We start from the raw sequence: 114,252 nt of genomic DNA, 5'->3' as shown, positions 1-114,252 counted from the left end.
ATACGCCAACCGCGCTCTATGAAGCGAGCGTCGTGCAATGGGAATGGCTCGACAGCTATTGCTCCCATTGCGACCAGTTCAACGGCATCCACGAGACGCTGATCGAGGCCTGGAAGCATTTCGGCCTCTGGGGCCATCGCGTTCATTTCGCCTGCGTGCGCAATCATGAGGAAGATTTCGGTACCACCGAATATCTGCGCGATACTGCCGTGCAGGCCGGCCTCGATACCGGACGCCTCTACATCGACGAGATCGGCTGGAACGGCAAACGCTTCGTCGATCTGCAGGCGAAGCCGATCACCGTGCTGTTCAAGCTCTACCCCTGGGAATGGCTGCTGCAGGAAGAATTCGCCCAGCATATCGGCCCCAGCGGCACCCGGATGATCGAGCCGCCATGGAAGATGCTGCTCTCCACCAAGGCGCTGCTGCCCCTGCTTTGGCAGCGCTGGCCGGAGCATGAAAATCTGCTGCCCGCTTCCTTCGATGCCTCCGCCATCCAGGGGCAGAAGATCGCCAAGCCTCTCTGGGGCCGCGAAGGCGCCGGCATTACGCGGCTGGCCGCCAATGGCGACATCCTCGAACAGACGCCCATGCAGGGCGATCCGACCGTCGATGCGATGGTCTACCAGCAGGCCATCGACATGCCATGCTTCGATGGATTTTATCCCGTGCTCGGCGTCTGGGTTGTCGCCTCCCGCGCCTGCGGACTTGGCATCCGGGAGGACCGTAGCGCGATCACGCGCAACACCAGCCGTTTCGTTCCACACCTTTTCGAGTGAGACCGACATGATCAGCACGACGCCGCCGAATTTCGGGCGCTATCTCTACACCTTGCCGGATTTCGCGCTGTATTTCGTCACCGCGCTGATCCTGCTGATGATCTTTCTGGTGGTCTACACCAAGCTGACGCCGCAACACGAATGGCGCCTGATCAAGGAAGGCAACAGCGCCGCAGCCATCTCGCTCAGCGGCGCAACAATCGGCTTCGCCCTGCCCCTCGCCGCCGCCATCATGAATTCGCAAAGCCTGGTGGACGCTGCTGTCTGGGGCGTGGTGGCCTTGATCATCCAGTGGGGCACCTTCATCGCCGCCCGCTTCCTGGTGCCGCGCCTGCCCGAGCGCATTACCAATAATGAAACCTCCGCCGGCATCGTTGCCGCAGGCCTGAGCCTCGCCGTGGGCGTGCTGAACGCGGCCTGCATGACTTACTGACGATCACGCCGCCGGCTGATCCAGACCGAATTCCTGCAACTGCCGCAGCCGGGTTATGTCGCGCACCGGCGGCGCGCCGAACATCCGGCTGTATTCGCGGCTGAACTGCGATGGGCTTTCGTAGCCCACCATGAAGCCGGCCGTCGCCGCATCCATCGCCTGGCTGAGGATCAGCCGCCGCGCTTCCTGAAGCCGCAGCTGCTTCTGGTATTGCAGCGGGCTCATCGCCGTCACCGCCTTGAAATGGTGATGCAGCGACGACGGACTCATGCCGGCGGCCCTGGTGAGCGCGTTGATGCTGAACGGCTCCGCGTAATGACGCTTGATCCAGGTGATCGCTCGGTTGATTTGCTGCAGCTTGCTGTCGGCTAGCGCGATCTGGCGCAGCTTCGCCGCCGCGTCGCCCAGCAGCAGCCGGTAAAGGATTTCCCGCTCCGCCAGCGGCGCCAGGGCCGCGATATCGCGCGGCGTTTCCAGCAGCTTCAACAGGCGGATCACGGCATCGAGCAGTTCCGGCGTCATCGTGCCCAGCGTGATCCCCGATCCGGGCGCTTCGTCTCTTCCTCGATCCAACTCGAGTTCCATCAGCAGTGCGCCGATCTGGGCCGGATCGAAATCCAGGCGAAAACAAAGATACGGCTCTGCCGCGCTGGCCTCCGTCACCTGCCCGACCACCGGCACATCGACCGACACGACCAGATAGCAGGACTTATCGTAGGTATAGACCTGATCGCCCAGCATCACCTGCTTGCGTCCCTGGGCGAGGATACACAATGCCGGCTGGTGCAGGGCATGCAGCGGCTCGGTCGGCTTGGTCGAGCGGATCAATCCAACGCGTGGGATAGCAGTGGCATGGACGCCGTCGCGGCCGCTGAAGCGGTCGATCAAGCCTGCCAGTTCCCGATACCGCTCCATGTACCCGCCTCCCGTTCTGAAGAATACTTCGTCGGAAAACGGCGGATTTCGGCCCGCCGGCAGCACTGACATTAGGCCGACCGGCACAGACCGGCCATGATGGCGGCCACATTTTCGGAGGATTGTGCAATCACCGCGGAGAACTGATCTACCGCCCTTGGCGCTTGTTGATCCACCTTGGCCCGCACGGGAACGAGACCCGAGCGAACCAGGGAGATCGTCATGTCCACCCAGAACAGCCTGAACGGCAAAGTCATTCTGATCACCGGCGCCAGCAGCGGCATCGGCGAAGCCACGGCCCGCCTGCTGGCGCAGCAGGGCGGCAGGCTGCTGCTCGGCGCGCGGCGCACCGATCGTCTGGAGAGGCTGGTGAACGACATCCGCGCAGCTGGCGGTACGGCCGCGTTCCGCAAGCTCGATGTCACCGACGCCGCCGACATGGCCGCCTTCGCCGGTCATGCCAAACAGCTCTACGGCCAGATCGACGTGATAATCAACAATGCCGGGGTCATGCCGCTATCTGCATTGTCGGCGCTGAAGTTCGATGAATGGAACCGCATGATCGACGTCAATATCCGCGGCGTGCTGCATGGCATCGCCGCCGTTCTGCCGGTGATGAAGGCGCGTGGCGAAGGCCAGATCATCAACCTCGCTTCCATCGGCGCGCATCACGTCTATCCGACCGCGGCCGTCTACTGCGCCACAAAATATGCCGTCTGGGCCATTTCTGAAGGCCTGCGGCAGGAAACCGACAGGATCCGCGTCTCCGTGATTTCGCCCGGCACGACGGAATCCGAACTGGCCGACAGCATCACCGATCCGGCCAGCAAGGAAGGCATGAAAAGCTTCCGCAGGATCACCATTCCAGCGGCCGCCGTTGCTCGTGCCATGGCTTACGCGATCAGCCAGCCCGCCGATGTCGACGTCAGCGAGATCATCGTTCGCCCCACTGCCAGTCCCTATTGAGGATGCCAGCCCCCAATGAGGAGATGGGTCATGAAGCATAGCCCGATATTCGCCGCCCTTCTGTTAGGCGCCGTCGCCGGCTGCGCACCCGCCGCGGCGCAGACGGAGACCTCAGAACGCCGCCAGCGCGGTGAAGCGGTGATGAACGCGCTCAATCTCGGCCAGCCGCAACCGGCTCTCGAAGCCCTGCGCCGCGACTTTCCGTTCCTCGCCGATGCAATTACCGACTACGCGCTGGGCGAGGTCTGGGCGCGGCCCGGCCTGGATCATCGCACCCGGCAGCTTGTCACCGTTGCCGCCTTCGCCGCCTTGGGCAACCGCGCGCAGATGAAGATCCATGCCGCCTATGCGCTGAACCATGGCGTCAGCCGCGAGGAATTGAAGGAAGTCGTCTATCTGACCACCGTCCTTGCCGGCTTTCCGCGCGCCATCGACGCGGCGATGACGCTGACCGAGCTTTTCAACGAACGTCCGGCACAGGAGGCTGCGATGCAGAATGTGGACGCTAAAAATGCAGATGTCGTCGGCATGTGGGTCAGCGAAGACGGCAATATCCGTCTCGAGATGCTGCCCGATGGCCGATATGATGAAGCGCGCGGCAGCCGCAAGAGCGCCTATACCGGACGCTACCGCGTGCAAGGCAATCAGATTGAGTATTTCGACGATTCAGGTTTCACGGCCAAAGGCACCTTGACCAATGGCGTGCTGACCGCAGGCCCGGATCGTTTCCGGCGTCAGCAATAGCGAAGAAAAAATCAGCGACAGCGCAGCAGGCGGCGGTCCGCCTCGATGGTCTCGTCGAAGGCTACAAGGCGGTTTGGCGTCAGATCGAGCACGATCAGCGCCAGTTCCCGGTCGGGCTCATTCTCATCCAGCAGGATGATGCGGTCGCGGCCGGTCTTGTAGCTGCCTTCGCGCGGCTCGGCCTCATCAAGGGTGGAGCGGAACGTGCCATCGGCGCTGAATTCGATCAATTCGCCCGCTTCGCAGCGCTCGCGGCTTACCGCCCAGCGGCCGACCACGTTCAGCGATTGCGCCGCGGCCGCGCTTGCGAAAAGCGCGACCGCCGCAGCAATCAGAAGTCCCTGCTTCAAGCTCACTGCCGCTTCAGGGCCGCAAGGCCCGGATACTTCGCAGCGACATCGAGCTCCTGCTCGATGCGGATGAGCTGGTTGTACTTCGCCAGCCGGTCGGAACGTGCCAGCGAGCCGGTCTTGATCTGGCCGCAATTGGTCGCCACCGCCAGATCGGCAATCGTGCTGTCCTCGGTCTCGCCCGAGCGATGTGACATCACTGCGCGATAGCCGTTCTTATGCGCAAGCTCAACGGCTTCCAGCGTCTCGGACAGCGTGCCGATCTGGTTGACCTTGACCAGGATCGCATTGCCGATGCCCTTCTCGATGCCCTGAGCGAGGCGCTTCGGGTTGGTGACGAACAGGTCATCGCCGACGAGCTGCACGCGGTTGCCGATGGCCTCGGTCAGCAGCTTCCAGCCGTTCCAGTCGTCCTCGGCCATGCCGTCTTCGATGGAAACGATGGGATAATCGCCGACCAGCTTCTGCCAGTATTGCGCCATGCCGACCGGATCGAGCGTCAGGCCCTCGCCCTCCAGATGATACTTGCCGTCCTTGAAGAACTCGGTGCTGGCAGCATCGAGTGCGATCATCACGTCCTGGCCGGCCTTGTAGCCCGCCGCTTCAATCGCCTGCATGATGAAGTCGAGCGCGCCGCGGGTGCTCGGCAGGTTCGGCGCGAAGCCGCCCTCGTCGCCGACATTGGTGTTGTGGCCGGCATCCTTCAGCTTCTTCTTCAGCGTATGGAAAACCTCGGCGCCCATGCGGATGGCATCGGCGCAGGTCTTGGCCGAAACCGGCATGATCATGAATTCCTGAACATCGATCGGATTGTCGGCATGGGCGCCGCCATTGACGATGTTCATCATCGGCACCGGCAGGACATGCGCCGCCGCGCCGCCGACATAACGATAAAGCGGCAGGTCGGCCTCGGCCGCGGCCGCCTTGGCCACCGCCAGGCTCACGCCCAGGATGGCATTGGCGCCCAGACGCGCCTTGTTCGGTGTGCCGTCGAGATCGATCATCGTGCGGTCGATCTTGAGCTGCTCACTGGCCTCGAAGCCTGAGATCGCATCGAAGATCTCGGTGTTCACAGCCTCGACGGCTTTCTGCACGCCCTTGCCCAGATAGCGGCTCTTATCGCCATCGCGCAGTTCAACCGCCTCATGGGCGCCGGTGGATGCGCCCGAGGGCACGGCGGCGCGGCCGAAGGCACCGGATTCCAGCACCACATCCACCTCGACCGTGGGATTGCCACGGCTGTCGAGAATTTCCCGCGCCACGATGTCGCGAATGCCGCTCATGCCAAAACCTCTGGAAAGCTGGATAAAAAGGGAAAATTGCCGCCGAAGGGATAGCCCGGCAGGCGGCCCGGGGCAAGGGGCCCAATGGTGGCAAGTTGAAGGCAGACGGCAGCACCGTCAATGCCCTTTCCGTCATAGCCGGGCTTGCCCCAAGCCTCTGCCACAGAACGGCAAAAAAAACCGCGGCCAGAAAAACGTTTCCCGGCCCCGCGGGCGACGGAAATTCACAAGAAAAGACAGCGGCGCTTAATGCGTGCTCTTCGCCAGATGGTCGAATTCGAGCAGCTGCTCGAGGATCGGCTCCAGCTTGTCGAACTGCACCATGTTGGGGCCGTCCGAGGGTGCGTTGTCCGGGTCCTTGTGGGTCTCCATGAACACAGCCGCCACACCGATGGCCACCGCCCCGCGTGCCAGCACCGGCACGAAGCGACGGTCGCCGCCCGAGGCCGTGCCCCTGCCACCCGGCTGCTGCACCGAATGGGTGGCGTCGAACACCACCGGACAGCCGGTCTCGGCCATGATCGGCAGCGCGCGCATGTCGTTGACCAGCGTGTTGTAGCCAAACGACACCCCGCGCTCGCACAGCATCACGTTCGGATTGTTGCAGTAGTCGAACTTCTCAACGATGTTCTTCATGTCCCAGGGCGCGAGGAACTGGCCCTTCTTCACGTTGACCGGCTTGCCGGTCTGCGCGGCTGCCACCAACAGATCGGTCTGACGGCACAGGAAGGCCGGGATCTGCAGCACGTCGACGCTGTCGGCGACGAGACGACACTGCTCTTCGGTATGCACGTCGGTGATCACCGGCAGGCCGAGCGTCTCGCGTATCTCGCGGAAGACCGGCAGCGCGTTCTCAAGGCCGAAGCCGCGGTTGCTGCGGATCGAGGTGCGGTTCGCCTTGTCGAAGGAAGATTTGTAGATGAAGTTGATCCCGAGCTTCTCGGTCAGCTCCTTCAGGCTGCCAGCCATGTCCAGCGCGTGTTCGCGGCTTTCCATGGCGCAGGGACCGGCGATCAAGGTCAGCGGCAGGTCGTTGCCGATCTCGAAGTCTCCGACCTTCACATGGCGGATGGGATTCTGAGCCTCGCTCATAACGTCACTCTCCTGATCTCACGCCCCGCGCCTAGTTTACAGACCGGGACTGGATTTGTCGCCGCCTGACATATGGCAGGCGGGTGCAATAAACATGGCCGCCCTTTGCCCGTCGTCATGCCCGGGCATGACGCTCTTGCGGGTGACGCCTAACGGGTCACACCAGCCGCGACTGGTCCAGCGCCGCCTTGACGAAGCTAGCGAATAGCGGATGCGGCTCGAAGGGCTTCGATTTCAGTTCCGGGTGATACTGCACGCCGATGAACCAAGGATGGTCGGGCAGTTCAACGATCTCGGGCAGCAGGCCGTCCGGCGACATGCCGGAGAAGACCAGGCCGCAGGCCTCCAGCCGCTCGCGGTAGCTGGTATTGACCTCGTAGCGATGGCGATGACGCTCCGATATCAGGGTGCTGCCATAGATTTCCGCCACCCGGCTGCCCGGCTTCAGGGCCGCGTCATAAGCGCCCAGCCGCATCGTGCCGCCGAGATCGCCGGCAGCCGAGCGCTTCTCCAGCTCGTTGCCGCGCATCCATTCGGTCATCATGCCGACCAGCGGCTCGTCGGTCGGGCCGAATTCGGTGCTGCTCGCATTCTTGATGCCGGCCTTCGAGCGGGCGTATTCGATCACCGCCATCTGCATGCCGAAGCAGATGCCGAAATACGGAATCCGCCGCTCGCGCGCAAAGGTGACGGCCTTGATCTTGCCTTCCGAACCGCGCTCGCCGAAGCCGCCCGGCACCAGGATGGCATGCACGCCATCCAGCGCATGCAGGGCTGTTTCGTCCTTCTCGAAGATCTCGCTTTCGATCCATTCGATGTTGACGCGGGCATTGTTGGCGATGCCGCCATGCACCAGCGCCTCGGCCAGCGACTTATAGGCATCCTTCAGGCCGGTATACTTGCCGACGATGGCGATCTTCACAGCGCTTTCCGGCGACACCACGCGCTGCACGATGTTCTTCCAGCCGCTCAGGTCCGGCTCCTTGCCGGCATCAATGCCGAAGGCCTTCAGCACCTGCACGTCCAAGCCGGCCTCGTGATAGGCCAGCGGCGCGGCATAGATCGTCTCGACGTCCAGCGCCGGAATGACGGCCTCTTCGCGCACGTTGCAGAACAGCGCCATCTTCTTGCGGTCGCCCTGCGGGATCTCGCGGTCGGCGCGGCAGAGCAGGATATCGGGCTGGATGCCGATGGAGCGCAGCTCCTTCACCGAATGCTGCGTCGGCTTGGTCTTCAGCTCGCCCGAGGCGGCGATATAGGGCACCAGCGTGACATGGATGTAGATCGCCTGGCCGCGGCCCGCCTCCAGGCCGAACTGGCGGATCGCCTCCAGGAACGGCAGGCTTTCGATATCGCCCACCGTGCCGCCGACTTCCACCAGCATGAAATCGACGCCTTCGTTCTCGGCGGCGATGAAATCCTTGATGGCGTCGGTGATGTGCGGGATCACCTGAACGGTGCCGCCCAGATAATCGCCGCGGCGCTCCTTGGCGATCACCGTCTGATAGATGCGGCCGGTGGTGATGTTGTCGCTCCGGCGGCCGGGCACGCCGGTGAAGCGCTCGTAATGGCCAAGATCAAGGTCGGTTTCGGCCCCGTCATCAGTGACGAAGACCTCGCCATGCTGATACGGGCTCATGGTGCCCGGATCGACGTTGATATAGGGATCGAGTTTGCGAAGGCGGACGGTGTAGCCGCGAGCCTGCAACAGGGCACCGAGCGCCGCCGAAGCCAAGCCTTTTCCGAGGGAGGAAACCACGCCGCCGGTGATGAAGATGTACCGCGTCATGGGCTTCCTGTTTAACGCATTCATCCGACACAATGAAGGGCTATGCGCACTGCCGTGCGCGATTTCACAACACTGAAAACTTTTAGAAGTTTCCGATAGTTACTGAGACAGCGGAACGCTCGGCTTCTGCGACTCGGCGGGCGCTGCCGGGGCGGTCGGCGCCGGAGCGTCGAGAATCGAGCGCGGCGTGCCGCGATTCCCGGAGAGAATGGCCAGCAGGATGCTGGTGGCGATGAACAGAGCCGCGAGAATGGCCGTGGAGCGGGTCAGCAGATTGGCCTGGCCACGCGCGGTCATGAAGCCGCCGCCCCCGCCAATGCCCAAGGCGCCGCCTTCCGAACGCTGCATCAGGATCACGCCGATCAGCGCCAGCGCGAGCAGGATATGCACCACGAGCAGGAAGGTCATCATCGCATCAATCTCCGGAAAGTCCGGGGGCTTTTACACCCTGCCGCCGCATATGGAAAGCCCCTGCCGGCGTAACCGGCAAGGGCTTGAAAGTTGGGCGTATATCGCGTCGGAGGGGCGCCCAGCCCTCGCTCTTGGAACGCTTAAGCTTTGCCTGCGGTAAGCGAGCCAATTCCTTGTTTGCTAGACACAGGCACCATACCTGAGTCATCCTGTGATTGCAAGATAAAAGAATATACTCGTATTGGGGGCAGGCATGCGTATCTGGGGCTTCGACGTCGGAACCACCTCCATCGGCTTCGCCGTCATCGACTACGATTCCGACCGGAAGGCTGGCCGCATCGAACGGCTGGGCGTCCGCATCTTTCCGGAGGGGGTGACCGAAGACAAAGGCGAACCGCGTAACGCCCAGCGGCGCGCCAAGCGGATGATGCGCCGGCAATTGCGACGTAAGCGCTGGCGCCGGCGGGCACTGCATGAAATCCTGGCTGAAGCCGGACTGCTCCCTACCGACGATCCGAAACAGTGGCCCGCAGAACTGGCGCAGGCCGATCCTTATGACCTACGCGACCGGGGCTTGAGCCAGAAGTTATCACCGCACGAAGTAGGCCGAGCCCTCTTCCATATACTCAAGCGGCGCGGCTTCCAGTCGGCCCGTATCGCGGCCGTCGAGCCATCTGACCCGGCCAAGGAGAAAGAAGACGAAGGCATCAAGGCAGAAATCAGCCAGATTGCCGCCGAGCTGCAAGGACGTACGTTGGGCCAGTGGCTGAAGTCCCAGAGCAAACGCCGCGGGCACCATACGGCACGGACCATGACGCAGGAAGAGTTCGAGCGTTTCTGGACGGCTCAAGTCAAATATCATCCCGACTTGCTTACCGACAATCTTAGGGCTGCCCTGGCTGAAACGGCCTTCCGGCAACGTCCGATTTTCTGGCGCCTCAAGACCCTCGGAACTTGCCTGCTAGAAAAGGACGCACCGCTTTGCCCGAAGGGCGCCTGGATTGGTCAGCGCTTCGAAATGCTGCAGACGCTGAACAATTTGCGATTGGCAGGTGGCAATGCCCGCCCCCTGGACGAGGATGAACGCAGGCTGCTATTGGCGGCATTGGAAACCTCCCCGTCCCTTTCCTTCCCAGCTGCGCGCAAACTGTTGAAGCCGGTCTGGCAACGCAATGGCACATCGCTCAAAACAAAGTTCAATTTCGAGGTTGAAGGCGGCAAGAAGGCTTTGCCCGGCAATGCGCTGGAAGCGGCATTGATCGACGCCTTTGGCGAAGCCTGGAATACGCACCCCAAAAAAGACGCCATCCGTGCGGAACTGCAAGATCGGCTCTGGGCGATCCAATACAGAAAGCTGGGCGAGAAGCGAGTGGAAATCCGTGACGGCAACTCCGCCGAAGCCGAACGTCAGCGCTTCATTGCGTTCGCACAAGCGGAATGGAACGCCAGCCGAAAAACCGCCGAAACCCTGTCCCGTATCGAGCCGCCGGCTGCCTGGTTACGCCATTCGATCAAGGCCATCCAAAAATTGCTGCCTCATATGGAGGCCGGCCTCACCTATGCCGAGGCCCGCAAGCTCGTTTACCCGGAGCAATTCGAAAAATCGGACCCCATAGAAAAGCTGCCGTCGGATCCGCGGCAATTCGAGGATCTGCGCAATCCTACGGTGAAACGTGCCCTGACCGAACTTCGCAAGGTCGTCAATAACCTGCTCGCGACTTATGGCAAACCGGAGCGCATTCGCATCGAGCTTGCCCGCAACGTCGCGCTGACCGGTAAAGATAAAGCGAATTACATGCGGACGCTTGCCGAGCGCGAACGGCAGCGCAAGCAGGCTGCCAAGGAACTAAAGGCATCCCTTGGCCGCGAACCTACCGCAGGCGATATTGAAAAATGGCTGTTATGGCAGGAATGCGAAAAGACCTGCCCCTACACTTTCGATAGCATCGGATTTGCCGACTTATTCGGCAACATGCCGCGATATGACATCGAGCATATTTGGCCGCGCTCGTTGAGTCTGGACGATTCCTTTGCGAACAAGACCCTTTGCCGACGTGACGTGAATAACAAGAAAGGACAACGGACTCCTTTCGAGCTTTACGCCAGCAATCATGGCATAGCCGATCTGCCGGACTGGGAAGAAGTGAAGATTCACCTGCGCAATAAGGTGGATGCTGGACATTTCCCCGAGAGCAAGTGGAAACGCTTCACGCGAGAGCAACCTTTCGCAGCGGCAGACGACAGAAGCGACGACCGGTTGATCGGCGATACCGCTTACATTGCCCGGGAGGCACGGGCGTGGCTCGGCCAATTGATGCCGCGCGGAATTTTCGACGTCGAACCGCGCAATGGCCGCATCGTGTCGCGTTTGCGCAAATTATGGCATCTGGATCGCCTGCTCGGCGAAGACGGAAGGAAAAATCGCGACGATCACCGCCATCATGCCCTCGATGCTGCAGTGACCGCCCTATTCGATACCCGGGCGATGCAGGACATCGTCCGCTGGTATAAAGCGCAAGAAGACCGCCCCGAAGAAAAGCCGCCGGCAATCGACCTGCCCTGGCCGGCCTTCCGCGACGATCTGCGTACGGCGCTGGAGGCTATCGTCGTATCGCATCGCGTTCGCCGTAAGGTGAATGGACCGCTGCATGACGAAACCCGGCTTGGCGATAGCGGCGAGCCGCCAATACGCGAAGGCGGCAAGGAATATCGCTTCTATGTCAAACGCAAAGCCTTAGCGCAGATGAGCAAGGGCGAAATAGACGCGATACGCGACGAGCGTATCCGCACGCTGGCGCAAGAACGGCTGGCCGCCCATGACGGCGATGTCAAGAAAGCCTTCGCGACACCGCTCATGCTACCTGGCAGAGCTGGAAAACCGGATCGCGAGGTCAAGAAGGCCAGAGTTATTGTGAAATCGCAACCTCATCTTGTGACCGCCCTAAACGGTGGAAAAGCCTACGCCGCGGCCAGTGATAACCATCACATGGCGATCTATCGGTCCATTGACGGAAAAGTAAGTTACAGAACTGTCAGCCGGATAGAAGCAGCACGCCGCACTGCTAGGAAAGAGCCCGTCGTTCAGCGAGTTCTGCCAGATGGCGCGCAACTCCTTTTCACCCTAACACCAGGCACAACACTGGCATTTCCCAACAACAACGGCCGGCCAATCTATCGTGTTGTGACCAGCGTCTGGGACTCAGGGCAAATAGTCTTGGTGGATCATACCGAGGCTGGAGGGACGGTTTGGAAAAGGCCCAATGCGTCGAGCTTAGTGGCTATGGGGGCAAAAAAAGTTTCCGTCGACCCCATCGGCCGGGTCAGGCCGGCCCGCGATTGAGGCCTCCATGTTGAAGCGGGTGATCGAGATATCGTCAGCTCCCACCAAGCTTCGCATGCAGCACAAGCAATTGGTGATCGAGCTGGAAGGTCGAGATCCGACCACCGTACCGATAGAGGATCTCGGCGTCCTGATCGTCGATCATCCCGAGACGCGCTATTCGCACTCCCTACTGGCTGCCCTGGCCGAGGCCGGAACCACGGTGGCGTTATGCGGCAAGGATCACATGCCGATTGGGCTGCTGCTGCCGCTGGATGGTCATGTCCTTCAGGCATCGCGTTTCCAAAGTCAGGCCAATGCAGGAGCGCCGGTAAAGAAGCGCATCTGGCAAGCGCTGGTGGTTGCTAAAATCAGCCAGCAGGCGGCAGTGCTGACGGCCTTTACCGGTAAAGACGAAGGTTTGAGCGGCCTTGCGGGACGAGTGCGTTCCGGCGATCCGGACAATTTGGAAGCTCAGGCGGCGCAGCGGTATTGGCCCGCACTGATGGGACGCGACTTCCGACGGGACCGCTTCGGAGCGCCACCGAACGGGTTGCTCAATTACGGTTATGCCGTGCTGCGAGCTGCCTGCGCCCGCGCCCTCGTTGGGACGGGGCTACATCCAAGCCTCGGCGTTTTCCATGAACGGCGCGACAACCCTTTCTGTCTCGCCGACGATCTGATCGAGCCGTTTCGCCCCTACGTCGATTGGAAAGTGAGGGCCATTCGTGACGAAGGACACACTGGGGAAGTCGACCGCGATGGGAAGCGCGCCCTGCTCAGCTTGTTCGCTGAGCGCATTGTTATTGGCGGCAAGGCCTTTCCGCTGATGCTCGGCATTGAGAAGGCCGCGCAAAGCCTAGCCGCGGCGATGACCGGCGAGAATGTTGCCGAACTGCCGGGATCGGCGCTGCTTGCTCTACCCCGCGGCTTGCCGTTGACCGAGGCGCTTTCCCATGGCTCGGCGGAAACCTGAAAATCCGGCATGGCCGTATGGATGGCGCACCGTGTGGGTTTTCGCCTTTTTCGATCTGCCCGTCGAGACGAAGAAGCAGCGCCGCGCCTATGCCCGTTTCCGCAAGGATTTGCTGGAAGACGGTTTTTCCATGATGCAGTATTCCGTCTACTATCGGCATTGCGCGAGTCACGAAAATGCGGTCGTCCATGTAAACCGCATGGGCAAATGCGTACCAGCCGAGGGGGAGGTCCGTTTCATGGTGATCACCGACAAGCAATTTTCAAAAATCCGGACCTTTGTCGGCCGCGCACGCCAAGCCATGCCGGATGCGCCGGCGCAGATGGAGATGTTCTGATGGCCTCCTGTCAGCTGGAACATCTGCCGAATCGGGCCGCAAAACTCTCCCCGGTAGGAAAAATCGCTCGATTGGGGCGCCGTTCTAAGGCGGCAATCGAGCGATTTTTATTTTTAAACCAAATGGTTACGCGGACCCTAAGTCTAGCAAACGAGGAATTGGCCGCAAACCGCAGCGTCGGTTGGGCTTCATTCTGGGGACCACATAAGTCTAGCAAACGAGGAATTGGCCGCAAACCGCAGCGGCGGCCCGATAAAGGGCCTGCAAGGCGTCAAGTCTAGCAAACGAGGAATTGGCCGCAAACCGCAGCGGAACCGGGAGCGGCTGCTTGCGTACGCAAAAGTCTAGCAAACGAGGAATTGGCCGCAAACCGCAGCCCGCCGTGCTTTGTGAAAACCCATTCATGAAAGTCTAGCAAACGAGGAATTGGCCGCAAACCGCAGCGCGGGCTGACGTGAAGCCTCCGCGGCCGGTAAGTCTAGCAAACGAGGAATTGGCCGCAAACCGCAGCGACCCTGCGTTGCTGAAGATCATCAACGACAAGTCTAGCAAACGAGGAATTGGCCGCAAACCGCAGCACGTCAAGGCGGTGTTCGAAACCGCCATGCAAGTCTAGCAAACGAGGAATTGGCCGCAAACCGCAGCAAACATTGCTCTGACACCTCGCCGGTGAAGAAGTCTAGCAAACGAGGAATTGGCCGCAAACCGCAGCGCTACCGTCCAGAATGACCGGCTGGCGCTTAAGTCTAGCAAACGAGGAATTGGCCGCAAACCGCAGCTTGCACCGATCTACCTGTTTGAAGCCCTGTAAAGTCTAGCAAACGAGGAATTGGCCGCAAACCGCAGCGCAAGACGAGATCGACGCCATGACCGCCGCAAGTCTAGCAAACGAGGAATTGGCCGCAAACCGCAGCGCGATGGCATGGACATGGCCGGCGGTGTAAAGTCTAGCAAACGAGGAATTGGCCGCAAACCGCAGCTGACACTGGCGGGGCCAGAAGCGGAAGCAAAAGTCTAGCAAACGAGGAATTGGCCGCAAACCGCAGCTCGGCCGGCTTGATGCCGCGCCGCTGAAGCAAGTCTAGCAAACGAGGAATTGGCCGCAAACCGCAGCAACTGCGAGTTGGTGGTCTGTCGGGAACGGAAGTCTAGCAAACGAGGAATTGGCCGCAAACCGCAGCACCATTATCGCTAACATGTCGGATGCCGCAAGTCTAGCAAACGAGGAATTGGCCGCAAACCGCAGCTTATGGGGCCGCGTCTGGTGGAGGGATACAAAGTCTAGCAAACGAGGAATTGGCCGCAAACCGCAGCTACCCGAAAGGACTCTGACGATGGACCCGAAAGTCTAGCAAACGAGGAATTGGCCGCAAACCGCAGCTGCAGGCCGGCGCTGAACGCATCCTTGCGGCAAGTCTAGCAAACGAGGAATTGGCCGCAAACCGCAGCAGCCGGGCTCGCATTCCGGGACAACTTCGAAAGTCTAGCAAACGAGGAATTGGCCGCAAACCGCAGCCATGGACCACGCAACCATCCTCGCCGACCTAAGTCTAGCAAACGAGGAATTGGCCGCAAACCGCAGCACAATCGAGCATGACGATTTGACCGATCCTAGTCTAGCAAACGAGGAATTGGCCGCAAACCGCAGCGCGAGGGCTATGCGGCGTTCGACCTTTCGGAAGTCTAGCAAACGAGGAATTGGCCGCAAACCGCAGCGCTGATCAACTGCTCCGCACGGTGCACCGCAAGTCTAGCAAACGAGGAATTGGCCGCAAACCGCAGCCATGCGGCCAGGCTCAACGACGACGCCGACAAGTCTAGCAAACGAGGAATTGGCCGCAAACCGCAGCCCGCGCGCGGCTCGCCCGCGTTGGCCGCTTAAGTCTAGCAAACGAGGAATTGGCCGCAAACCGCAGCCATCGATCGGCCAGGGCTTGGCTGCCTCGCAAGTCTAGCAAACGAGGAATTGGCCGCAAACCGCAGCTAAAAACTAGGACACGGCGAGGCAATTGGAAGTCTAGCAAACGAGGAATTGGCCGCAAACCGCAGCGATGTCGGCGAAGAAAGACCACGTCTCGGAAGTCTAGCAAACGAGGAATTGGCCGCAAACCGCAGCGCATGGGCTGCTGACTATATCGGCCTGCCAAGTCTAGCAAACGAGGAATTGGCCGCAAACCGCAGCCTGATCGTGACGGCAACGCGCAAGCCGGCAAGTCTAGCAAACGAGGAATTGGCCGCAAACCGCAGCTGGCGCGAGCTTATGGATATGAACCGCCGCAAGTCTAGCAAACGAGGAATTGGCCGCAAACCGCAGCCTTCCCTCATCGCGCCCTTCCCGACATGCAAGTCTAGCAAACGAGGAATTGGCCGCAAACCGCAGCGAAGGAAAAGAGGCATCCTGCGAGCGCGGGAAGTCTAGCAAACGAGGAATTGGCCGCAAACCGCAGCAAGGGCCAACTGCTGAACCAGCGGGTTCAGAGTCTAGCAAACGAGGAATTGGCCGCAAACCGCAGCGAGTTGGCGGGCGATACTATCACGTCCGAAAGTCTAGCAAACGAGGAATTGGCCGCAAACCGCAGCTCGTCGGGTCCGCCGCCCTCGGGCCATGGTAGTCTAGCAAACGAGGAATTGGCCGCAAACCGCAGCACAAGCGAGCGCGCGCTTCGCCCCTGTCCTAGTCTAGCAAACGAGGAATTGGCCGCAAACCGCAGCTGGTCAGCATCCAGAAGCGGTTTGGCAAGAGTCTAGCAAACGAGGAATTGGCCGCAAACCGCAGCCAGAGCATGGCTCAGCCCTCCACCGGGCGAGTCTAGCAAACGAGGAATTGGCCGCAAACCGCAGCCGCCGAAGTGATCGAGATCCACGAACGCAAAGTCTAGCAAACGAGGAATTGGCCGCAAACCGCAGCTCGACGGCACGCCGACCTCGATCAACTCGCGAGTCTAGCAAACGAGGAATTGGCCGCAAACCGCAGCGTGTCAACGCCTGTATAACGGCGCTATGCAGTCTAGCAAACGAGGAATTGGCCGCAAACCGCAGCCCGCAACGCCTTCACGCAGATCGGCACAACAGTCTAGCAAACGAGGAATTGGCCGCAAACTCGCGTTATACAGGGAGCCTGAACACTAGCGCTTGCAATTATAATTGAGGGCGGGCAGCGCCGGTGACGGCCAATCAGCCGCCACCGGAAATCGGCAATTCGGAGACACACGAAATTCTTTCCCCGCCTCCGGGCCCGCCACCCCTCTCACATTCCCTTCGGCCGAGCCCCTATAATGCCTAATCAATTCAGGGTCGGACCGAAGGGTACTGCGAGTCGACACACGCGAACAACCTGAGGCCAAGCCGGCCCCGACACAAGCTGCATATTGCTGGGTGAGATGCTCAGAACAAGGAAATGAGACAGTCAGCAAAACCCTTCCTTTACCAATTTCGGGAATCCTGATTTCGCGCCAGAAACGGCGCAGATCTAGCGCGGGGTAAGCACATGGCAGAAAGCCATCTGATAGAGAGCCCCATCCGCTGGGAGTTCCGCTCCGAGATGTGGCCGGAGCATGAGCGCCTGGCTGAATGGAGAGCGCATTTAAATCCGGTCGTCGACGTGATCGTGCCCGATGGACCGGGCAGTCCTCCCTTCTTTGGACAGACCGTTTCCTATCTCAGTCCTTGGCTAATGGTGACCCGGGTAACCATGTCGCCGCAGCAATTCGTCCGCGACCGGATGAAGTGCCGGCGCAGCGCCGATCATTTCATGATCGTGCATTGCTTCTCTGGCGGTGCCACCGCGCTCGCCGGCGACCGCTCCGTTACGCTTCAGGCTGGCGATACCGCCCTCGCCGATCTCAGCCGGCCGTTTTCGACACGTTTCGACGCCTGTTCCATGCTCATGCTTTTCCTGCCGCGCCAGCTCGTGGTCCCTTTCATGCCCGCCGCCGATGTCCACGGCACGGTGATCACCAAAGACCGGCCAACCGGGCAGCTTCTGGCGGCATGCCTGACCAGCCTGCTGGAAGTGCTTCCGACGGCCGGCAATGCAGAGGTTTTTGGTCTTTCAAAAAGCATCGCCGCTTCCATCGGAGGCAGTCTGTTCGGGGTCGTGGAAGCTGCGCAGCAAAACGAGACCCAGCAGGCCCAGGCCCTGCTGGAGCGGGCGATGGCCTATATCGACGCCAATATCGGCGTGCAGACGCTTGGCCCCGATACCCTGTGCCGCGAGCTTCGGGTATCGCGCGCGCATCTGTACCGCGCCTTCGCCTCCCGCGGCGGCGTCAGCCAGGTGATCATGCTGCGCCGGCTAGAACATGCCTTTGCCGCCCTGCGCAGCCCGGATACCGCCGCGCGCAGCATTGGCTCCATCGCCTATGCGGCCGGCTTCGCCAATGAGTCGCATTTCTCGCGCGTCTTCCGCGCCCATTACGGGATGAGCCCCAGCAAGGTGCGCGAGGCTGCCCCGCGGCTGCCCGGCTCTTCCGGCGAACATCCGATGCATCAATGGCTGCTGGAAGCCTGGGGGGCGCGCTGACGCCCCCCTCTTCTCTTACGCGTACTTCCTTACACGTATCCCAGCCAGCGCCAGTAGGTTGCGCCGAGCAGCATCACCAGCAGGAAGCCCACCACCGTGATCGCCAGGCCGGTGCGGATGAAGTCGCGCGCGGCAAACGTGTCGGTGCCGTAGGCCACCATGTTCTGCGGCGCATTCACCACCAGGATGAAGCCAAAGCTGACCATGAACTGCATCAGCATGGTCATGCCGACCACGTTGATACCCGGCGTGATGACGTTCTGCAGCACGGCGATGACAATCGGGATCATTGCCGAAGCCAGTGCCGTGGCGCTCGCAAAACCGAGATGGATCACGATCAGGAACAGGCTCATGGTGCCGAGGATGAACAGGGCCGTCGCCTGCTCCAGCCCCAGCAGCTTCACCAGCATCTGAGCAAGCCAGCTTGCGCCCTTGGTCTGCAGAAGCGCGCTGCCAAGACTGATGCCGACACCGAACAGCACGATGGTGCCCCAGGGTATGCGCGGCTGCGCCTCTTTCCAGGTCATGATGCCGATGCCGGGCATGAACATCAGCGCAACGGCGACAACGGTTGTGGTGCTGGTATCGATCCTGTGCAGCACACCTTCGGTCGCCCAGAAGGCCAGCAGGGTCAGAGACAGCGCCAGCAGCTTCTTCTCCGACAGCTTCATCGGTCCGAGCTCAGCCAGCGACTTGCGGATGCCGTCGCGTCCGCCCGGCACGCTGCGCATCTCCGGCGGCATCATCCAGTTCATGATGAAGTAAAGGGCAATCGACATCACCACGCCGAAAGGTGCCGCGGCAATGAACCAGTCCAGCCAGGTGATGGTGGTGTGCAGCATCTTCTCGATGAAGCCGATCGCCACCATGTTCTGCGCCGCCGCCGTCTTGATGCCGACATTCCAGATGCTGGCCGTCTGCACGGTGATGATCATCAGCATGCCGGCAAAGCGGCTGCGGCGCTCGACGCCGAAGGCGGCGATGATCCCGAGCGTGATCGGCACCAGACAGGCCACGCGGGCGGTCGTGGACGGCACCAGGAAAGAGATGACGAAGCCGACCAGAATGAGGCCGATCATCACCTGGCGCGTATCCGTGCCGACCCGCGAGAGGATGGTCAGCGCGATGCGCTTGTCCAGACCGGTCGCCGTCATGGCGGCGGCGAGAAACAGCGCGGATGCCACCAGTGCCAGTCCGGAATTGGAAAAACCGCTGAAGGCCAGGCCCAGGCCTGCGCTGGTGCCCATCAAGGCACCTGGATTGGCAGGGTTCGGCGCAAAACCGAGCAGCACCGACATCAGCCCCGCGATCACGACGGCCGAGACGGCATAATCCAGTGCCTCAGTCATCCACACGGCCACGGCAAAGACCAGGACGGCCAGCATATACTGCCCTGCCACCGGCAATCCCGCCGGCGTTGGCAGCAGCAGAACGGCGATCAGTCCGGCGACGGCGAGCAGCAGTTTCCAATAGGCACGGAACCAGCCCGGCCGTGTGGCGACAGCGGGCGCTGAGGATTTTGTCTCTGTGGTGGCCATGGCACTGCTCCAACCGGTACAATATGCAGATTGGAGTATCCGCGCTTTTAAGCCTTCTTGCCTTGCGAAGGATCAATTCTGACGTGGCTGCGTGATGTGACCAACGGGCTCAAACGAACCCAAGACAGTCACAAACGGACCTGAAACAGTATCGAACGGCTCAAATGGGCCGGAACGGTTCCAAACGAACCCAAGCGGACTCAAAAAAAGGCCGATTTGATTGCAGTGATATCACTGCCATCACGCCAACCGCTCCGCTGTTGTGCCTGCTAATCCTCGTCCACCGCAGGATCTGCATAGTGGTGTGTACAGCCCCAGGGATCGGTGACAGTCCAGCCGCCATCCTCCTGCGGTTCGGCATAGACCGGGCCGACCGGCACTTTGCCATGGCCGCCGGGGATATCGAGGATGTAGGTCGGCTGCGCCAGGCCGGAGACATGGCCGCGCAGGCGGCGCATCAGCTTCTGCCCCTCTTCCAGGCTGACGCGGAAATGACTTGTGCCGCGCGCCAGATCGCCGTGATGCAGGTAATGCGGCTTGATGCGGTTGGCGACCATCGTCTTGAACAGGTCGGTCAGCGCCGCAGGACTGTCGTTGACGCCTTTCAGCAGCACCGACTGGCCTAGCACCGGAATGCCGGCATCGACCAGACGGGCGATGGCGGCCCGGGCCTCAGGCACGAATTCTCGGGCATGGTTGGCATGCAGCAGCAGCCACACGGCCTTGCCGGTCTGCTTCATCGCCGCGACCAGTTCGGGCGTGATGCGCTCGGGGTCGACCACCGGCACACGGGAATGCAGCCGGATCACGCCCAGATGCGGTATCGCATCCAGCCGCCGCATCACCTCGGCCAGCCGCCGTGCCGAAACGATCAGCGGATCGCCGCCGGTGAGGATGACCTCCCAGATCGCCGGATGCTGGGCGATGTAGTCGATGGCCGCATCGAGCTGCTCGGCATTGAGGCCCCTGCTGCCGGGCCCGACCATCTCGCGGCGGAAGCAGAAGCGGCAATAGACAGGGCAGACATTGACCAGCTTGAGCAGCACCCGGTCGGGGTAGCGATGCACGATGCCCGCCACCGGGCTGTGGCTGTCATCGCCGATGGGATCGGCGCGCTCGTGCTCGTAAGTGGTCAGCTCGGCCGTATCGGGCAGAAACTGGCGCGCAATGGGATCCTTTGGATCGGCGGGATCGATCTGCGCCTGCAGATGCGGCGTGACCGAGACGGCAAAGGTCTCCGCGACCTTCTTCAAGGCCGCCAGCCTGCCGTCCTGATCACGCTGTTCGATGCCCATTCTGCGCCATCTCTTGAACTAATTTTTCGCTTCAATGATTGGCCAGAAGTCACTGACTTTTAAGCTAGCTCCGCCGACCAGAGCGCCATCGACATCGGCCACGGCCATGAGCTGCTTGGCATTGTCAGGCTTCACCGATCCGCCATAGAGGATGCGGAAATTCGCGCCGTCGTCGAAGCGCGCCATCAGGTCCTGGCGGATCGCGGCATGCACCTCGGCCACCTGCTCCACCGTCGGCGTGCGGCCGGTGCCGATCGCCCAGACCGGCTCGTAGGCGACAACCGTATTCGCCGCCGTCGCATCGTCGGGCAGCGAGGCGCGCACCTGGCCGGAGACGACCTTCAGGGTCTCGCCCGCATCGCGCTGCGCCAGCGTCTCGCCGACGCAGACGATGGCGACCAGTCCGGCGCGATGGGCTGCCTGGCCCTTGGCGCGGACGATCTCATCACTCTCGCCGTGATCCGCCCGGCGCTCGGAATGGCCGACGATCACATAGGTCGCGCCGGCATCCTTCAGCATCTCCGCCGAGATGTCGCCGGTATGGGCGCCCGAGGCCTTGGCATGGCAATCCTGGCCGCCGACCCCGACAGGGCTGCCCTTCAGCGTAGCGGCCATGACAGCCACCAGCGTCGCCGGCGGGCAGAGGCCGAGTTCGGCGACGGGTTTCTGCGCTGCGGCCTTCTCAGCCAGCGCCTTGGCTTCGGCCAGGCTGGCCTGCAGACCGTTCATCTTCCAATTGCCGACGATAAGGGGCTGACGCGCCGCCATGATCACCTCTTTCTGTCTGGAATCCCTGCCTGTCCTAGCAATATCCGCTGGGAAAGGCAAAGCCGGGCACCTTGCCGCCACCCTGCCCCGCCTTTAGTATGCGCGGCCATTCCGGAACTGCTCCGGAGCTATTGTTTCGCTTCACTTTTTAGGTGCTTTCATGCTGCAGCAGATGCGTAAGGGCGCGGCCTCCTGGGTCGCCAAGGGACTGATGGTCCTGCTCGTCCTCAGTTTCGGCGCCTGGGGCATCGGCGACTACATCACCAATTTCGGCACCAACGCCCCGGTGGCGAAGGTGGGTGACGCGGAAATCGGCCAGCCGGAATATGCCGATGCCTGGCGCCGTGAACTGACCGGGCTGCAGCGCCGCTTCGGCGGCAACTTCACCGCCGAGCAGGCCCGCCAGCTTGGCCTGGATGAGAACGTCCTGAACCGTCTGATCGAAGACCGCCTCTATCAGCAGGCGGCCAAGGATCTGGGCCTGACGATCACCGAGGTCGATGTCCGCCACGCGATCATGAACGCGCCGGCATTCAAGGGCCCGACCGGGCAGTTCGACCGCTTCGCCTTCGAGAATTACCTCCGCCAGGAAGGCTATTCCGAAGCGATGCTGGTCTCCGTGCTGACGCAGGAACTGGCGCGCACGCGCCTGCTGGGCAGCCTGTTCGGCAGCATGGCCACCGCGCCGACGCAGATGGCCGACACCATCCTGGGCTACCGCCTGGAGCGGCGGCTGGCGGAATTCGTCGTGGTCGACGCTGCCAAGCTGCCGGCACCGCCGGCCCCGACCGATGAGAAGATCGAGGAATATTACAAGGCCAATCCCGCGGCCTTCACCGCGCCGGAACGCCGCAGCGTCGCCTGGTTCCAGATCACGCCCGCCGACCGCGCAGCCAAGATCGAGGTCGCCGAGGACGAACTGCGCGACGAGTACGAGGCCAACAAGCAGGCCTATGTGACGCAGGAGAAGCGCGACGTCGAACAGGTCGTCTTCCCCACCGAAGCCGAGGCCAAGGCGGCGTATGAGGCCGTGCAGAAGGGTGAGGATTTCCTCGCCATGGCCGCGCGCACCCAGAAGCTGAAGCCGGAAGACGTCAAGCTGGGCAGCGTGACCAAGGATGCCCTGCCGGCGGCGATTGCCAATGCCGTGTTCGGCCTGGATGTGAACAAGGTGGGCGAGCCGGTCACTTCCCCCTTCGGCTGGCATGTGGTTCGCGTGACCGCCGTCCAGCCAGGCAGCACCAAGAGCTTCGAGGAAGCCAAGGCCGAACTGCGCCAGCAGATTGCGCTGACCAAAGCCAATGACGAGATGGGCAAGCTGCGCGCTCAGATCGACGACCAGATCGCCGGTGGCGCCACCATCGAAGAGATCGTGAAGGCGCAGGGTGCCGAACTGCGCACCGCTGCGGACATCGACGCCCAGGGCCGCGACAAGCAGGGCAAGCCGGTGGAAGGCTTGCCGGCCCAGCCGGATTTCCTGGCGCAGGCCTTCGATCTCGACACCGAATCCGAGCCGCATATCGTCGATCAGCCCGATGGCGGCCTGATCGTGCTGAAGGTGACCGGCGTGACGCCTGCTGCCCTGCGGCCGCTGGATGACGTGAAGAGCGATGTCGTTGCCCGCCTGCAACAGCGCGACCGCGCGGATGCCGCGGCTGAACAGGCCCGCCAGATCGCCGAGCGCGTGCGCAATGGCGGCGACCTTGCCAAGGAAGCCGCCGCCATCGGCGCCGCCGTGCAGCTCAGCGCGCCGCTGACACGTAGCGGCCAGCCGGCCGAGCGCGCCCTGTCGCCGGTGGTCGTCTCGGCGCTGTTTAATGCCAAGCAGCCCGGCGAGGTCGTCACCGGCCCGGCCGCGAGCGCGCCCGGCATTACGCCCAACAGCGCCGTCGTCGCCCGCCTCAGCCGGATCGAGCCTGCCGATCCCGCCGCCATCGCCAGCCAGCGCGACCAGACGGTCCAGCAGCTTGCCAGCAGCATGGCGCAGGATCTGGTGCAGCAATACCGTCAGGCCTTGCAGCAGGAGATCGGCGTGAAGGTCGATCCGGCTGCGCGGGCGCGCGCTGCCGGTTTCTGATCCGCCCGGTAATCGCATGAAGATCACGCCCGATTATGCGACCTTCGCGCAACGCTACATGGCGGGCGAAGCGCAGGTCCTGTCGACTCAGCTGGTGGCCGACCTGGAGACGCCGGTTTCCGCATTTCTGAAACTGGCCGATACCCGCCCCTGGTCTTGCCTGCTGGAATCGATCGAAGGCGGCGCGGTGCGCGGCCGCTATTCGATCATCGGCCTGAAGCCTGATCTGCTCTGGCGCTGCAAGGGCCAGAAGGCCGAGATCAACCGCAACGCCCGTTTCGATCAGGAGAGCTTCGAGCCCTGCAAGGAGCCGACGCTGCAAAGCCTGCGGCAGCTGCTGGCCGAAAGCCATATCGACCTGCCGAATAATCTTCCGCCCATGGCAGCCGGCCTCGTCGGCTTCATGGGCTACGACATGGTGCGGCTGATCGAACCGAAGGTGCCGGACACTAACCCCGATCCGCTTGGGCTGCCGGATGGCCTGTTCATGCGGCCGACCGTGATGGCGATCTTTGATTCCGTGCTGGACATGATCACCGTGGTCACGCCGGTGCGGCCCAAGGCCGGCATGGATGCGCGCTCCGCCTATTCGCTGGCCAGCGAACGCCTGGCCGATATCGTCGCCGATCTCGACCGGCCGCTGGGCGCCGTGCGCGATCAGATCGCCGATCTCGGCGCCCTGCCCGAGCCGCAATCGAACATGTCACCCGAGGACTATATGGAGATGGTCCGCAAGGCGAAGGAATACATCGCCGCCGGCGACATCTTCCAGGTGGTGGTGGGCCAGCGGTTCAGCATCCCCTTCCGCCTGCCGCCGTTTGCGCTGTATCGCGCGCTGCGGCGGACCAACCCCTCGCCCTTCATGTTCTATCTCAATCTCGGCGGCCCCTGCCTCGTCGGCTCGTCGCCCGAGATTCTCGTGCGCCTGCGCGATGAAGTGGTGACCGTGCGCCCCATCGCCGGCACCCGCAAGCGCGGAGCGACGCCGGCAGAAGACCAGTCATTGGCCGAGGATCTGCTGAGCGATCCGAAGGAACTGGCCGAACATCTGATGCTGCTTGATCTCGGGCGCAACGATGTCGGCCGCGTATCGCAGATCGGCACCGTGAAGGTCACCGAGCGCAACATCATCGAGCGCTACAGCCACGTCATGCACATCGTCTCCAATGTCGAGGGCAAGATCCGCCCCGATTTGGACGCGCTGGATGCCCTTTTCGCGGGCTTTCCGGCTGGTACCGTTTCCGGTGCGCCGAAGGTGCGCGCGATGGAGATCATCGACGAGCTGGAGCCGGTGCGGCGCAGCTTCTATGCCGGCGGCGTCGGCTATTTCTCAGCCAACGGCTCGATGGATACCTGCATCACCCTGCGCACGGCCCTGGTGAAGGACGGCACCATGTATGTGCAGGCCGGGGCCGGCATCGTCGCCGACAGCGACCCGATGTCCGAACACATTGAATGCGTCAACAAAGCCAAAGCGCTGATCCGTGCCGCCGAGGAGGCCGAACGTTTCGCCAGCCGCGCCGGGCGAGGTCAGTGACCGGAGGCCATTAACCAGAGGTCACGAGCCATGGCCAGCAGCTTCAAAACCATCTACGCCCGAGCGGCGAAGCGTAAAGGTGGCGAAGCGGCCCTCAGGAAGCTGCTGCCGCCAAAGCCGGACAACAAGAAACTCGCCAGGCTGACCGACGACCGGGTGCTGTCGGAGATGGCCAAGCGCATCTTCTCGGCTGGTTTCGTGTGGAGCGTGATCGAGAACAAGTGGGATGGCTTCGAGGCCGCTTTCCTGAAGTTTGAACCACGCAAGCTGCTGCACAAGCCTGACGAGTTCTGGGAGAAGCTGGCCAGCGACAAGCGCATTGTACGCAACCCGCAAAAGATCCGCAGCGTGCGCGCCAATGCGCAGTTCGTCCTGGATATCGCCGCCGAACATGGAAGCTTCGGCAAGTTCCTCGCCAGCTGGCCTGCTGATGACCAGGTCGGCCTGCTCGATCTGCTGGCCAAGCGCGGCAGCCGCCTCGGCGGCCATACCGGGCAGTATCTGATCCGCTTCCTCGGCCGCGATAGCTGGATCGCCTCGCGCGATGTCATCCTCTGCCTGCGGGATGCCGGGGTGGATATCGCCGAGAACCCGACATCAAAACGTGACCTTCAGAAGATCCAGAACCAGTTCAACATCTGGGCGAAGGAAAGCGGCCTGCCGCTGGTGCATATCTCGCGCATCTGCGCCATGTCCATTGGCGAGAATTACGATGCCGAGACGCTCAAGCACATGATGGGCGGCGAGGAAGATTAGGCCTCTCCTCATCTAAAGACTGCGTCAACCCGGCTTACAATAATGAACTCGTGTAATAATGAACTCGTGGATACCACGCCTGAGGCGTGGCATCTGGGCAGCCAAAATCGCCAACCGCTGTCTGCCGCACCCGGCCTGGCATTGTTGGCGGCATTGGATTGCTGCAACGGATCGATCAGCGTTCCTGCTGCTGGCGCCGCAGCAGAACGGTGCTGACCGGCACGAGGCTGAAGCCCTTCTCTTTGGCACCCGCGATCCACTTCTCCAGCGCATCCAGGGTCGAGGTATGCGGATGCCCGATGGCGATCACGTCGCCGCGCGCACGCGCAATGCGCTCCATCGCCGCAAGCTCGTGCTGAATGCCGGGCGAGCGTTCGTCATCGAGAAACAGATCGCGCTCCGCGGTATCGACACCAGCCTTGCGAGCGATAGCACTGCCGACCGATTTCGGACCGGACAGGCTGTCGAGCCAGAAGATCTGCCGGCGGCTGACCTCTTCCATCACCAACGTCATGCGCGGCGCATCGGCGGTGAAGCGGCTGCCCATATGGTTGTTGATGCCGACATAGCTGTCGAAGCGATCCAGATTCCACTGCAGACGGCGCTTCAGCTCGGCTTCGTCCAGATTGAGCCACAGCGCGTTGGGGCCCGGGTTGTTCCGCTTGGCGTCCAGCGGCTCCATCGGCAGATGCAGCATCACTTCATGGCCGGCCGCACGGGCCGCCGCGCTCTGCTCGGCCAGTTCATGGGCGTAGGACATGAAAGAAATGGTCAGAGGCCCCGCCATCTTGATGGCGCGCGCCGTGTTCTTCCGGTCCAGCCCCGCATCGTCGATGATGATGGCAACGAAGGGCGGCTTCGCGCCTGCGGGCGGAGCGACAGCGCGGGCGCGCCATGCCGGCGCGGATTTGCCGGACGTCGCCGCCTCCAGGGAAGGCGGTGCGACGGGCGCGGCAGCAAGCTGAACGGGAGCGGCTTGAACAGGCTCGACTGGAGCCGCTGGTTTCGCTGCCTCGAGGGGCGGAGGCGACGGCGGCTCGGATTTCGCCTCAACCTTTTCTGCCGGAACCGGTTCCGGCTCGGGCGCCATGGCCGGAGCCGTCATGACAGGCGCTGGTGCAGGTGCAGGTGCCGGCACTGGCGCAAGCATCGGCTGCAACGTCGCAGGCGTGACGGGCCGCCATCCCTGATCTGCTTCCGGCGCGGCCGGGACCGCCGCAGCGAGCGCGGCACTTTGCTGAACCGGATTCTGCTGGATTGAATTTTGCGGCGGCTGCGGCGCGGCTTGCGGCAAGGGCGCGACAGCAGCAACGGCCACGGCCGGCGTCGGCGATGAGCTGCCGACCGCCATTCCCATCACGATGCCGCCTGCCAGCAAGGCCGTGGCCGCAGCCATCAGCGGCCAGTTGGCCGCCAGAAAACCACGCGGCTGAGACGGTGGCATCGGCTGAGACGGTGGCGTCGGCTGAGTCTGCGGGGGCGGCTGGATGCGCTGGGCCGGTGCCGCCTGAGCCTGCACCGCACCATACGCGCTGGCGGCACTCTGCGCCGTCGCAGGACGAGGCGCATTACGCGGCCTGAGATTCAATTTCGGCGGTATAGCGGGCTCGCTCATCTTAACCCGGTTAAACGAACACTCTGACGGCAGCAAGCCGCTTGTCTAAGATCTTGCGTGGATTGTGGTTTTGTTATGGTTAGCGAAACGTAAAACGCGGGGCGCGGAAGCCCTCACGCGAGTCGCCTTGAATGCTAGAATTTTGATTATGATGCAGCGTATCAAGATCGAAATTGGCGATATCACCAAGCTGGCGGTGGATGTGATCGTCAACGCCGCCAATGAAAGCCTGCTCGGCGGCGGCGGTGTCGACGGCGCGATCCATCGCGCGGCCGGTCCGGAGTTATTGGCGGAATGCCGCACCCTCGGCGGCTGTCCCACCGGCGAGGCCAAGATCACCAAGGGCTATCGCCTGCCCGCACGGCATGTCATCCACACAGTGGGACCGGTCTGGCGCGGCGGCGGCAATCGCGAGCCGGAGCTGCTGGCGAGCTGTTACCGCAACAGCCTCCATCTCGCGCGACAGCATGGCTTGGCGACCATCGCCTTTCCGGCGATCTCAACCGGCGTCTATGGCTACCCGCTGGACGCTGCGACCGCGATTGCCGTCCGCGAGGTGCAAGCCTGGCTGGAGGCCGAAGCCCTGCCCGAGATCGTCTACTTCGTCTGCTTCTCGGACCAGGCCGCCGCGGCCTATTCCGCGGCGCTGCGAACCGGTTCCTGATCCAGCTTGAAGAAGGTGATCGAGGCCGCCAGTTCGCGGGCCTGATCGGCCAGCGCCTGGGCCGAGGCGGTCGTCTCTTCCACCAGTGCGCTGTTGTGCTGGGTCATTTCGTCCATCTGCGCCACAGCGTCGTTGATCTCGTCCAGACCTGACGCCTGCTCCTGGCTGGCAATCGAAATCTCCTCGATGATCGCGGCCACGCTTTTCACGGCGTCGACGATCTCGGTCAAGCTGCGGCCGGTTTCGTTCACTAGCTTGGCGCCATCACGCACCTGAGCATTCGACGCAGCAATCAGAGTCTTGATGTCCTTCGAGGCATCGGCCGAACGCTGCGCCAGCGCGCGCACCTCCTGCGCCACCACGGCAAAGCCCTTGCCTGCCTCGCCTGCCCGCGCCGCTTCGACGGAAGCGTTCAGCGCCAGCAGGTTGGTCTGGAAGGCGATCTCGTCGATCAGGCTGACAATATCGACGATCTTGCGCGCGCCCTCTTCGATCTGGCCCATCGCGTTGACGGTGTTCTCCACCACTGCGCCACCGCGCAGGGCGGCCTCGCGCGCCGAACTCGCCAGCAGGTTCGCCTGGCGGGCATTGTCGGCCGTATGCCGCACGGTGGCGGTAATCTCTTCCATCGAGGCCGCCGTGCGCTGCAGGCTGGCTGTCTGGCTTTCGGTGCGCTGTGCCAGATCCCGGCTGCCGCCGGAAATCTCCGCCGCGGCATCGCGCACGGTAGCCGAGGCGGCTGCAAAGCTGCCGACAATCTCGGCCAGTTTTTCGGCCAGGCTGTTTGCATCGCTGGCCAGACGGGCGAAGACGCCGCGATGGCCCTCCGAAATGCGATGCGTCAGATCGCCGTGGGCCAGCGCATTCAGCATCGCGCCCAGATCGCCCAGCGCCTTATCCACCGTCGCCAGCAGTTCGTTGACGCCCACGCCGAGCGTATGCATCACCCCCTGCAGCCTGTCGGCATCGATGCGGCGCGACAGATCGCCTGCGGTCGCGGCATTGACGATCTGGCCGATGGCATCTTCGATCAGCTTTTCCTGCGCCTTCCGCTCGCTCTCGAAGGCTTCGCGGCTGGCCTCCACTTCCTGCTGCAGCCGCTCGTTCTCCTGGCCGCTGGTCTTGAAGACTTCGACCGCTGCCGCCATGGCGCCGATTTCGTCTTGGCGCTTGGCGTCGGAGAGGTCGACCGACCAGTCGCGCTCCGCCAGCCGCCGCATCGCTGCAGTCAGGCGGAGGATCGGCGCCGTGATCTGCGGCCCGATGAAGAAGAACGCAATCGCCGCCGCGATGCCGAGGCAGAGCACGGTGATCGCAACCATTGCGATCTGCGCGGTAGTGGTCTGATCGGCGGCGGTGGCGGCGGTCTCGTCGGCCGCTGCGCTGGCCGCTGCCACCAGAGCCTCCACCTTGCTGGCAAGTTCGGTGGCGGCGTCTCTCGCCTGCGCCAGCGTATTCGCAATGATCGCCGTGCGGCCCAGCGTGCTGCGGCGCACCTGGAACAGGCTCTGCGTTCCGGTGCCGTGGCTCAGCAGCTTCGACGTGACCGCCTGCAGTTCATTGATCTCGAATTGCTTGGCTGCCTTGCTCAGTTCCTCCAGCACCGCCGCGTTCAGTTGTGCAAACTGTGTGGAGAAATTCTCCAGCTCAGGCGCGACCGTTGCCTGCGCTGCAACCGAGATGACGCCCACTGCCTGGTTGACGGCGTTATTGGCCGCAATCAGCGCATTGGCGGCCGCCGCGGTGTCGTCTGTGGTTCCCTGCTGCCGCAGGGCCTGAACTGCGCGATTCAAAGCCGGGCCCATCTGCGCCTGGAAGGCCGCGAAGTCTTCACCAAGCTGATGCTGGATCTCGTTCTGCTGCGCGATGAACCCCAACTTGGCGGTGACGATGCGGTCGATCAGCTTCATCCGGGAGTCGAGGAAGTCGACCGTCTTCTCGATCTCCTCGATCAGGCCGGCCTGCTCGGCATCGGTGGATGCCTTCACGAGTTCCAGCGTCTGTTTCAGACGCTCCTGCTTCTGCGCAAGCGCAGCTGCGGCTTTCTCGCGCGTGGCATCGTCGTCAGCGGCAGCAAGCGCCGGCGCCCAGGCGGTCAGCTCGGCGCTGAGGGATGAAAGGTTCAGCGCGGCGACGACAGCCGGCAGGTTCGTGGTGGTGATGCCGGCATAGGTGTGCTGCACCCGGTTGAAAAACAGACCGCCAACCAGATTGGAAATCAGCGTCAGCGCCGCCAAGGCGCCGACTGCCAGATAAAGCTTCTGCCGGATACCCATTTACCCCTCCCCTTGCAGACTGGTTCGTCCAGCCTGACTGGGCGCTTTGCGCCCGTTGTTATTGGGGGCATCATCGCCCTCCCGCCGGGTCCAGGTAAAGGCTCCCAGGGCGGTTCGCGCCCCGAGAACATGCTAGCATGCAATTCTCGTTGTTAGGCGGCGCAACCTATCTCTGGTAGGTCCGTTTCGTTCACCTTACTACATATTTGACCTAGCCTGTGGAAAAAGACTTGACCCGAATGCAGAACCTCATTAGAACATTCAGCGGGTTTCGTGTTCGTTCTGATGCTGCTGGCACGTGTCCGCCTGTTCTCGACGGGTCATTCAGGGAAAGCAGCGGCATCGGTCCCTGATTGAGGAGGCTAACCATGCTTACCCGTAAGCAGCACGATCTGCTGATGTACATTCACGAGAAGCTGGAAACCACCGGCGTCTCCCCCTCCTTCGAGGAGATGAAGGAGGCCATGAAGCTGAAGTCCAAGTCGGGCATCCATCGCCTGGTGACCGGCCTGGAAGAGCGCGGCTTCATCCGTCGGCTTGCCCACCGCGCCCGCGCGCTGGAAGTGCTGCGCCTGCCGGATTCGGCTGTTCCCATCCGCGGCGGCGCCTCCGGCAATCTGCGCGCTCCTACGCCGCGCAACCGGCTGATGCCGCGTGCCGTGGAAGGCGACGCGCCGATGCAGGGCACCCCGGTCACGGTCAGCCCCTATAACGCCCGCGATATCGTCACCCTCCCCCTCTATGGCCGCATCGCCGCCGGTACGCCCATCGAGGCCCTGCGCGACATGAGCACGCAGATCGACGTGCCGATCGGCCTGCTTGGCAATGGCGAACACTACGCTCTGGAAGTCGCCGGCGATTCGATGGTGGATGCCGGCATCATGGACGGTGACACGGTCATCATTCAGCGCAGCGACAATGCCGATAACGGCGCCATCGTGGTCGCGCTGGTCGACGATCAGGAAGTCACCTTGAAGCGTCTGCGCCGCAAGGGCAATTCGGTGGCGCTGGAAGCCGCGAACCCGGCCTACGAAACCCGCATCTTCGGCCCCGACCGGGTGAAGGTGCAAGGCCGCCTCGTTGGGCTGCTGCGCCGGTACTGATCAAGCGTCCAATCAGGGATCGATGCGGGGCGCGGAAACGTGCCCCGTTTTTCGTTTGCCTGCTTCAGCGGCGCCGGTCGCTTCCTCATTCTGCGCGCCATGGCCGCGCAGCACCTCCAGGGCCGGCGGCCGCAAATTTCTGCCATGGTGACGACCCGCATGCCGCTCTTCCGATCAAGCCACATTCCGGCGCGCTGCGCCATAGATCGAGCGGCCGATGACAACCCGCGCCCAGGGACGCGATAGCGCACCGGCATGACGGCAATCTTCGTGATGGCCTTCGGCTGCTTAAAAAACACAATCAGGAATATCGAGGCCAAAAGGGGACGCGGCGGCCTGCTCGCCCCAGGCCGCCGCCCTGCCCTTGCCCTCGCGGACCATGTTTTTGTTGCCCGCCCCATCCGGCATACCTTGCCGGGCGTTTCCACCGCCAACATCAGGTACAAATCGAGAAGTTGGCTTGCCCTGCCCCCCACCTGTGCTAAAACCGCCGCCTGTATCGTTTTTTGGATCCCGCCATGAAAGTCGTTACTCGTTTCGCGCCTTCGCCGACCGGCTACCTGCATATCGGTGGTGCCCGCACGGCGTTGTTCAACTGGCTGTTTGCACGCCATCACGGCGGCACCTTCCTGCTGCGCATCGAAGATACCGACCGCGAACGCTCCACCCAGGATGCGGTGGACAAGATTTTCGAGGGTCTGAAGTGGCTGGGGATCGACTGGGATGGCGAGCCGGTCTTCCAGTTCGCCCGCATGAAGCGCCATGCCGAGGTGGCCCATAAGATGCTGGCCGAGGGCAAGGCCTATTACTGCTATTGCACGCCGGAAGAGCTGGAAGAGATGCGCGCCAAGGCCAAGGCCGAAGGCAAGCCGATGCGCTATGACGGCCGCTGGCGCGACCGCGACCCCAAGGACGCGCCGGCCGGCGTGAAGCCGGTGGTGCGCTTCAAGGCGCCGCGCGAGGGCGTCACCGTGATCAAGGATCACGTTCAAGGCGACGTGACCTTCCAGAACGAGCAGCTCGACGACCTGATCATCCTGCGCTCGGACGGCACGCCGACTTACAATCTCTCGGTCGTGGTCGACGATCACGATATGGGCGTGACGCATGTGATCCGTGGCGACGATCATCTGACTAACGCCGCGCGCCAGACGCAGCTTTATCTCGCGGCCGGCTTCGAGGTCCCTGAATTTGCGCATATCCCGCTGATTCATGGACCTGATGGCGCCAAGCTGTCGAAGCGCCATGGCGCGCTGGGCACCGAGGCCTATGCCGATATGGGCTATCTGCCGGCGGCGATGCGCAACTATCTGCTGCGGCTGGGCTGGAGCCATGGCGATGACGAGATCATCTCCACCGAGCAGGCCATCGAGTGGTTCGGCCTTGATCATGTCGGCCGCTCGCCCGCCCGCTTCGATTTCGCCAAACTCAACAGCCTGAACGGCCACTATATCCGCAACACGCCGGACGATGAGCTGCTGCAGGCCGCGCTGCCCTTCATCACCAAGCATGCCGGCCGCGCGCCCAGCGAAGCCGAGCAGGCCAAGCTGAAGGCGATCCTTCCGGCCGTGAAGGAGCGCGCGAAAGATCTGAATGAGCTGGCCGAGGCCGTGCTGTTCCTGTTTGCCGCGCGGCCAATCCAGCCGGATGCGGCAGCGCAGAAGCATCTCGACGATGCCGCCAAGGCACGGCTGCGCAAAGTGTCCGAAGCGCTGCAGCCGCTCAACGAATGGACCGCCGCCAGCACGGAAGCCGTGGTGCGCAATCTGGCCGAGACCGAACAGGTCAAATTGGGCCAGCTCGCTCAGCCGCTGCGCGCCGCGTTGACGGGACGGACCGTGTCCCCGCCGATCTTCGACGTGCTTGCCGTTCTTGGCCGTGATGAAACGCTGGCGCGCCTTGCCGATGCTGCCGGAGCGTGAATGAAGCCTCCGGTCCTGATCATTCCAGGCCTCGGCAATTCAGGTCCGCAGCACTGGCAAAGCATCTGGCAAGCGCGCAATCCGGATTTCATCCGCATCGAGCAGGCAGATTGGGATCAGCCCGATTTCACTGACTGGCTGGCACGACTGGATGCAGCGATTGCCGCGGCCGCCAAGCCTCCTGTCTTAGTCGCGCATAGCCTCTCATGTTCGCTGGTCGCGCATTGGATGGCGCGTTATGAGCGTCTGGTGAAAGCCGCATTGCTGGTTGCGCCGGCCGACGTGGATTCCGACACGCATACGCCGCCGGAAACCCGCTGCTTTCGCCCCATGCCGCTGGTGGGCTTCTCCTGCCCCGCTATCGTCGTGGCCAGCAGCAATGATCCTTATGTCGACCTGCCGCGCGCCCGTGAATTCGCCACCGCCTGGGGCGCGCGGTTTGTTGAGGTGGGTGCACATGGGCATATCAATACAGCGTCCAATCTCGGCGACTGGCCGCTGGGCTGGCAATTGCTGGAAGAGTTGTGCGCCGGATGAGCGGCGCAAGGCAGTCAGCTTTGCTATGAGGCGCGGTACCGCGCCAGCGCCGACTGATCCGCCATGAACTTCTGCAGCTTCTCGACAGCAGGCCGCGGCATCGGATCCTGTCCGCTCAGCATCAATGTCAGCGCCACACGGCTGACGCCGATCCGGGCCGCCAGTTGATCCAGCGAGATCGCCGCCGACTTGCAGGCCTGGGATACCGCCACGATGGAGCCCTTCTCCACATAGAAGCGGCCCCACTGCTCCCTGACATTGATCTTGGACGGCAGCGGCGGAAGTTTGGGCGTCGCCAGCGGCCGCGGGACCGAAACTGCCTCCGGTGCGACCAGCGGCGGCGGCGCACTTGGCGTCGCGGAAAGACGCGGTGGCGGCGGCGCGGGCTGGAATTCGTCGAGCTTCGGCGCGTTCTCGATATTCTGTTCGAGCAGCTTGCGCACCGCCTCGACCAGTTCCTCGTTCAGCGGCGTCAGGTCGTGTTCCTCGCCGAAGCGGTCGTAATACTGCGCAATCTCGCTCAGGCGATCGAGACGGCGCATAAGGAATTCACGCGCACCCAGCGGCAGACGCCGGCCCGAGCGCGAAATGTTGATCAGATAGATGCGCGTCGTGTCGAGTTCGAGGATGGTGATCTTCCAGCGGATCTTCGACAGATGCTTGCGCAGCGGCTGCTGCTTTGACTCTTCGAATTCCGGAATGCGGCCATCGACGAGGTCGACGAAGACGTAGAAATGCTCGATCTTTTCGACAAAGCGCTTGTAGTCGGCGAAATGGCCGCTGAGATTTTTCTGGTTCTGGCAAAAAGCAAGCAGCTCCCGGCTCTGGTTTTCCACCACGCCGACGAGTTTCAGGGTTTCCTGAACGACTGGTTTTAGCACCTGGTTCACCGCGCCGGTTCTCCGGTTTGGGGGTGTCATGCCTGCCAAGGCACCGCCTTTCAGCGGTACTCCATGTGATATTTTTGCCAGAAAAGGTTGCACCCGGCAACCCAACAAAACGTACGTAGACGTACGACGTTTTGCGGTAGCTAGACGAGAAATCCTTATTAACTGTTTGTTTCCGCTACTGATTGTTCAGGAATACTGTGCGGCGCACAATATAGTCCGGCATCCCTCAAGCTGTGACAGAAATGAGTTACATCAGTCTGCTCGTGGAAGCTGCCCAGTAGCAGCCGCACGACTTTGCCCCGCTGCGGCCCCAGGTCGATCTCGACGTAGCGCCGGGGCTGATCCTTCACGACGGGGAAACGCTGCGCATATGAAGGCCAAGCGGCTTCGGCCTCTGCCTGATTCTTGTAGCTCGCCACATGTCCTGCATATTTCGGCGCAGGCGGTGGCGGCGGAGCCGCCGTCACGGGTGGTTCTTCAGGCGGCTGCGGCGGTGCCGCGACAGTCGGCATCAACGGCGGTGGCTCTGCGGCAGGCGGCGCCGCACAACCGGCGACGGCAATCAGCGCAAGGCAAAAAACAGCTTGTCCCACGCGGGCCGAATGAAATTTCGGACTGCGCAATGACGCCGTAATCCTCACTTCTCGACCAGCTTGAACAGATTGCGGTCCAGCAGCGCGTTGACCGATACGGTTTTCGTGCTGCTGTTGTCGCGATCATTGACCAACTGCACATGCGGCACGTCTTCGCCCGGAAAGTTGATCACCCGAACCACGCGCCAATAGAAGCCATGGCGCTGCTCGAAGCGCTGGCCGGGAACGATATCGTCGACGGTGAACTTCGCCATCGTAAAACACCACTGAATCGCTAGATTTTAACCGTAGCGCATTCGCTTTGCTGCGCCAACCCCGGGGGCTCTTCCACCGCTCTTAAACGGAGCCAAAAGTTCTCTTACGCCGCGTGCTGGATCTTGAAGACGAAAACGCCGTCCTGCTCGGACGACGACAGCAGGGCAAATCCTGACGCCTCGCACAAAGCAGCGATGTCGCGCGGAGTATTGGGATCGGTTGCTTCCACCGTGAGCACCTCTCCCTTCGGTACCGCCTTCATGGCCTTTTTCGTCCGAAGAACCGGCAAGGGGCAGTTGAGCCCCTTCACATCCAATACGTGGCTCATGAAAGCATGACCTATTTCACAAGATTAGCGGTTGAAAGATATAATACTTCACTTATCAAATGTAAATAATATAATGACTTCAAATACTTTCGTCCGCCGGAGAAGCCGCCATGGGCACCGCCCTGCCCCTTCCTTACCTTGTTAATACCGCCGGTTTGGTACTGGGCGTCATCTTCGGGGCCACAGTTCAGCGCAGCAATTTCTGCACGATGGGCGCCATCAGCGACATGGTCCTGATGGGCGACACCAACCGCCTGCGCAGCTGGGCGCTGGCCATCGCCGTGGCCATGCTGGGCAGCCAGTTGCTGCATCTCGCCGGCCTCGTCGACCTCAATCAGTCGATCTATGCGGCCGCCAATCTGGGACTGGTCGGTGCCATCCTCGGCGGCGTGATGTTCGGCTTCGGCATGGTTCTGGCCGGCGGCTGCGGCAGCCGCACCCTCGTCCGCCTGGGCGCGGGAAATCTGAAATCCCTGATCGTCGTGCTGATGATCGGCATTGCCGGCTACACCACGCTGCGCGGCCTGATCGGCCCGGTGCGGCTGTGGCTGGAAAGCTGGACGGCGGTCAATCTCAAAACGCTCGGCTTTTCCAGCCAGACTCTGCCCGATCTGATCGGCGCGGGCTTCGGCCTGAATGCAGAGAGCCTGCGCTGGCCAATTGCCCTGTTGCTGCCCGCGCTCCTGCTGATCTGGGTGTTTCGCGATGCCCGATTCCGGCACCAGCCGGTGCTGATTTCTGCAGGCATCGTCATCGGCGCGATCATCGTCGGCGGCTGGGCAGCAACCGGCATTCTCGGCGCCGATGACTTCGAGCCGGCACCGCTGATCTCTTTTACTTTCGTCGCGCCCATCGGCAGCGCGCTGCAATACGTGATGACCTTCACCGGCGCGCGTCTGGATTTCGCCGTCAGCACCGTGGCCGGCGTGATACTCGGCGCTTTCCTGATGGCCAAAATGAATGGCAGCTTCCGCGTCGAAAGCTTCGCCAACGCTCAGGATATGATCTCGCACATCATCGGCGGCATTCTGATGGGCATCGGCGGCGTGATCGCGCTGGGCTGCACCATCGGCCAGGGCCTCACCGGTGTCAGTACGCTGGCTTTGGGCAGCTTTGTCGCACTTGGCGGTATCGTGATTGGCGGCATTCTGGGGGTCCGCTATCTTGAGGAAGGCAGCTTGCCAGGTGCCTTCCGCGCATTATTCGCTCGCGGCTGACGCAATCCGGCCTGGCTGAACAGGATGCCGGGAGATTAACCGACCAATGGGTGGACTTGATATTTCCTACGCCGCCGCCGCCGGCGCCGGCGTGATCAGCTTCCTGAGCCCCTGCGTCCTGCCGCTGGTGCCGGCTTATCTGTGCTTCGTGGCCGGGACCACGCTCGACCGCCTGGTCGGCAAAGAGCAGATCGACAAGGCCATGATGCGCCGGGTGTTTATCTCCGCTCTCGCTTTTGTGATCGGCTTTTCCACCGTCTTCGTGCTCATGGGCGCGTCGGCTTCGGCGCTGAACAGGCTGATCGTCCAGAATATCGACGTCATCGGCAAGATCGCCGGTGCCGTGATCGTGATCTTCGGCCTGCATTACATGGGCCTGCTGAAGATCGGATTGCTGTATCGCGAGGCACGTTTCAACACTGCCGAACGTCCGACCAACGTGCTCGGCGCCTATGTGATCGGCCTTGCCTTCGCCTTCGGCTGGACGCCTTGCGTCGGCCCCATTCTCGCGACCATCCTCACCGTGGCCGCCAGCCGCGATCAGCTCGGCTATGGCGTGTCGCTGCTTGCGACTTACGCGCTGGGCCTGGGCATCCCCTTCCTGCTGGCCGCCCTGGCGGTGAAGCCGTTCATGACCTTCATGCAGAAATTCAGGCGCCACCTGCACAAGGTGGAGATCGTCGCCGGCGCGCTTCTGGTGGTTACAGGCATCCTGATCTTCACCAACAGCCTGGGCCAATTCAGCTACTATCTCCTTGAAATCTTTCCCTGGTTAGCCAATTTCGGCTAACAATCCGCACCCGAAGGTTGCTTTTCTCCTCGCTGAGACCCCCAAAAAATGGTTATCTATCTGCATTCCCTGATGGAATGGGGTAATTGGGGATAAGTGCAGTCAGCCGGCAGGCGAATGAGCACCGATCGTTTCGATGACATAAAAACGGGGGTGAATACCGCCGGCGCGTTGACGATCGATTTCCGCGCCGTGTTCGACCACCTTCCGACACCGCATCTGCTGATGGACGCCAATCTCGAGATCGTCGAGATGAACCGTGCCTATCTGCAGGCGTCGATGCGCAACCGTGAGGACCTCATCGGCCTCAACGTCGTGGCGGCCTTCCCGATCGACGATGAAAGCCGCGAGCGTTTGTATGAATCGCTGATGCGCACCCGCGAATACGGTGTGGTGGATGTCATCACCTTGCCGCCGCATGCAAGCCCTCGCCCCGCCGCAATCGGCGGCGGCTTCGAGCATCGCTACTGGAGCTACGTTCATACGCCGATCCGCAACAGCCAGGGCGAAATCGCCTTCATCCTGCAGCAGATCCAGGATGTGACCGACTTTCAGCGGCTGAAAGACGCGACTTTCGGCAGCCCGGTGTCCATCGAGCCGCTGATGCTGGGCGGCGATCTTCTGCTGCGCGCTGAAGCAGTTCAGGCGGTCAACCAAACCCTGCTGGCCGAACACAGCCATCTGCGGCGCCTGTTCATGCAGGCGCCCGGCATCATGTGCGTGCTGAGCGGCCCGGATCTCGTCTTCGAACTGGTCAACAACGCCTGTCTGGAAGCGATCGGCTATCGCGACGTGATCGGCCTGCCGATCCGCGAGGCGCTGCCCGAGATCATCGACCAGGGCCATGTGAGCCTGCTTGAGACGGTGATGACGACCGGGCAGCCCTTCGTCGGCCAGGGCATGCGGATCGCACTGCAGCGTAAGCCTGACGAGCCGCCGGAGGAACGCTATTTCGATCTGGTCTATCAGCCGATCACGGGATCGGACGGCTCGGTCTCGGGCATCTTTGTCGCCGGCGTGGATATCACCGACCGCATCCTGGCGCAGGAACAGCAGCGCCTGCTGATGGATGAACTGAACCACCGGGTGAAGAACACTCTGGCGACGGTGCAGGCCATCGTCACCCAGACCCTGCGCAGCGGCGTTTCGCCGGAGCAGTTCGCCGAAACCTTCCAGGCGCGGCTGATGGCGCTGTCGCGCACCCATAACGCCCTCACCCGCGGCCAGTGGCAGGGCGCCGAACTGCGCGAGATATTGCGCGAAGAGGTCCGGCCCTACGGCGAAAGCCGCATCGAATTGCGCGGCCCGCCGGTGCGCCTGCCGCCGCGCGCCGCCCTGTCATTGGGCATGATCTTCCACGAACTGGCGGTGAACGCAGCGAAATACGGCGCTCTGTCCACCGCACAGGGACGGCTCAAGGTGACATGGCAGGACGAATTCCCCAGCGACGGAAACGTCCGCCTCAATATCGAGTGGCGGGAAGAAAACGGCCCGCCCGTCGCTCAGCCGCCGCAACGCAAAGGCTTCGGCTCCCGGCTGATCGAGCGGAGCATTACCGGCGAATTGAATGGCGAATTGTCAATGGAGTATGGTGAGAGCGGCTTGGTCTGCCGGTTCTCGATCTCGCTGTGGGGGCATAGTGCATGACGGAAGGTAGCGATCTCTCGCTGGCGGGAACCAGGGTTCTGATCCTGGAGGACGAGCCACTGGTCTCCATGCTGCTGGAAGGCCTGATGGAGGATTTCGGCTGCGTGGTCTTTGGTCCTTTCCTGCGGATCGCGCCGGCCATCGAATTCATCCGCGAACGGCATCAGGAAATCGACGTCGCCATACTGGACGTGAATGTCGGCGGCGAACGCAGCTTTGCCGTGGCTGATCTGCTGCACGAACTGGGTGTGCCCTTCGTCTTTGCCAGCGGCTATGACGAAGCCGGCATCGCCGAGCGGTGGCGTATGTGGCCCAACCTGGGCAAGCTGTTCTATGAAGCAGAACTGAAGACCACCTTGAGCCAGGTGATTGCCGCCGACCAGCGCAAGCGGCAACCGATGGCGCAGTCCGACCTGACGAACTGACCAACTTTCGCAACAAAAGTTTTTGTAGCAAAAACTGCATTTGAAAATAATCACTTAGCCTTTGCCACACGCCCCGCTTCTGAGGTAAGCCGAAGGCGTGACGACGATTTCCGATGCATTTTTACTAGCGCTGCAGATGATGTGGCAGGGCAATGCCGAGCTGCTCAGCATCATAGGCCTGTCGCTGCGTGTCAGCCTTACCGCGGTCGTGATCGGCAGCACCATCGGCCTCCCGCTCGGGGCCTTTCTGGCGCTCGCGCGGTTTCCCGGACGCAATGCCTTCATCGTGCTGCTCAACGCCAGCATGGGCTTACCGCCCGTCGTGGTCGGTTTGATTGTCTACCTGCTGCTGTCGCGCTCCGGCCCGCTCGGCCCGCTGAGCTGGCTGTTCACGCCGATGGGCATGATTGTTGCCCAGGTGGTGCTGATCACGCCGATTGTCGGCGCACTGGCCCGCCAGACCGTCGCCGATCTGTGGACGGAATATGAAGAGCAGTTGCGCTCTCTTGGCCTCACGCCGCTGAGGGCCATCGCCACCCTGCTGTGGGATGGCCGCTTCAGCCTGAGCACCGCAGTGCTGGCCGGCTTCGGCCGCGCGATTGCCGAGGTCGGCGCCATCATCATCGTCGGCGGCAATATCGCGGGCTACACCCGCACCATGACGACGGCGATCTCGCTGGAGACAAGCCGCGGCGATCTCGCGCTGGCGATGGCGCTCGGCATCGTGCTGCTGACCATTGCCATCGCAATCAATACCGGCGCCAGCCTGCTGAACAGCTTCACCCGGAAGACGCAGGGCGCGTGAGTGACAGCCATGCATGCTCCCGCGCCATTGCTGCCGCTGCTGCTGGAAGAAGTTTCCTTCCAGGCTGGCGGCCAGCGCCTGATCGATGGCGTAACGCTCCGGCTTGAAGCCGGGCCGCCCACCGTCATCCTCGGCCCCAACGGCGCCGGCAAGAGCCTGCTGCTGCGGCTGTGCCATGGCTTGCTGCAGCCTTCCAGCGGCCGGGTCGCATGGCTGGGCCCTGCCGCGCAGCAGCGCGACACTCTGCGCTTCGGCCAGGCGATGGTGTTTCAGAAGCCGGTCCTGCTGCGCCGTTCGGTGCTGGATAACGTGATCTTTCCCCTGAAGCTGCGCGGCATGAACAGGCATGCGCGGGCCGAGCGCGCGCAGGCGGCCCTGGACCGCGTGGGCCTTGCCGCGCTGGCGGAACGCCCGGCCCGGGTGCTGTCGGGCGGCGAGCAGCAGCGTCTGGCGCTGGCGCGGGCCTGGGCGCTTAATCCGCAGATCCTGTTCCTCGACGAGCCCACTGCCAATCTCGATCCCGCGGCAACCCGTCAGGTGGAGCAGATCATCAAAGGCTTCGTCCGCGACGGGACCAAGATCGTCATGACCACCCATGATCTGGGGCAGGCCAAGCGGCTGGCGAGCGATATCGTCTTCCTGCATCGCGGCCGCATTACCGAGCGGACCCCGGCCGACATCTTTTTCACCGCGCCGCGCAGCGACGAGGCCGGCGCTTTCCTCAATGGCGATTTGACCTGGTAACAGTTTGAACCCGGTGACACAGGAGAACCGACGATGATGCTCAATCACAAATCCCTGCTTGGCGGTGCTGTCGCCGCGATGCTGGTGCTGTCGGCTACAATGGCCTCTGCGCAGCAGAAATTCATCGTGATCGCCAGCACCACCTCGACCGAGCAATCGGGCCTGTTCGGCCATATCCTGCCGCGGTTCACCCAAAAGACCGGCGTCGAGGTCCGCGTCGTGGCGCAGGGCACCGGCCAGGCCTTGAAGACCGGTGAGAACGGCGATGCTGACGTGGTTTTCGTGCACGATCCCGCCGCCGAGAAGAAATTCGTCGAAGCCGGCCATGGCGTGGAACACCGTCAGGTGATGTACAACGATTTCGTCATCGTCGGCCCGAAGGGCGATCCAGCCAAGATCGGCGGCAGCAAGGATGTTGTCGACGCTTATAAGAAGATCGCGGCGGCCAAGGCCCCCTTCGCCTCGCGCGGCGATAATTCCGGCACGCATGCGGCCGAGCTGCGGCTGTGGAAGGCCGCCGGCGTCGACGTGAAGACGGCTGGCGCGGGCTGGTATCGCGAAACCGGATCGGGCATGGGACCGACGCTGAATACCGCCAGCGGCATGAACGCCTATGCCCTCACCGATCGCGGCACTTGGCTGAACTTCAAGAATCGCGGCGAACTCACCATCCTGGTCGAAGGCGATCAGCGGCTGTTCAATCAGTATGGCGTCATGCTGGTCAATCCGCAGAAGCATCCGCATGTGAAGGTCGCGGAAGGCCGGGCCTTCATTGACTGGATCACCTCCAAGGAGGGCCAGGACGCCATCGCCGCCTACAAGATCAACGGCGAGCAGCTTTTCTTCCCCAATTACAAGCCCGGCAGCGGCAGCTAATCTCTAGCTGGCTATCCGCCGAGATTTACCCAAGGCTCCTCCCGCGCTAGCATCGGCAAAAACGGGAGGAGCCTTTTGACTATCGACGCCATGCTGCGCGCTTTCGCCAGCGCCGTAGAAAACCGCGACGGCGAAGCCTTTGCGCAACTCTTCACCGAAGACGCCGTCTACCACGATGTCTTCTACGGAGCCTTCGAAGGCCGCGCTAAGATCGCCGAACTGGTGAATGACTGGTTCTACCGCACGGCGGAGGATTTCCGCTGGCATCTGCACGATCCGGTCAGCGACGGGCGCATCCTCTATGCCCGTTACACATTCAGCTACCGCTCGCTGCTGCCGGAAGCCAAGGGCAAGCGCGTGATGTTCGAGGGCGTTGCGATCTACACCCTGCGGGACGGGCTGATTGCCGAATACCGGGAAGTGGCGAATGCCGGCCCTGCCCTGGTCGATCTGGGCTTTGCGCCGGAACGCGTCGCCAAGATTTTGGCCCGCGAGGGCGCAGAACTGAAGGCCCGTCCCGAAAGCAAGCCGCACCTGGACTAGTGCAGGAATAGCCAGGGCCGTCGCAATCGGCTATAGCGGGGCCATGTGTGGCCGCTACAGTCTGACCCAGCCGCTGGATAATCTGGCGCAATTCTTCGAGCTTTACGGGCAGCAGCAATCCAATCTCCCGCCGCGCTGGAACATCGCGCCCACGCAGCAAAGCGCCGTCATCCGTCAGGATGCAGGCGGCCATCGTGCGCTCGTCATGCTGCGCTGGGGATTTGCCGGGCCGAACAACGCGCCGCTGATCAATGCGCGCAGCGAAACGGTCACCACGAAGCCCACCTTCGCCGAGGCCTTCCGCCAGCGCCGCTGCCTGGTTCCGGCCGACAGTTTCTACGAATGGCAGGCAATCGAGGGCCACAAAGCCAAGCAGCCCTGGCGCATTGGCCTGAAGGGCGGCGGACTGTTTGCATTCGCCGGGCTGTGGCAAAGCGAAGCGGCCTTCGGCAACGCGGAATGCTTCACCATCCTGACCACATCGGCGAATGACTATCTGCGGCTGTTGCACGACCGCATGCCCGTCATTCTTCCGCCCGAGGCCTTTGCCGCCTGGCTCAATCCGGAGACACCGGCCAACGATCTTATCGCCCTGCTGCGTCCCTATCCGGATGAGAAAATGGCGCGCTATCGCGTCACGACTGCCGTCAACAGCGTCAAGCTCGACAGTCCGGACTGCTTCGCGCCATTGAATCCGAACCTCAGGAGAGCTTAAGGCCCTGCCGCTAAAGCTGCGGCGTGCCGCCATGCACCCGCACATGATGGGCTTTCAGATCGCGCACCGATTTGCAGCCGCAGGCATGGGCAATGGCTTCCACGTCATGGCGGACTGCATTGGCGTAATTGGCGACCCGTACTGCCTTTCGTGCCGGGTCCAGGCCCCGCATGTAGCGCGGCTCGTTCGACGTAACACCTGTCGGGCAACGGCCGGTGTTGCATTTCATCGCCTGGATGCAGCCCAGCGAAAACATGAAGCCGCGCGCGGACACCACGTAATCCGCGCCCATGCAGATCGCCCAGGCGACCTTGTCCGGGGTCACCAGCTTGCCGGACGCAATCAACCGGATGCGGTCACGCAGGCCGTAGTAGCGGCATTTCTCGGCAACGATAGGCAGGGCCTGCACGATGGAGCGGCCGACATAATCGGCCAGTGGGGCTGGCGCCGCGCCGGTGCCGCCTTCCGCGCCGTCCAACTGGATGAAATCCGGCGCTTCCTCGCGGCGCGGCTGCAGATACCGGAACAGATCGTCGATGAAGTGATCGTCGCCCAGCGCCATCTTGATGCCGACCGGCTTATCGGCAATGCGCCGCACGCGGTTGATCAGCGCGACCAGAGAGGGAATGTCGGTCACCTCGCGGTGGCGGCTTGGCGAGATCGAGGGCTTGCCCGGATCGATACGCCTGATCTCGGCGATCTCCTCGGTGACCTTGGCTGCCGGCAGAATGCCGCCGCGGCCGGGCTTGGCGCCCTGGCTGAGCTTGATGCAGATCATCTTGACCTGCGGCAGTTCGGCGATCTCCTTCAGCCGCGCCTCATCGAGATTGCCGTCGCGGTCGCGCACGCCGTATTTCGCCGTGCCAATCTGGAAGACGATGTCGCAGTTGCCAGACAGGTGATAGGGCGACAGGCCGCCCTCGCCCGTATCGAGCCAGATACCCGCCATCGCAGCGCCATGCGACAGCGCAGTAATCGCTGCCGAGGACAAGGCGCCGTAACTCATGCCGGAGATGTGGAAGAAGCTGGTCGGCTTGTAGGGCCGGCTGACGATGCCCTTGCCGATCCATTTTCCAGTATAGGGCTCGGCTTCCTCGTCATTCACCGGAAAGGGCGAATGCAGGAAATAGACATGGCCGGTCTCCTGCGCATTCACTTCCGAGCCGAAGGCGACATAGTTGGAGACGCCCTTGGCCGAGCGATACACCCAGGCGCGGGTCAGGCGGTTGAAGGGCCGCTCTTCCCAGTCGGCGGTGAACCAGTACTGGCGGAAATACTCGCCGAGATTCTCCATGATGTAGCGGAAGCGCCCATAGATCGGGAAATTCCGCATCACGGCGTGATCGCGCTGAATCCACCGGTCGTAGACATAAAATCCGCCGATGGTCCCGGCTGTCAAAAGAAGGATGCCGGAAACGGCATACAGGATCATTGCTTCCCCTCCACCTGCGCCGGCTGGGCCGACGACGAGCCGTCAGCCTAACACGTTCACTACTGGATCAGCGATAAGATCAGGTCACCTTGATCACGGCCGCGGCCCCAGCATAGTGGCGGGATCGGCCAGGCGGTCGTAATCCTCGGCCGTCAGGAAGCCGAGTTCCACGGCCGCCTGTTTCGGGCTGGTGCCATCGGCGAAGGCCTTGTTGACGATCTGCGCCACGCGGTCATAGCCCAGATGCGGATTGAGCGCGGTGGCCAGCATGATGGAATGCTCGACGTTGCGCTGCAGGGTCGCCTTGTTCGGCTCGATCCCGGCGATCATGTCCTCGCCGAAGACGGTTGCCGCATCGGCCAGCAGGCGGATCGACTGCAGGATGTTGTGCACGATCACCGGCTTGGCGACGTTCAGCTCGAAATGACCCGCCGCCGCGGCATGGGTAACGGCAACATGATTGCCCATCGCCTGATAACAGACCTGAAGCATCGCTTCCGCCAATGTGGGATTGCGCTTGCCCGGCATGATCGAGGATGTCAGGCCGTCATGCGGCAGCACCAGTTCGGCGAGACCCGCGCGCGGCCCGGAGCCGAGGAAGCGCACATCATTGGCGATCTTGGCCAGCGACACGGCGATGGTGTTCAGCACGCCGCTGGCCTCCATCAGCGCGTCATGCGCGCCCATGCCTTCGAACTTGTTGGGATTGGCGACAAAAGGCAGGTCGGTCAGCGCCGACAGCTCGGCCGCGAAGGCTGTATCGAAGCCGGTTTTCGCATTCAGCCCCGTTCCCACCGCTGTGCCGCCCTGGGCCAGCAGATAAAGCCGCGGCAAGGCGTCCTCGACACGCATTATGGCCAGTTCCACCTGCCGCGCCATCGCGCCAAAACCCTGCCCCAGGGTCATCGGCGTCGCATCCTGCAAATGGGTGCGGGCAATCTTGACGATGCCGCTCCAGGCCTCGGCCTTTGCCGCAAGCTGCGCCTGCAGCTTTTGCAGCGCGGGGATGAGCCGCTGCTTCAGCTCCAGCACCGTGACGATATGCATCACGGTCGGGAATGTGTCGTTGGAGGACTGGCCGCGGTTGACGTGGTCGTTGGGGTGCACCGGCTTCTTGGTCCCAAGCGGCTGGCCCAGCAATTCGTTGGCGCGATTGGCGATCACCTCATTGGCATTCATGTTGGTCGCGGTGCCCGAGCCGATCTGCCAGACCGGCAGCGGGAAATGATCATCGAAGCGGCCTTCCGAGACCTCGCGGGCCGCCTGCTGGATCGCGTCGACCAGTTCCGCCGGCAGTTCGCCCAGCCTGGCGTTGGCGCGGGCGGCGGCCAGCTTCTGCAGCCCGATGGCACGGACGAGCGCCGGCGGCAGCTTCTCGGTACCGATCCGGAAAAGTGTAAGCGCCCGCTGGGTTTGCGCCCCCCAGTAGCGGTCGGCGGGCACCTCTACGGTACCGAAAGCATCACGTTCCTGCCGTGTCTGCATGGCTCTCTTCTCCGTTGCGCCTAATTTTTGGGCTCATTTATTGTGCAGTGGGACGAATAATGATCAGTCGATAAACTCCTGCTTCCGATATAGGGCGCGGATGCCCTTCTTTGTGCCGAGAAATGAATAGAAATCACGACGGACGTCACAACCTGATCGGCATACATCCTGCATTCGCCAGCCCCGTCTCGTCACCATACAGGCTTTCCGGAAAATGAGCTCTCAGACGCATCATCTGCAGATCCATCAGCTGATCGACGGCATCGAGCGGGACGTTCAGGAATTCGGTGCCAACAATGAGGATATCGCCTTTCAAACCACCCTGCTGTCCCTGAATGCCTCCATCGAGGCCGCCCGGGCCGGCGAGGTCGGCCGCAGCTTCGCGGTGGTGGCCCAGGAGGTGAAGAACCTGGCCAACCAGGCCTCCGAGAATTCAAAGCGCTTCCGCGACGTGGTGCTCAAGCGCATCTCGGAATCCAAGCGCGCGGCGGAAGAGATCGTCGTCCAGATCGTGAAGGATCTGGAAGGCCCCCGCCTCTCCGACATGGCGCAGACCATGGTGCAGCTCATTGTGCGTAACCTGTATGAGCGCACCTGCGACTGCCGGTGGTGGGCCACCGACGACGCCATGTGGCAGGCCTTGCAGAACCCGTCCGAAGAACTGCTGGCCCGCGCCACCGAGCGGCTTGGCGTGATCAACCGCTTCTACACCGTCTATCTCAACCTGGTGCTGGCCAATGCCCGTGGGCAGGTCGTCGCCACGTCGAATCCAAGGCAGTTTCCCCGCGCCGCGAGGGCCAGCGTTGCGCAGACGCGATGGTTCCAGGCTGCCATGCAGACGCGCAGCGGCGACGATTATGTGGTCGACGACATCACCCAGAGCGCCAGCCACGACAACAAGGCGGTGGCGATCTACGCCGCCGCGGTGCGCGAACAGGGCCATATCAACGGCACGCCCATCGGCGTACTGGGCGTGATCTTCGACTGGGACAAGCAGGGCAAGAGCATCGTCTGCGACGAGCCCTCCTTGAGCCAGGAGGAATGGCAGCGTTCGCGCGTGCTGCTGCTCGACTCCAAGCGGCGCGTCATCGCCTCTTCCGACGGTCAGGGCCTGTATCAGCCCTTTGCGCTGGAGACCGGCGACAAGCCGCGCGGCTATTACTACACGCCCAGCGGCGAGTTGATCGCCTTCGCCAAGACCATCGGCTACGAGACCTATGACGGCCTTGGCTGGTATGGCGTCATCACGCAGCAGCCGCGCAAGCACTGAGCGCGGCGCTGAAGAATTAAGAAGGCTGCTGCCACAGCCAGGTCAGCTCGTGCTTGTTGTGATGCAGATGCATGAGCCGGCTGCCTGGGATCGCGGCGAAGGCGCGCGCGGTCTCGTGATCGGTTTCGCCCTGGAACTTCAGCGTGCAGATGGCGTGGCGCAGCTTGCCTGAGGCAAGCCAGCGCTCGACCAGTTTCAGCAGCCGCGACGGATAGCAGATCACATCCGAACAGAGCCAGTCGACGCGCTCGAAATCGCGCGGCTCCAACGCGAAGGCGCTGCCCTGCTGCCAGCGCACATTCGGCATCGCAGCGACATGGCGCGCAAGCGGCGCCTTGTCGATGGCGGTCACTTGGGCGCCGAGTTTGCCCAGCACCCAGGTCCAGCCGCCAGGCGAAGCGCCAAGATCAAGGCAGATATCGCCGGCCTTCGGCATCGCGCCAAAGCGGGTCAGCGCTTCCCAGAGTTTCAGATAGGCGCGATTAGGCGGGCCGCTTTTATCCTCGTTGAAAACGAATTCGCCATGCGGCACCGGGCTTGAGCAGCGCGCCGCATAAAGCATGCGATCCGGCGCCAGCAGGGTGAAAGAGCCGAGCGGTGCGGTCGGCAGCGGCGCGCCGAAGTTAAGCGGCTTGGCCGAGACATGCGGCAGCTTCTCATCGATCAGCTTGGCGCGGCGGTGATGCAGCGGCGCATAGGCGGCCCAGTTGCGCTGAATCGCCTTCAACTTGGCGGCCGCGTCGCCAATGGATTCAATGCCGACCTCTCGGACATCGACCCAGATATTTGCGGCCCAGGCGGCCGGTCTTTCTTCATCCGCCAGAATCAGCCGGCCATGTTCGGACAGGATATGGCCGCGCAGTTCCTCGCGCAGCTGCGCCTCAAAACCCTCTGCGGCAAGATAGCCTGTGGTCACTGCAGGCTCCTTTCCTGCACGCGATTGATCATGTCCAGGCCCATTTTTTGACTCCTGGAACAGGACGCAGCGCAGGATTTCCCGACGCTCTTCCTCCATCGACGGTGGTGGCGGTAAGCCGCCGGCGGAGGCGATTTTTCAGATCCTTATCGATATTGTGGATGATAACGCTGGCCATAATGCCCTGCCTTGGCGGTGCAATGATTGCACTGATATCACTGCTATCAAATCGACCTTTTTATACCGTTCAGGTTCGTTTGAGCCCGTTTGGCACCGCTTGAGACCATTTGAAACCGTCCGGCACCATTCCAGCCCCATCCAGAACCGTCCGAGTCAGTCAGCATCCATTGCTCCCCATCCGATGTCCCGGCGCTGCAAAAGCCCCATGCGGCGCCATGCCTCCCTTGCCATACGGGCGTTCAAGAGATCCGAGCATCAGAACCCGGAAAATGAGAACAAATATAGAATATTTAGGCCGACCGATCAATACCGGAAACCTGTATGAGCCATGCCCTCCCCAGGGTAGCCGGGGTTAAGCACCTCTAATATCCTGGCGTCCAGCTCCTCCATGATGGCCGGGTGCCGGACCGGGGGCCGCCGGCACCCTGCTTGCGCCCCTGCGGAAAATCGCTATAGTCCGCGCCCTCACATAGCTCCTTGCTGGACTCCGACGGGGTCCGGCTAGGCCCGATCCGTCGATGCATGGGGTATCGCCGCCGGGCCGCTAACAGCCAGAAGGAGAGCTTGCGATGGCGTTCTACGAGAACGTATTCATCGCGCGTCAGGACATCTCGCCCACGCAGGTCGAGGCCCTGGCCGCGCAATTTGCTGAAATCATCAAGTCCCAGGGCGGCGAGGTCACCAAGACCGAGCAGTGGGGCCTGCGCAATCTCAGCTACCGTATCAAGAAGAACAAGAAGGGGCACTACGTGCTCATGAACATCTCGGCGTCGGGCGCAGCCATCGCCGAGCTGGAGCGCAACATGCGCATCCACGAAGACATCCTGCGCTACCTCACGGTCCGCGTTGAGAAGCTGGAAGAAGGCCAGTCGGCCATGCTGCTCAACAAGGATCGCGGCGAGCGCGGCGACCGGGCCGATCGTGGCTTCGGCGACCGCGGCTTCGGCGGCGGCCGTGGCGGCTTCGGCGGCGAGCGCCGTCCGCGCTTCGATCGTGAGGAAACCGCTGCTGCTCCGGAGGCTGAATAATGTCGAGCACTGGAACCAAGCCTGCCGCCCGTGCCGGTGCGGCCCGCCGTCCGTTCTTCCGCCGTCGCAAGACCTGCCCGTTCTCGGGCGCGAATGCGCCGAAGATCGACTACAAGGATGTGAAGCTGCTGTCGCGCTTCATTTCCGAGCGCGGCAAGATCGTGCCGTCGCGCATCACCGCAGTGTCGGCCAAGAAGCAGCGTGAACTGGCCCAGGCCATCAAGCGCGCGCGCAACCTGGCCCTGCTGCCGTTCGTCATCAAGTAAGGCCCAGAGCTGTCCTTCCCTCGTTGAGACGAAGGGCTGCTTGATGGAACCGCACGCATGACCCGCAGCTTGTTCATCGGCAGCCTCGCCGGCCTGGCGAGCGCGATGCTTGTGCTGACCGCAGCCAGCGGTCCGCTCGGCTTCGTGCTCAGCTATCTGGCGCCGTTGCCGCTGTTCTTCGCCGGCCTGACTCACGGCTTTCCCGCCGCGGCTTTGGCTGGCGTGGTCGGCACGCTGATCAGCGGGCTGAACGAGCTGCAGGCCGCCGGCGCCTATCTCATCATCTTCGCGGCTCCGGCCGCATTGCTGGTGCGTCAGGCGTTGCTGGCCCGCCCCGCGGCGGAAGCCTCGGGCAATGCCGACATCGTCGACGGCCTGGAATGGTATCCGGCCGGCCGGCTGGTTGTGGTTCTGGTTGGCTGGGCGCTGGGCGTTTTCGTCCTGGCGCTGCTGCTGACGTCGGGCCACGAAGGCGGCCTGCCCGGCCTGCTGCAGCCGAAGATCGAGCAGGTGCTCGGTCTTTTTGCTGACGGCATGCCGCAGGACGACAAGCCGATGGATATGAGTGCCGCCGCCGAAGGGCTGGCGAAAATCATGCCTTCGGCACTCGGCTTCGGCTGGCTGGTGATGATGGTGATCAACGGCACGCTGGCCCAAGGGCTGGCGAAGATGGTGAAGCAGAACCGCCGGCCCAGCCCGCGTTATCGCACGCTGGCCTTGCCGAGACTGCTGGCCGCGGCTTTGGCCGTGGCGGCGGTGGCGGCGGCGATCCTGCCGGACGAACTTGGTTTCGTCGGCACGACCGCGGCGGTCATTCTCGCTTTCCCCTATCTGCTGCAGGGGTTGGCGGTGGTGCATGGAGTGGCGGCGCGGACCGCTATTCCCGAACTGGTATTGACCGCCTTCTACGCGGTCTTGGTGGTGGCTGGCGCGCTGGGCGGCATTCTGCTGATCCTAGTGGCCATCCTGGGTTTGATCGAAGAATGGGCGGGTTTCCGCCGGCGCCTCGCCGGGGCCGGAACCAGCCGGGAGACTTAAACATGGAAGTGATTTTGCTCGAACGTGTCGAGAAGCTCGGCCAGATGGGCGAAGTGGTGAAGGTGAAGGACGGCTACGCCCGTAACTTCCTGCTGCCGCGCAAGAAGGCGCTGCGGGCCACCGAGGCCAACAAGGCGATCTTCGAGAAGCAGCGCGCCCAGCTCGAGGCGCAGAACCTGGCGAAGAAGGCGGAGGCCGAGAAGGTCGCTGCCAAGATGCAGGGCCTGAGCGTGACCCTGCTGCGCCAGGCCGGCGACAGCGGCCAGCTCTATGGTTCGGTCAGCGCCCGCGACATCGCGGAAGCGGTCACCGAAGCCGGCTTCACCATCAGCCGCGGCCAAGTCAGCCTGACCACGCCGATCAAGACGGTGGGCGTCAGCAGCGTGACCGTCGTGCTGCATCCGGAAGTCAGCGTCGAGGTGAAGGTCAACGTTGCCCGCTCCGAGGCCGAGGCCGAGAAGCAGGTGGCGGCCGAGAGCCTGCTGGACGAAGGCGTCACCGTCGAAGCCGAGGCCGAAGGCGAAACCGAGACCGAGGCCGAGAAGGCCTGATCTTCAAACGCCTACGCGTTAGGCTAGCGAATCGGGCCGGCGGAAACGCCGGCCCTTTTTGTCTGCACAGCCGCCGAGACGCCTGTGGATTTTAGCAGCTAACATCCTGACTTACCGATAAGACTTATCCACTGGCAGAATATGGTGGATAATACGGTGTCAACCTAAATCAGAACTGGAACTTGCTCGCGGCTTTGCCGTTAATGCCGCCTCGCTGCTTGGCGTTGTCGTCAAACTGTCATCCGGCGGTCATCGAGCGGAAGAATTTTAGCCGAGAAGAAATCTGAAAATGGCTCTGGTCACCAGTTTTCCTCCCTCCGGCACCAACGAGCAGTCCACCGCCCCCCTCACACCGGGCGAGCCGACCTTCCGCGTCCAGCCCCACAACCTGGATGCCGAGCAGGAACTGCTTGGCGCCATCCTGGTCAACAACGACGCGGCGATGAAGGTGTCCGGCTTCCTGCAGCCGGAGCACTTCTTCCACGAGGCGCACCGGCGCATCTATCAGGCGGCGCTGACGCTGATCGAGCGCGGCGAGATCGCCAATCCGGTGACCCTGAAAGCCTATTTCGAGCGCGACGAGGTGATCGCCAAGGCCGGCGGTACGGCCTATCTCGCCCGCCTCGCCGCCGCCGCGACCACCGTGATCAATGCCGAGGATTACGCCCGGGTGATCCACGACCTGGCGCTGCGCCGCGAGCTGATCAGCATCGGCGAGGACATGGTCAACCGCGCCTACGATCCGAAGATCGAGGAGCCTGCTTCCGAGCAGATCGAGGAAGCCGAGCAGCGCCTGTTCAAGCTGGCCGACGAGGGCAGCTCGGAGGGCGGCTTCGTCTCGTTCAAGGAATCCATCACTCAGTCGATTGCGATGATCGATGCCGCCTGGAAGAAAGGCGGCCTGAGCGGCGTGACCACTGGCCTGAAGGATCTGGACGCCAAGCTGGGCGGCCTGCATCCCTCCGACCTGATCATCCTGGCCGGCCGTCCCTCGATGGGTAAGACGGCGCTGGTCACCAATATGGGGTTCAACGCAGCCAAGGCCTATTTCGAGAGCAACGGCGAGATCGGCGCGCCGGTCGCCTTCTTCAGCCTCGAAATGTCGGCTGAGCAGCTCGCCACCCGTATTCTTTCGGAGCAGACCCGCATCCAGTCGGAAAGGCTCCGCCGCGGCGACATCACCGATGAGGAATTCACCCGGCAGATCGTGCCGGTGTCGAAGATGCTGCAGCAGATTCCGTTCTTCATCGACGATACGGGCGCGATCTCGATCGCCCTGCTGCGCAGCCGTGCGCGGCGACTGAAGCGTACGCATAATATCGGCCTGATCATCGTCGACTACCTGCAGCTCGTGCGCGGCGCCAATTCGCGGCGCAACGACAACCGCGTGCAGGAAATCTCGGAGGTCACCCAGGCGCTGAAGGCGCTGGCCAAGGATCTCAACGTGCCGGTGATCGCCCTCTCCCAGCTCTCGCGCGCCGTGGAAAGCCGCGACGACAAGCGCCCGCAATTGTCGGACCTGCGCGAATCCGGCGCTATCGAGCAGGACGCCGACGTCGTGATGTTCGTGTTCCGCGAGGAATATTACGAGGCGCGCAAGGAGCCGACCCTGGATACGCCGGAGCATGTCGCCTGGCAGGATAAGATGGCCCGCATCGCCAATCTGGCGGAGGTCATCATCGGCAAGCAGCGTCACGGCCCCATCGGCAAGGTGGTGCTGCAGTTCGAGAGCGAATTCACCCGCTTCAGCGATTATATCGCGCCGGACCACCTGCCTGAGGCATATTAAGCGTCAGCGGTTTTCCGGCCTTATGCCGGCTGGAAATCGCGCCTCACTTATCGCATCTCAAATTTCGCGCAGGAATTTTCGGGCAGCCCCGTATGTATGGATGAAGCGGCGCCAAACCGCTGCTTCGTCCAACAAGCGAAGGAGTCCGTTCCATGTCCGCTTTCCGCCGTCCCGCAATCGCTGCCGCCCTGCTCATCGCGACCATGGGCACCGCCCCGCTGGCGCTGGCCCAACCCGCACCCGGCGCAGGCGCGCCGACGCATCATGCGACGATCCATAAGCGTGACGCCGAGCAGGCAAAGCCCGGCCGCTTCATCGAAGGCCGCCTTGCCTTCCTGCGCGCCGAGCTGAAGCTGACGCCGGAACAGCAGCCGCTGTTCGACAAGCTGGCCGATGAAATGCGCGCCAGCGCCAAGGCGATGGCCGAGAAGTTCGAGGCCCGCCGTCAGCAGGCCAACGCCACGGCCCCGGCTGCGCTAACTGCCCTGGACCGTCTGGAACGGCGGCAGGCGATGATGAAGGAAGCCATGGCGGCGCAGGAGCGCTATCTGGCGGCCTTCCGTCCCTTCTACCAGTCGCTGAGCGCCGAGCAGAAAGCCACCGCCGATGTCCTGTTCGCCAAGGGCCCGGGTGGCGCGAGGTTCGGACATCACAAAGGGCACCACGGCCTGCGCCACCACTAACCGCTAGCCGCTCACGAATGAACGAGGCGGAGCCCCCTTCCGGGGCTCCGCTTTTTTTTGCGCGCGCATCCGATGTCACAAAGCGGCTGCTCCGGCCGTCTGGGCTGGCGTCAAAGCCAAGAAACGATTGGAGACAAGCCATGACCCAGCGCCTCGATTATCGTGCTCTCAGCCCCGAAGGCATCAAAGGCCTGTTCGCCGGCCATGCCCATATGGCTGCTACCGTCCCGCGCCCGTTGCTGGATATCCTTTGGGTGCGGATATCGCAGATCAACGGCTGCGCCTATTGCGTCGACCAGCATAGCCGCGAGGCCAAGGAACACGGCGCCAGCGACCGCAAGCTGCACCATGTCGCCATCTGGTGGGAATCGCCGTTGTTCGACGAGAAGGAACGCGCCGCGCTGGCCTATGCGGAAGCGGTCACGAGGCTGGAACACCAGCGTGTGCCGGACGCGGTTTTCGAACCGCTGAAAGGCCTGTTCGACGACCGCATGATCGTGGAGCTGACCATCGCAATTGCCACCATGAACGCGTGGAACCGGCTTGCCATCGCCATGAAGAAGGGCGCGCCGGCCTGACCGGCCGGCGCTGTCCGGTTTTAGCCCCTCGCCTGATTGCCCCTGTCTAAGCCGGCCGGGTCCATGCTACATCTGCGGCATGGACCTCCTCGCCTCCCTCGCCAGCCAGTACCCTTTTGCCTTCGGTGTGGCTTCCAGCGTGGTCGCCGGTTTCGTGCTGACATCCCTGGGCGCCACTCCGGTCTTCGTAGTGCGCGATCTGAAGCCGACCACGCAGAACATCATGCTGGCTTTCGCCGCCGGCGTGATGCTGGCCGCGACCTTCTTCTCGCTGCTGCTGCCGGCGCTGGACCGGGCGGAAGTGGGATTCGGCAGCCGCGGCTATGCCGCAAGCGCAGTGATCGTGGCGCTGCTGTTCGGCGCGCTGGCGATGCATGTCGCCCATGGGCTGGCGCCGCATGAGCATTTCGGCCCCAAGGGCCGGGAGAATACCGATCACTCGCGGCTGGCCCGCGTCTGGCTGTTCGTCATCGCCATCGCTCTGCACAATTTTCCGGAAGGACTGGCCGTCGGCATTGCGGCAGGCAGCGGTGACCTTGCCAACGGGCTAGGCGTAACCCTTGGCATCGGCTTGCAGAACATGCCTGAAGGGCTAGCCGTGGCCGTCGCATTGCGCGGCGAAGGCTATCGCCGTAGTACCGCTTTCGGCGTCGCCGCGATAAGCGGTGCACTGGAGCCTTTGGGCGGCCTGTTCGGCGCGGGCGCCATCGCCATTTCCGGCTCGCTGCTGCCCTGGGCGCTGGCCTTCGCCGCCGGCGCGATGCTGTTCATCATCTCATCCGAAGTGATCCCGGAAACCCACCGCAAGGGCACCGAGCGCGGTGCAACCTCCGCGCTGTTCGGCGGCTTCGTGGTGATGCTCTTTTTGGATGTAACCCTGGGTTAAATTCCGGTAATACCCCTACCCGTTCCCGTTCTTCGCCATCCGGCGAAGTGCTAGGCTGCCCGTGCCGTCTTGTGCGGCTAATAACTAACGCCCGGGAACACCATGACTGACAACGTCCTCTCCCGCCTGAGCATAGGCGGCCGTATCAATGTGGGATTCGGCGCCGTCATCTTCCTTCTTCTCGTCATCGCAGGAGCGGGAATTCTTGGCGCCAACAATGCCCGCGGGCTTTTCTCCGAATACAGCGAGACCGCCAAGGCGACCAGCGCCGTGACGCGCGCCGAGCGCGACGTCATCGATCTTGCGCGCAACGTGCTGCTGTTTTTGAACATGGACACGCCGGCCAGCCTCGAAGCCGCGCGCAAACTGGTCAAGTCGATCCCCCAGACTCTCGCGGAAGCGGAGGCCGATGCCGATGCGAACGAAAAACGTTTGCTGGGCGAGATGGCACAGATGGTTCAGGCATTCGGCGCGGCAGTCGAGGAAACTGTCGCGATCAAGGCGGGCTATATCGGCGTTTTCACCAAGGAGGTCGTGCCCAATAGCGGCTTCATCAACATGGTACTGCCGCAGCTGATTCAGGACTCCGCTGCCGCCGGCGACTATCAGACGGCCTATCTGGCCATGCGCGTCTCGGATACAATGAATGCGATCGGCTCGGCGGCCTATCAGTATCTCTACCGCCCCAAGCCGGAACTGCTGGCACGCGTGCAGCACCTTTCGCAGGATATCGGCGCGCAGTCGGAACAGCTTGCCGCCCGCCTGAAGGGCGGCCCACAGCAGGAGACTGGCGAGAAGCTGACCGCCGCGACCAAGGCCTATAGCGCCGGCCTCAGCCAGGTGATGGCCAGCATCGGCAAGATCGGCACAGAGATGATGGCCAGGATGGCGAAGAACGCCGATGGTGCTCTGGAGCATGCCGTCAGCCTGGCGGAATCGCGCCGTCTGGAAGCGGAATCCGAACAGGAAAGCATGCATTCCAATCTGGTCACGACCCTGGCGACCATCGCCACGATGGCGCCAATTGCCCTGGGCGTCGCCCTTTTCTTCGCCTTCCTGATCGGCCGCTCGATCCGCAAGCCCATTATGGGCCTGACCGAGACGATGAGCACCCTGTCGCAGGGCAATTACAACGTCACCGTGGACGGTCTGGATCGCGCCGACGAGATCGGCCAGATGGCCAAGGCCGTCCAGGTGTTCAAGGAGAATGGCCTGGAGAACGAACGCCTGCGCCAGCAGGTGGAGGCCGAGCGCCAGCAGCGCGAACGCGACCGCGAAGCGCAGGAGGCCGAACTTGACCGTTCGGTCGGCATGGTGGTCAGCGCCGCCGTTGCAGGCAACCTCACCCAGCGCATCGATACCCACAAGCTGAATGGCGTGATGCACAAGTTGGGCGACGGCATCAACAACCTGGTCGGCAGCGTTGCGGCCGCCATCGATGAAGTCAGCCGCGTGCTGGCGGCGATGGCTGGCGGCGACCTGTCGCGGCGCGTCACCGGTCATTATCAGGGCGTGTTCGCGCAGCTCAAGGACAACGTCAACAGCACCAACGAGAAGCTGGCCAACACCATGCGCGGCATTACGCAAAGCGCCGCCGCGGTGAACGAAGCCTCGGCCGAGATTTCCACCGGTAGCCAGGATCTGGCCAGCCGCACGGAAAGCCAGGCGGCCAGCATCGAGGAAACGGCAGCTTCCATGCATGAGATCACCGCGACGGTGAAGCAGAATGCCGATAATGCGCAGGCCGCCAACCAGCTTGCCATGGCCGCACGCAACACCGCCGAAAAGGGTGGCAGCGTGGTGTCCGAAGCCGTCGCGGCGGTGAGCCGCATCGAGGAGAGCGCGCAGAAGATCAGCGACATCGTCCTGCTGATCGACGAGATCGCCTTCCAGACCAATCTGCTGGCGCTGAATGCCAGCGTCGAAGCGGCACGGGCTGGCGAAGCCGGCAAGGGCTTTGCCGTCGTCGCTCAGGAAGTGCGCGCTTTGGCGCAACGCTCGGCCGATGCGTCGAAGGAGATCAAGACGCTGATCGCGGAATCGAACCAGCAGGTAAAAACCGGCGCCGCCCTGGTGAACCAGACCGGCAATTCCCTGCAGGAGATCGTGGTCGCCATCAAGAAGGTCTCGGATATCGTGGCCGAGATCGCGTCCGCCAGCAGCGAGCAGGCGACCGGACTGGAGCAGGTCAATACGGCTGTCGGTTCGATGGACGAGATGACCCAGCGCAACGGCGCCCTGGTTGAGCAGACCTCTGCCTCGGCGCAGTCGCTGGCCAGTCAGGCCAAGGAATTGAGCGACCTGATCGCTTTCTTCCGGATCGGTTGACGTTCAGCCGCGGCGCTGGTTCCACTCGGCAAGCAGGATGCCGCCGAGCACCAGCGCCAAGGCAACCACATGATACCAGGCCAAGGCTTCGCCAAGAATGAGCATGGCGAAGCTGGCGCCGAAGAGCGGCATCAGATTGGTAAACAGGCCCGCCCTGCCCGCGCCGATCAGTTCGACGGCGCGGATGAAAAAGATCTGCGACAGCAGCGAGGGGAAGATCGCGACGTAAATCAACGCGACCCAGCCCTTCCAGGTCGGCCAGAAGAATTCTCCCGCCGCGATCTCGACGCCAAGCAAAAGGATCGACGACAAGGCCGCCGCCGGCGCCATGGCGGCGAAAAACACCAGGCTGGGGACCATCGGGCGATTTCTCAGCAGCACCGAATAGCCGGCATACAAAGCCGTGGCGACCAGGATCAGAATGTCGCCGCGATTGATCGTCAGTTCCAGCAAGGTGGAAAGATCGCCCTTCGCCGCCGTCAGCGTCACCCCCGCCATCGACACGATCGTGCCGACCCATTGCAGCGGCCGCACAGGCTGGCCGAAGACCAGCAGCGCGCCGAGGAAGATCAGCGCCGGCATGGCGCCGTTGATGATGTTGATGTTGATCGCGGTCGTGTAATGCGCCGACCAGTAGAGCAGGATGTTGTAGGCCGTGTAGCCCAGCGATCCCATAGCGGCGAGATAGCCCAGGCGCGGCTTCAGCACCGGCCAATGCTCGCGCAGGCCGCGGCCGGCAACGCCGATCATCAGGCTCGCCACCACCACCCAGCGCAGGAAGGTCAGCGAGGCGGGAGAAATCTCGCCCACTGCCAGGCGGCTGACCACCGAATGGCCGCCCCACATCGCCATGGTCAGAACCAGCAGCAGATAGGGATTGGAGAACAGGCCCTTCGCGGGACCGGAGGCTGGGGATGGCGCCGACATGAATTTCCTGAGCGAACCACTAATCTCGATTGTACGTTTTGATTGTAAGACCGTGGCCCTCTGCGTGGCTCATCCCCCAGTGCCGCCAGTCTGGCCTGCCTGATCCGCCGGAGCAAGTCCAAAGGCAGGGCATGCAGGCCTGCAACATGGCGTGCCCTTCGTCACCTTCGATGCTTTTAAGCCTGTTTCTTTGAGCGCGGCTGGGCTAAACACCCGTCATGCTCACCTTCGGCGACCAGGCGATTCTGACCATTGATCTTGATGCGCTGGTTGCCAACTGGCGCAAGCTGGGCGGCCTTGCCCCGCAGGCGGAATGCGCGGCCGTAGTGAAGGCCGATGCCTATGGCCTGGGGACCGCGCAAGTTGGCCCGGCTTTGTGGCGGGCGGGCTGTCGCCGCTTCTTCGTCGCGCATTCAACCGAGGCGCTGGCGCTGCGCGAGGTGCTGCCTGGGGCAACCATCCACATCCTGCATGGACCTGCCGCCGGTGCGGAAGTTGCGCTGGCCGAGGCCGGCCTGGTGCCTGCGCTGTCGACGCCCGGCCAGATCGCAGCCTGGCGCGAGACGGCGCGCCGCCTTGGACGCCCTCTTCCCGCGGCCCTGCATATCGATACCGGCATGAACCGCCTTGGCCTGACTGCGCAGGAGGCCGACGCCCTACTGGCCGATCCGACAGCCTTCGAGGGCATCGCGCTAGAATTCGTGATGACCCACCTCGCCTGCGCCGATGAGCCCGATCATCCGCTGAACGAGACGCAGCGTCAGCGCTTCGCAGCCTGGCGCGCACGCTTCCCCAGACTGAAGGGAAGCTTCGCCAATTCGGCCGGCGTCTTCCTCGGCGCCGCCTACCATCACGACATACTGCGCCCGGGCATCGCGCTCTACGGATCAAATCCCTTCCCGCCCGAGGCCGGGCCTCTGCACGAGGCCGGCAGGATGGCGGAAGTGGTTCAATTACAAGGCAAAATCCTCCAGGTCCGTTCCGTTGACAGGGGGGGCAGCGTTGGCTACGGTGCCGGCTATATCGTTGAAAAACCGAGCCGAATCGCCACTGTGGCGGTCGGTTATGCCGATGGTTTCTCCCGTGCGTTGTCCGGTCACGACGGCCGCGCGGTCATCAAAGGTCGTCAGGGTGATGTGCAAGTACCAATTGCGGGGCGGGTCTCGATGGATCTGATCACCCTGGATGTTTCCGCCCTGCCGGCAGAGGACTGCCAGCCCGGAATGAGCGTCACCCTGCTTGGCGGCGGGATCGACATTGACGTGCAGGCTGCCAAGGCCGGCACCATTGCCTATGAATTCCTGACGCAGCTCGGCCGCCGCTATCGCCGCGTCTACAAGGGCGGCGCCGCATGATCAATCCGCTTGCCATCATCGGCCGCGTCTTCCTGAACTTCTGCGCCGCCATCGGCCGCGTCGCGATCTTCACCTTCCATTCGGTGCGACATGTCTTCGCGCCGCCGTTCTATTTCCGCCTCACCGGCAAGCAGATGATGACCATCGGCTATTTCTCTCTGCCGGTGGTCGGCCTGACCGCACTGTTCACCGGCATGGTGCTGGCGCTGCAGATCTATCTCGGCTCCTCGCGCTTCAATGCCGAGAACGCCGTGGCCTGGATCGTGGTGCTGGGCATCACCCGCGAGCTCGGCCCGGTGCTGGGCGGCCTGATGGTGGCCGGCCGCGTCGCTTCCGCCATGGCCGCCGAGATCGGCACCATGCGGGTGACCGAGCAGATCGACGCGCTGACCACGCTGTCGACCAATCCGTTCAAGTATCTGGTGGTGCCGCGCATGATCGCCGGCGTGATCACCCTGCCGATCCTGATCCTGGTGGCCGATATCATCGGCGTGATGGGCGGCTACCTGGTCAGCATCCATAAGCTGGGCTTCAATGCTGGTACGTATCTGAAGAACACGGTCGACTTCCTGGAAACCCTGGACGTGGTTTCGGGCTTGGCGAAGGCTGCCGTGTTCGGCTTCATCATCGCGCTGATGGGCTGCTATCACGGCTTCAACTCCAAAGGCGGTGCGCAAGGCGTCGGCCGCGCGACCACGGATGCCGTGGTGTCGTCCTCCATCCTGATCCTGGTGGCGAACTACTTCGTCACCGAAATCTTCTTCGCAGGGCGCTGAGCGATGCAGCCCAAGATCGCCCTCAAGAATGTCAGCAAGCGGTTCGGTCGCAAGGTCGTACTCGACGGCGTCAATCTGGAAGTACCGGCCGGCAAGTCGCTGGTGGTGATCGGCGGCTCGGGCTCGGGCAAGTCGGTGATGCTGAAATGCATCCTCGGCCTGATCCGCCCCGAGCAGGGCCAGATTCTGATCGACGGCCAGGATTCGCTGAAGTTCAACTCCGCCGAACGCGAGAAGAGCCTGCGCAAATTCGGCATGCTATTCCAGGGCTCTGCCCTCTTCGACAGCCTCACGGTCTGGGAAAACGTCGCCTTCGGCCTGATCCAGGGCCGCAGGATGGACCGCAAGGAGGCCAAGCGGATCGCGCTTGAGAAACTGGCGCAGGTTGGCCTCGGGCCTGAGGTGGGCGAGCTGTCTCCGGCGGAACTGTCGGGCGGCATGCAGAAGCGCGTCGCCCTGGCGCGCGCCATCGCCGCCGAGCCGGAGATCATCTTCTTCGACGAGCCGACCACCGGCCTCGATCCGATCATGGCCGATGTTATCAACGACCTGATCCTGTCCTGCGTGCGGAAGCTGGGCGCGACGGCGCTGAGCATCACCCATGACATGGCCAGCGCCCGCAAGATCGCCGACTATGTCGCGATGATCTACAAGGGTAAGATCATCTGGCACGGCCCAGTGGAGCAGATCGACAATTCCGGCAACGAATATGTCGATCAGTTCATTCACGGTCGCGCCGAAGGCCCGATCAAGATGGAAGTCCTCAAACCCTGATGGCCAAAGCGTCGGAGTCCTTCGTCTGCCAATCCTGCGGTGCCGCCTACCGCAAATGGCAAGGCCGATGCGATGCCTGCGGCGAATGGAATACCATCGTTGAGGAAGCTCCCAAGATCGCAGTGCCCAAGGGCCTGTCGATCGGCAAGGGCAAGGCGATCAATTTCGCTTCCCTCAGCGGACAGCCCGACAAGGTCGTCCGCACCGTCACCGGCATCGCCGAACTCGACCGCGTGCTGGGCGGCGGCCTGGTGCCCGGCTCGGCCATCCTGATCGGCGGCGATCCCGGCATCGGCAAATCCACCATCCTTCTGCAGGCCGTAGCGCAACTTGCGCGGCGCGGCGCCACGGCGCTGTATGTCTCTGGCGAAGAAGCCGTCGCGCAGATCGGCCTGCGGGCGCAGCGCCTGGGCCTGGCTGACGCGCCGGTGATGCTGGCCTCAGCCAACAGCCTGCGCGACATCCTGGCCGGCATCGATGCGGCGATGGCGCAAGGCAAAGGCGCGCCGGCTGTCATCGTGATCGATTCCATCCAGACGATCTTTGCCGACAATATCGAAAGCGCGCCGGGAACGGTGAACCAGGTGCGCGCCTGCGCCCATGAGCTGATCCGCGTCGCCAAGCAGTCCAACGCCGCCGTCTTCCTGGTCGGCCATGTCACCAAGGACGGCCAGATCGCCGGCCCCCGCGTGGTCGAGCACATGGTCGACACGGTGCTGTATTTCGAGGGCGAGCGCGGCCATCAGTTCCGCATCCTGCGCGCGGTGAAGAACCGCTTCGGCGCCACCGACGAGATCGGCGTGTTCAGCATGACCGATGGCGGTCTGGCGGAAGTACCGAATCCCTCCGCCCTCTTCCTCGGCCGTTCGGAAGCCGGCAAAGGCGAGCCGGTGGCCGGCTCCGCCATCTTTGCGGGCATGGAGGGCACGAGGCCGTTATTGGTGGAAATCCAGGCTTTGGTCGCGCCCTCGCCGCTGGCCACGCCGCGCCGCACAGTGGTCGGATGGGATTCCGGCCGCCTGGCGATGGTCCTGGCCGTGCTGGATGCAAGATGTGGCTTGCGTTACTCCGGGTGCGACGTCTATCTCAACGTCGCCGGCGGCCTGAGAGTCGTCGAGCCGGCTGCCGATCTGGCCGTGGCCGCCGCCCTGCTCTCCTCGCTTGCCGACAGCCCGGCACCGGAGCGGACGGTGTTCTTCGGCGAGGTCAGCCTGGCCGGCGAGGTCAGGCCCGTCAGCCAGGCGGAATCGCGGCTGAAAGAAGCCGCCAAGCTGGGTTTTGAGCATGCGGTGATGCCGGCCGGCGCCAAGAACAAGGTCAAGGGCATTGGAACGAGCGAATTGATGCGGCTGAACGAACTGGTCGAACTCTTCCCCGCCGCCCGGGCTGCGGCCAAGCGGGCTGCTGCCGGGCGCGAGCGCGCGAGTTGGGCGGGGGAGGAATAGCCCTTGTCGCTGCCGATCAATATCGTTGACCTGATCGTCATCGTCGTTCTGCTGCTGTCGGCGCTATTGGCGCTGTTCCGCGGCTTTGTGAAGGAAGTGCTGTCGATTGCCGGCTGGGTTGCCGCGCTGGCTGCGACATATTTCCTCTTCCCGGTTGCCCGCGATATTGCACGCTCCTATATCGAGTCCAGGATTTTCGCCGATATAGCCGCGGGAGCGGCTTTGTTTTTGCCGACCCTGATCCTGTGCTCGATCGCGACCCATTGGATTTCCGAGCAGGTTCGTGCCTCAGCCGCCTCCGCCGTGGACCGTTCGCTGGGGTTTCTCTTCGGGTTGGCGCGCGGCGCTCTGATCGTGGTGGTGGCCTGGTGGATCGTCGACCGGCTGATCCCGGCACCGACCCAGCCGGCATGGCTGCTGGAAGCGCGGACCCGGCCCTTGGCCGTGGCCGGCTATAACTGGGCCATGGACTTGGTGCTGCGTCAGCTGGACCCCAGACGGCAGCCTGCAAAGGACGCCCAGCCGAGGCCGCAGCCGACGCCGGTTCCGGCCCACCAGACGCAGGCCAATCAAACATCTGGGGGCAGCGCTGACTCGCGCAGCCAAACCGGCTATAAGACCGAGGAACGCCAGGGCATCGAAAGTCTGATTAAGACGCAGGACAAGCCTTGAAGCCGCCGCGGGCGAAAACCCGTCGGGCGCCGGAGCCGCCAGAGATGCAAACGAATCCATTCGACGACGACAAGCTGCACGAGGAATGCGGCATTTTCGGCATCTTCGGCACTCCCGATGCAGCCGCGAATACCGTGCTTGGCCTGCATGCCCTCCAGCATCGCGGACAGGAGGCGGCCGGTGTCGTCACCTTCCATGAGGGCCGCTTCAACAGCCATCGCGCACTGGGCCATGTGGCGCAGAATTTCTCATCCGAGAAGGTAATCCGCGGCCTGCCCGGCGACAGCGCCATCGGGCATGTGCGCTACTCCACCTCGGGCGGCACGCTGCTGCGCAACGTGCAGCCGATCTATGCCGATCTGGAACTGGGCGGCATTGCGCTGGCGCATAACGGCAACCTGACCAATGCCCGCCAGATCCGCGATCAACTGGTCGCGCAGGGCAGCATCTTCCAGTCCACGATGGACACGGAAGTGATCACTCATCTTATCGCGCTGAGCCGCAAGGCGACGGTCGTGGACCGCATCATCGACGCGCTGAAGCAGGTCGAGGGTGCCTACGCCTTGGTGCTGCTGACGCCGAAGAAGCTGATCGGCGTGCGCGATCCCTGGGGCGTCCGTCCGCTGGTGCTCGGCAACCTCAAGGGCGCGCCGATACTGGCATCAGAGACCTGCGCTCTGGACATTCTTGGTGCCGAATTCGTGCGCGACATCGAGCCGGGCGAGCTCGTGGTGATCGATGCCGACGGTATCCATTCGCATCGCCCCTTCCCGCCTGTGCAGCGCCGTTTCTGCATCTTCGAATACATCTATTTCGCCCGTCCGGACTCGCGGGTCGAAGGCATGAGCGTCTATGAGGCGCGCAAGCGCATCGGCGCCGAGCTTGCCCGCGAAAACCCGATCGAAGCCGATGTGGTGATCCCGGTTCCCGATAGCGGCGTGCCGGCGGCCATCGGCTATGCCGCCGAGAGCGGCATTCCCTTCGAACTCGGCATTATCCGCAACCATTATGTCGGCCGCACCTTCATCGAGCCGACCGACCAGATCCGCCATCTCGGCGTGAAGCTGAAGCACAACGCCAACCGCGCCTATATCGAGGGCAAGCGGGTCGTGCTGGTGGACGATTCCATCGTGCGCGGCACCACCTCGACCAAGATTGTCGAAATGGTGCGCGATGCCGGCGCGCGCGAAGTGCATATGCGCATCGCTTCTCCGCCGACCACCCATAGCTGCTTCTATGGCGTGGATACGCCGGAGCGCTCGAAGCTGCTGGCCGCGACCCACACGGTCGAAGAGATGGCCAAGTTCATCAAGGCAGACAGCCTTGCCTTCCTGTCGATGGATGGCCTCTACCGCGCCATGGGCCGCCCGGCCCGCGACGCCGCCAAGCCGGCCTTCTGCGACGCCTGCTTCTCGGGCGATTATCCCATCGGCCTGACCGACGAGATCGCCAAGCCCGCGCGCGGCCCGAGGCAGCTGACCCTCCTCGCCGAATATAGCTGAGACAAGAAACGATGCGATTGAAAGACCGGATCGCGCTGATCACCGGCGCCAGCAGAGGTATTGGTGCGGCGATTGCGCGGCGCTATGCGGCGGAAGGCGCCCATGTGATCTGCGTGGCCCGCACCGTCGGTGCTTTGGAAGAACTCGATGACGAGATCAAGGCCGCCGGCGGCACCGCCACTTTGGTGCCGCTTGATCTGGAAAAAACCGAGATGATCGACGGTCTGGCCGCGCCGCTGCTGGAGCGTTTCGGCCGCCTCGACATCCTGGTCGGCAATGCCGGCATCCTGGGCCGCATGACGCCGATGCACCAGTATCCGCCGGATATGTGGGAGAAGGTGTTCAAGGTCAATGTGCATGCCAATCAGCGCCTGCTGCGCGCCGTGCATCCTTTGCTCAATGTCTCGCCTGCCGGCCGCGCGATCTTCGTGACCTCGTCCGTCGCCCGAGATGCGCGCGCCTACTGGGGCGCCTACGCGGCTTCGAAAGCCGCGCTGGACAACCTGGTGCTGACCTATGCCAAGGAAGTGGCACAGAGCAACATCCGGGTGAACCTCGTCAATCCCGGCGGCACGCAATCGAAGATGCGCGCCGATGCCTTCCCCGGCGAAGATCCGAATACGCTGCCCAAGCCGGAAGACATCATGGAAGTCTTCGTCGCTTTGGCCGAGGCTTCCTGCCAGCGCCACGGCGAATGGATCTCCGCCCGCGAATATTGCGGGATCAAGAAGTAGCGGCGCGCCCGGGCTTGACCCGGGCGTTTCGTTTTTCCACTGTCGCGAACCAACACCAATAAGCGCCTTGGGACAAACCCGAGGACGACGAAGGTCTGCATGTCTTATCGCTCTCCCCTGCTTGGCATGGCTCTGGTCACGCTCGGGGCCGTCGGCTTCGGCCTGATGCCGCTGTTCGCACGCACCGCCTATGACGAGGGCCTGACGCCGCTATCGTTGCTCGTCTGGCGCTTTGCCCTCGCCTGCCTCTGCCTGCTGCCTTTCATCCGGCGCTTCCTCGCCGCGCCGCGCGACATGGCCGTCGCGGTCACTGCAGGCGCGGGATACATGGGCACGATGTTCTTCTATTTCCTGGCACTGAAGCAGCTCACCGTGGCGCTGACGGTGCTGATCCTGTTCACCTATCCGCTGTTCACCATCCTGATCGGCTGGCTAGCTTTCGGCGAAAGGCTGACAGTGGCGAATGCCGTCGCTGCAGCGCTGGTGCTGATTGCCGCCATCCTCATTCTGTCGCCTACCGGTTTTGGCAATGGCGCCGACCTCGTCAGCATCGGCATGGCCTTCATTCCGCCGCTGGCCTACGCGCTGTTCATGCATATCGCTGCCAAGCGGCTGAGCCGGGTGGCCATCCCGGTCCGGCTGGGTGGCGTATTCCTGGGCGGGCTGATCGCCATGCTGATCCTCGGCATCGCCGTCGATGGCGGCATAGAGGCGCCCGCCTCTGCCCTGGCCTGGGGCGCCAGCGCCGCCCTGGCGGTGATCAGCACGGTGGGCGCGCTGGGACTGCTGCTGCTGGGCGCGCCGATTGCCGGCGCCGAGCGCACGGCGATTGCCGGGGCCAGCGAACTGGTGACCGCACTGGCCGTGGGCGTCATCGCCTATGGCGAGAGTCTGGACTGGCGTACCCTGCTAGGGGCGGCCCTGATCGTCGGCGCCATCATCCTGGCAGGCCGCGAGAGTAAGGTCACAGAATAAACAAGTTTATGCTGTAATATATAAATATCAACAATTAATCTTGCGTAAATAACGGCAGCAACCTAGGCTCCGGCCCTGCAGAATCGCAGGGAGGTAAGAATGCGTCGTCTGCCCTATCTCGTTGCCGTCTCGGCTGCCCTTCTCGCGGCAGCCCCGGTCTTCGCGCAACAGCGCAACATCAGCGATACCGCCTTGGCCGCACAGACCTGCAATGTCTGTCATGGCAGCGCGTCCTATGTCTCTCCGACCATGCCACCGATTCATGGCGTCGATGCGACAACGCTCTTCACCGCTCTGACCGAGTTCAAGACGGACAAGCGCCCGTACACGATCATGGGCCGCATCGCCCGCGGCTATTCGGATGAGCAGCTCAAGGCACTCGCCGAGTACCTGTCCAAGAACTGACCGGGGGCACGAACCATGGCAAAGCAGACTTTCACCCGCCGACATATCCTGGCCGCAACCGGCGCAGCGGCCGCCGTCATCGGCATGCCGCATATCGCCCGGGCCCAGAATGGCGGCCGCGTCTTGGTGATCGGAGGCGGTTTCGGCGGTGCGACGGCCGCGCGTTACATCAAGCTGTTTGATCCCGGGATTGAGGTCACGCTGATCGAGCGCGACCCGGCCTATGTCACCTGCCCCTTCTCCAACTATGTGCTGGGTGGCATCCGCACTATCGAGGACATCACGCATCGCCGCGATCCGTTGCAGCAGCGCTATGGCGTCAAGCTGGTGCACGGCGAAGCAACGGCGGTGGATACCAATGCGCGCCGCGTGCGGCTGAAGGACGGCACGCAGCTCAACTACGACCGGCTGGTGGTCGCGCCGGGCATCGAACTGAAATACGACGGCGTGCCGGGCTGGAACGAACAGGCCGCCAATACGGTGATGCCGCATGCCTGGAAGGCCGGTCCGCAGACGCTGCTGCTGAAAAAGCAGCTGGAAGCGATGCGCGATGGCGGCACGGTGATCGTCGCGCCGCCCGCCAACCCCTTCCGCTGCCCGCCCGGACCCTACGAGCGGGTGAGCATGATCGCCTGGTATCTCAAGACCCATAAGCCCAGGTCAAAGATCCTGATCCTCGACGCCAAGGATGCCTTCTCCAAGCAGGGCCTGTTCATGGGCGCCTGGGAAAGCCAGTATCCGGGCATGATCACCTGGATCGCCGGCAAGGATGGCGGCAAGGTGGAGAGCGTCGATCCGAAGTCGATGACGATAAAGACCGGCTTCGGCACCGAGAAGGGCGACGTGATCAACATCATCCCGCCACAGACGGCCGGCAAAATCGCCCTCGATGCCGGGCTGGCGGAAGCGAATGGTTGGTGCGCCATCGATCCGGCCAGTTTCGCATCGCGAAAGGCTGCGCATGTTTACGTGCTGGGCGATGCCTCGATTGCCGGCGCAATGCCGAAATCGGGCACGGCGGCGAACAGCCAGGCCAAGGTGGTGGCGGCCAACGTGGTGTCGTCGCTGCGCGGCACGCAGGCTCCTGCAGCGGTATATCACAACACCTGCTACAGCCTGGTGACACCCGAATACGGCATCTCGGTCACCGGCACCTACCGGCCGGGTCCGCAGGGCGTGGCGGAAGTGCCCAATTCCGGCGGCGTTTCGCCGGTGAGGGCCGATGCCGCATTCCGCAAGTCGGAAGCCGAGCATACCGCCGGCTGGTATGCCGGGATCATCGCAGACACCTTCGGCTGATCCCTGCGCCAGCTTGGACCTGATTGGCGGGCGGCAAAGATGCCGCCCGTATTTTGTGAGGCGCGGCCCGCTAAAGAAAAACCCCGGAGCACTAGTCTCCGGGGTTCTTAGTTGGGGAACACGAGGGATCGTCCCTCGACGCTGACGGGATCGTTTATGGCACATACGCCCCCCCCCTGATGTGACCGGGATCACAGGCCGGTGAAGTCATAAAATTGCAGCCAGAACAATAGGATGCTTCGGGATCGGGATAACCGGCCTTTATTGAGCCACATCAAGGAAAGGGCCCTGCCGGCCATGCTTTGGTGGCTGCATGACCGAGTCTATCAGCCCCGCCTCCTCCTTTGCCCCATTGGCCCCCTCGCGCGTGTCCCGCACGGCGGAACTGGCGCAACTTGTCCAGGCGATAGGACCGGTGCCGCGCTACACCTCCTACCCGACGGCGCCGCATTTCCGCGCCGTGGCAGAAGATGGCGAGTGGAAGACCTGGCTGGAGGCGCAGCCGGAAGGCACCGCTTTCGTGCTGTATGTGCATGTGCCCTTCTGCCGCCAGATGTGCTGGTACTGCGGCTGCCACACCCAGATCACCAAAAATGACGAGATGCTGGAGCGTTTCCTGCAGCATCTGCTGCAGGAGATCGAGCTGGTCGGCACCCACCTGCCGCAGGATGCGCGGCTGAGCGGACTGCATTTTGGCGGCGGCACGCCGACGATCATCGGCGGGGCTGGTCTGAAGCGGATCGTCGAGCCGCTCTTCCGCCGCTTCAAGATGTTGCCGGATGCGGAGATTGCCATCGAGATCGATCCGCGCCATTGCGACCGTCCACTGGCCAACGACCTCGCGGCGATGGGCTTCAACCGGGTCAGCCTCGGCGTGCAAAGCCTGGATCCGCAGGTCCAGAAAGCCGTCAACCGCGTGCAGCCATTCGAGGACGTGGCGCGCAGCGTGGAAGCCCTCAGATCTGCCGGCGTAAATGCGATCAACTTCGATCTGCTTTATGGCCTGCCCTACCAGACAGTGGCGAATGTGGTGGAGACCGCAGAGCGCTGCCTGACGCTGCATCCGGATCGACTGGCGCTGTTCGGCTATGCGCATGTTCCCTGGATGAAAGCGCATCAGGCCCGCATCGATGCCGAGCGGCTGCCCGGCACGGCAGAGCGCCTGGAACAGGAAGCCGCGGCCGCGGACGTTCTGGTTGCGGCAGGTTACCGGCGGATCGGACTGGATCATTTCGCGCATCCCGAGGACAGCCTAGCACAGCGTGCCGCGAACCAGTCGCTGCATCGCAACTTCCAGGGCTATACGACCCAGAGCGGCGAAGTGTTGCTGGGTCTTGGCCCCTCGGCGATCAGCACCTTCCCCGAAGGCTATGCGCAAAACATTCCGGCCGTCGCCGCCTGGCGCCAGGCCATCGTGGAGCACCGTCTGCCGGTCGCCCGGATGCGCCGCGTGAGCAACGAAGACCGCCTGCGCCGTGCGGTGATCGAGCAGCTTATGTGCCATCTGGAAGTCGATCTCGCTGCCATGGCTGCGGCGCACGGCATGCCGGTTGAAATGTTCGATGCCGATCTCGCCAAGCTCGAAACCCTGATGCGGCATGACGTGGTGCTGCGCGACGGATATCGCATAACCGTGCCGGAGGATGGCCGCGCGCTGGTGCGCCAGGTCTGCGCCAGCTTCGATGCCTATCTGGCAGGAAATGCGCCCGCAGCCAATCCGGCGCCCAAGCACGCTGCGGCATAAGCGAGGATCGCAGCGACGATGTTGCGCTGCCAATCGAAACAGCCATCGAGTCTTGCTTTTTCGGCTGTCCGCTATTTCTTTGCTTGAGTATCCTAGGTCTCGCAACGGATGGATCCTGCCATGGCGACACTCTTCGAGCCCTATAAGCTCGGTCCCCTTACCCTGCCCAACCGCGTCGTCATGGCGCCGCTGACCCGCAACCGCGCGGGCAAGGGCAATGTCCCTACTGCACTGATGGCGGAGTATTACAGCCAGCGGGCCAGCGCGGGCCTGATCGTTGCCGAGGCGACGCAGGTCTGCCCGGAAGGCCAGGGCTACGAATCCACGCCGGGCATCCATAGCGACGAGCAGATCGCCGGCTGGAAGCAGGTGACCGATGCGGTGCATGCCCGCGGCGGGCGCATTTTCCTCCAGCTCTGGCATGTCGGCCGCGTTTCGCATAGCAGCCTGCAGCCGGGCGGCAAGGCGCCGGTCGCCCCCTCCCCTATCCGCGCCAAGACCAAGACCTTCGTCGGCGGCGAATTCAAGGATGTGTCCGAGCCCCGCGCCCTGGAGCTGCATGAAATACCGGGAATCATCGAAGCCTATCGCCGCGGCGCGGCGAATGCGATTGCCGCAGGCTTTGACGGCGTCGAAGCCCATGGCGCGAACGGCTATCTGCTGGATCAGTTCCTGCGCGACGGCAGTAACAAGCGCATGGACGAATATGGCGGGCGCATTGAGAATCGCACGCGGCTGATGCTTGAGGTGATGGAAGCGATCAGCAGCGAGATCGGCCCGGAGCGGACCGGTATCCGCCTCTCGCCAGTGACACCCGCCAACGATGCCCATGACAGCAATCCGCAGCCTCTGTTCAACTATGTGGTCGAACAGCTGGACCGCCTCAATCTCGTCTACATCCATATCATTGAAGGCCAGACGGGTGGCGACCGGAATTTCGGGGCCGGCTTCGATTACGGCGCCTTGCACAGCCGGTTCCGCAATACCTGGATCGTCAATAACGGCTATACACCGGAACTGGCTGAAGAAGCGGTGAAAAACGGCCGCGCCGATCTGATCGCCTTCGGGCGCCCCTTCATCAGCAATCCCGATCTGGTCGAACGCCTGCGCCGCCGCGCGCCGCTGACACCGCCTGACCGTTCCACCTTCTATGGCGGCGGCGCCGAAGGCTATACCGACTATCCCACGCTTCAGGCGGCGGAATAGCACCGCGCGATCAGATGCGCCGGCATTTCCGGCGCCTCAGATAACCCTCCTCCCCGCTTACAAAATTCTGATCTCCCGCTTTCTGCGCGCAGCTTATTCGTCCTGGAATTGAACCCCAGACCGGTTCGCGCGTTATGTGGCCGTTCCTCTTCTTGCAGGCTGGCCCATGCTGTTCGACCGCGTCCAGAATCTCGCGCCGCGTCTCATCTCACTGCAAACGGCGGTACCGCCGCATATTTTGCAGCAGAATGAGGTGGCGCAGCGCGCCGGCGAGGTGTTCGCGGACGCCATCAGCGACTTCAGCCGCCTGACGCCGATCTATCAGCATGCCGAAATCGAAACCCGGCATTCTTGCGTGCCGCTGGACTGGTATGTCCAGCCGCATGGCTTCGGCGAACGCAACCGGCTGTTTCTGGAAAGCGCCACAGCACTGCTGACGGAAGCTACGCAGCGTGCGCTGGATGATGCCGGATTGCAGGCGGAGGATATCGATACGCTGATCACCGTATGCTCATCCGGCATCGCGACGCCGAGCCTGGATGCCCTGGTGATGCAGCATCTGCCTTTCCGAAGAGATGTCACGCGCCTGCCAATCTTCGGCCTGGGCTGCGCCGGCGGCGTGCTTGGCCTGGCGCGGGCGGCAGCGATGGCCCGCGCAGAACCGGACAGCCATGTGCTTCTGCTGGTGGTCGAGCTTTGCGGCCTGACGTTTCGCAATCAGGATCGCTCGAAAAGCAACATCATCGCCACAGCGCTTTTCGGCGATGGCGCGGCTGCCGCCATTGTCAGTTGCCGCAATGAATACGGACAGAAGAAGGCCGTGCCGGCAAAGCCCTGCATCGGCCCGAGTGGCGAACATACCTGGCCGGGCAGCCTCGATGTGATGGGCTGGGATGTCACCGACGATGGACTGAAGGTCGTCTTCTCGGGCAGTATACCGGACCTTGTGCGGCGCGATTTGCGGCCGATTGTCGATGCCTTCCTTGCTTCCCATGACGCGTCTCTGGAGGATATCGACGGCTTCATCTGCCATCCAGGCGGCGCGAAAGTGATCGATGCTCTGGAGGAGAGTTTCGGCCTCGCCCCAGGCGCGATGGTGCATTCCCGCGCTGTTTTGCGCGCCCATGGCAACATGTCATCCGTAACCGTGCTGTTCGTTCTCAAGGCCGCGCTGGAGGCTAAGGATAAAGGCGTGCAATTGCTAACCTCGCTGGGACCAGGCTTTACCGCCGCCATGCTGCTTCTGGATATTCCATGACACCGCTGATCTGGATCTTAGGCTTCGTGGTACTGCAGCGCCTGGCGGAACTTGTCTGGGCGCAACGCAATACACGGCGATTGCTTGCGCGCGGCGGCCGCGAAACCAACGCCAGGCATTACCCGCTTTTCATCCTGCTGCATGCCTCCTGGCTGCTGGCGATCGCCACCACCGTGCCATTGGACACCGAACCGAACTGGCTTTTGATCGGCGTTTTCGCCGTCTTGCAGATCCTGCGTCTTTGGGTGATCACGACCCTCGGCCCCTACTGGACCACCCGGGTCATTACGCTGGATGACGCGCCGCTGGTGCGGCATGGCCCATTCCGCTTTCTGCGCCATCCGAATTACTGGATCGTGGCGGGTGAGATTGCTGTGTTGCCGCTGGCCTTCGGGGCTTGGCCAGTAGCTTTGGTCTGGTCGCTGTTCAATGCATTGCTGCTGCGGCACCGCATCCGCATCGAGGACGAGGCCTTGCGGCCGAGGCGAACCGATGATCCGCCAGCGGCCTCACAGGCCCGCAGCGAAGCGGCGGAGATAGACCTGCTTCTGTAATATGCCATTATCTGGCGGATGAAGATCGGCATCATATCCGATACCCACGGGCTGCTGCGCCCCGAGGCGATCCAGCGCCTATCCGAGGCTGAGCATATCGTTCATGCCGGCGATATCGGCGATCCCGCCGTCATTCAGGCGTTGCAGGAGATCGCGCCGGTGACGGCGGTCAGGGGCAATGTGGATATCGGCGACTGGGCCCGGCACTACCCAGACCGCGCGACGGTGACTTTGGCCGGGCGGAAGATTTACGTGCTCCATAATCTCAAGGAGCTCGATGTCGATCCTGCCATGGAGGGGATAGACGTCGTGGTGTCAGGTCATTCGCATAAGCCGAAAGCCGATACGGTGGATGGCGTTCTGTACCTTAATCCCGGCAGCGCCGGGCCGCGGCGCTTTTCCCTGCCGATCGCCCTGGCCAGCCTGGACCTCAGCGACCAGGCAATCACGCCGCGGCTGCATATCCTCGGATAACCAACCCCTTCTTCGCGCAGGACGGGATTTTCTGCCCTCCCCCAGGGATTGGCGGGGCGGTCGGTCTCTGCTATATGGCGGCCACGGTTCCGGCCGGGCGGTTAGCTCAGTGGTAGAGCGCCTCGTTTACACCGAGGATGTCGGGAGTTCGACCCTCTCACCGCCCACCATTTCCCCAGTTTTCACGACCGGGCCTGAAGGCGCCGGCAGGCGTCAGACCTGAAGCCATTCCTCGCGCACGGAGCTGGCCTGGCGCAGGTCTTCCGGCGTGCCCTCGAACACCACCTGGCCATGCCCCATCACGTAGAGCCGGGTACAGATATCCAGCGCAATCGAAAGCTTCTGCTCGATCAGCAGGACCGACACGCCGCGTTCCTTGATGCGCTGCAGGAACTCTCCGACCTGCGCCACGATCTTCGGCGCGAGGCCCTCGGTCGGCTCGTCGATCAGGATCAGATCCGGATTGCCCATCAGCGTGCGGCAGAGCGTCAGCATCTGCTGCTCGCCGCCGGAGAGTGAACCGGCGGGAGTATCCTTGCGTTCCTGCAGGCGCGGGAACATGGCGTACATGTCTTCGATGGTCCAGGCAGACTGGCTTTTTTGCGGCGGCTTCACACCCAGTACCAGATTCTGGGCAACGCTCAGCGACGGAAACACGTCGCGGCTTTCCGGCACATAGCCGATGCCGAGCTTGGCGATGCGATAGGTCCGCTCGCCGACCAGTTCGCGCCCCTTGAAGCGGATCGAGCCCTGCACATCGACCATGCCCATGATGGCCTTGGCCAGCGTCGAGCGCCCTACTCCGTTGCGGCCCAGCAGAGCGACGATCTCGCCCGGCATGATTTCTATCTCCACGCCACGCAAGACATGGCTCTTGCCATACCAAGCGTTCAGCTGATTCACCTGCAGCAGGCGGTCCGTCATGGTTTCGCCCATCCCTTACGCTGCCTCGGCACTGGTGCCGAGATAGGCTTCCTGCACGGCCGGATTGGCGCGGATCGCCTCCGGCGTATCAGTGGCAATCACCTGGCCGTAGACCAGCACGGAAATGCGGTCGGCCAGGCCGAACACGACGCTCATGTCATGCTCCACCATCAGCAGCGTGCGTCCCTCTGTCATACGCCGGATCAGTTCCACCACATACTCGGTTTCATAATGGCTCATGCCGGCGGTCGGCTCATCCAGCAGGATCACGCTGGCGCCGCCGGCGATCGTCATGCCGATTTCCAGTGCCCGCTGCTCGGCATAGGTCAGCAGACCAGCCGGGGTATCGCGGCGCGCGGTCAACTGGGTTTCCTCAAGGATCGCCTCGGTCCGCTCCCGCAGCCTGGTCAGGCTGGAGAGGCGTTCCCAGAAAGAATAGCGATGGCCAGACGACCAGAGCAGCGAGCAGCGCAGATTTTCGAACACGCTGAGCTTCGGGAACACGTTGGTGATCTGGAAGCTGCGCGACAGCCCGAGGCGGCAGATTTCATAGGCCGGCCGGCCGGCAATGCTCTTGCCGTGCAGCAGGACATCGCCGCTGGTGGGCGCGAAACGGCCCGAGATCAGATTGAACAGGGTGGATTTGCCCGCCCCGTTCGGCCCGATGAGCGCATGCCGCTCACCCGCCTTGATCGTCAGATCCACGCCGTTGATGATCGAGGTCCGGCCGAACTGCTTGCGCAGGTTGCGCAGTTCCAGCGCCGGTGCCGTGGCTACGGATGCGGTCATGGCTGCCCTCCCTTGGCTTCCGCCCGCTCCTGATGGATATCCTCCCAGACTGCCTTCGCCCCGCGCAGCAGCGGGCGCAGCAATACGCCGCCCAGCAGTATGATTCCCAACGCCTTGGCCCAGGAGCCGAGTTCATCGGCCACGAAATCAAGGCCGAGCAGAGACAGGCTCTGTGCGCTCACCGTATGGCCGGACAGGCGGTAGGTCATCTCTACCAGCAGAACCAGACCGAAAATCAGCAGCGCCAGCGGCACGAGCAGCAGGAGGTAGCGCGCCAGCAGCGCGCTGCGATGCCGGCTTTTCAGCACCGGGGCATGGGCTGCGACGGCCCCGGCAATGCCACCGGGCGACAGGATCACGATGGCGATGAAGAAAATGCCGAGATAGAGCGGCCAGGCAGCCGTGGCCTTGGCCAGGGCAACCGAGAACAGCGTGAAGACCACCGCGCCCAGCACCGGGCCGTAGAAGAAGGCCGTGCCGCCGATATAGGTGGCCAGCAGCACCGAGCCGGAGCGCCACATGTTGGTGGAGTCAGCCGTGACGATCTCCTGATTGATGGCCATCAGGCCACCCGCGATGCCTGCGAAAAAGCCCGACGCGATCAGCACCATCCAGCGCACCTTGCGCGGATTGAAACCGATGAATTCCACGCGTTCGGGATTGTCGCGCACTGCATTGGCCAGCCGCCCAAGCGGCGTCAGCGTGAAGGCATACATCGCCAGCATACAGACAAAGCACCAAGCCGCGATCAGGTAATAGACCTGAATGCCGGGGCCGAAGGTGATGCCGAAAAACGGCTCACCATAGACGCGGTCGCCGCTGATGCCGCCCTCGCCGCCAAAGAAGCTGAACATCAGCGCAGCGGCATGCACCAGTTCACCCAAACCGAGCGAAATCATGGCAAAGGTGGTTCCTGCGCGCCGGGTCGAGACATAACCAAAGACCAGACCGAAGAAGGCACCGGCCAGGCCGCCGACCAGCGGCATCAGGCTAAGCGGTATGAAGAAGAGGCCCGCCGAAGCCGCGTTGATGGCATGCAGCGTGAAATACGCGCCAAGGCCGAAATACAGCGCATGGCCAAAAGACAGCATGCCGGCCTGGCCCAGCAGCATGTTGTAGGACACCTTGCCTCCGGTGGGCTGCTGCGCCCCAGCTCCCGCCGCTCCGGCAATGAATGTCGCGACGGCTGTCGAAGCCAATAGCAGTGATTTTCGCGTCCCCATCATGCCCCCCCAATCAGCAAGCGCTTCTGGCAGCAAGTGCTTATGGGTGTTAGCGAATGGGGCTTGCGGGATTCAATCGAACTGACGCCCTTGTTACGATCCGTTCGGATTTCGTTGGCGGGCGTTCAGACTTGACCTAGGGCTTCCCGATTCGATCAACCTGCGCGGCAGGAAACTGTTCGATACTCTCGTCGAAAAGACGGCAGAGGGCATCCAAATCGTCCCGGGTCAGGCTATCCCCCAGCTTTTCACAGCGACGCGCGGCCCGCGCTATCTCCGGGAATCCGACCAGGGCCGCACTGCCTGAGAGCCGGTGCAGCAGGCCGGCGGGGGCAAAGCCCAGATCCCGGGCTGTGGCGATCTCCTGGCTTAGAAGGAGAAACTTTTCAACCGTTCGGGAAAAACCTTCCGCCCCCAACTCATCGAACAGCTCAAATTGGCGAGCCCTGTCCACCAAGAGCGGCGCTGAGGCAACGGAGCGTATCAATACCGCCACCTCGGCCGGCGACATCGACTTCCCCGGGCTGGGTAGGATTCCGAGCATCCCAATTTCAGGCTTCGAGCGGTCCGGATCTGCCGAGAAGGCTATTACAGGTACCTGCCGTGCGATCGGGCTTTTGCGCAGCCGACGAAGCACAGTGACCATCAACTCGTAATCGATCGAGAGGTCCATCAGCACCGCGTCGATCTCTCCGAGCGGCGTGTGATCGGCCGCTGCCTGCGGCGACAGCGCTTCTACCCCGATAACTTCACCGGCCAGCAGTTGGGGCCAGAGCTCGCGTTGGTCAGGATCGTCGTCGATAAGCCAGATCGTGTGGCGCCGCCCGGTCACGCCGAAGCTGGCCACCGGGAGCGGGATGGTCACCGTAAAACGCGTGCCTCGCGGCGAATTATCCTGCACGACGAGCGACCCGCCCATCAAACTGGTCAAGTGGCGAGCAATAGGCAGACCAAGCCCCACCCCGGGCTTATCGGGCCGGGCTTATCGGGATCCGCCTTGAAGAATGACTCGAATATCTGTTCGCGCTGAGGCACGGGAATCCCCGGTCCGGTATCCGCAACCTCGAAGCAGATATGACGCTCCTGCCCGTTTCCCGTCGCCGAAACCGTAAGCCTGACGACGCCGGCATCGGAGAACTTGACGGCGTTATCCAGCAGATTGGTCAGAATCTGCTTCAACCGCAAAGGATCGCCGGCGGCACCGGCCTCAATGGCGCCTTCCACCACACATTCCAGTTTCAACCCCTTTTCCTCTGCGCGATAACGCAGCATGGACAGGCAATCTTCGATGACATTGAAAAGATCGAAAGGTACGGAATTCAGCTGAAAGCGGGCCGTGGCCAAACGCTGCTTATCGAGCAGGTCGGACAACAGCCCCAGCATGGTTGTGGCAGAGCGGCTGATCAGATCTAGAAGCCGCAGCAAGGTTATATCGCTGGTCTGGCCCCGTGCCGAACTGACGGTGGCGATGATCGAAAGGACCGGCGCGCGCAGGTCATGACTGACCGAGGCTATGAACGTCTGTAACGCATCGCGCCGGCTTTCAGCGGCACTTCGTTCGCGGTCCATGGCGCGAAGGCGCGCCCCGAGCGCCTGGGACAGCAATAAAGACTCCCAAGTAGCACCCAGCAGAATCATCAGTATCATCGAGCCCGAAAATGGATACAGGCCGAACGTGCTAGGAATGACGTAGGTTGTGGATGCCATATAAGGCACCCATCCGAGCAGAAACCATCCGGCGCCGACGATACGGCGCGACGCCGCCCATATTCCAGCACACAGCATCGCCACGTTGCCCACGATCGCGACGAGATAGGCGTAGTCTGGCCCCCTCACCCATGCGCGCTGCCATTCGGGGAAAGGCCAAAGCAGGATTGTGGCTAAGGCGAAAGCGACGTGGATTGTAACGATGGCAAGCAGGAAACGATCCAGCGCCTTGGGCATGCTGTCGGGTGCAAAAAGTGACCGGACAAAGAGCGGACTGAAAGTCACAACGCCGGCAATGGCCAGCTTATACGCAATACGATCATGATCGGAGAAACCAAACAGATCGGCGAAAATGCCGTACACAAGGGCCCAGGCGATAAAACCCGACAATGCATGCAGGGCGTACCAGATATGCGACACACGGCGCAGCGCGATGCCGAGCGACAAATTGTAAACGCCGATTGCCAGAATGATGGCCAGCGCAAAAAGCACGATCACATGCTTCACTGACGCCCACTGGATATAACTGGGCAAGTCGACGATGTCGGCAGCCAATGTCGTGAAGCTGACAGCCGCCACGCGCAGCACGATGGTCCTGGTCTCGCCCGGCGGAACGACGAATTGAAACCGCTGTTCGAGCCCCAGCGCGCCTCCACTGGTCACTCCTATAGCGACGGCATCGTTGCGGCGTTCGATTTGCTCGATGACGCCATCTTTGAGAACGGCGAAGACTGGCAAAAACAGTGGATCTGTCTCCATTCTCAGGATCCACCTCCGCATCTCAGAGTGGAGGGGATTTTGCAGATCCAATACGAACCAGCGCTCGCTGTACATCTCGTGCGGCAACTTGAGTTCGCCGGCGGCGGCGCGAACGGCCTCTATGGCTGCTGGCAGGTTCGCTTCGTCGCCATGGAATATTTCAGCCTGCCGCAGCAGGTTTATTGAAGAGTTGGGTTGCAGCACTTCCTGCCTGGCCGATGCGGCACCACTGCAGCAGAACAGCAAGAAGACTACGATGCTAATAAGGCGCCGGCACAAAGACGTAGCCCTGCCCATGCACAGTCTGGATGAGTTGTGGATTGCGGTGGTTGTCGCCGAGCTTGCGACGAAGACGCGAAATCAGCACGTCGAGGCTTTCTTCGGAGAGGGACACGGAACCCATGGCAATCACATGCTCACGCGTGGTCAGCTTCTGAGGCCGCTGCACCAGGCATGCCAGCACCTGATATTCACCGGGTGTCAGGCGTATCTCTTCGCCGTCGATGCGCCGCAAACGCTGCGTGGCAAGGTTGAGCGCCCAGTCTCCGAATCGGATTGTTTCCGAAATATCGCTGCGGCCGACGGCACTGATACGGCGCATGAGCGCTCCTACCCGCGCTCGCACTTCTCGCAGATTGAACGGTTTGGCGATGTAATCGTCGGCGCCGATCTCCAGGCCGATGATACGATCGACCTCATCGTCAAGACGCGTGACTAGAATGATGCCAATATCCGATTGCGCCCGAAGATAACGCGTCAGAGCCAGGCCATCCGTACCGGGTAACCGTATATCCAAAAGCACGATATCGGCGGGAAACTCACGCAACAATGCGTTCATCTGTTCGCCGTCTTCGCATGCCTTCACTTGATAGCCATGCTCTGACAGCGAAGAACTCAGTATCTCCCGGACAACCGGATCATCGTCGACGATCAAGAGATGCCCCAACGGCGCGGGGGCTCCCTCACGGACAGTCCTATCCGACTTGCTTGTCAATGGATTCGCAAAAATCTCGATCACCCCAAGCCCGGGGTTATACGGTAAAAATGCGGCGCGCAACCCCAAATTGCCGAAGGGCCTTGGTGCGGGAGGGGCGAATCGGGACGCCTGGCGAGGAATTCCTCATGCTTGACGATTCGCGTCCTCCCCCGCCCCAGCGCGGCGTTCCATACCCATTATTCTCCTGATCCAACTCATCAGCCGCCTAGCTCGGCCAGCCCGTTGTTGACGACGATGACATCCCGCTCGACGACCCGCGCCCTGAAAGCGCCGCTATGCCAGATTTCCGTCCGGATCGTTTCACCCGGAAAAACCGGCGCGGAAAAACGCAAGCCAAGGCGGCGCAGCCTGTCGGCGCGGTAATCTGCCAGTCCGCGCAACAAGGCATGGGTGACAACGCCGAGCGTGCAAAGCCCATGCAGGATGGGGCGCGGGAAACCGGCCTTCGCCGCCACGGCGGGATCGGCATGCAGCGGATTGTCATCGCCATTGAGCCGGTAATAAAGCGCTTGCTCCGGCCGGGTCGGCAGATCGATGACGATATCCGGCGTACCCTCGGGCACCGGATGGGGCGGCTTGATCGGTCCCGATGGCCCGCCAAAGCCGCCGTCGCCGCGCAGGAAGGTGGTCGCACGCGCAGAGGCGATCAGGGAACCGACCTCGTCGCGCACCTGCTTCTCCGAATAGAGCAGCGCGCCCTTCCCTTCGCCCTTGTCGACGATGCCGGTAACACGGGTGCGACCTACAAGAACGCCTTCCACCGGTAGCGGCTTATGAATTTCGATCTCCTGCTCGCCATGCACCAGACGAACAGCATCGACACCGGTGCGCGGGTCGCGGAGCCAGAAACCAGGATGACAAAGCACGGCCGCCATCGAGGGCACGGCCTGCAGGTTACGATGATGATCGACGAAATCGAGCTGACGCTCGTCCATCGGGTCGTAGCCGAAACCGATCGACAGCGCGTAAAAGACCGTATCGCGGCGCGTCAGCGTCTGACGCACTTCTGGAATGGGGAAGTTGAGCAGATTTTCGTAGTCAATGGCCATGGACGGTTCCGATTTCAAGAACGGCATCGGCGGCGAAAGCACCCTGTCCTTCCGCCAGAATGATCACCGGGTTAAGGTCGATAGAGATAAGCGCAACGCCAGCCTAATGTGCGAAGATCATGAGTTTGCCGTTTTCGCATCAGGCCATCGATCATAAAGCTGCGTCGCTACCCAGCAGTGCGGTCACCTGGCTCGACAGGGTACCGCCATTGCCGTGGCAGATCGCGATGTCGCATTTCTTAAGCTGGCGCTCACCGGCATGGCCGCGAAGCTGCGTGACAGCCTCGAGAATCAGGAACATGCCGTACATGCCAGGATGGATGCAGGACAATCCGCCGCCACTGGTATTCACCGCCAGCTTGCCGCCCGGGGCGATTGTGCCGCCCTGCACGAAACGGCCGCCCTCTCCCTTCGGGCAAAAGCCAAGATCTTCTAGGAACAGCAATGTCGTGATGGTGAAGGCGTCATAGAGCATCACCAGATCGACATCCGACGGCTTCAACCCGGCCATGGCGAAGGCGCGCGGGCCGCTTTCTGCCGCGGCGGTGCGGGTCAGATCGGTCATCTGCGTGATCGAGCGATGCGAATGCGCACCGCCCACGCCCAGCAGATAGACCGGTTTCTGCCTCATCGACTTTGCCCGGTCAGCACGCACCATCACGCAGGCAGCGCCGCCATCGGTGACCAGGCAGCAATCGCGCGTGGTGAGCGGATCGCTGACCATGCGGGAATTCAGCACGTCCTCGCGCGTCAGCGGCCCCCGCTCAAAAGCAGCAGGGTTCATGTTGGCCCATTGCCGTGCAGCGACGGCGATATCGGCCAGCATCTCGCGCGTGGTGCCGTACTGATACATATGTCGCTGCGCCGCCAGGGCATAAGCCGTGATCGGATGACGCGGCTTGTACGGCACTTCATGCCATTGCGGTTCACTCATCGAGACCAGCCGGCCACCTGCCGTGCGCTGGTTGGAGCCGTAACAGATCAGCACTGCATTGCAGATGCCGGCCTCAAGCGCCAGGGCGGCCTGCAGCAAATGCATCTCGAAAGATGATCCGCCGACATTCGTGCCGTCAAAGAAAGTCGGCTTGATGCCAAGATATTCCGCAACCGAAAGCGTCGGGAAAGCATGCGTGCTGGTGGCCGCGCAAAGCCCGTCGATGTCCTTGAGTTCCAGCCCCGCATCGGCGATGGCGGCCAGCGCCGCGTCCCCCAGCAGTTCGATTGCCGAGCGTCCGGGTGCTTCGCCCCAGCCTGCTCCGCCGATTCCGACAATGGCAGTCTTGCCGCGTACAGAAAGGCCGCTCATGCCCTGCCCTCCATCGCAGCGATGTCGAAGACCACAGCGGGTTCGCCATCGATCTTGACAATGCGGGCGCGAACACGCGTACCGATCGGCGCGGTTTCGACGCCTTCGATCCGGGTCATGAGCCGCGGGCCCTCGTCGAGGTCGACGAGCGCGATGTTGTAGCTGCCCGTGCGGGCGCGGTTGACAGTGATGGAGTAAATCAGGCCCAGGCCCGAGGCTTCGACCCATTCCAGATCAGTCGCACCGCTGCCGGGCGCTGCAACGCGGGGATAGAAGACATATTGTCCGGTTGAGCGGCTGCGCTGGATCATGAAGCGCCCCTGCTCGAGAAAAGCGCGGTATTCCGCCTCTGGACCAAGTCCAGATACTGCCTTGGGTATCATCCGTTTCCTGCCCTAGTGACTCATTCTTGACACTGAATAGCATTCGACATCGCCTTATGGCCATACCGTTCCTCCACCGCACTTAAGGCAAGCGTGACGCACCGCTGGCGCTTCAATGTCGCACCAGCCCGCATTCAGGGCTGGGTGAAGAATGTGGGGCAGGCTCAGCATACGCCGGAGCATATCGGCAGGCTTGGGAGACTGCGGCTAGTAGCCGAATACATCGGGCGCCTGCCATTCCTGATGCCGCATTGCAGGGGCAGGCTACGCAATAACCAATTTCTATTCTGCTGCCTCTGCGTCCAGCATGCAGCGCATCCAGTGATCGGCTGTCACAGAGCGGATTTCAGGCGCCGTCTCCACGCAAGTCGCCTTGGCATGCTTGCAGCGCGGCGCAAAGGAACACCCCGGCGGCAGATCAGCCAGATCGGGCGGCGATCCAGGGATGGCATCCAGGCGTGAGCCCGTCATCGCGCCATGAGCCCGAGAGGCAAGCAGGCCTTGCGTGTAAGGGTGCCGTGGATTGCGAATGATCTCTCGAACCGGCCCTGTTTCGACGATGCGGCCGGCATACATCACGGCGACGCGGTCGGCGACCTCAACGGCGACGCCGATATCGTGGGTCACCAGAATTACCGTCAGACCCAGCTCGCGCTGCAACTCGCGCAGCAGAAGCAGGATCTGAATCTGCACCGTGGCATCGAGTGCCGTTGTCGGCTCGTCCGCCAGAAGGATCTGCGGATTGCAGGCCAGTGCCAGCGCAATCATGGCGCGCTGACGCATGCCGCCAGACATCTCATGCGGAAAAGCATCAAGCCGGCGTTCCGGCGAAGGAATTCGCACCTTCTGCAACAGTGCCAAAGCGCGTGCCCGTGCCTTGACCCGAGACACGGCTTCGTGACGCTGTATCGTCTCGGCGATCTGGGCGCCAACGGTATACACGGGATCAAGCGCCAGCAACGGCTCTTGGAAGATCATGGACACTGTCTTGCCGCGGAAATCCGCCAGCGCGCGACCGGACAAGGCCATCACGTCTTTGCCTGCAACCTGAATGCTGCCGCCGATGCTAGTCCGGCCCGGGGGATGTAAACCAAGGAGGCTTCGCAGGGTGACACTCTTACCCGAGCCGGATTCACCCAGCAGAGCCAGCACCTCTGCCGGCTGGATGGCTAGTGTCACGCCATTGACCGCATGCACAGGCTTGCGGCCTCCGATGAAGGTCACGGTCAGATCCCGGATGTCGATGATCGGCGCCGCCGTGCCGGTCATGCCCTGCCCTCCAGACCGATACACGAATGACCTGAGCCATATTGGCGCATCAGACAGGCCACCTGCTGGGTTTCGCCAGCGGGCGTGAGACTGGGAACAGTCTGGCTACAAACTGGATCGGCGAATCTGCAGCGCGTATGAAAACGGCATCCCGGCGGCGGATCGATCGGATTGGGCGGATCGCCGTAAAGCGGAGCCTGTTCGGTGCGTGCGTCCGGATCCATGGCTGGCATCGATGCCAGCAAGGCCGCGCTATAGGGGTGTTGTGGCTGTGCAAAGACGGACTCGGCATCGCCGATCTCAGCCACCTTGCCGAGATACATCACCATGACGCGATCCGAAATGAAACGCACGACGTTCAGGTCATGCGAGATGAAAATGTAGGTCAGACCGAAAGCGTCTTTTAAGTCGAGCAGGAGATTCAGCACCTGCGCCTCGACCGACTTATCGAGCGCCGAGACCGCCTCATCCAGGATCACCAGCCGAGGCTCAAGCGCAAGAGCGCGGGCGATGTTTACCCGCTGCCGCTGTCCACCTGAAAGTTCATGAGGATAGCGGCCGGCAAAGCGATGCGGTTCAAGGCCGACGCGGGCCAGCAGATCATGCGCGCGGCCAACCGCCTCGCGGCGCGACACGCCATGCACACGCGGCGCAAATGCGATGGAGTCCTCGATGGTGAGGCGCGGATTCAGCGAGGCGTAACTATCCTGGAACACCATCTGGACCTGGCGGCGGTAATCCCGCAGCGAGATATCATGCCCGACCACCTCGCCGTCGAAAATGATCTCGCCGGCATCCGGCTCGATCAGATTCATCAGCAGACGTGCCGTCGTCGACTTCCCACAGCCGGATTCACCGACGATGCCGAGCGTTTCGCCTTTCAGCAGTTCGAAATCGACGTCGTCGACTGCGCGAACCACATTGCGGCTGCGGCCGAACAGGTTTTTGCCGACAGGGAAATGTTTCACCAGTCCGCGCACGCTCAGCAATGGCTGGCGCGGACCGCCACGGTCTCGGGGATCGCGGGCAACGCTTTGCTGCATGTCCGCCAGTTCCGTCATGCCCGCACATCCATGGCCGAGCGCAGCCCGTCCGAAAACATGTTGAAGGAAATGGAGGTGATGAAAATCATCACGCCCGGCAAAGCCGCGACGAGCGGATTGACATAAATCGCCGTGCGCAGAGTATTGAGCATCAGCCCCCATTCAGGCTCCGGCGGCCGGACGCCGAGACCAAGAAAGCTCAGCCCCGAGGCCAGGATCATCGATACCGAAACCAGGCTGGTGGCATAGACAAAAATCGGGCTCAGCACATTGCCCAACACATGCACCCGCACGATGGTCAGCCCACTGGCGCCGCTGGCACGCGCCGCTTCGACATAGTCACGGTTGCGCACCTGTGTGGTTACACTTTCCGCGACGCGGGTAATTGGCGGTATGAAAACGATGGTCAGGGATACAAGAGCGTTGAAGATGCCAGCCCCCAGAGCGCCGGACAACGCCACCGCCAGCAACACCGACGGGAAGGCATAGAAGACGTCGATGGTGCGCATGATCGCAGTGTTGAGCGCGCCACCGACATAGCCGGCGAAAATTCCCAAGCCTGAGCCGATGACGAATGCCATCAGCACCGGCGTCACTCCCATGAAGAGAGACAATCGTGCACCGAAGATCAGGCGCGACAGCATATCGCGTCCCAGCTCATCGGCGCCAAGCGGAAAGCCCGGCGTGCCGATCGGCCTCAGGCGCCGCAGCATCGAGCTTTTAAATGGATCGGCCGGCGCCAGATAAGGCGCAAAGATCGCCATCAGCACCAGCAGCAGGATGACGATCAGCGCGCCCATCGTCACGGGATCGCGCATCAGGCGGCGCAGCACGCCCTTCCAATAGCCGTCCGAGACCTGGATCGGCGCGATAACGTTTTTGTTGTCCAATGCGCCCACTGCCATGTCAGCCCCGCTGAATGCGCGGATCAAGCGCGGTCTGCATCACATCGACCAGCAGGTTGAGCAGCACGAAAAACATCGCCAGCACCAGGATCGTCCCCTGCAGCAGCGGCAGGTCGCGCTGGAAGATGGCGGCATTGAGCAGGAAGCCCGTCCCCGGCCAGGAGAAGACCGTCTCGATCAGGATCGACCCGCCGAGCAGATAGCCAAGCTGCAGCCCCATCACGGCAAGCGCGGTCGGCGCGGCATTCTTCACGACATGGATGAAAATCCCCCGGTCGGTCAGCCCCTTGGCGGCCAGCGCCAGGATGAAGTCCTGAGACAGGATTTCGGCCACCAATGCCCGGACCGTGCGCGCAATCACGCCCATCGGGATCACCGACATGGTGACCGCAGGCAGGATGAGATGTCGGATATGATCCCAGTCCCAGGCCCATTCGGCCGAACCGCCGGGGCCAGCCCCCGTGGCTGGCAGCCAGTTCAACTGCACCGAAAAGATGATAACCATCACCATGCCAAGCCAGTAATGCGGGACGCTCACCCCAAGCACCGACAAGGTCGAGGCCAACCGGTCCATCGCCGAGTCCCGGTAATAGCCGGCGACGAAACCGAACAAGCAGCCAAGGAAGAAACCAATGATCGTAGCAACCGCAGACAGGATCAGCGTATTGCCGACGGCGCGTGAGACTTCGGTCAGCACGGCGCGTCCGGTGGCAATCGATGTTCCCAGATCGCCAGTCAGTACCTTGCCCAGCCATATGACGTATTGCACCGGCAGAGGCTTATCGAAGCCATAGATGGCCCGCATCTGCGCCTGCAATTCCGCCGAGGCATCAACCGGCAGTACTGCAGTCAGCGGATCACCCGGCGTAATATGCACCAGCAGAAAGCATACCACGCTGACGCCGAAAGCCACCGGCAGCACATAGATCAGACGTTTCAGGGCGTAAAAAAGCATGGGCCCCACGGATCCAAGGATCAGGAACCGGCCCCGGCGAGCCGAGGCCGGTTTGGAACAGACCTAGTTAGCCATCGTGATCGGCGAGAAGTCCTGGAACCAGTTCTGCGCCTGCACGAAGCCCTTCACCTTGGACGTCATGGCACGCGGATTAACGTCATGGGTGATCATCAGGAAGATCGCGTCGTCGACGTATTTCTCGTGAACCTTCTGTATCACCTTGGTCTGTTCCGCCGGATCGAAGGTGGTGCGCACCTGATCGAACAGCTTATCCATCTCGGGGTCGCAATAATGGCCCCAGTTGGTGCCGGCCGGAGGTGCCAGGTTGCATTGCAGATGGCGGATGACGCCAGTGAACGGATCCTGGATGAAGTAGCTGTAGTTCATCGCCGTTCCGCCGCGTGAGCTTTCATGCTTCGCGCCGGCACGCCATATGTTGATCAGCGTATTCCACTCCACCACCTCGAAATCGACCTGCAGGCCGATCTCGGCCAGATTCTGCTGGACGAATTCGTTCATCGGCAGCGGCAGCATCTGCCCCGACCCCGAAGGCGAGATCAGCACCTTGGTCTTCAGCGGCTTGTCCGGCCCATAGCCAGCCTCCTTCATCAGCTTGAGTGCTTCGGCGGGATCGTATTTCAGCTTGAAGCTTGGATTGCCGAACCACTGATGGCCGGGCGGGAAGAATCCCTCGGCAGGGATCATCATGCCGCTGAGCAGTTCCTTCATCCCCTCGCGATCCACCGCAAGATTCGCCGCCTTGCGGATACGGATATCGTTCCAGGGCGATCCTTCGGCGCGCGACAGATGCCAGGTCCAGTTATGCGGATAGGCATTGGTGACGATGGTAAAGCCGCTGCTCTTCAGGGAGGGAATGGTGTCCGGGGCCGGCGCCTCAATCCAATCCACCTGCCCGGAGCGCAAGGCCGCCACACGCGCATTCGGCTCAGGCAGCGGGATGAGCACCATCTTGTCCAGCTTCGGCACGCGCTTCTTGTCCCAGTAATCCGGGTTCGGTACCAGCTCGGCGCGTTCACGCGGCACGAAAGCGGCCAGCTTCCAAGGGCCGGTACCCGACGGCGTCTTGGCGAATTCGTCCCAGCTCTTCAGCTTCTCCCACTGGGCCTTGGAGGAGAACATGATCCAGGCAAGCTGATACGGCAGGGTCGCGTCCGGCGACTTGGTAATGATTTCAAGCGTGTATTTGTCGACTGCCTTGTAGCTGGCGACGGATGGAATGCGCGAACGGCCCTGTGCCGATTGGCGCGGATCGAATTGCGGCGCGTCCTTGTTCAGCAGCTTTTCGAAATTCCACACCGCTACTTCGGCGGTCCATTCGCTGCCGTCGTGGAATTTCACGCCCTGACGCAGCTTGAAGGTCCATCTGGTCTTGTCTGCGGGATCAACGCTCCAGCTTTCCGCCAGGCCTGGCGTCAGGTCGGACGGCTTATCGGCGCTGCTGAGATCCCAGTTAATCAGCGAATCATAGACCGTGTAGCCCATGAAGCGCATGCCTTCGCCGCCATTGTCGGTCTGGCCCGTGGTGAGCGGGATATCCGAAGCGGTCATGCCGATCCGCAACGTGCCCTGCGCCAGCGCCGAGCCAGCGGCGAAGCCTGCAAAGGCCGTAATAGTCAGCATGGAGAACAGTCTGGAGGAGAGTTTTTTTTGTATCATGAGCGCCACCTTGTATGGACGATGACCATTGCGACGCAAGGTCCGTGCCAGCCGCTCAAGTTCGTGAATCTTATGTGCACGAATGTGATGGACACTCTCCCCTCTGCCTCGTGGAAGACAGACCTGCCCGCGTTTTATGCAGATTGATGTGCGGCGCTCTCCCGGCTATGGCGCACGACTTAGCGCTTGAAGCCGCATGCCGACAGCCGCCATAAGCATTGCATGCGGCTACTTATCATCAATGCCAATACCAGTGTCGCCATGACCGAGCGCGCCGTTGCGGCGGCGCGGCGGATCATGCGGCCAGGAACACGAATCAAAGGCGTAACAGGGCGGTTTGGCGCCGAGGTGATCGCCTCACGCAGCGCCTATGCGATCGCCAGCCATGCAGCCCTCGATGCCTATGCTGAACATGGCGGTGAAGCCGACGCTATCGTGTTGGCCTGCTTTGGCGATCCAGGTTTGCAGGCGTTACGGGAAGTCGCCAGTGTGCCGGTATTCGGCATGGCAGAATCAGGTTGCCGGAGGGCAGCGGAACTGGTCCAGCGCTTCTCCATCGTGACCGGCGGCGAACGCTGGGGACCAATGCTTCGCGAATACGTTGAGATGATTGGGCTGGATAAACACCTTGCCAGTGTGCGGACACTGGCGTCCAACGGTGGTCAGATCGCCGCCGATCCTGCAGCGGCGGAAGCCAATATCATCGCCGCGTGCGAAGCCGCTGTCGCCGAAGACGGTGCCGAACTGGTGGTCCTGGGCGGCGCGGGCATGATCGGCATGCTCGAGCGTATCGCCGACCGCGTCCCCTTCCCTGTTATCGATGGCTTCACGCCAGCGCTTCAATACTCGGAGGCCGCTGCCGGGCAAAGGATCACAGCGCCTCGCCTTGCGCCGGTGCCAACGCAAGGGTTGGCACCGGCTCTGGCTGAGTTACTGGAAGGCAGAGACTAAACGGGTACGCGCTCGTAATGACGCGTCTTGGCTTCGTAAGCGCCGCCAAGACGGTATAGCAGCGCTTCATCGAAAGGCCGGCCGATCAGTTGGAAGCCGACCGGCATTCCGCCCCGCACGAAACCGGCGGGAACAGTCAATCCCGGCAAGCCGAGGTAATTGATCGGCCGGGTCAGGCGGGTCAATGTCGCAATCACCTTCCCCGCCTCCGGTTTCCCAGCGACATCGGTTTCGGCAATGGTCGGTGCAGGCTTGTCAGCCACCGGCGCAAAGATCGCATCGGCGCCATTCATCGCTTTCACGAACGCCGCCACGGCTTCCCCACGCCAGCGCTGTGCGTCGATATAATCCAGCGCGCTGAGCGCCAGGCCATTCTCCAGCCGGGCCCGCACCTGATCGCTATAAAGATGCGGCCGGGTACGCAGCCAAGGCGCATGCAGTGCGGCTGCCTCCGCCGACATCATCACCATGGCGGCGGATGTGATCATCTCCATATCCGGCGGCGTTATCTCGATGATCTTGACGCCAAGTTTGGCGAAGGTTTTCAGCGTCGCTTCCAGGCTTTCGGCACTCGCCTTGTTCAGCTTGTCCCAGAAATAGGCGCGAGGCACAGCCAGCTTCATTCCCCTCACTGCACCGGAGCGTGCAGCAGCCAGATAGCGGTCGACGGGCCGGCTGCTGGCGGTCGGATCACGCGGATCGGCACCCGCCAGGATCTCCAGCAACAGCGCATTGTCTTCCACCCGCCGGGTCAGAGGCCCCACGGTGTCGAGCGAGTAGCTGAGCGGCATACAGGCAGCGCGGCTGACGCGGCCCCATGTCGGCTTCATCCCGACCAGACCACAATAATGCGCCGGCAGGCGGATCGAACCGCCGGTGTCGGAGCCAAGCGCGCCAAATGCCATGCGTGCGGCGACTGCAGCCGCCGAGCCGCTTGATGAGCCGCCGGTAATCCGATCCGTGTTCCAGGGATTACGGGCATGTCCGTAATGGTAATTATGCCCGGTCGGACCGAAGGCGAATTCGGCCATGTTGAGACGGCCAAGATCGAGGGCGCCCTCGGCATCCAGACGCTCCAGCGCCGTTGATGTCTCGGTCGCCTTCCAATGGCGGCGGATGGCCGAGCCGCAGCTGGTTTCCTTTCCAGCCCGGTAATACATGTCCTTATGAGCCAGCGGCACGCCAGCCAAGCGGCCGAGTTTGGCGCCGCGCTTGCGGGCGCGATCGACTGCCTTTGCAGCTTTTAACGCAGCGGCTGCTTCCAGTTTCAGAAAGGCGTTCACGCGAGGCTGCCATTCCTCGATCTGCGCCAGGCAAGCCTCCGTCAGGGCCTGTGCGGAAACACGTCCGCGCGCAACGGCCTGGGCTGCTTCAGCCAGCCCCATCAAAGCCAAATCCTTCTTCTGGCTCATCACCGGCTCCGTTTCTTCTTCGGCATATCCATATCCGGGAACAGGCCCGGCTCACGTTCGAAGGGCAGCTTATGTGCGACCTGGCGGAAACGCGCCACGGCAGCGCCCAATACGGCCGAGATGGTCTCGGCGCGGCCGGGACGCAGAGTTACCCCGCATTCTGCAAACATGCTTTCGATCAGCGGAGGCGGTAAAGCGGATTTCAGTGGCTTCATGGTGGCGGCTCTGCTCCCTTACGTTCAACGATCAAGCGATAATGCTGCGGCATACGATGTGCAGCGAAGTTGAATGTCGTGGTCTTATAGCTGGCGCAGGCATCGAGATCGCAGCAGGCGACAGCCAGTTCGTCGCCATCCCCACGCGTTGCCGCCACGGTAACGCCGGACGGCGCAATGATCTGGCTGCCGCCAATCATTGGAACGCCTTCCTCGTTGCCGGCTTTGGCGACACCCACCACCCAGCATCCGTTCTGATAGGCGCCAGCCTGCATCACCAACTGGTTGTGGAACAGCGACAGATCGTCGTGATCCGGCGCCGGCGGATTATGCACCGGCGTGTTATAGCCAAGCAGGATCATCTCCGCGCCCTGCAGGCCCATCACGCGATAGGTTTCCGGCCAGCGGCGATCGTTGCAGATGCACATGCCGAACACCCCGCCGAAGGCGCGCCAAACCTGGAAACCGGTATCGCTGACATCGAAGTAGCGTTTCTCCAGATGCTGGAAACGGCGCCAGGGCTCGTACTCTCGATGGCCAGGCAGATGCACCTTGCGGTATTTTCCGATGATCTGCCCGTCCTTGCCGACAAGGATGGATGTGTTGAATCGCTTGGTGACGCCGTCCTGTTCAGTCAGCTCGGCGTATCCGAGATAGAATCCAAGATTGATACGGCGGGCTTCGTCGAATAGCGGCTGGGTATCCGGCCCCGGCATGGACCGTTCGAAGAAGCTGTCGATCTCGGTCTGGTCCGTCATGTACCAGCGCGGGAAAAAAGTGGTCAGCGCCAGTTCGGGAAAAACCACGAGGTCGCAGCCCATCCGCTTTGCCTCGCGCAGGTGGGCGATCAGCCGCTCGACGACTTGAGCACGGCTGTCGTTGCGGGCGATGGGACCAAGCTGTGCTGCGGCAACGGTAACGAAACGCGGCATCGTTTCCTCACATGCTCGTTGCGACTGCAGCCGCCGGCCGCCCGACAATTCGCTGATAGAGTTCAGGATCGGTTGCGCCTTCCGTGCCAAAGACCAGAAGACGCGATTGCGGGCCCAGATCAAGCGCTGCGGCCATGGCAGGATCCTGCCGCGCAGCAAGGGCACCCGCCAAGCCGGCAACGGCGGATTCACCCGCGACGATTGGCGGATCGCCCGGGAGCGGTTCTGCGAGTTGCCGCATCATCGCAGCGGCCTGTTCATCATCGATGGCCATGAAGGCATCGGCGCCGGGCTGCAGTATCTCCCAGGCGATTTCGGAAACCTCACCGCAGGCCAGACCTGCCATGATCGTATTGAGATCGCCCGTCACCGTTACAGGATGACGGGCCTCCGCACTACGCCGCAGGCAATCGGCCCGATCCGGCTCCACGACGACGAAAACCGGCCGGCTGGCTCCCGCCTCTTCCCAGAGATACGCCAGCACGGCAGCCGCCAATCCGCCGACGCCGCCCTGCACGAAAACATGCGTGGGCGGCTGCAGGATCTGCGTTAACGCTTCGGCTGCCATCACCGAATAGCCCTGCATCACGTCACGCGGGATATCGCGATAGCCCGGATAAGAGGTGTCAGACACAACGAAGCGACCCAGCCGCTCGGCATCGGCCTGCGCCTGGCGTACGGCATCGTCGTAATTGCCGGGAACGCGTACGACCTCCGCGCCATATGCGGCAATCGCCGAACGGCGGCCTTGGGATACCAAAGCATGGATATAGATGACGCAGGCGCAACCAAATAAAGAGGCGCCCCAGGCGACTGAGCGGCCATGATTGCCATCCGTGGCGCACGTCACCGTCACGTTGCGTACCAGATCGGCGTAGCGGCCCGAGAGCAGATCGTCGCTGCTGACCTGCTCCGGCAACAAACCGGTCTGCAACGCCACATGCCGTTGCAGCAGACGAAAAACGGCATAGGCGCCGCCGAGCGCCTTGAAACTGCCCAGCCCAAAGCGGCTGCCTTCGTCCTTATAATGGATCGAGGCAAAACCATGCGCCTGCGCCAAGGCGGACAGGTTATGCAAGGGCGTGACGGCAAAACCGGGCCAGGCGGAGATCTCCTTGGCGGCAAGCCGATAGTCTGCGTGGGACTGGATCGCCTTCAGGTACTCGGGGAAAGGGGCGCCGCGGCGGCTCTGGCGGTTATGGGTCAGAATGACGGGCATTGGTCTCTCGAAGGAACTGAGCTTTGACGAAGCAAAATGCTTGCCAATGCCGGAACTCCCTTTTACCTCGTCTTACAGCCTAGCCCTGCTCAATCGGTAAGCAGATCGCCGGAAGGATCGACGACCTTACAAGGCAGATCCAGCGGCACCAGCTCCTCATCCCCGGCATCCCCCATGGCCCACATGACGACCGCGAAACGGCCAGGCCGGTCCAGGGTCACCATCGGATGGTGCCAAGTGCCGGGCGCGTAAATGACTGTTTGCGCGGCATTAGCGATGAAGCTGACTGCCTGAGAGGGAGCCGGCTGGCCTCGTCCGTTATCGGGGCAAACGGTCACCAGATAGCGAGCAACATCCAGCGGTATGAAGGCCTGCGAGGAATAGGCGTGCCGCTCGAACAGCCGAAGCTTCAACGGCAGGCTATCTGGCTGGACGGTGGCGAAGGAGAGATCCAGACGAGCCTCAGGCCGGCGGTTCTGGATCAGATCGCCATAATAAGAACGTCCCGCATCGGCGGGGGGCGTCAGCACATGGCCAAACGGCGCGAAAGCCTCGGCAGTCAGCGGGGCTGCAACGATGCAGCTTTCTCGATCCATGATATTCGGCTGGCCCCCTTCCCCATTACCGCCATCAAAGACAAACCACCTGCGACCTGCAAGTCCTTCCGGGCCGTAGTCCTGGGGTCTCTATCGCTGCCATCGCCCTCATTTACCGGCGTGCCAGTTGTCTCTTTCCTAAGCCAAGGCCCCGGCCAGCCACAGCTTGGTCACCCCTGCCTTCCGTCCATTGGCGATACTGCGACAAAACAGAGGCCGGGGAAAATCATGGGAGAACAAGCATCGGGCGAGGGTGTGATCCGCAGGATGGCCCGTCGCGTTCTGGGAACGGGGCCGCAACGCGATACTCATGTAACCTGCGGAATTGACTTCTTAAATCTGTGGCAAGAAGGCTTCTGCGCCTGGAATGCCGAGCGGCTGGGCATTTCCGACGAGGAAAGCCGGCATCGTTATCGTGCGTCCTGGCAGGCGCTGCCCGACGGGCATAATGGCGCATCCTTCCGCCGGTTCACCGAAACGCAAATCGCACTCTTCAGCGTCATCGCAAACGATTCCGTGCGCGAGATTCACGACGCCTATCGTTTGCACGACTGGCTGTTCATGCTGCGGCAGGTCAGCCTTCCGGTGCCGATCTGGCGGGACGACCATCCGATCATGATGGCGCTCAGAGATGTGTCCGCGCCCGTGATTGCCGACTTTGGCTGCGGCTTGGCACAGACATCGATCTCTCTGGCTCTGACACTTCGGCAGAAAGACGCCGCTCCGAAGCTGGTACTGGCCGACCTTCCGACCATGCGGCTGGAATTTCTCTCCTGGCTCTGCCGGCGCCTGGGGCTGGCTTATCAATCCCTTCCCTGCACCCGGATACGGCCGTTGCCGGAACTTCCGTCAGTCCATGTCGCCATCTGCAATGATGTCTTCAGCCATTTGCATGACCCGATGGCGGTCCTGGAGCATCTCAATACAGCCCTGCTGCCTGGCGGTTTCCTGCTGACCAGCTTTGAAGGCGGTGAAACGGAAATCCTCCGGACACGGCCTGATCTGATCCGGCTGCACCACCGCCTCGCCTCTTTGGGCTATATTGCGCTGGACCGCCAATCATTGTTCCGCAAGCCGGCGGCAGTCGAAACCTTGCCTGCCGCCACTGCTCCACCAGGAAATAATCTGGCTCATAGTCCGAAGCAGCTTTCCATTGCGGCACAGTAACCCCATATATGTCAGACAATGGATGGCCGACGTTTGAATGCGGGAATCGTCATTCGGCCTGTTCGCTCAGCGATCGCCCCGCGAAGCATATCGAGCCCAAAATCATCAATCTTCTAACGGCTAAGCGTTTCAGATTGCCGCAATGGCGTCAGGCACCCGTAATGCCGCAACCCAGGGGGAATAGGCATGGTTGCCCGAGTTCGTAAACAATTGAAATGGCTTCGCTTCGGAGCTTTGCTGATTCCGGGGGTCCTCGCCCTTCTGTGGAGCTACGAAACCTGGCAAGCGGAATGGCAGCGCGCGGCCGAACATGCCCGGCGCAACGCCGAACTGGCCAGCGAATTCACCCAGCGCATCGTGCAAGGCCAGCAGATCGCCCTGGATCGCGCCGACATCCTGCTGCGCCGGTATAGCGATGCATCCGACATCGCCCTTTTGGCCGAAGAGCTGGAGGAGCTACGAAATACGGTTCCCCTGACGCATACCATAGCCGTTATCGATGATAGCGGTAAGCCTGTAGCGGCAAGTCAGCCCCTGGCTCCCGGCGCGTCTTTCAACGAACGGCCTTTCTTTCAAGTCCTCTCGGCTCAACCGGAAATCCTGGTGATCGACAGGCAAATCCTGCGCCCCAGCGGCCTTGACGCCCTGCTGTTCGCCCGTCGCACTACTGAAAGGCAGGGGTGGACCGTCGTCAGTACCATCGACGTGGCTGCAATCCGAGACTTCTATCAAAGGCTAGCGCGCGAAGAACACGCCGTGGCGTCGGTTGCGACCCGCGATGGCCGCCTGTTGGTTCGGAATCTGGCATGGCGGGACCCACCAAGATCGCTCCCGACAGTCCATATCTTCAGGCTATCCGAAACAGCTCCGAAGGCCTCATCCAACTGTCCGCATCCGTCGACGGCGTGAAGCGCCTGTATGCCTACAAGCAGATCGCCGATTTGCCGCTCTATGCCAATGTCGGATTTTCCGAAGCCAGCATTCACGCCGCCATCGTCGAGGAGCTGATTCCCCACATTGTCGTGCTGTTCCTTGCGGCAGTGCTTGGATATATCGCCGTTGGTCAGGTGCAACGGCGGCTGGAAACGCAAGTCTCGCTGATTGCGGCACAGCGCAGCGCCGAGCTGAAGGATTCACTGTTCAAGGAGATGAACCATCGCATCCGGAACAATCTTCTGGCCGTGCAAAGCCTGATCAGCCTGCAAGCCCGCAAGGCCGGTCTGCCGCCCGCAATCTTCCAAGATATCGAAAAGCGGATCTGGGCCATCTCGGAGGTGCATAATCTGCTTTACAGCGCTGAGAGCGCGTCCACGATGGATTTCGGCAGCTTCCTGCGGGCATTGTGCAGCAATCCAAGCATCGTGCCGCCGGAGACTGGCATCGCGGTGCGCTGTGAAACCGCTCATGTCGAAATCGATACGCGTCAGGCGGTTCCCGCCGCGCTGATCCTGCTCGAAATGCTGACCAATGCCGTAAAGCACGCCTTCCCCAATGGCGGCGGAACCATCACGGTTTTGCTTTCCGAGGACGATTCCGCCGCGCTCGCAATCGTGTCCGATGATGGCGTCGGCTTGCCTGAACAACGCCGCCGGAATTCGGGATTGCAGCTTATCCAGGGGTTTGCCCGCCAGATCGGCGCCACGCTGGTTGTCGCGGTCAATAACGGCACGACCTTTACCTTGCGCTTTCCCAAAGCTGGCGGCCCCCCGCTGATGACCGGAGAACAACACCAGTCGAAATCAGTGTCTGACACAGCGCCGGGGCAGACACCCCCCGATGTCTTAACAGCCGCGCAGCAGTCATTTTACCAACGCGTCCTGTAGACCGCGGCGGCTGTCGCCAGTCCATAGATCACCATGGCGCCGCCCGCCAATGCGAAAAGCGTCCAGGCTTCGGCGCTGCTCATCGTCAGCCACCATCCAACCAGCGCGACCAAGACCAGACGCAGTGTGCCGGCCAGAACAGGCCCCAGCAGCTTGCCCGCCCCCTGCGACGCGAAATAAAGGCACAGGCCGAGGCCGAAGAAAGGAAAGCCGGCACCGGCGGCGGTCAGATATTGCCGCCCGGCCTTGATCACGGCCACGTCGCTGGTGAACAGGCTGGTCCAGGCATCCGGAAAGATAATGACGACAAGGCCGATGGCGGCTAGCGCAGCCGCCGAAAGGCTGCCTGCTGTCCAGGCGACACGGCGCGCGCGCGTCACGTCCTTGGCGCCAATCGCCATGCCGACCATCGGCACACTGGCCACACCGACCGAGAAGGCAATCGGGATCAGCAGGAATTCCAGCCGGGCACCGATGCCATAGCCAGCCAAGGCGGCCGTACCGAACCGCGCCACCAGACCGGTGAAGATCAGAATGGTCACCACGGTCTGCAGCGAGGACAGGCAGGCCATGGCGCCTACTTTCAGAATATCGACGAACAGCGCGCGCTGAGCAGTGAAGCCCTGCAACGTCAGGCGAAGCCGGGCGCGGCGGCCATTCAGATGCAGGAAGAGATACAGCGCGCCAAGCCCGAAAGCCGAGACCGCGCCAATGGCTACGCCGACGATGCCGAGCTTGGGTACCGGCCCTAATCCCAGCCCGAGCGTGCCGCCGATGGCGATCTGCAGCCCGGCCACGATTAACCCCAGCACCGAGGGCACCATCATGTTGCCGGTCCCACGCAGGATCGAAGCGAAGGTGTTGAACAGCCAGACGGCGGTGATGCCTGCGAAAATGGTATTTGAATAGAGGATGGCCTGCTCCAGCGCACCGTCGCGCCCGCCCAGCAGGCGATAGATGGACGGCCCCAAAGCAAAGAAGAACAGTGTGAAAAACAACCCGGCCGCCAGAGCGATGATGATGGCATGGATCGCCAGCGTGTTGGCCCGCGCCAGGTCGCCCGCGCCAAGAGCCCGGCTGATCGCCGAGGAAACGCCGCCGCCCATGGCACCCGCCGACATCATCTGCATCAGCATGGCCATGGGAAAGACCAGCGCCATGGCAGCCAGCGGCTCGACGCCCAGGCGGCCGACATAGGTCGTCTCGGCAATCGCAGCCAGCGCGGTAGCCACCATCGCCACGGTATTGGGCAAGGTCAGCCGCAACAGCGTGGGCAGGATCGGACCTTGCAGAAGCGCCTCGCGGCCAGCAGCAGCGCCAGCCACCGGGATGGGTTTCTGGACCGTCATCTTTTCCCTTTCAGGGCAGCAGCGCGTCGAGGCGGCGCATCGCGGCATCGCGGCCCGCCTCCAGGATGCGGTTGGATAGCTTTGGATCGGCAATGACCCGCGCCAGGGCCAGCGTGCCGGAGAGTTCAGCCATCAGCGACCAGGCCGCGGCTTCGGCTTCCTCCGGCGGCAGCGGCGGCGACAGGTGGCGGACAAACCGGGCGGCAATGCCGCGCAGGCCGGCCTCGAAGGCCGCCCGCGCCACCGGCTCAAGACGGCTGGCCTCGGTGTTCAGGGCGGCAACCGCACAGCCGCCCGCCCGGTTGTCGCGATGGTCGGGCGACAGGTAGCTCTGGATCCAGGCCTTGAGGGCCGCCTTGCCGGTGGCGGCACCGGTCACAGCGGCGAAGCGCGCGGCACCCTCGGCGAACATGCCTTCGATGGCGCCGGCGACCAGCGCGTCCTTGGAGGGGAAGTGAGCATAGAAGCCGCCATGGGTAAGTCCGGCTGCGCGCATCACATCGGCCACCCCGACCTGCTCAGGACCGGCCTCGCGGATGGCGCGGGCGGCATGACGCAGGATGGACTGGCGGGTGGCTTCGCCCTTACGGATCCCCCGCAGCCGGCGGGGGCGGCCGAGCGGTAATTCCGTCTGGAGCAGGTTGGCTTTTGCGGGCGATCTCATGCCGATGAGTTGACCATAAAATATGATGATTGTCATCATATTTTATGCGGGCACACCTAGGTTCAACTTGCCCGCCCCGGCGGGAATTGCCGAACTTAAGGTAAATTAAAAGGTAAGATTAATCATTTAATTACTGATTTTTCTTTGATTTTCAGCCTGGAATTAACCAAAATTCTTGGCATGCGGATTGCTTCTCCTGGTTGTGAATTGTGAAGGAGAAGCTCATGTCGATTTCCGGAATTGGTGGCCTCGGCGTCCTTTTGCCCAGCTTTAGCCCCTCGTCCAGCAGCGCGGCCAGCGGTCTCCCGACCGAGGAAATTGAGGGCAGGAAGAGCGTCCAGGACGAGTTCCTCGACTACGCTCGCATGTCGGTCGCCGAGCGCATCCGCGCTCAGATATTGGAAGACAAAGGCCTCACCGAAGAGAGGCTGGCCGAGCTGGACGCCGAGAAGCGCAAGGCCATCGAGGAGGAGATCCGCCAGGCCATCGAAGAGAAGATGAAGGTCGAAACCGGCAAGACCGAAGGTACCATGGCCGATCTCCGGGTGTAGGGATCCCCTCTCCCTCCTTGTCCCCATCCCAGACGGGCGCGAAACCGGGCGCTGTCCGGCCTCGCCGCCGTCTGGGCTGCACGCCTAGGCTCGGCCTGAACATCGCGCACATACCCGGGCGCTTAAGCTGCCCGCAGGCAGCTACACGAACCGCTGGGGCTAAATCCTCTCAGGCCTTGAGGCCGGAATGCTGGGCAGTCTGCGCCATCCCATTATTGAGCGCCCAGATCGCGGCCTGAGTTCGGTTCTGCACGTTGATCTTCTTCAAGATTCCCTTCAGATGGACCTTCACTGTGCCTTCCGATATCTGCAGCCGGTTGGCGATCATCTTGTTGGAATCCCCACCCAGCAGGCAATTCAGGATCTGCATCTCACGCTCGGACAGGCCGCGGCCGGAAGCCGTCCGCCGGCCTGTTCCGCTGCTGCCGGACGGGACCTGCGCGCCATTCACCAGGCAACGGGCCAGATCGGTCGGAAAAACCTTCTCGCCTAGCATGACGAGATGGAGGGATTGCTTCAGAGCGTCCGCCGACATGCTCTTCAGCAGATAGCCATCGACACCGGCGTCCAGCGCCCGCATCAGGGACACGCCGTCGTTATCGTTCGTCAGGACGACGATGCGGGTGTTTGGCGCCGTATCGCGGATCGCCCCAATGACGTCCGAGGGGGATGCGGCATTGCCGACGGGGAGTTCAGTCAGCAGAATGTTGGTGTCGGGCGAGGATTTCAGCTTGTCCAACGCTTCCGACAAGGCCGCTGCCTCGTGGCTGACTTGAAAAACGCTGTCCTGAAATATGCGTTTCAGGCCTTCTCGAAATAATCGGCTCTGATCAACCAGCAGTATGGATATCTGCCCACCCACTTTGTCCCTCCATTAGCTGTTTCTCGCCGGGGGCGCCGATACGTCACTGGCACACCCGCATGGAACAAAAACTGCGAGCAAGACCGCAGGTGCAGACAAAATGAACGATAAGGGTTCCTAGATTTCCACCTGTAGCTCGGAAGGCCATTCTGCCTTCGCCAAGGGGATAGGATTTGTGATTTCATTATGGCTAGTTAGGCAGGTTTGAGTACCGCCGTATTCAACCAGGTTGGCAGTCGCGCCCCTCCCGGGCTGATAGGTTAAGCCTCTGAAATGGTTAATTTCTGGATGTGCTGCCGCAGCGCAGCAAATCTTCACTTGTAACCGGCCCTGCCCCGCCGTATATACGCCGCAGCTTTCAAGCCAAACCCAGAGGAATCGCGCCTGGCCGCCTGTCCATCGGACGACCGGGCCTTTTTGTGTAAGCGCATGGATATCCGCAACATCGCCATCATCGCCCACGTCGACCATGGCAAGACAACCCTGGTCGATGCCTTGCTGCGCCAGTCCGGTTCATTCCGCGAAAACCAGCAGGTGGCCGAGCGCGTGATGGACTCCAACGATCTGGAGCGCGAGCGCGGCATCACCATCCTGGCCAAGTGCACTTCGGTGGAATGGCGCGGTACCCGGGTCAACATCGTCGACACCCCCGGCCATGCCGATTTCGGCGGTGAAGTCGAGCGCATCCTGAACATGGTCGATGGCGTCGTCCTGCTGGTCGATGCTGCCGAGGGCCCGCTGCCGCAGACCAAGTTCGTGCTGACCAAGGCCCTAGGCCTTGGCATGCGCCCCATCGTCGTCATCAACAAGGTCGACCGTCAGGATGCCCGGCCCATCGAGGTCCATTCAGAGGTCTTCGACCTGTTCGCCGCCCTGGATGCCACGGAAGAGCAGCTCGACTTCCCGGTGATGTTCGCCTCGGGCCGTTCCGGCTGGGCCGATGACAGCCTGGAAGGACCGCGCAAGGACCTGTCGCCCCTCTTCGACCTGATCGTGCGCCATGTGCCGCCGCCGAAGGTGGACGTCAACGCGCCGTTTAAGATGCTGGTCACGACTTTGGAGGCCGACAACTTCCTGGGCCGTATCCTCACCGGCCGCATCTACTCGGGCAAGATCAAGGTGAATGCGCCGATCCATGCCCTGCGCGGCGACAAGGAAATCGAAGCGGGCCGCGCCACCAAGCTGCTGTCCTTCCGTGGCATCGAGCGCGTGCCGGTGGAGGAAGCGCAGGCAGGTGACATCATCGCCATTGCCGGCCTGACCACCACCACCGTCGCCGACACGATCTGCGATCCGTCCGTCACCGAGGCCGTGCCGGCCAATCCGATCGATCCACCGACCCTGGCCATGACCTTCTCGGTCAACAACTCGCCGTTTGCCGGCAAGGAAGGCAGCAAGGTGCAGAGCCGCGTGATCCGCGAGCGCCTGCTGCGCGAGGCCGAGGGCAATGTCGCGATCCGCGTCACCGAGACCGACGAGAAGGATGCCTTCCAGGTTTCCGGCCGCGGCGAGCTGCAGCTTGGCGTGCTGGTAGAGACCATGCGCCGCGAAGGCTTCGAACTTTCCATCAGCCGTCCGCGCGTGATCTTCCAGAAGGACGAGAACGGCCAACTGCTGGAGCCGATCGAAGAAGTCCATGTCGACGTGGACGACGCCTACACCGGCGTGGTGGTTGAGAAGATGAGCCTGCGCAAGGCCGAGCTGCGCGACATGCGTCCCTCGGGCGGCGGCAAGACCCGCATCACCTTCCTGGCGCCGTCACGCGGCCTGATCGGCTATCACGGCGAGTTCCTCACCGATACCCGCGGTACCGGCATCATGAACAAGCTGTTCCATGGCTATGGCCCGCATCGCGGCCCGATCCCCGGCCGCCGCAACGGCGTGCTGATCGCCAACGGCACCGGCGAAACCGTCGCCTACGCGCTGTGGTACATCGAGGAGCGCGGCGTACTGTTCGTTGATCCGGGCACGCCGGTCTACGAGGGCATGATCATCGGTGAGCATAGCCGCGACAACGACCTCGAAGTGAACCCGATGAAGGCGAAGCAGCTCACCAATATCCGCGCCGCCGGCAAGGATGAAGCTGTGAAGCTGACCCCGCCCCGCAAGATGACGCTGGAACAGGCGATCAGCTATATCGGTGACGACGAGCTGGTCGAAGTCACGCCGAAGTCCATCCGCATCCGCAAGAAGCTGCTGGATCCGAACGAGCGCAAGAAGGCGCAGCGGGCCGCGGAAGCTGCCGCCTGATCGGCATCAGCCAATGAAATTCAAAAGGCCGGGTGAAAACCCGGCCTTTTTGCTGTGATTGTGAAGGTGACGCTGCCCTATTCCTTCACCGCCGCGCAGTAGCGCTGCGGGCCGCGGATCCTGGCGCAAGCAGCATCGGCTTCCTTGCGGTCGGCCCAGCCGCCGATCATCAGCCTCGCAAACGAGCCGCGATCCTTCAAGTCGACCCATTCGATTCTGGGATCGAACTGGCCATAAAGATTGGGATCGCGCTTGAGCAATTCCTGCCATTCGTTGATCGCCGCACCTTCAGTGCGGTGCGAGGCAAGATGCGCGCGCCAGGGCCCGGCGCTCGCGGATACAGGTTTATCCGCCGCTGCGGCTGTCGCCTTCGCAACCGGCACGGCCGGGGCCGCAACGGAAGGCTTGTAGCCGGCAGGCATAGCGGACGCAGACGGCGTTGCGGGAGAAGCAGCCAGGGCAGGCGTGCTCTTGGGCGAAGCGGATGAAGCCGCGACTGACGCCGAGGCCGAACTCGGATGCGGCATGGCGGCGCCGGGTTTGATCGGGATCGGCTGGCCGGAGGGTTTCAGAACGGCCGGTTTGACATTGGCCGGCTGACTGCTGGCCGGCTGACTGCTGGCCGGCTGGTCTTCAGCAGGCTTCGCCTCCTCTTCGACCTTTTTAACCGACGGCGTGTAATCGACTGGCGTTGTGTTGGACTGGCTGGTGTAGCTGGCAGCGCGCTGCGCCGCCCAGCTTGCCTGGGAAACATCGCCTGCCCGCAGCGGCATGCTGGATGATGCCAGCGTCGGCGCCGCAGAGGCCATTTGCGGAGCGCCGGCAGTAGCACGCTGCGGATCGACCGGGTCAACGCCCAGGTCCCGCCGCAGGCCATTATAGGTCTGACATCCTCCAAGGATTGCCGTTACGGCAATCGCAGAGGCCAAGTTCAAGACAACGCTGCGGCAAGCCATTTACCACCCCTTGTGCCGTCGCATTTTATGCAGACGGCGCAAAGGCTTCCAGCTAGAAAGATGGTGAATCGAGGAGGAAGCATGCCCGTTATCGACATTAAAGCAGAAGTCACAGGAAAGGTGTGGAAGATCGAAGCCGAGGCCGGCGCGGCAGTGAACAGCGGCGATCTGGTGATGATCCTGGAATCGATGAAGATGGAAATCCCGGTCGAGGCACCCAAATCGGGGAAGCTGTCCGCGCTGACCGTCGCCGAGGGCGATGCCGTAAAGGAAGGCCAGGTCGTGGCCCGGCTGGAGATCTGATGCCATGGCCGTCTACATCATCGCCCAGCTGAAATTCAAAGACCGCGACGCCTACAACCGCTATCAGGCGAAGTTCTTTGGCGTGTTCAAGCGCTTCAAGGGCCAGGTGCTCGCAGCAGACGAAAAGCCGCTGCGTCTGGAGGGCGACTGGGACCGCGACAAGGTGGTGATCATGAGCTTCCCCGATCAGGCCGAAGCCGAGCGCTTCATGCACGATCCGGAATACGCGGAAATCTCCAAGGACCGCCATGCCGGCGCCGATACGGTATCGGTGCTCGTGCGGGGATTGCAGATGCCGTAATTGAACGTCATCCCCGGGCCGAGCCCGGGGATGACGACAGCAAAGAACGACAGACTTCGAACTTACCGCAGCGCTGCCGCGATATTGCCGCCATCCACGGTGGCCACGGCAGCGGTCGTTTTCTGCGCCATGGCAAGCTGCACGAAAGCCTGCGCCACGTCTTCGGCCTTCACCTCACGCTTGAGCAGATTGCCAGCCATATACTCCTTCTCGGAGACGCCACGCGCCTTGGAACGCTTGGCCACCATCTCGTCGGTGAGCAAGCCCGAGCGGATACGGTCGGCGTTGACCGCCGACGAGCGGATACCCTGATCGCCGTAATCCAGCGCGTACTGGCGCGATAGGAACAGCGTTGCAGCCTTCGGCAAACCATAGGGGCCAAAATCCGGGCCGGGATTGACCGCCTGCTTGGAAGCATTGAACAAGAGGCAACCGCCGGTTTTCTGCTTGAGCATGATCTGCACAGCGGTCTGCGCGACGTACTGATGGCTGAAGAAATTCAGCTCGAAAGATTTGCGCAGCAGTTCGTCCGAAACCTCGCCGATCTTGCCGCCCCAGGCATTGCCGGCATTGGAAACGACGATATCGACGCCACCGAAATGCTGCACGATCTTCGCGAAGGCCGCTTTGACGGCATCCGGCTTGGTGACATCGCAGGCAATCCCGATGCCCCCCAGCTTCTTGGCCACTTCGGCGGCCTTGACGCCATCAAGATCAAGCACGGCCACCTCCGCGCCCTCAGCGGCGAAAGCCTTGGCCGTCGCCGCTCCGATAGCACCCGCACCGCCGGTAATCACCGCGACCTGACGCGCCAGCGGCTTCTCGGCGCCCTTGCCGAGCTTGGCCTGTTCCAGCGACCAGTATTCGATATCGAACATGTCGCGTTCGGAGATGCTTTCGAACCGGCCGATGCTTTCGGCCTTGGTGATCACCTCCACCATCGTCTCGGCCTGATCGGCAGCGACGCTCGCCTCCTTGCGCGACTTGCCCACGGCGACAAGGCCATGGCCCGGGATCAGCAGCACGCGCGGCAGGACGTCGAGCATGATCTTCTTCTGCTCGGCCTTGGCATTCTGGCGGTTGAAATAGGCCGTGTATTTCTCGGCGAACTTGGCAATCGCCGTCTTGGCGGCAGCGGTGAACTCATCCAGCTTGCCGGCTTCCGGCGCCGGCAGAACCAGCGGCCAGGGCTTGATGCGAATGACATGCTCCGGCGTCGCCGTGCCCTGCTGACTGTAGCGCGCCACCTCTTTACCATTCACGAAGGCGAGATTCTGCTCGCCGCCACGAACATCGAAAATCCAGCGCTTGAAGCCGCCGTCCTGATCGGTGGACACCGCAAGCAGGCCGCGCAGGATCGGCAGCACGTCTTTCAGCGGAGCAACCTTCTTCGGCAGCCTGGCCTGGACGATCCTCTTCTTGCCTTCGGCCAGACGCTTCTCCGCCATGGAGACGAACTTGATCATCCGATCATAGGCCTGCTTGGCATTGTCGCCCCAAGTGAAGATGCCGTGCTTGAGCAGAACCAGGCCTTCCGCATCGGGCTGTCTGGCATAGGCTTCAGCGGCCTTCTTCGCCAGAACAAAGCCGGAGAACATATAGTCGAGGATGATCACCTTCTTGCCGAACAGCTTCTCGCAGATGGCACGGCCATTCGGCTGATTGCTGATCGCCAGGATTGCATTGGCATGCGTGTGGTCGATGAACTTATGCGGCAGGAAGGCGTGGAACAGCGTCTCGACCGAAGGATTTGGTGAAGAAGCATCCAGCAGATTGATGCGCTGGACGTTGACCATCTCTTCGTCGGAAAGCTGCTTGAGCTTGATCAGTTCCTGCAGCGGGTGCAGGCGCACCGCCGGCAGGCCCGGCGGCTCGATCACCGCCATGTCCCAGCCCGAGCCCTTCACGCAGAGCACGTCGACCGGCTTGCCGAGCAGGTCCTTCATCACGGTCTTCACCGAGGTATTACCGCCGCCATGCTGCACCAGAGCCGGCACGCCCCCGAGCAGACGCGTGGTGTAGGTGCGCAGCGCCAGATCCTCGTTGACACCCTGCTTGGCGTAATGGGCGATGGCGGCCTTGGCGTCGCGGTCGGACCAAAGATTCTTCATGTCGGCAAATTCCTACTTGGCGAATTCGGGATAAAGCTTAATGAGACCTTCTTCCGAGGCGGCGCAGATGCCGCGCTCGGTGACGAGCCCGGTGACCAGACGTGCCGGCGTAACGTCGAAGCCATAATTGGCGGCCTTGCTGCCTTCCGGCGTGATGGTGACGGGGACCACCTCGCCCGTGGCGGTACGGCCGCTCATTACGATGACCTCTTCCTGGGCGCGTTCCTCAATCGGGATTTCCTTCACGCCGTCGCGGATGGTCCAGTCGATGGTGGAATGGGGCAGCGCCACATAGAAAGGCACATTGTTGTCCTTGGCCGCGAGCGCCTTCAGATAGGTACCGATCTTGTTGCAGACATCGCCGTCGCGGGTGGTGCGGTCAGTGCCGACGATGCAGAGATCGACCTTGCCATGCTGCATCAGATGACCACCGGCATTGTCGACGATCACGGTATGAGGCACGCCATGGCTGTTCAGCTCCCAGGCGGTGAGCGAAGCGCCCTGGTTACGCGGCCGCGTCTCGTCGACCCAGACATGCACGGGAATGCCCTTGTCGTGCGCCTTGTAGATCGGCGCGATCGCCGTGCCCCAATCGACGCATCCAAGCCAGCCAGCATTGCAATGGGTGAGCACGTTCACCGCACGCTTGCGTCCGGTTTTTTCATATGCTTCCTCGATCAAGGTCAAGCCGTGGTCGCCGATGGCCGAACAGGTAGCGACATCTTCCTCACAAATTTCAGCGGCAATCTTGTAGGAGATGGCGGCGCGCTCGGCCGGCGGACGGTTGTGCAACGCATTGCGAACCCGGTCCAGCGCCCATTTCAGGTTGATCGCAGTCGGGCGCGTCTCGTTGATGACCTGATAGGCCTTTTCCAGCATTGCATCGGACGGATCGACGCGCATTGCCAGAGCGAGGCCATAGGCGCCGGTGGCGCCGATCAACGGCGCGCCGCGCACGATCATCGCCTTGATCGCATGGGCCGCTTCTTCCCAGGTCTTCAGACTGGTGGTGACGAAAGCATGCGGCAGCTTGGTCTGATCGATGATGCCGATCGACCAGCCGTCGTCGTTGACCCAGATGGTGCGGTAGGGTACGCCCTTAACCTTCATGTTCCGTCCTGCGCTGTCTGCGAACCGGAGCCCAAAAACCGCGCGGAAAGTAGCGGACCCCGCCCTAGGGGGCAATGCCGAATGGGGTGTTTTTGGCCTGCATCTATAGGGACTACCGAGGGCTGATCAGGGCGACGATATGACCACCTACCGTGCCATTCTCTGTCAGCAGCTCGGCTCTCCCGAACTGCTGACCCTCGCGGATTTGCCGCGCCCGGCGCTGAAGCCCGGGGAAGTGCGCATCCGGCTGCGCGCCGCCGGCGTCAATTTCCCGGATCTTCTGCAAATCGCGGGCGAGTACCAGCATAAGCCGTCCTTGCCCTTCGTGCCGGGATTTGAAGCGGCTGGCGATGTCATTGAGATCGGGCCCGAGACTTCCGGCTGGCAGATCGGCGATGCCGTCATTCTCCGCGGCGGAAGCTGCTATGCCGAGGAGGCGGTCGCCCGCGCCGAGGGCCTGCTGCGCAAGCCGGCAGACTGGTCCTACGAGGAAGCAGCAGCCTTCCCTGTCGCGGCCGCAACGGCCTGGGTGGCACTGGTGGCACGGGGCCGTCTTCGAGCCGGCGAAAGTCTGCTGGTGCTTGGCGCTGGCGGTGGTACAGGCTTGGCGGCAGTGACGCTGGGAAGCCGGCTGGGAGCCCGCGTCATCGCTGTCGCTTCATCGCCGGCGAAGCGCGAAGCGGCGGTCGCGGCAGGTGCCGCCATCTGCGTCGATCCAGCCGAATACGATTGGATCGATCAAGTCCGTACCGTCACTGGCGGACAAGGCGTCAATATCGTCTTCGATCCGGTAGGCGGCGACTTATTTGATGCGACTTGGCGAGGCATTGCCGCGGGCAGCCGATATCTGGTGATTGGCTTTGCCGCGGGGCGGCACCCCAAACTTCCCGCCAATCGCCTGCTGCTTAGGGAAGCGGAACTCATCGGTGTCCGCGCTGGCGAGCAAACACGCCGCGATCCCCTGACGGCGCGGCAACTCCAGTCAGCCTTGAATGAGTGGCTAGTCAGCGGCGAGGGACGGCCCCGGCTGGGTGGCATCTACCGCCTCGCGGACGCCGCTCAAGCCTTGCGCCTCATGGCTGATCGCGGGGCGGTCGGCAAGCTGGTCCTGCATACCGGCTAACGCGCCGGGACGGCAGCGCTCCGCAGGCAGGCTGACCGTGACCGTCGTGCCGATGCCAACCTGGCTTGCAAGATGAAGCTCACCACCATGCAGTTCGATCAGGCTGCGGGATAGCGACAATCCCAACCCGCTCCCCTCATGGCTGCGCGACAGGGCGCTGGCCACCTGATTGAAAGGCTGCTGCACGCGTTCGATGTCTTCTTCCGGTATGCCGATACCCGTATCGGCGACAACCACTTCTATGCCGCCATCCGGAAGAATATCGCAGCGGATTTCCACGGCGCCGCCCTGCGGGGTGAATTTCACCGCGTTGCTGAGCAGATTGATCCAGATCTGCCGCAGCCGCCGGGCATCGGCCCAGATGGTCGGCGCCGGCGTCGGCATCTGCTTGCGCAGCGCGATGCGATGGGCCGTGGCCCGTTCGCGCACCAGCAGCAAGGCGGCATCGAGGCTTTCGTTCAGGTCGATCCATTCCTCGTCCAGGCTCATCATGCCGGATTCGACCTTGGCCATGTCGAGGATATCGTTAATCAAGGCGAGCAAATGCTCGCCGCTGGCCACGATGTCGCGGCTGTACTCGCGATATTTCTCACTGCCAAGCGGGCCCATCATCTCATCGAGCAGCACTTGGGAAAAACCGAGAATGGCGTTGAGCGGCGTGCGCAGCTCATGGCTCATATTCGCAAGGAAATCGGATTTCGCCCGGCTGGCCGCCTCAGCCTGCTCTTTCGCCATCATGAGCTGCTGTTCTGCCCGGCGCTGCGCGCTGATATCACGGAACATGCCCTCGATCATCACCGCGTTGCCGCGGTCGTCGGTCACCCGGCGCAGGGTTTTGGAAACCCAGATCCTGGAACCGTCGCGCCGCAGCATCTCGGAGCGGAAGTCCCGCACCACGCCATGCCGCTCAAGCTGCTTGAGCAATTCATCGCGGCGCTCGGGATTCACGTAGAGCTGCTCGGCGGCATTGAAGACCGTAGCCAGCATCTCTTCTGGCGAATGGAAGCCAAAGATGGCAGCACCGGCGCGATTGACCGCCAGCACCCGCCCCTCGGGCGTCTCCTGGATGATGCCCTCGTGAACATTGTCGAATATCTGGCGGTATTTGGCTTCTGCCTGCCGGAGACGGATTTGCGCCCGTTTGCGAAGCGTAATGTCGGTAAAGACGGAGACGTATCCACCAGTAGGCAGACGCCGCCAGTCGAAATTCAGCCAGGTGCCATCGGTCAACCGCACTTCTTGCTTGCGGTCGGCCTTTGTCGACGCGTCGATATAGGCGTCGATCCAAGCCGTAGCCTCTTCCGCACGGATTGTCAGGGCGCCACGCTCGATCAGCAGGCGCAGGAAATCCCTGGCAGACAGCCCTTGCCGGATATCGCCAGCGGCCAAACCGAATAATTCGGAAAGCCGGCCATTGAAATGCACGAGGGTGGTATCGGCGTCCCAGACGGCCAGCCCCTCGCCTATCGTCTCCAGTGCCTCAGACAGCAGCGCGCTTGGATGCTGCGCGGCTGGCGCGACGTCCTCCAGCACGTCGCGATGACGGCCGAGCGCAGCCAGAAAGCGGTCCTCGCCAAAAGGCGGATTGCTCAAAGCGTCCCTCTCATCGTGCCGCTGCGATGTCCGACTGGAAAAATGATGGGGTGGCTTGGGGTGCAGCAGACCGCGACCGATAGCGTCGCAGCCGATGGCCCCCCAGCATCTGTTGCCTGCCTCCCATTCTTCACCTGTTTTCTCGTTTTACGCGTTTTTATGGGCGCAGAAGTTGTCACATAGGCGCTGCCAGCCCGCAACAGAAAACCCGTAAATGGCTGCTCCAGATCAAGCTGATCGGACTAACCAGTGCTAGGTTTGCCGAAGCTTGGATCCTCATTCCAGTAGTATGGAGTACCAACAAAAAGGCCGGCAGCTTGCGCCGCCGGCCTTTGTAACCCGCTCGGAACCCGCCGACCTATCAGATGCAGTAGCTCTTCAACGGCGGGAAGCCATTGAAGCCCACCGACGAATAGGTCGTCGTGTACGCTCCGGCGGACAGGATCAGGATCTTGTCGCCCACTTCGAGATCCAGCGGCATCTGGTAATCCGCCTTCTCGTACAGAGTATCGACGCTGTCGCAGGTCGGGCCGGCGATAGAAACCGGACCGGTCGGCCCGCCGTCATGCGGCGTGATGATGCGGTACTTGATCGCCTCATCCATCGTCTCGGCCAGACCCGAGAACTTGCCGATGTCGAGATAGACCCAACGACGGTCGTCGTCGTAGTCCTTCTTCGAGATCAGCACCACCTCGGCCTGGATCACACCGGCATCGCCCACGAGGCCACGGCCCGGCTCGATGATCATTTCCGGCAAATTGTTGCCGAAATGCTTGGTCATCGCCTGACTGATCGCTTCGGCATAGGCCTCCAGCGCGGGCACGTCCGAGCGATAGCGCGCCGGGAAACCGCCGCCGAGATTGATCATCCGCAGGTCCACATCCGATTCCTGCAGGATGGTGAACATCTGGGCCACCTGAGCGACCGCCTTGTCCCACTGCTTCAGATCGGTCTGCTGCGAGCCGACATGGAAGGAGATGCCATACGGGTCGAGGCCGAGATCGCGCGCCTTGACCAGCAGGTCAGCCGCCATGCGGGGCGAGCAGCCGAATTTCTTCGACAGCGGCCATTCGGCGCCATCGCACTCCATCAGCACCCGGCAAAAAACCTGCGCACCCGGAGCGGCAGCCGCCAGCTTTTCCAGTTCGGCAATCGAATCGAAGGCATAAAGCCGCACGCCGCGCTCATAGGCCCAGGCGATGTCGCTCTTCTTCTTGATGGTCGAACCGTAGGAGATGCGGTCCGGGGTCACGCCCTCCTTCAGGCAGAGCTCGATCTCGCCCGGAGAGGCGACGTCGAAGCTGGAGCCGAGCTTGACCAGCCGGCGCACGATCTCGGCAGCCGGGTTGGCCTTGGTGGCGTAGAAAATCCGCGCCAGCGGCAGCAAGCGCCGCAGTTCGAGGTAGTTGTGCTCCACCACGTCCACGTCGACGACGAGGAACGGATCACGATCCTTCGCCTCGGCGAGGAACTTCTGCATCTTGGGGGTGATCTGACCCAGCTCTACTCGCTTCGACTGTTCACGTCGAAGACGGTTCGTCGTGCGGCCGTCCTTGGCTGCAGCAAGCATCGAAACCTCCCTCTCGGACCGGCTCTGAACCGGCACAACCGTTTAGCTGTGCCACCAAAAGAGACGCGTTCGTCGTTGCATAACCTGCCAGGGGCCATCGGCACGTGCGGGTGCGTCAATGGGGCCGTATTTACAGCATCCCCCCCCTATTGCAATAGGAAATCGCCCCCCTGACGATTTTTTTTGCAGCTACCGTGTCCCGGGGGTCACGCCCCCCGCCACCCCGGAAGTTCAAGATGCAAAAAAAGCCGCATTTCATGCGGCTTTTCTATCAGTCAGCCGAAAAGTGTCGACAGTCTGGCAGAAGCACGGGAACACCCGCTTTTAGGACTCCTCTGCAGGTCACCGCGCTCGCGGACGCCCCCGGAGCGCGCGACTCGCCTAGGGCGGTCCGGACGAGGTCAGTGCTGCAGCAGCGCAACCTGCCCCGCCAGGCCGACATAGTCCTGCAGTCGCTGCGGCGAGAGCAGCGACGGCTGGGTCGGCGCACCCAGGCCGATGATGCGAGTCGCCTCGCCGGGCTGGTCGAGGCGAACGCCATAGCCGCCGAAGCCCATCACCTCGGCGCGGCCGACGCTAAGAAGAGCGATCTCGGTCCCGTTCGGGCCAATCCGGCCCGCCACGGTGGAAGCCTTTACTGTCACCGTCCCGGTCGGCAGGACGAGATACAGGCTACCGGGGTTGGCGGAGTCGACATAGAAGCTGCCGCGCTCGAGCCGCAGCACGACCCGGTCAGCGGCAAACTCGTCGACGCTGATTGCACTATTCGGGCCGATGATCACCGTCGAGCGGTCGTTCAGCGTGAATTTCAGACCCGAGCCCGGTCCACTGGCGATCCGGCTGCCCAGAGCCACCGGGCGGCCGAGCCGTGATTCCTGGCCGACGATGCGCGGCGGCGCCACGGAGGCAGCCACCGGCTGGATATCGCCCGACTGATCGAAGGTGTCAGAAGCCGCCCAGCTATGGGCGGCGACGCCCGCGATGGCGGCGGTAGCAAGCGTAAGCGTTACGCGCAAAGCGCGTCGAAGGAAAAGAGCGGCCATGACATGGCTCCAAGGGAAACTTTTTCGGATTGCGCCGAATATGCCCCAGGCCGCTTTGTTACGCTGTGATGACGGATACGAAAGGCTTTATTTCAGCCATCATTTGGTGCCGTAGATCCGGTCGCCGGCATCACCCAGACCAGGGCGGATATAGCCATGATCATCCAGCTGGCGGTCCACGGCGCAGGTGAAGACCGGCACGTCGGGATGATTGTCGTACATCACCCGCAGCCCCTCCGGGACCGTCAGCAGGCAGACGAACTTGATCTGGGTTGCCCCCGCCTCCTTGATCCGCTGCACGGCCGCCGCGGCGGAATGGCCAGTCGCCAGCATCGGATCGACGACGATCACTAAGCGCTCCCGGATATCGTCGGGCAGCTTCAGGTAATACTCGACCGGCACCAGGGTTTCGGGATCGCGATAAAGGCCGATATGACCGACGCGGGCCGAGGGGACCAGATCGAGCATGCCGTCCAGGATGCCGTTGCCGGCGCGCAGGATGGACACGAAGCACAGCTTCTTGCCCGAAAGCAGCGGCGCCTTCATCGGCTCCAGCGGGGTTTCGATATCGGTCTTTTCCAGCGGCAGGTCGCGGGTAACCTCATAGGCCAGCAGCAGGCTCAGTTCGCGGACGAGGCGGCGGAATTCAGCCGTCGATACCTCCTTGCGGCGGAGCAGTGTCAGCTTGTGCTGCACCAGAGGGTGGCTGACAACCGTGACGTTCGGAAAGGCGTTCATGGATTAATGTCCCCCGCTACTGATATCAGAAAACCGTGCCGTCGCTGACCACTCGCAAGGGCGGC

The 114,252-nt window shown here is 62.5% G+C and carries 106 protein-coding genes, 1 tRNA gene, 1 pseudogene and 1 CRISPR repeat array (2 of these 109 cut by a window edge); of the genes and pseudogenes, 59 read left to right on the top strand and 49 right to left on the bottom strand.

Annotated features, from left to right (window positions below; genetic code table 11):
• Both Q0603_RS01945 and Q0603_RS01940 read left to right on the top strand, forming a co-directional pair.
• Positions 1–779: the 3' portion of a glutathionylspermidine synthase family protein gene (locus tag Q0603_RS01945; RefSeq protein WP_298721232.1), read on the top strand. It extends 352 nt beyond the left edge of the window; 779 of the gene's 1,131 nt are visible here — the last part of the coding sequence; its start codon lies off the left edge, out of view; it ends in the stop codon at positions 777–779.
• Between the two features lie 7 nt (positions 780–786).
• Entirely contained in the window at positions 787–1,212 is a 426-nt protein-coding gene (locus tag Q0603_RS01940) for a DUF350 domain-containing protein (protein ID WP_298721229.1), read from the top strand.
• 3 nt (positions 1,213–1,215) lie between these two features.
• On the opposite strand, the gene Q0603_RS01935 is transcribed toward Q0603_RS01940, so the two are convergent.
• A complete protein-coding gene (locus tag Q0603_RS01935) occupies positions 1,216–2,127 on the bottom strand; it encodes an AraC family transcriptional regulator (RefSeq protein ID WP_298721226.1) in 912 nt (303 codons plus the stop codon).
• Positions 2,128–2,349: 222 nt separating this feature from the next.
• On the opposite strand from Q0603_RS01935, the gene Q0603_RS01930 reads away from it, so the two are divergent.
• On the top strand, positions 2,350–3,093 hold the full coding sequence (locus Q0603_RS01930; RefSeq protein ID WP_298721223.1) for an SDR family oxidoreductase: 744 nt from the start codon (positions 2,350–2,352) through the stop codon (positions 3,091–3,093).
• Between the two features lie 30 nt (positions 3,094–3,123).
• Positions 3,124–3,837, top strand: a complete 714-nt coding sequence (locus Q0603_RS01925; RefSeq protein ID WP_298721220.1) for an Atu4866 domain-containing protein — start codon at positions 3,124–3,126, stop codon at positions 3,835–3,837.
• An 11-nt stretch (positions 3,838–3,848) separates the two neighbouring features.
• Here the strand turns inward: Q0603_RS01925 and Q0603_RS01920 are convergent, their stop codons facing one another.
• From Q0603_RS01920 to secG, 5 genes are all read right to left on the bottom strand, one after another.
• Positions 3,849–4,193, bottom strand: a complete 345-nt coding sequence (locus Q0603_RS01920) for a hypothetical protein (protein ID WP_298721217.1) — start codon at positions 4,191–4,193, stop codon at positions 3,849–3,851.
• On the bottom strand, positions 4,190–5,470 hold the full coding sequence (eno, locus tag Q0603_RS01915) for a phosphopyruvate hydratase (RefSeq protein WP_298721214.1): 1,281 nt from the start codon (positions 5,468–5,470) through the stop codon (positions 4,190–4,192). The genes Q0603_RS01920 and eno overlap by 4 nt, the downstream gene beginning before the upstream one ends.
• A 246-nt stretch (positions 5,471–5,716) precedes the next feature.
• The gene (gene kdsA / locus Q0603_RS01910; protein WP_298721211.1) at positions 5,717–6,562 is read right to left on the bottom strand and encodes a 3-deoxy-8-phosphooctulonate synthase; all 846 of its coding nucleotides are present in this window, start codon (positions 6,560–6,562) and stop codon (positions 5,717–5,719) included.
• Between the two features lie 157 nt (positions 6,563–6,719).
• Positions 6,720–8,351, bottom strand: coding sequence for a CTP synthase (locus Q0603_RS01905; RefSeq protein WP_298721208.1), 1,632 nt, complete (start codon positions 8,349–8,351; stop codon positions 6,720–6,722).
• 99 nt (positions 8,352–8,450) lie between these two features.
• Positions 8,451–8,762, bottom strand: a complete 312-nt coding sequence (secG, locus tag Q0603_RS01900) for a preprotein translocase subunit SecG (RefSeq protein WP_298721205.1) — start codon at positions 8,760–8,762, stop codon at positions 8,451–8,453.
• A 253-nt stretch (positions 8,763–9,015) separates the two neighbouring features.
• Here secG and cas9 point away from each other — a divergent pair, with 253 nt between their 5' ends.
• The 4 genes from cas9 to Q0603_RS01880 all read left to right on the top strand — a co-directional run bounded on the left by cas9 (position 9,016) and on the right by Q0603_RS01880 (position 17,916).
• Positions 9,016–12,102 (top strand): type II CRISPR RNA-guided endonuclease Cas9, encoded by a 3,087-nt coding sequence (gene cas9 / locus Q0603_RS01895; RefSeq protein ID WP_298721203.1) that lies wholly within the window; start codon positions 9,016–9,018, stop codon positions 12,100–12,102.
• Between the two features lie 7 nt (positions 12,103–12,109).
• Positions 12,110–13,057 (top strand): type II CRISPR-associated endonuclease Cas1, encoded by a 948-nt coding sequence (gene cas1 / locus Q0603_RS01890; protein ID WP_298721200.1) that lies wholly within the window; start codon positions 12,110–12,112, stop codon positions 13,055–13,057.
• Between the two features lie 31 nt (positions 13,058–13,088).
• The gene (gene cas2 / locus Q0603_RS01885) at positions 13,089–13,394 is read left to right on the top strand and encodes a CRISPR-associated endonuclease Cas2 (RefSeq protein WP_298721197.1); all 306 of its coding nucleotides are present in this window, start codon (positions 13,089–13,091) and stop codon (positions 13,392–13,394) included.
• Positions 13,395–13,533: 139 nt separating this feature from the next.
• Positions 13,534–16,500: a CRISPR direct-repeat array (repeat unit 37 nt; unit sequence AAGTCTAGCAAACGAGGAATTGGCCGCAAACCGCAGC).
• A 381-nt stretch (positions 16,501–16,881) separates the two neighbouring features.
• Complete coding sequence (locus Q0603_RS01880; RefSeq protein ID WP_298721194.1) at positions 16,882–17,916, top strand: helix-turn-helix domain-containing protein; 1,035 nt, start codon at positions 16,882–16,884, stop codon at positions 17,914–17,916.
• Between the two features lie 29 nt (positions 17,917–17,945).
• On the opposite strand, the gene Q0603_RS01875 is transcribed toward Q0603_RS01880, so the two are convergent.
• From Q0603_RS01875 to tpiA, 3 genes are all read right to left on the bottom strand, one after another.
• Entirely contained in the window at positions 17,946–19,454 is a 1,509-nt protein-coding gene (locus Q0603_RS01875) for a DASS family sodium-coupled anion symporter (RefSeq protein ID WP_298721191.1), read from the bottom strand.
• 269 nt (positions 19,455–19,723) lie between these two features.
• The gene (locus tag Q0603_RS01870) at positions 19,724–20,749 is read right to left on the bottom strand and encodes a lysine-2,3-aminomutase-like protein (protein WP_298721188.1); all 1,026 of its coding nucleotides are present in this window, start codon (positions 20,747–20,749) and stop codon (positions 19,724–19,726) included.
• A gap of 18 nt (positions 20,750–20,767) precedes the next feature.
• Positions 20,768–21,517, bottom strand: a complete 750-nt coding sequence (gene tpiA, locus Q0603_RS01865) for a triose-phosphate isomerase (protein ID WP_298721185.1) — start codon at positions 21,515–21,517, stop codon at positions 20,768–20,770.
• Positions 21,518–21,677: 160 nt separating this feature from the next.
• Between tpiA and Q0603_RS01860 the strand changes: the two genes are divergently transcribed.
• From Q0603_RS01860 to Q0603_RS01850, 3 genes are read left to right on the top strand one after another with little or no spacing between them, the layout of a single operon-like run.
• The gene (locus Q0603_RS01860) at positions 21,678–23,594 is read left to right on the top strand and encodes a peptidylprolyl isomerase (protein WP_298721183.1); all 1,917 of its coding nucleotides are present in this window, start codon (positions 21,678–21,680) and stop codon (positions 23,592–23,594) included.
• 16 nt (positions 23,595–23,610) lie between these two features.
• Positions 23,611–25,131 carry an anthranilate synthase component I gene (trpE, locus tag Q0603_RS01855; RefSeq protein ID WP_298721180.1) on the top strand — a complete coding sequence of 507 codons (1,521 nt, stop codon included), beginning with the start codon at positions 23,611–23,613 and terminating at the stop codon, positions 25,129–25,131.
• 30 nt (positions 25,132–25,161) lie between these two features.
• Entirely contained in the window at positions 25,162–25,887 is a 726-nt protein-coding gene (locus Q0603_RS01850) for a DNA-3-methyladenine glycosylase I (RefSeq protein WP_298721177.1), read from the top strand.
• Between the two features lie 175 nt (positions 25,888–26,062).
• Here the strand turns inward: Q0603_RS01850 and Q0603_RS01845 are convergent, their stop codons facing one another.
• Positions 26,063–27,283, bottom strand: a complete 1,221-nt coding sequence (locus tag Q0603_RS01845; RefSeq protein WP_298721174.1) for a divergent polysaccharide deacetylase family protein — start codon at positions 27,281–27,283, stop codon at positions 26,063–26,065.
• 367 nt (positions 27,284–27,650) lie between these two features.
• Here Q0603_RS01845 and Q0603_RS01840 point away from each other — a divergent pair, with 367 nt between their 5' ends.
• The gene (locus Q0603_RS01840) at positions 27,651–28,166 is read left to right on the top strand and encodes an O-acetyl-ADP-ribose deacetylase (RefSeq protein ID WP_298721172.1); all 516 of its coding nucleotides are present in this window, start codon (positions 27,651–27,653) and stop codon (positions 28,164–28,166) included.
• Here the strand turns inward: Q0603_RS01840 and Q0603_RS01835 are convergent.
• The gene (locus Q0603_RS01835; RefSeq protein WP_298721169.1) at positions 28,136–30,442 is read right to left on the bottom strand and encodes a methyl-accepting chemotaxis protein; all 2,307 of its coding nucleotides are present in this window, start codon (positions 30,440–30,442) and stop codon (positions 28,136–28,138) included. The genes Q0603_RS01840 and Q0603_RS01835 overlap by 31 nt on opposite strands.
• A 368-nt stretch (positions 30,443–30,810) precedes the next feature.
• On the opposite strand from Q0603_RS01835, the gene lexA reads away from it, so the two are divergent.
• The 3 genes from lexA to Q0603_RS01820 all read left to right on the top strand — a co-directional run bounded on the left by lexA (position 30,811) and on the right by Q0603_RS01820 (position 34,004).
• Positions 30,811–31,545 carry a transcriptional repressor LexA gene (gene lexA / locus Q0603_RS01830; protein ID WP_298721166.1) on the top strand — a complete coding sequence of 245 codons (735 nt, stop codon included), beginning with the start codon at positions 30,811–30,813 and terminating at the stop codon, positions 31,543–31,545.
• A 518-nt stretch (positions 31,546–32,063) separates the two neighbouring features.
• On the top strand, positions 32,064–33,467 hold the full coding sequence (gene gltX / locus Q0603_RS01825) for a glutamate--tRNA ligase (protein WP_298721163.1): 1,404 nt from the start codon (positions 32,064–32,066) through the stop codon (positions 33,465–33,467).
• Complete coding sequence (locus Q0603_RS01820; protein ID WP_298721160.1) at positions 33,468–34,004, top strand: alpha/beta fold hydrolase; 537 nt, start codon at positions 33,468–33,470, stop codon at positions 34,002–34,004.
• A 23-nt stretch (positions 34,005–34,027) separates the two neighbouring features.
• Here Q0603_RS01820 and Q0603_RS01815 read toward each other — a convergent pair whose 3' ends face one another.
• The 4 genes from Q0603_RS01815 to Q0603_RS01800 form a co-directional block, all read right to left on the bottom strand.
• Entirely contained in the window at positions 34,028–34,894 is an 867-nt protein-coding gene (locus Q0603_RS01815) for a hypothetical protein (RefSeq protein WP_298721157.1), read from the bottom strand.
• Positions 34,895–35,052: 158 nt separating this feature from the next.
• Positions 35,053–35,517, bottom strand: coding sequence for a hypothetical protein (locus tag Q0603_RS01810; RefSeq protein WP_298721154.1), 465 nt, complete (start codon positions 35,515–35,517; stop codon positions 35,053–35,055).
• A gap of 14 nt (positions 35,518–35,531) precedes the next feature.
• Positions 35,532–35,741 (bottom strand): hypothetical protein, encoded by a 210-nt coding sequence (locus Q0603_RS01805; RefSeq protein WP_298721151.1) that lies wholly within the window; start codon positions 35,739–35,741, stop codon positions 35,532–35,534.
• Positions 35,742–35,845: 104 nt separating this feature from the next.
• The gene (locus Q0603_RS01800; protein ID WP_298721148.1) at positions 35,846–36,070 is read right to left on the bottom strand and encodes a sulfurtransferase TusA family protein; all 225 of its coding nucleotides are present in this window, start codon (positions 36,068–36,070) and stop codon (positions 35,846–35,848) included.
• A 110-nt stretch (positions 36,071–36,180) separates the two neighbouring features.
• Here Q0603_RS01800 and Q0603_RS01795 point away from each other — a divergent pair, with 110 nt between their 5' ends.
• The 9 genes from Q0603_RS01795 (at position 36,181) to Q0603_RS01755 (ending at position 43,832) form a co-directional block, all read left to right on the top strand.
• The gene (locus tag Q0603_RS01795) at positions 36,181–37,287 is read left to right on the top strand and encodes a YeeE/YedE family protein (RefSeq protein WP_298721145.1); all 1,107 of its coding nucleotides are present in this window, start codon (positions 36,181–36,183) and stop codon (positions 37,285–37,287) included.
• A 46-nt stretch (positions 37,288–37,333) separates the two neighbouring features.
• Positions 37,334–38,077 (top strand): cytochrome c biogenesis protein CcdA, encoded by a 744-nt coding sequence (locus Q0603_RS01790; RefSeq protein WP_298721142.1) that lies wholly within the window; start codon positions 37,334–37,336, stop codon positions 38,075–38,077.
• Between the two features lie 117 nt (positions 38,078–38,194).
• Complete coding sequence (locus Q0603_RS01785; protein ID WP_298721139.1) at positions 38,195–39,724, top strand: HWE histidine kinase domain-containing protein; 1,530 nt, start codon at positions 38,195–38,197, stop codon at positions 39,722–39,724.
• Positions 39,721–40,149, top strand: coding sequence for a response regulator (locus tag Q0603_RS01780; RefSeq protein WP_298721136.1), 429 nt, complete (start codon positions 39,721–39,723; stop codon positions 40,147–40,149). Before Q0603_RS01785 ends, Q0603_RS01780 begins: the two co-directional genes overlap by 4 nt.
• Positions 40,150–40,246: 97 nt before the next feature.
• Positions 40,247–40,954: an ABC transporter permease gene (locus Q0603_RS01775; RefSeq protein WP_298721133.1), complete on the top strand. Its 708-nt coding sequence runs from the start codon at positions 40,247–40,249 to the stop codon at positions 40,952–40,954.
• Positions 40,955–40,963: 9 nt separating this feature from the next.
• Positions 40,964–41,698: an ATP-binding cassette domain-containing protein gene (locus Q0603_RS01770; RefSeq protein WP_298721131.1), complete on the top strand. Its 735-nt coding sequence runs from the start codon at positions 40,964–40,966 to the stop codon at positions 41,696–41,698.
• A 36-nt stretch (positions 41,699–41,734) separates the two neighbouring features.
• A complete protein-coding gene (locus Q0603_RS01765; protein WP_298721447.1) occupies positions 41,735–42,574 on the top strand; it encodes an extracellular solute-binding protein in 840 nt (279 codons plus the stop codon).
• A 75-nt stretch (positions 42,575–42,649) separates the two neighbouring features.
• Positions 42,650–43,117: a nuclear transport factor 2 family protein gene (locus tag Q0603_RS01760; protein ID WP_298721129.1), complete on the top strand. Its 468-nt coding sequence runs from the start codon at positions 42,650–42,652 to the stop codon at positions 43,115–43,117.
• A 43-nt stretch (positions 43,118–43,160) separates the two neighbouring features.
• Positions 43,161–43,832 carry an SOS response-associated peptidase gene (locus Q0603_RS01755; RefSeq protein ID WP_298721124.1) on the top strand — a complete coding sequence of 224 codons (672 nt, stop codon included), beginning with the start codon at positions 43,161–43,163 and terminating at the stop codon, positions 43,830–43,832.
• Between the two features lie 10 nt (positions 43,833–43,842).
• On the opposite strand, the gene Q0603_RS01750 is transcribed toward Q0603_RS01755, so the two are convergent.
• Together Q0603_RS01750 and Q0603_RS01745 are read right to left on the bottom strand one after the other, a co-directional pair.
• Complete coding sequence (locus Q0603_RS01750; protein WP_298721122.1) at positions 43,843–45,264, bottom strand: FMN-binding glutamate synthase family protein; 1,422 nt, start codon at positions 45,262–45,264, stop codon at positions 43,843–43,845.
• Between the two features lie 93 nt (positions 45,265–45,357).
• On the bottom strand, positions 45,358–46,749 hold the full coding sequence (locus Q0603_RS01745; RefSeq protein ID WP_298721119.1) for a class II fumarate hydratase: 1,392 nt from the start codon (positions 46,747–46,749) through the stop codon (positions 45,358–45,360).
• Positions 46,750–46,963: 214 nt separating this feature from the next.
• Between Q0603_RS01745 and Q0603_RS01740 the strand changes: the two genes are divergently transcribed.
• The gene (locus tag Q0603_RS01740) at positions 46,964–48,019 is read left to right on the top strand and encodes a methyl-accepting chemotaxis protein (protein ID WP_298721117.1); all 1,056 of its coding nucleotides are present in this window, start codon (positions 46,964–46,966) and stop codon (positions 48,017–48,019) included.
• A gap of 16 nt (positions 48,020–48,035) precedes the next feature.
• Here Q0603_RS01740 and Q0603_RS01735 read toward each other — a convergent pair whose 3' ends face one another.
• Positions 48,036–48,935 (bottom strand): SAM-dependent methyltransferase, encoded by a 900-nt coding sequence (locus Q0603_RS01735; RefSeq protein WP_298721115.1) that lies wholly within the window; start codon positions 48,933–48,935, stop codon positions 48,036–48,038.
• Positions 48,936–49,684: 749 nt separating this feature from the next.
• Between Q0603_RS01735 and rpsF the strand changes: the two genes are divergently transcribed.
• The 9 genes from rpsF (at position 49,685) to Q0603_RS01690 (ending at position 58,262) form a co-directional block, all read left to right on the top strand.
• Entirely contained in the window at positions 49,685–50,143 is a 459-nt protein-coding gene (rpsF, locus tag Q0603_RS01730) for a 30S ribosomal protein S6 (RefSeq protein WP_298721112.1), read from the top strand.
• Complete coding sequence (rpsR, locus tag Q0603_RS01725) at positions 50,143–50,409, top strand: 30S ribosomal protein S18 (protein ID WP_298721109.1); 267 nt, start codon at positions 50,143–50,145, stop codon at positions 50,407–50,409. The genes rpsF and rpsR overlap by 1 nt, the downstream gene beginning before the upstream one ends.
• A gap of 57 nt (positions 50,410–50,466) precedes the next feature.
• A complete protein-coding gene (locus Q0603_RS01720) occupies positions 50,467–51,447 on the top strand; it encodes a DUF2232 domain-containing protein (protein ID WP_298721106.1) in 981 nt (326 codons plus the stop codon).
• A 2-nt stretch (positions 51,448–51,449) separates the two neighbouring features.
• Positions 51,450–51,998 carry a 50S ribosomal protein L9 gene (gene rplI / locus Q0603_RS01715; RefSeq protein ID WP_366132434.1) on the top strand — a complete coding sequence of 183 codons (549 nt, stop codon included), beginning with the start codon at positions 51,450–51,452 and terminating at the stop codon, positions 51,996–51,998.
• Positions 51,999–52,287: 289 nt separating this feature from the next.
• On the top strand, positions 52,288–53,787 hold the full coding sequence (locus Q0603_RS01710) for a replicative DNA helicase (RefSeq protein ID WP_298721104.1): 1,500 nt from the start codon (positions 52,288–52,290) through the stop codon (positions 53,785–53,787).
• A 152-nt stretch (positions 53,788–53,939) separates the two neighbouring features.
• Positions 53,940–54,470, top strand: a complete 531-nt coding sequence (locus Q0603_RS01705) for a Spy/CpxP family protein refolding chaperone (RefSeq protein WP_298721101.1) — start codon at positions 53,940–53,942, stop codon at positions 54,468–54,470.
• A 140-nt stretch (positions 54,471–54,610) separates the two neighbouring features.
• Positions 54,611–55,048, top strand: a complete 438-nt coding sequence (locus Q0603_RS01700) for a carboxymuconolactone decarboxylase family protein (RefSeq protein ID WP_298721098.1) — start codon at positions 54,611–54,613, stop codon at positions 55,046–55,048.
• 79 nt (positions 55,049–55,127) lie between these two features.
• Positions 55,128–55,934: a ZIP family metal transporter gene (locus Q0603_RS01695; RefSeq protein ID WP_298721093.1), complete on the top strand. Its 807-nt coding sequence runs from the start codon at positions 55,128–55,130 to the stop codon at positions 55,932–55,934.
• A gap of 102 nt (positions 55,935–56,036) precedes the next feature.
• Positions 56,037–58,262: a methyl-accepting chemotaxis protein gene (locus Q0603_RS01690; protein WP_298721090.1), complete on the top strand. Its 2,226-nt coding sequence runs from the start codon at positions 56,037–56,039 to the stop codon at positions 58,260–58,262.
• Between the two features lie 3 nt (positions 58,263–58,265).
• Here the strand turns inward: Q0603_RS01690 and Q0603_RS01685 are convergent, their stop codons facing one another.
• Positions 58,266–59,189, bottom strand: coding sequence for a DMT family transporter (locus Q0603_RS01685; protein ID WP_298721088.1), 924 nt, complete (start codon positions 59,187–59,189; stop codon positions 58,266–58,268).
• A gap of 218 nt (positions 59,190–59,407) precedes the next feature.
• Between Q0603_RS01685 and alr the strand changes: the two genes are divergently transcribed.
• The 16 genes from alr (at position 59,408) to Q0603_RS01605 (ending at position 74,532) form a co-directional block, all read left to right on the top strand.
• Entirely contained in the window at positions 59,408–60,544 is a 1,137-nt protein-coding gene (alr, locus tag Q0603_RS01680) for an alanine racemase (protein ID WP_298721085.1), read from the top strand.
• Positions 60,541–61,320, top strand: a complete 780-nt coding sequence (locus Q0603_RS01675) for an ABC transporter permease (RefSeq protein WP_366132433.1) — start codon at positions 60,541–60,543, stop codon at positions 61,318–61,320. Before alr ends, Q0603_RS01675 begins: the two co-directional genes overlap by 4 nt.
• Before the next feature lie 3 nt (positions 61,321–61,323).
• Positions 61,324–62,094 carry an ABC transporter ATP-binding protein gene (locus tag Q0603_RS01670; protein ID WP_298721082.1) on the top strand — a complete coding sequence of 257 codons (771 nt, stop codon included), beginning with the start codon at positions 61,324–61,326 and terminating at the stop codon, positions 62,092–62,094.
• On the top strand, positions 62,094–63,539 hold the full coding sequence (radA, locus tag Q0603_RS01665; RefSeq protein ID WP_298721079.1) for a DNA repair protein RadA: 1,446 nt from the start codon (positions 62,094–62,096) through the stop codon (positions 63,537–63,539). The genes Q0603_RS01670 and radA overlap by 1 nt, the downstream gene beginning before the upstream one ends.
• 3 nt (positions 63,540–63,542) lie before the next feature.
• A complete protein-coding gene (locus Q0603_RS01660; protein WP_298721076.1) occupies positions 63,543–64,211 on the top strand; it encodes a CvpA family protein in 669 nt (222 codons plus the stop codon).
• A gap of 44 nt (positions 64,212–64,255) precedes the next feature.
• Positions 64,256–65,713: an amidophosphoribosyltransferase gene (gene purF / locus Q0603_RS01655; RefSeq protein ID WP_298721073.1), complete on the top strand. Its 1,458-nt coding sequence runs from the start codon at positions 64,256–64,258 to the stop codon at positions 65,711–65,713.
• A gap of 11 nt (positions 65,714–65,724) precedes the next feature.
• Complete coding sequence (locus tag Q0603_RS01650) at positions 65,725–66,447, top strand: SDR family NAD(P)-dependent oxidoreductase (protein WP_298721070.1); 723 nt, start codon at positions 65,725–65,727, stop codon at positions 66,445–66,447.
• Positions 66,448–66,546: 99 nt separating this feature from the next.
• A complete protein-coding gene (locus tag Q0603_RS01645) occupies positions 66,547–67,422 on the top strand; it encodes a DMT family transporter (RefSeq protein ID WP_298721067.1) in 876 nt (291 codons plus the stop codon).
• 99 nt (positions 67,423–67,521) lie between these two features.
• The gene (locus Q0603_RS01640; protein ID WP_298721064.1) at positions 67,522–67,827 is read left to right on the top strand and encodes a sulfide dehydrogenase; all 306 of its coding nucleotides are present in this window, start codon (positions 67,522–67,524) and stop codon (positions 67,825–67,827) included.
• 15 nt (positions 67,828–67,842) lie between these two features.
• Positions 67,843–69,126: an NAD(P)/FAD-dependent oxidoreductase gene (locus Q0603_RS01635; RefSeq protein ID WP_298721061.1), complete on the top strand. Its 1,284-nt coding sequence runs from the start codon at positions 67,843–67,845 to the stop codon at positions 69,124–69,126.
• Between the two features lie 313 nt (positions 69,127–69,439).
• Positions 69,440–70,870: an oxygen-independent coproporphyrinogen III oxidase gene (gene hemN, locus Q0603_RS01630; RefSeq protein ID WP_298721059.1), complete on the top strand. Its 1,431-nt coding sequence runs from the start codon at positions 69,440–69,442 to the stop codon at positions 70,868–70,870.
• A 120-nt stretch (positions 70,871–70,990) separates the two neighbouring features.
• The gene (locus tag Q0603_RS01625; RefSeq protein ID WP_298721056.1) at positions 70,991–72,076 is read left to right on the top strand and encodes an alkene reductase; all 1,086 of its coding nucleotides are present in this window, start codon (positions 70,991–70,993) and stop codon (positions 72,074–72,076) included.
• A 166-nt stretch (positions 72,077–72,242) separates the two neighbouring features.
• Positions 72,243–73,334 carry a 3-oxoacyl-[acyl-carrier-protein] synthase III C-terminal domain-containing protein gene (locus Q0603_RS01620; protein ID WP_298721052.1) on the top strand — a complete coding sequence of 364 codons (1,092 nt, stop codon included), beginning with the start codon at positions 72,243–72,245 and terminating at the stop codon, positions 73,332–73,334.
• Positions 73,331–73,888, top strand: a complete 558-nt coding sequence (locus Q0603_RS01615) for an isoprenylcysteine carboxylmethyltransferase family protein (protein ID WP_298721050.1) — start codon at positions 73,331–73,333, stop codon at positions 73,886–73,888. The genes Q0603_RS01620 and Q0603_RS01615 overlap by 4 nt, the downstream gene beginning before the upstream one ends.
• Positions 73,889–73,906: 18 nt before the next feature.
• Positions 73,907–74,362: a metallophosphoesterase family protein gene (locus tag Q0603_RS01610; protein WP_298721047.1), complete on the top strand. Its 456-nt coding sequence runs from the start codon at positions 73,907–73,909 to the stop codon at positions 74,360–74,362.
• 95 nt (positions 74,363–74,457) lie between these two features.
• Positions 74,458–74,532, top strand: a tRNA-Val gene (locus tag Q0603_RS01605).
• Between the two features lie 43 nt (positions 74,533–74,575).
• Here the strand turns inward: Q0603_RS01605 and Q0603_RS01600 are convergent.
• The 14 genes from Q0603_RS01600 to Q0603_RS01535 form a co-directional block, all read right to left on the bottom strand.
• Complete coding sequence (locus Q0603_RS01600) at positions 74,576–75,286, bottom strand: ABC transporter ATP-binding protein (protein ID WP_298721044.1); 711 nt, start codon at positions 75,284–75,286, stop codon at positions 74,576–74,578.
• A 15-nt stretch (positions 75,287–75,301) separates the two neighbouring features.
• The gene (locus tag Q0603_RS01595; RefSeq protein ID WP_298721041.1) at positions 75,302–76,075 is read right to left on the bottom strand and encodes an ABC transporter ATP-binding protein; all 774 of its coding nucleotides are present in this window, start codon (positions 76,073–76,075) and stop codon (positions 75,302–75,304) included.
• Positions 76,072–77,199 (bottom strand): branched-chain amino acid ABC transporter permease, encoded by a 1,128-nt coding sequence (locus tag Q0603_RS01590; RefSeq protein WP_298721038.1) that lies wholly within the window; start codon positions 77,197–77,199, stop codon positions 76,072–76,074. The genes Q0603_RS01595 and Q0603_RS01590 overlap by 4 nt, the downstream gene beginning before the upstream one ends.
• Before the next feature lie 235 nt (positions 77,200–77,434).
• Positions 77,435–78,229 (bottom strand): Hpt domain-containing protein, encoded by a 795-nt coding sequence (locus Q0603_RS01585; protein ID WP_298721036.1) that lies wholly within the window; start codon positions 78,227–78,229, stop codon positions 77,435–77,437.
• Positions 78,226–79,968, bottom strand: a complete 1,743-nt coding sequence (locus tag Q0603_RS01580; RefSeq protein WP_298721033.1) for a sensor histidine kinase — start codon at positions 79,966–79,968, stop codon at positions 78,226–78,228. Before Q0603_RS01580 ends, Q0603_RS01585 begins: the two co-directional genes overlap by 4 nt.
• A gap of 55 nt (positions 79,969–80,023) precedes the next feature.
• Positions 80,024–80,698 (bottom strand): response regulator, encoded by a 675-nt coding sequence (locus Q0603_RS01575; RefSeq protein ID WP_298721029.1) that lies wholly within the window; start codon positions 80,696–80,698, stop codon positions 80,024–80,026.
• 260 nt (positions 80,699–80,958) lie between these two features.
• Entirely contained in the window at positions 80,959–81,810 is an 852-nt protein-coding gene (locus Q0603_RS01570) for a MaoC/PaaZ C-terminal domain-containing protein (RefSeq protein WP_298721026.1), read from the bottom strand.
• Positions 81,811–81,961: 151 nt separating this feature from the next.
• Complete coding sequence (locus tag Q0603_RS01565; protein ID WP_298721024.1) at positions 81,962–83,116, bottom strand: acetyl-CoA acetyltransferase; 1,155 nt, start codon at positions 83,114–83,116, stop codon at positions 81,962–81,964.
• Positions 83,113–83,499 carry an OB-fold domain-containing protein gene (locus tag Q0603_RS01560; protein ID WP_298721020.1) on the bottom strand — a complete coding sequence of 129 codons (387 nt, stop codon included), beginning with the start codon at positions 83,497–83,499 and terminating at the stop codon, positions 83,113–83,115. Before Q0603_RS01560 ends, Q0603_RS01565 begins: the two co-directional genes overlap by 4 nt.
• A gap of 282 nt (positions 83,500–83,781) precedes the next feature.
• A complete protein-coding gene (locus Q0603_RS01555; RefSeq protein ID WP_298721017.1) occupies positions 83,782–84,768 on the bottom strand; it encodes an ABC transporter ATP-binding protein in 987 nt (328 codons plus the stop codon).
• Positions 84,765–85,829, bottom strand: coding sequence for an oligopeptide/dipeptide ABC transporter ATP-binding protein (locus Q0603_RS01550; protein WP_298721014.1), 1,065 nt, complete (start codon positions 85,827–85,829; stop codon positions 84,765–84,767). Before Q0603_RS01550 ends, Q0603_RS01555 begins: the two co-directional genes overlap by 4 nt.
• Positions 85,826–86,701, bottom strand: a complete 876-nt coding sequence (locus tag Q0603_RS01545; RefSeq protein WP_298721009.1) for an ABC transporter permease — start codon at positions 86,699–86,701, stop codon at positions 85,826–85,828. The genes Q0603_RS01550 and Q0603_RS01545 overlap by 4 nt, the downstream gene beginning before the upstream one ends.
• A gap of 16 nt (positions 86,702–86,717) precedes the next feature.
• On the bottom strand, positions 86,718–87,671 hold the full coding sequence (locus Q0603_RS01540) for an ABC transporter permease (protein WP_298721006.1): 954 nt from the start codon (positions 87,669–87,671) through the stop codon (positions 86,718–86,720).
• Positions 87,672–87,734: 63 nt separating this feature from the next.
• Positions 87,735–89,312 (bottom strand): ABC transporter substrate-binding protein, encoded by a 1,578-nt coding sequence (locus tag Q0603_RS01535; protein ID WP_298721003.1) that lies wholly within the window; start codon positions 89,310–89,312, stop codon positions 87,735–87,737.
• A gap of 222 nt (positions 89,313–89,534) precedes the next feature.
• On the opposite strand from Q0603_RS01535, the gene Q0603_RS01530 reads away from it, so the two are divergent.
• Entirely contained in the window at positions 89,535–90,299 is a 765-nt protein-coding gene (locus Q0603_RS01530) for an aspartate/glutamate racemase family protein (RefSeq protein WP_298721000.1), read from the top strand.
• On the opposite strand, the gene Q0603_RS01525 is transcribed toward Q0603_RS01530, so the two are convergent.
• The 5 genes from Q0603_RS01525 to Q0603_RS01505 form a co-directional block, all read right to left on the bottom strand.
• The gene (locus Q0603_RS01525) at positions 90,296–91,711 is read right to left on the bottom strand and encodes an amidase (RefSeq protein ID WP_298720998.1); all 1,416 of its coding nucleotides are present in this window, start codon (positions 91,709–91,711) and stop codon (positions 90,296–90,298) included. The genes Q0603_RS01530 and Q0603_RS01525 overlap by 4 nt on opposite strands.
• Positions 91,711–91,926: a hypothetical protein gene (locus Q0603_RS01520; protein ID WP_298720996.1), complete on the bottom strand. Its 216-nt coding sequence runs from the start codon at positions 91,924–91,926 to the stop codon at positions 91,711–91,713. Before Q0603_RS01520 ends, Q0603_RS01525 begins: the two co-directional genes overlap by 1 nt.
• Positions 91,923–92,858, bottom strand: a complete 936-nt coding sequence (locus tag Q0603_RS01515; RefSeq protein ID WP_298720992.1) for an N-carbamoyl-D-amino-acid hydrolase — start codon at positions 92,856–92,858, stop codon at positions 91,923–91,925. Before Q0603_RS01515 ends, Q0603_RS01520 begins: the two co-directional genes overlap by 4 nt.
• Before the next feature lie 7 nt (positions 92,859–92,865).
• On the bottom strand, positions 92,866–94,077 hold the full coding sequence (locus tag Q0603_RS01510; protein ID WP_298720989.1) for a diaminopropionate ammonia-lyase: 1,212 nt from the start codon (positions 94,075–94,077) through the stop codon (positions 92,866–92,868).
• 89 nt (positions 94,078–94,166) lie between these two features.
• Positions 94,167–94,607: an ureidoglycolate lyase gene (locus tag Q0603_RS01505; RefSeq protein ID WP_298720986.1), complete on the bottom strand. Its 441-nt coding sequence runs from the start codon at positions 94,605–94,607 to the stop codon at positions 94,167–94,169.
• On the opposite strand from Q0603_RS01505, the gene Q0603_RS01500 reads away from it, so the two are divergent.
• The 3 genes from Q0603_RS01500 (at position 94,608) to Q0603_RS01490 (ending at position 97,663) form a co-directional block, all read left to right on the top strand.
• Positions 94,608–95,840 (top strand): class I SAM-dependent methyltransferase, encoded by a 1,233-nt coding sequence (locus Q0603_RS01500; RefSeq protein ID WP_298720983.1) that lies wholly within the window; start codon positions 94,608–94,610, stop codon positions 95,838–95,840.
• A gap of 186 nt (positions 95,841–96,026) precedes the next feature.
• Positions 96,027–96,749 (top strand): hypothetical protein, encoded by a 723-nt coding sequence (locus Q0603_RS01495; RefSeq protein WP_298720980.1) that lies wholly within the window; start codon positions 96,027–96,029, stop codon positions 96,747–96,749.
• On the top strand, positions 96,746–97,663 hold the full coding sequence (locus Q0603_RS01490) for a sensor histidine kinase (protein ID WP_298720978.1): 918 nt from the start codon (positions 96,746–96,748) through the stop codon (positions 97,661–97,663). Before Q0603_RS01495 ends, Q0603_RS01490 begins: the two co-directional genes overlap by 4 nt.
• On the opposite strand, the gene Q0603_RS01485 is transcribed toward Q0603_RS01490, so the two are convergent.
• Together Q0603_RS01485 and Q0603_RS01480 are read right to left on the bottom strand one after the other, a co-directional pair.
• Positions 97,645–99,012, bottom strand: a complete 1,368-nt coding sequence (locus tag Q0603_RS01485; RefSeq protein ID WP_298720976.1) for an MATE family efflux transporter — start codon at positions 99,010–99,012, stop codon at positions 97,645–97,647. The two genes, Q0603_RS01490 and Q0603_RS01485, sit on opposite strands and share 19 nt — an antisense overlap.
• Positions 99,013–99,022: 10 nt before the next feature.
• Positions 99,023–99,676, bottom strand: a complete 654-nt coding sequence (locus Q0603_RS01480) for a TetR/AcrR family transcriptional regulator (RefSeq protein ID WP_298720973.1) — start codon at positions 99,674–99,676, stop codon at positions 99,023–99,025.
• A 224-nt stretch (positions 99,677–99,900) separates the two neighbouring features.
• Between Q0603_RS01480 and Q0603_RS01475 the strand changes: the two genes are divergently transcribed.
• Positions 99,901–100,227 carry a hypothetical protein gene (locus Q0603_RS01475; RefSeq protein ID WP_298720970.1) on the top strand — a complete coding sequence of 109 codons (327 nt, stop codon included), beginning with the start codon at positions 99,901–99,903 and terminating at the stop codon, positions 100,225–100,227.
• Between the two features lie 169 nt (positions 100,228–100,396).
• Here Q0603_RS01475 and Q0603_RS01470 read toward each other — a convergent pair whose 3' ends face one another.
• The gene (locus tag Q0603_RS01470) at positions 100,397–101,089 is read right to left on the bottom strand and encodes a response regulator transcription factor (protein ID WP_298720967.1); all 693 of its coding nucleotides are present in this window, start codon (positions 101,087–101,089) and stop codon (positions 100,397–100,399) included.
• 429 nt (positions 101,090–101,518) lie between these two features.
• On the opposite strand from Q0603_RS01470, the gene typA reads away from it, so the two are divergent.
• Positions 101,519–103,339, top strand: a complete 1,821-nt coding sequence (gene typA / locus Q0603_RS01465) for a translational GTPase TypA (RefSeq protein WP_298720962.1) — start codon at positions 101,519–101,521, stop codon at positions 103,337–103,339.
• A 77-nt stretch (positions 103,340–103,416) separates the two neighbouring features.
• On the opposite strand, the gene Q0603_RS01460 is transcribed toward typA, so the two are convergent.
• Positions 103,417–104,148 (bottom strand): SPOR domain-containing protein, encoded by a 732-nt coding sequence (locus tag Q0603_RS01460; protein ID WP_298720959.1) that lies wholly within the window; start codon positions 104,146–104,148, stop codon positions 103,417–103,419.
• Between the two features lie 228 nt (positions 104,149–104,376).
• Between Q0603_RS01460 and Q0603_RS01455 the strand changes: the two genes are divergently transcribed.
• Together Q0603_RS01455 and Q0603_RS01450 are read left to right on the top strand one after the other, a co-directional pair.
• The gene (locus Q0603_RS01455) at positions 104,377–104,598 is read left to right on the top strand and encodes a biotin/lipoyl-binding carrier protein (protein WP_298720957.1); all 222 of its coding nucleotides are present in this window, start codon (positions 104,377–104,379) and stop codon (positions 104,596–104,598) included.
• Positions 104,599–104,602: 4 nt separating this feature from the next.
• Positions 104,603–104,899: a DUF1330 domain-containing protein gene (locus Q0603_RS01450; RefSeq protein WP_298720955.1), complete on the top strand. Its 297-nt coding sequence runs from the start codon at positions 104,603–104,605 to the stop codon at positions 104,897–104,899.
• Positions 104,900–104,961: 62 nt separating this feature from the next.
• Here Q0603_RS01450 and Q0603_RS01445 read toward each other — a convergent pair whose 3' ends face one another.
• Both Q0603_RS01445 and mtnA read right to left on the bottom strand, forming a co-directional pair.
• Positions 104,962–107,010, bottom strand: a complete 2,049-nt coding sequence (locus tag Q0603_RS01445) for a bifunctional aldolase/short-chain dehydrogenase (protein ID WP_298720953.1) — start codon at positions 107,008–107,010, stop codon at positions 104,962–104,964.
• A gap of 12 nt (positions 107,011–107,022) precedes the next feature.
• Positions 107,023–108,120 carry an S-methyl-5-thioribose-1-phosphate isomerase gene (gene mtnA, locus Q0603_RS01440; protein ID WP_298720951.1) on the bottom strand — a complete coding sequence of 366 codons (1,098 nt, stop codon included), beginning with the start codon at positions 108,118–108,120 and terminating at the stop codon, positions 107,023–107,025.
• Between the two features lie 139 nt (positions 108,121–108,259).
• Here mtnA and Q0603_RS01435 point away from each other — a divergent pair, with 139 nt between their 5' ends.
• Positions 108,260–109,243, top strand: a complete 984-nt coding sequence (locus Q0603_RS01435; RefSeq protein ID WP_298720949.1) for an NADPH:quinone oxidoreductase family protein — start codon at positions 108,260–108,262, stop codon at positions 109,241–109,243.
• Positions 109,244–109,273: 30 nt separating this feature from the next.
• Here Q0603_RS01435 and Q0603_RS01430 read toward each other — a convergent pair.
• The 5 genes and pseudogenes from Q0603_RS01430 to Q0603_RS01410 all read right to left on the bottom strand — a co-directional run.
• Positions 109,274–110,776, bottom strand: a pseudogene (locus tag Q0603_RS01430) (ATP-binding protein); the annotation flags it as partial.
• A 421-nt stretch (positions 110,777–111,197) separates the two neighbouring features.
• Positions 111,198–112,328, bottom strand: coding sequence for a type III PLP-dependent enzyme (locus Q0603_RS01425; RefSeq protein ID WP_298721442.1), 1,131 nt, complete (start codon positions 112,326–112,328; stop codon positions 111,198–111,200).
• Positions 112,329–112,807: 479 nt separating this feature from the next.
• The gene (locus tag Q0603_RS01420; protein WP_298720946.1) at positions 112,808–113,449 is read right to left on the bottom strand and encodes a FecR family protein; all 642 of its coding nucleotides are present in this window, start codon (positions 113,447–113,449) and stop codon (positions 112,808–112,810) included.
• Between the two features lie 99 nt (positions 113,450–113,548).
• The gene (gene upp, locus Q0603_RS01415) at positions 113,549–114,187 is read right to left on the bottom strand and encodes a uracil phosphoribosyltransferase (RefSeq protein WP_298720943.1); all 639 of its coding nucleotides are present in this window, start codon (positions 114,185–114,187) and stop codon (positions 113,549–113,551) included.
• Positions 114,188–114,212: 25 nt separating this feature from the next.
• On the bottom strand, positions 114,213–114,252 hold the 3' portion of the coding sequence (locus Q0603_RS01410) for a URC4/urg3 family protein (protein ID WP_298720940.1). 1,199 nt of this gene lie beyond the right edge of the window; only the last 40 of its 1,239 coding nucleotides appear in the window; its start codon lies off the right edge, out of view; it ends in the stop codon at positions 114,213–114,215.

The sequence above is a fragment of the uncultured Ferrovibrio sp. genome, from assembly GCF_937960835.1.
Taxonomy (GTDB): domain Bacteria; phylum Pseudomonadota; class Alphaproteobacteria; order Ferrovibrionales; family Ferrovibrionaceae; genus Ferrovibrio.
The sequence above is the reverse complement of the archived record's forward strand: the minus strand, read 5'-3'. Positions and strand labels throughout refer to the sequence as shown.

Bases quoted from the DNA above. Each gene is read 5' to 3' on its own strand.
- Q0603_RS01940 (WP_298721229.1), top strand. From the start codon at position 787: ATGATCAGCACGACGCCGCCGAATTTCGGGCGCTATCTCTACACCTTG.
- Q0603_RS01935 (WP_298721226.1), bottom strand. From the start codon at position 2,127: ATGGAGCGGTATCGGGAACTGGCAGGCTTGATCGACCGCTTCAGCGGC.
- Q0603_RS01930 (WP_298721223.1), top strand. From the start codon at position 2,350: ATGTCCACCCAGAACAGCCTGAACGGCAAAGTCATTCTGATCACCGGC.
- Q0603_RS01925 (WP_298721220.1), top strand. From the start codon at position 3,124: ATGAAGCATAGCCCGATATTCGCCGCCCTTCTGTTAGGCGCCGTCGCC.
- eno (WP_298721214.1), bottom strand. From the start codon at position 5,470: ATGAGCGGCATTCGCGACATCGTGGCGCGGGAAATTCTCGACAGCCGT.
- kdsA (WP_298721211.1), bottom strand. From the start codon at position 6,562: ATGAGCGAGGCTCAGAATCCCATCCGCCATGTGAAGGTCGGAGACTTC.
- Q0603_RS01905 (WP_298721208.1), bottom strand. From the start codon at position 8,351: ATGACGCGGTACATCTTCATCACCGGCGGCGTGGTTTCCTCCCTCGGA.
- secG (WP_298721205.1), bottom strand. From the start codon at position 8,762: ATGATGACCTTCCTGCTCGTGGTGCATATCCTGCTCGCGCTGGCGCTG.
- cas9 (WP_298721203.1), top strand. From the start codon at position 9,016: ATGCGTATCTGGGGCTTCGACGTCGGAACCACCTCCATCGGCTTCGCC.
- cas1 (WP_298721200.1), top strand. From the start codon at position 12,110: ATGTTGAAGCGGGTGATCGAGATATCGTCAGCTCCCACCAAGCTTCGC.
- Q0603_RS01880 (WP_298721194.1), top strand. From the start codon at position 16,882: ATGGCAGAAAGCCATCTGATAGAGAGCCCCATCCGCTGGGAGTTCCGC.
- Q0603_RS01875 (WP_298721191.1), bottom strand. From the start codon at position 19,454: ATGGCCACCACAGAGACAAAATCCTCAGCGCCCGCTGTCGCCACACGG.
- Q0603_RS01870 (WP_298721188.1), bottom strand. From the start codon at position 20,749: ATGGGCATCGAACAGCGTGATCAGGACGGCAGGCTGGCGGCCTTGAAG.
- tpiA (WP_298721185.1), bottom strand. From the start codon at position 21,517: ATGGCGGCGCGTCAGCCCCTTATCGTCGGCAATTGGAAGATGAACGGT.
- Q0603_RS01860 (WP_298721183.1), top strand. From the start codon at position 21,678: ATGCTGCAGCAGATGCGTAAGGGCGCGGCCTCCTGGGTCGCCAAGGGA.
- trpE (WP_298721180.1), top strand. From the start codon at position 23,611: ATGAAGATCACGCCCGATTATGCGACCTTCGCGCAACGCTACATGGCG.
- Q0603_RS01850 (WP_298721177.1), top strand. From the start codon at position 25,162: ATGGCCAGCAGCTTCAAAACCATCTACGCCCGAGCGGCGAAGCGTAAA.
- Q0603_RS01845 (WP_298721174.1), bottom strand. From the start codon at position 27,283: ATGGCTGCGGCCACGGCCTTGCTGGCAGGCGGCATCGTGATGGGAATG.
- Q0603_RS01840 (WP_298721172.1), top strand. From the start codon at position 27,651: ATGATGCAGCGTATCAAGATCGAAATTGGCGATATCACCAAGCTGGCG.
- Q0603_RS01835 (WP_298721169.1), bottom strand. From the start codon at position 30,442: ATGGGTATCCGGCAGAAGCTTTATCTGGCAGTCGGCGCCTTGGCGGCG.
- lexA (WP_298721166.1), top strand. From the start codon at position 30,811: ATGCTTACCCGTAAGCAGCACGATCTGCTGATGTACATTCACGAGAAG.
- gltX (WP_298721163.1), top strand. From the start codon at position 32,064: ATGAAAGTCGTTACTCGTTTCGCGCCTTCGCCGACCGGCTACCTGCAT.
- Q0603_RS01820 (WP_298721160.1), top strand. From the start codon at position 33,468: ATGAAGCCTCCGGTCCTGATCATTCCAGGCCTCGGCAATTCAGGTCCG.
- Q0603_RS01805 (WP_298721151.1), bottom strand. From the start codon at position 35,741: ATGGCGAAGTTCACCGTCGACGATATCGTTCCCGGCCAGCGCTTCGAG.
- Q0603_RS01800 (WP_298721148.1), bottom strand. From the start codon at position 36,070: ATGAGCCACGTATTGGATGTGAAGGGGCTCAACTGCCCCTTGCCGGTT.
- Q0603_RS01795 (WP_298721145.1), top strand. From the start codon at position 36,181: ATGGGCACCGCCCTGCCCCTTCCTTACCTTGTTAATACCGCCGGTTTG.
- Q0603_RS01790 (WP_298721142.1), top strand. From the start codon at position 37,334: ATGGGTGGACTTGATATTTCCTACGCCGCCGCCGCCGGCGCCGGCGTG.
- Q0603_RS01785 (WP_298721139.1), top strand. From the start codon at position 38,195: ATGAGCACCGATCGTTTCGATGACATAAAAACGGGGGTGAATACCGCC.
- Q0603_RS01780 (WP_298721136.1), top strand. From the start codon at position 39,721: ATGACGGAAGGTAGCGATCTCTCGCTGGCGGGAACCAGGGTTCTGATC.
- Q0603_RS01770 (WP_298721131.1), top strand. From the start codon at position 40,964: ATGCATGCTCCCGCGCCATTGCTGCCGCTGCTGCTGGAAGAAGTTTCC.
- Q0603_RS01765 (WP_298721447.1), top strand. From the start codon at position 41,735: ATGCTCAATCACAAATCCCTGCTTGGCGGTGCTGTCGCCGCGATGCTG.
- Q0603_RS01755 (WP_298721124.1), top strand. From the start codon at position 43,161: ATGTGTGGCCGCTACAGTCTGACCCAGCCGCTGGATAATCTGGCGCAA.
- Q0603_RS01750 (WP_298721122.1), bottom strand. From the start codon at position 45,264: ATGATCCTGTATGCCGTTTCCGGCATCCTTCTTTTGACAGCCGGGACC.
- Q0603_RS01745 (WP_298721119.1), bottom strand. From the start codon at position 46,749: ATGCAGACACGGCAGGAACGTGATGCTTTCGGTACCGTAGAGGTGCCC.
- Q0603_RS01740 (WP_298721117.1), top strand. From the start codon at position 46,964: ATGAGCTCTCAGACGCATCATCTGCAGATCCATCAGCTGATCGACGGC.
- rpsF (WP_298721112.1), top strand. From the start codon at position 49,685: ATGGCGTTCTACGAGAACGTATTCATCGCGCGTCAGGACATCTCGCCC.
- rpsR (WP_298721109.1), top strand. From the start codon at position 50,143: ATGTCGAGCACTGGAACCAAGCCTGCCGCCCGTGCCGGTGCGGCCCGC.
- Q0603_RS01720 (WP_298721106.1), top strand. From the start codon at position 50,467: ATGACCCGCAGCTTGTTCATCGGCAGCCTCGCCGGCCTGGCGAGCGCG.
- rplI (WP_366132434.1), top strand. From the start codon at position 51,450: ATGGAAGTGATTTTGCTCGAACGTGTCGAGAAGCTCGGCCAGATGGGC.
- Q0603_RS01710 (WP_298721104.1), top strand. From the start codon at position 52,288: ATGGCTCTGGTCACCAGTTTTCCTCCCTCCGGCACCAACGAGCAGTCC.
- Q0603_RS01705 (WP_298721101.1), top strand. From the start codon at position 53,940: ATGTCCGCTTTCCGCCGTCCCGCAATCGCTGCCGCCCTGCTCATCGCG.
- Q0603_RS01700 (WP_298721098.1), top strand. From the start codon at position 54,611: ATGACCCAGCGCCTCGATTATCGTGCTCTCAGCCCCGAAGGCATCAAA.
- Q0603_RS01695 (WP_298721093.1), top strand. From the start codon at position 55,128: ATGGACCTCCTCGCCTCCCTCGCCAGCCAGTACCCTTTTGCCTTCGGT.
- Q0603_RS01690 (WP_298721090.1), top strand. From the start codon at position 56,037: ATGACTGACAACGTCCTCTCCCGCCTGAGCATAGGCGGCCGTATCAAT.
- Q0603_RS01685 (WP_298721088.1), bottom strand. From the start codon at position 59,189: ATGTCGGCGCCATCCCCAGCCTCCGGTCCCGCGAAGGGCCTGTTCTCC.
- alr (WP_298721085.1), top strand. From the start codon at position 59,408: ATGCTCACCTTCGGCGACCAGGCGATTCTGACCATTGATCTTGATGCG.
- Q0603_RS01675 (WP_366132433.1), top strand. From the start codon at position 60,541: ATGATCAATCCGCTTGCCATCATCGGCCGCGTCTTCCTGAACTTCTGC.
- Q0603_RS01670 (WP_298721082.1), top strand. From the start codon at position 61,324: ATGCAGCCCAAGATCGCCCTCAAGAATGTCAGCAAGCGGTTCGGTCGC.
- radA (WP_298721079.1), top strand. From the start codon at position 62,094: ATGGCCAAAGCGTCGGAGTCCTTCGTCTGCCAATCCTGCGGTGCCGCC.
- purF (WP_298721073.1), top strand. From the start codon at position 64,256: ATGCAAACGAATCCATTCGACGACGACAAGCTGCACGAGGAATGCGGC.
- Q0603_RS01650 (WP_298721070.1), top strand. From the start codon at position 65,725: ATGCGATTGAAAGACCGGATCGCGCTGATCACCGGCGCCAGCAGAGGT.
- Q0603_RS01645 (WP_298721067.1), top strand. From the start codon at position 66,547: ATGTCTTATCGCTCTCCCCTGCTTGGCATGGCTCTGGTCACGCTCGGG.
- Q0603_RS01640 (WP_298721064.1), top strand. From the start codon at position 67,522: ATGCGTCGTCTGCCCTATCTCGTTGCCGTCTCGGCTGCCCTTCTCGCG.
- Q0603_RS01635 (WP_298721061.1), top strand. From the start codon at position 67,843: ATGGCAAAGCAGACTTTCACCCGCCGACATATCCTGGCCGCAACCGGC.
- hemN (WP_298721059.1), top strand. From the start codon at position 69,440: ATGACCGAGTCTATCAGCCCCGCCTCCTCCTTTGCCCCATTGGCCCCC.
- Q0603_RS01625 (WP_298721056.1), top strand. From the start codon at position 70,991: ATGGCGACACTCTTCGAGCCCTATAAGCTCGGTCCCCTTACCCTGCCC.
- Q0603_RS01620 (WP_298721052.1), top strand. From the start codon at position 72,243: ATGCTGTTCGACCGCGTCCAGAATCTCGCGCCGCGTCTCATCTCACTG.
- Q0603_RS01615 (WP_298721050.1), top strand. From the start codon at position 73,331: ATGACACCGCTGATCTGGATCTTAGGCTTCGTGGTACTGCAGCGCCTG.
- Q0603_RS01610 (WP_298721047.1), top strand. From the start codon at position 73,907: ATGAAGATCGGCATCATATCCGATACCCACGGGCTGCTGCGCCCCGAG.
- Q0603_RS01600 (WP_298721044.1), bottom strand. From the start codon at position 75,286: ATGACGGACCGCCTGCTGCAGGTGAATCAGCTGAACGCTTGGTATGGC.
- Q0603_RS01595 (WP_298721041.1), bottom strand. From the start codon at position 76,075: ATGACCGCATCCGTAGCCACGGCACCGGCGCTGGAACTGCGCAACCTG.
- Q0603_RS01570 (WP_298721026.1), bottom strand. From the start codon at position 81,810: ATGGCCATTGACTACGAAAATCTGCTCAACTTCCCCATTCCAGAAGTG.
- Q0603_RS01565 (WP_298721024.1), bottom strand. From the start codon at position 83,116: ATGAGCGGCCTTTCTGTACGCGGCAAGACTGCCATTGTCGGAATCGGC.
- Q0603_RS01560 (WP_298721020.1), bottom strand. From the start codon at position 83,499: ATGATACCCAAGGCAGTATCTGGACTTGGTCCAGAGGCGGAATACCGC.
- Q0603_RS01555 (WP_298721017.1), bottom strand. From the start codon at position 84,768: ATGACCGGCACGGCGGCGCCGATCATCGACATCCGGGATCTGACCGTG.
- Q0603_RS01550 (WP_298721014.1), bottom strand. From the start codon at position 85,829: ATGACGGAACTGGCGGACATGCAGCAAAGCGTTGCCCGCGATCCCCGA.
- Q0603_RS01540 (WP_298721006.1), bottom strand. From the start codon at position 87,671: ATGCTTTTTTACGCCCTGAAACGTCTGATCTATGTGCTGCCGGTGGCT.
- Q0603_RS01535 (WP_298721003.1), bottom strand. From the start codon at position 89,312: ATGCTGACTATTACGGCCTTTGCAGGCTTCGCCGCTGGCTCGGCGCTG.
- Q0603_RS01525 (WP_298720998.1), bottom strand. From the start codon at position 91,711: ATGAGCCAGAAGAAGGATTTGGCTTTGATGGGGCTGGCTGAAGCAGCC.
- Q0603_RS01520 (WP_298720996.1), bottom strand. From the start codon at position 91,926: ATGAAGCCACTGAAATCCGCTTTACCGCCTCCGCTGATCGAAAGCATG.
- Q0603_RS01515 (WP_298720992.1), bottom strand. From the start codon at position 92,858: ATGCCGCGTTTCGTTACCGTTGCCGCAGCACAGCTTGGTCCCATCGCC.
- Q0603_RS01510 (WP_298720989.1), bottom strand. From the start codon at position 94,077: ATGCCCGTCATTCTGACCCATAACCGCCAGAGCCGCCGCGGCGCCCCT.
- Q0603_RS01500 (WP_298720983.1), top strand. From the start codon at position 94,608: ATGGCCAAACGGCGCGAAAGCCTCGGCAGTCAGCGGGGCTGCAACGAT.
- Q0603_RS01495 (WP_298720980.1), top strand. From the start codon at position 96,027: ATGGTTGCCCGAGTTCGTAAACAATTGAAATGGCTTCGCTTCGGAGCT.
- Q0603_RS01485 (WP_298720976.1), bottom strand. From the start codon at position 99,012: ATGACGGTCCAGAAACCCATCCCGGTGGCTGGCGCTGCTGCTGGCCGC.
- Q0603_RS01480 (WP_298720973.1), bottom strand. From the start codon at position 99,676: ATGAGATCGCCCGCAAAAGCCAACCTGCTCCAGACGGAATTACCGCTC.
- Q0603_RS01475 (WP_298720970.1), top strand. From the start codon at position 99,901: ATGTCGATTTCCGGAATTGGTGGCCTCGGCGTCCTTTTGCCCAGCTTT.
- typA (WP_298720962.1), top strand. From the start codon at position 101,519: ATGGATATCCGCAACATCGCCATCATCGCCCACGTCGACCATGGCAAG.
- Q0603_RS01460 (WP_298720959.1), bottom strand. From the start codon at position 104,148: ATGGCCTCTGCGGCGCCGACGCTGGCATCATCCAGCATGCCGCTGCGG.
- Q0603_RS01455 (WP_298720957.1), top strand. From the start codon at position 104,377: ATGCCCGTTATCGACATTAAAGCAGAAGTCACAGGAAAGGTGTGGAAG.
- Q0603_RS01450 (WP_298720955.1), top strand. From the start codon at position 104,603: ATGGCCGTCTACATCATCGCCCAGCTGAAATTCAAAGACCGCGACGCC.
- Q0603_RS01445 (WP_298720953.1), bottom strand. From the start codon at position 107,010: ATGAAGAATCTTTGGTCCGACCGCGACGCCAAGGCCGCCATCGCCCAT.
- mtnA (WP_298720951.1), bottom strand. From the start codon at position 108,120: ATGAAGGTTAAGGGCGTACCCTACCGCACCATCTGGGTCAACGACGAC.
- Q0603_RS01435 (WP_298720949.1), top strand. From the start codon at position 108,260: ATGACCACCTACCGTGCCATTCTCTGTCAGCAGCTCGGCTCTCCCGAA.
- Q0603_RS01420 (WP_298720946.1), bottom strand. From the start codon at position 113,449: ATGGCCGCTCTTTTCCTTCGACGCGCTTTGCGCGTAACGCTTACGCTT.
- upp (WP_298720943.1), bottom strand. From the start codon at position 114,187: ATGAACGCCTTTCCGAACGTCACGGTTGTCAGCCACCCTCTGGTGCAG.